This is a genomic window from Chryseobacterium sp. BIGb0232, from assembly GCF_024810195.1.
Lineage (GTDB): Bacteria > Bacteroidota > Bacteroidia > Flavobacteriales > Weeksellaceae > Chryseobacterium > Chryseobacterium pennae.
The window spans coordinates 57,672-173,014 of sequence record NZ_JANUEH010000011.1; the positions used below are offsets into that span (position 1 = coordinate 57,672).

Consider the following 115,343-nt stretch of genomic DNA (forward strand, 5'->3'; position numbering starts at 1 on the left):
GAGAAAGATCTTCTAAAAGAAATACTTTATTTTTGTTCTGGTCTCTTCGGGCGGGATCTAAGTAAATGGAATCAAAGTTTTCCTGGTTTTCATTCAAAAAATCCTCCAGTTTCTGATTGATAAATCTTGCCTTCTTCCCCAGAGTAGTCCAATTGTGTTCAACAATTTCTAAAAGCTCCGTATTTTGCTCTATTAAAGTAATATTCTCAAAGTTTTGAGATAGATAATAAGCATCAATTCCAAAACCACTGGTTAGGTCGATAAACTTATTTCCTTTTAAAATTTCAGATTTATAAAGAGCTGTTTTTTCAGATGAAGACTGCTCCATATTAAGCTGTGGTGGAAAAACAATACCGTCTTTCAGCAGGAAAGGGAATTTTTTTTCTGCGACCTGCTTTCCTTTGATCTGTTGTACGATCTCCTGCATGGAAACTTCCGGAAACGGGGATTTCTTCAACAGTAAGGAATGCAAATCTGTTTTTAGATTTGCATTGATATAGCTCTGAACTTCTTTATTTAATAGTTTATTCTCCACAAATTCTACGAATCTTTACATTCTTTTGGTTAAAATGCTTCGACTCCGCTCAGCATGACAGCGCTAATACTTAATGTATAATTTCTAATCTGGGAAATAAATACAGCATGTTTTAACAGTGTTATACTAAGCGGAGCCGAAAGATCTCCACAGAACTATCTTTTATAAAAAATATAGTCTGTTAATATAGGTTCTATACCGTTTTGTTTAAGTAAGGAATTAATCTGTCCTCTGTGATAAGTCGAATGATTAATTGCATGAAAAAGCATTTCAAAAATACTGTTTTCAAATTTTGTTCCTCTTGAATTCTGATATTCTATTCTTTTCTCAAGATCAGAATCTTTAACGATTTCAATACTTTTTACAAAATTCTGATGATTAATTTCATTCAATGATTCAAAAGAATTGACTTGCCAAACCTCAAATGTAGGTTCTCCCAGTATCCTGGCATTCCAGATCTGTTGTGCATTAAGAGTGTGATTAATCAAACTGATTGTTTTATCATCAACAAGTTTCCTGTTTTCAGAAATAACTTTAATCATTTCAACGTTGAAATGATAGGTGTATTCGAATAAGTCTATTAGTTTGTCTTTCATTACTCAAACATTTCTGCCCAACGAACGGCTTTTATTTCTTTTTCGCTGTACAAGTCACTGATTGACTTTTTAACGTCTAGTTTTGGATATAAATTAACTCCGATCAACTTTATTTTTCCTTCTTCGATCCATTTTTGCTCTTCAATAGCGTGATCATAGATTTTTTTCTGAACAATTCCCTGCTTTAAAAGTTCAAGATAACCTCCGGCTTCTTCCATTTCTACAAATAAAGCCCAGGATTTGTCTGCAATCTGTTTCGTGACATCTTCAACATAATAGCTTCCGTTAGCAGCATCTTCAAATACATTGATGATACTTTCATACGCCAGTACAATCTGCTGCTTGAAAGAAATTTCTTCAGAGTTATCTGTGCTTCTTTCTACAAGGTAATTGTTGGTGAAAACAGCGTCTGCCCCACCGATCATGGCTGAGGCCAATTCTAATGTGGAACGGATCAGGTTGTTTTCATTATCAGCAACCGCTTTATTTCGAAGAGAAGTCTCCGCGAAAATGTAAGGAATTTCATCCAGTCCATATTCTTTGGAAAGCTGGTTAAAAACCATTTTAAAGGCTCTCAATTTCGACATTTCAAAGAAGTAATTCCCTCCAATAGCAATTCTGAAGATTAATTTGTTAAAAATTTCAGATCCATATATTTCTACAAGTTCTTTTGTTTTTGCCAAAGCAATTCCTAATTGCTGATAGATGGCTGCTCCTGAATTCTGATGCAATGAAATATCAACACAAATATTTCTTTTGAATCCTTTTGCCAATAATTCTTTTGCCAACTGATCATCAATTGTTGCATCTTTTTCATTGAAGACGTCAATTAAAGAAAAATATTGATCTTCTTCCTGAGGGCTGATATGTCCCGCAAGATCTTTATTGTTAACAAAGACGGTTTTCTCAGTCAGATTTTCTACATTCTGATCGAGTAAAAATGCAAATACTTCATCTTCCAGACTTTCATGATATCTGGCTACCAAATGGGTGCTTTCTTCAACTCTTGGCAGATTTACCAAAGGTTTTTTAACCTCCGTATAAAAAGGTCTTACTTCTATCCCTTCCAGGTTTTCCTTTTCCAGAATAGGGTAAATATCCTCTGTTTTAAGTTGTTTTTTTACTAAATTTTCCCAGGTTGGAAGTGTAGCTGTATTTGACATTAGTTTTATTTAAATTGTGAATTATCAATAGTGAATTATACCTATAAAAGCTAATTAACTCTTTCCTACTGACATATTCTATTATTATTTCTTAGCGACTTTTGCACTGTCGACCACCAGAATGAAGATTTCTTCATTCGGTTTCTTCATAAAATAATTTTCTCTTGCGTATTTTTCCTTTTCTGATTTGTTGTTCATCAGTTTTTTATAGAAGGCATCATTCTTTTCGTATTCTTTTTTGTAATACTCCAATTGATCTTCATATTTATGAATCTCACCATTCAGTTCGTTAATTACAAGAAATGAGGTTTTGTCGAAGAAAATCATCCATACCAAAAACAGACAGATCGTAATGGTATACTTATTCAATACATATTTCTGGATAAGTTTGAATGTTTCAGATTTCGGCTGAATGTCTTTGATAAGGTTATTTTCTTCCATTTTTTTTAATGTTTTTTCAACGAGTTCTTAATAACAGTAGTTAAAAAATCAATCGCTACGGAATTCTGCTTCATATTTGGAATAATAAGATCGGCATCATTTTTAGATGGCTCAATGAATTCCTGGTGCATTGGTTTTAATGTGGTCTGATAACGGTGTAATACTTCGCTCAGATCTCTTCCTCTTTCCTGTGTGTCTCTCCTGATCCTCCTGATCAGTCTTTCATCAGAATCTGCATGAACAAAAACTTTCAAGTCAAATTCTTTCAGTAATTCTTTATTGGTAAGAACCAAAATTCCTTCTACTACTAATACATTCTTAGGCTCTACAGTGACGTGATCACCTGTTCTGGAATGTGTTACAAAGCTATAAATAGGCTGTTCTATGGGCTCATTATTCTTTAAAGCCTTCACATGTTTTATCAACAGTTCAAAATCTATTGATTTCGGATGGTCATAATTTAAAGCCTCTCTTTCGGTCAGTGTAAGACCTTGGTTGTCGTGATAATAATTATCCTGAGAAAGGATATTCATTCCTTCGATGTCAAGCTGCTGAAGTATCTTATCAACAACTGTAGTTTTGCCAGATCCTGTTCCACCGGCAATTCCTATTACAAGCATTGTTTTTTGTTTCTTTATAGTTGGTACAAATATACTATTTTAGATAAAATGTGGCAATGCAGGAATATTGAGAAATTGAAAGATTAGAACGTTTAAAAATTAAAAGATTTTTCTGGGGAGTATTGTTCTTTGTCATTTAGAGCTATGACGGGCTTTTCAGTTCATTATTTAATAAAAAAACCGACAATTAATTTGTCGGTTTTTATTTTATACGATTTCACTTGTTAATTCGCGTGAAAGTAATTTTTCGTGCATAGGCTTCAGAACATCTAGTGAGCCTGTTTTTACTGTACATTTGCCCTTATAGTGAACCAGCATTGTACATTGCTCTGCCTGTTCCATGGTATGCTTACATATTTCTATGAGGCTATCGATTACATAATCAAATGTGTGGATGTCATCATTATGCAATACAATTTTGTAGACATCATCAGTATCATCCAGTACCAGAACTTCTTCTTCATACTGGCGTTTTGGATTTTCGTAGTCTTTTATACTGTTATAAAAATTCATTCTTAGTTGTTTTAAACTTCACCAATTTTTTCTGCTAAACTATCAATAGCATTGGGTTCCTGATAGATCAATTCAACGAGTTCAACACTCTTATTATTCATTTTCAGAATTTTGAAATGATAATTATCCAGATCAAACTCCTGATTTTCCTCTGGAATTTCTTCTAATTCATACAGAATGAAGCCTGCCAATGAATTGTATTCACTTTCTTCGGAAAGAGGTAACCTTTTAGGTAAAAATTCATTGATCTCATCCAAAGGCTGTGTAGCCTTTACCCAATAGGTATTGTTGGCTATTTTATCAACTATATTTTCCTCATCATCTTCTTCATCCTGAATTTCTCCAACTAATTCTTCCAGAATATCTTCCAAAGTAATAATACCCTCTGTTCCCCCAAATTCATCAATAACGATAGCAATGTGTTGTTTTTTCTGTTGAAAGGTTTTTAGCAAGTCGGAAACTTTCTTACTTTCTACTACGAAAAATGCATCACGCATCAGATCTTTAAGATCCTCATGATCTAAAGCTCCTTTTCTTTTAACATATTCCCTTATAATTTCTTTAGTATAGAAAATACCAATTATATTATCAATAGAGTCAAGGTACACAGGAATACGGGAATAGCCGCTATCCATAATCGTATTAATAATATCATTCACATCTTCTTCAAAGTCGATGGAAGTAATATTCTGTCTTGGAACCATGATTTGTTTTGCAGAGTGATCTGTAAAATCAAATGCATTTTTAATGATCTCGTAGTTCTCTTCTTCAATTTCACCACTGTCTGCACTTTGCTTTACCAAAAGCTGAAGTTCTTCTGTAGAGTGAATTTCCTGCTCTGAAGCCGGGTGAATTTTGATCAGTCTTAAGAAACCGTTTGACATGAGATTCATTAACCAGATAAATGGTTTGAAAACTGTATAGAATACTCTCAATGGTACAGCTGTAGCCATTGTGGTAGCCTCCGATTTTCTGATCGCTATTGATTTTGGAATAAGTTCACCAAATACAATATGCATAACGGTAATCAGTACAAAACTGGTAGCTACCGAAATGGTAGTAATTGTTGTCTGAGTCAAGTCAACGTTCAGAGACTTGAAAATATTTTCAAAAATATGATGCAGAGCGCTTTCTCCTACCCATCCCAGAGCAAGTGATGCCAACGTAATACCTAATTGTGTAGCGGAAAGATATTCATCAAGGTGTTTGATGATATGTTCTGCCTGCTTAGCCATAGAATCGCCTTCTGCGGCTTTTATTTGGATTTGTGAGTAACGAACTTTAACAATTGAAAATTCTGCGGCTACGAAGAAGCCATTTAGTAAAACAAGAAATAAGGCCAGCAAAAGCCTGACTATGTCCGAGTCCATTTAGAAGTTGTATAATTTTATTAGGTACAAAGATATGCAAAATAAAAATAACCTGAATCCCGGATAGATTATTTCAATAAGGGAATTTTCAAGAGGAAATTCGACCTTTTAAAACCTGCCTATTTTGGGATAAAAAAAATAATTGGACCTTCTCTTCCATTTCTGCATAATAGAGTCGATTTTGGATGCTTATTTACGATTTCAACCTTTAGAAACAAAAAAAGCACCGATAAGATCGATGCTTTTAATTGTATGTTAAAATAATTCTTTACGAATTTTTCAAAGCTTCTGCTCCGGAAACAATTTCCAAGATTTCATTGGTAATTGCAGCCTGTCTCGCTTTGTTATAGAAGATCTTAAGATCATTTCTAAGCGCTTCTGCGTTGTCTGTTGCTTTATGCATTGCAGTCATTCTCGCTCCATGCTCAGATGCTACTGAATCTAAGATTGATTTGAAAACCTGAGTTTTGATAGACTTTGGAATCAAGTTATCCAGGATTTCAGCTCTGTTAGGTTCAAAGATATAATCTGTTTCAACCTGTGGCTCTGTAGTTTCAGGCATTGAGATTGGAAGAAGCTGTTCTGTAGTTACTTCCTGAGTGGCAGCATTAACGAATTTGTTATAAATAACATAAACTTCGTCAAATTTACCTTCTTTGAAGCTAGTCATCACTCCTTCTGTAATGTGAGCAACCGCATCAAAGTTTAAATTATCATATACAGAACTTCCATTAGCATATACTGAACGATTTCTTCTTACAGCATCATATACTTTTTTACCTACAGGAAGAACTTCAATCTCGTACTGAGAATTGTTCTGAAACTGAAGGTTAAGCTCTTTTACAATTGAAGAGTTAAAAGCTCCCGCAAGACCTCTGTTTGAAGTAACAGCGATGAAAAGTATTCTTTTAACCTCTCTTTTCTGAGCATATACAGAAATCTGATCAGGATCTGAGCTAGAATTTACATTCTGGATAAGCTCCTGTAATTTTTCAGAATAAGGTCTTAACATTACGATTGCGTCCTGTGCTTTTTTAAGTTTCGCAGCGGAAACCATCTTCATAGCACGTGTAATCTGCATCGTAGATGAAATTGACGTAATTCTGCCTCGTATTTCTTTTAAGTTTGCCATTAATTTGGGTTCAAAGTTTAAGGTCTAAAGTTTAAGGCTTAAAAGCTATGTTTTAAACCTTAAACATTGAATTTTTTTAGTTGTATTTAGAAGCTAAATCATTAGCTGCCTGCTTAAGAACGCTAGTAATATCGTTATCAATTTTCCCAGATTTAATAGCCGCCATTGTATCAGGGTGCTTAGATCTTAGGAACTCGATATATTCGTGTTGGAATTCTTTAATCTTGTTCAATGGAACGTTTCTCATTAAGTTTTCTGTTCCAGCATATACGATTGCTACCTGACTGTCTACAGGAAGCGGTGCATTTACCGGCTGCTTAAGGATCTCTACGTTTCTTTCTCCTTTAGAGATTACTGCTAAAGTAGAAGCATCAAGGTCAGAACCAAATTTAGCAAACGCTTCTAGTTCTTTATACTGAGCCTGGTCTAATTTTAGCGTACCAGAAACTTTTTTCATTGATTTGATCTGAGCGTTCCCTCCTACTCTGGATACAGAGATCCCTACGTTGATCGCTGGACGAACCCCTGAGTTGAATAGATCAGACTCCAAGAAGATCTGTCCGTCAGTAATAGAGATTACGTTAGTTGGGATATACGCAGAAACGTCACCTGCCTGAGTTTCAATGATTGGAAGAGCAGTTAATGAACCACCACCTTTCACGATTGGCTTAAGAGACTCTGGTAAGTCATTCATTTGCTTAGCAATGTTATCATCAGCGATTACTTTTGCAGCTCTTTCCAATAGTCTTGAGTGAAGATAGAAAACGTCTCCAGGGTAAGCTTCACGGCCCGGTGGTCTTCTTAATAGTAGAGAAAGCTCACGGTAAGCAACAGCTTGTTTAGATAAATCATCATAAACGATCAATGCTGGTCTACCAGTGTCTCTGAAGAACTCACCGATAGAAGCTCCTGCCATTGCAGAATATACCTGCATTGGAACTGGATCTGATGCGTTAGCAGCAACGATTACAGTATATGCCAAAGCTCCTTTATCAGAAAGAGTTTTAACGATTTGTGCTACAGTAGAAGCTTTCTGACCGATTGCAACATATATACAATATACAGGCTTACCTGCTTCAAAGAATTCTTTTTGGTTGATGATCGTATCAATCGCAACAGTAGTTTTACCTGTTTGTCTGTCACCAATGATAAGCTCTCTTTGTCCTCTTCCTACAGGAATCATCGCATCAATTGCAACGATACCTGACTGTAAAGGCTCAGTTACCGGCTGTCTGAAGATAACTCCAGGAGCTTTTCTTTCTAGTGGCATTTCGTATAATTCCCCTGTAATAGGACCTTTACCATCGATAGGGTTACCAAGAGTATCTACTACTCTTCCTAACATACCTTCTCCTACTTTAATAGAAGAGATTCTGTTTGTTCTTCTTACTGTATCCCCTTCTTTTACTAATTTACTTTCACCCAATAGAGCAACACCTACGTTGTCTTCTTCAAGGTTAAGTACAATACCTTCTACATCACTAGAAAATTTCACCAACTCTCCGTATTGTACGTTTTCTAACCCGTATACACGAGCAATACCATCACCGATGGTTAAAACTGTACCTACTTCCTCAACGTTTGATTGAGTATCGAAGTTGGCCAATTGCTGTTTTAAGATCGCAGATACTTCTGCTGGATTTATTTCTGCCATTGTATGGTTGTTTTTCTTAATTTAATTGGAAATCTTTTTTAACTTGGTTCAATTTGGTCTTCACAGACGCGTCTACCTGCTGGTCTCCTACTCTTAGGATGTATCCTCCTAAAATATCCTGGTTGATGTTTACTTTCAAATCGAAGTTTGAATTGGCATTCACCAAGTTGGTGGATCTTAGGATCTGATCAATATTCTCTTTGGAAAGCTGAGTTGCTGTTGTAAGCGTTACTCTCTGTACTCCGTTGATATCTTCAACTTTGTTGATAAATTCCTGAGCGATATTTTTTAATTGGTTCTCACGCCCGTGTTTAATAACCAATTTGATCAGATTCTGGGAAGATGCTGATAAACCTTTGAAAATTTCGTTTGCTACCTCTATTTTCTTTTTTGCATCAATGTAAGGGGTAAGGAAGAATTTGTTTAAATCTTTAGATTCAATCATAATCTTCACTACATCTTTCATTTCAGAAAACACGGCAGCTGTCTGACCTGATTCATTAGTGAAATCAAGTAAACCCTGTGCGTATCTTTTCGCTACTTTAGATGTAAGCATTCTTAGTTAAGGTTAGATTTGTTGATATAATTTTGAACTAATTCGTTTTGAGCTTCAGTGTTATCTAACTTTTGTTTCAAGATAGATTCTGCAATGTTTACAGATAAAGCACCGATTTGAGTTTTAATGTCTGCCATTGCAGCATTTTTCTCAGCGTTGATAGTTTGCTTAGCAGCTTCGATAAGTTTATCACCTTCAGCTTTAGCAACATCTTTAGCTTCACCTACGATTCTGTCTTTAATTTCTCTAGCTTCTTTAAGGATAGCGTCTCTTTCGATTTTAGCTTCACGAATGATTCTTTCGTTATCTGCTTTAAGATCTTCCATCTCTTTTTTAGCCAATTTAGCTTGGTTCAACGCATCAATGATAGAAGTTTCTCTTTCATTAACAGCATTTACAATTGGTTTCCAAGCGAATTTAGCTAGAAGAAATAATAGGATAACAAAAGTAAGGGTCATCCAAAACAAAAGTCCAATTCCAGGTTCAATAATTCCCATATCTGTAAATTCTTTTTTTAAATGTTATTTTATGGATTGTTTTTTTAAAATTCTTAGCAGCAGCCAACCGCTTCACTGCTAAGAATATTTTTTGAGGATAGATTACTTGATGAAAGCACCAAAGATGATCGCGATAAGACCAGCACCTTCAATAAGACCAGCAGCGATAAGCATTGCTCCTTGAATCTTACCAGCTTGTTCTGGTTGTCTAGCGATAGCGTCCATTGCATGACCACCGATTTTACCGATACCTAGACCTACACCTAGTACTGCTAAACCGATACCTACGTAAACTAAACCTGTTCCTGTTGATAAATCCATAATAAATAAATTATATTAGTTAAAAAATTATTTTTAAATTCTTTCTTTTAATTAGTGAGCGTGTTCTTCGTGACCGTGCTCATGTTCGTGCTCTGCAACTGCAATACCAATAAATAAGGCAGATAATACAGTAAAGATGTAAGCCTGAAGCGCTGCAACCAGCAATTCTAATACTGAAACGAATAATGCTAATGGCACTGATGCAAATCCTAACAATGGAGACTTAAAGATGAAGATCAATGAAATGATCGCCAAAATCATAATGTGTCCCGCAGTGATGTTAGCAAAAAGTCGCATCATTAAAGCGAAAGGCTTTGTAAAGATTCCGATAATCTCGATTGGAACCATAATTGGGTACAATAAGATTGGAACCGGCGGCATAAAGATGTGTTTCCAATAATCTTTATTCGCACTGAATAATGTAATTAATAAGGTAATAATAGCTAACACTGATGTAATTGCGATGTTACCTGTAAGGTTTGCCCCAAAAGGGAAGAAAGGAATTAATCCAAAAAGGTTGTTAACCCAGATAAAGAAAAATGCAGTTAATAAATAAGGCATGTATCTTTTGTACTTAACAGACCCGATGTTTGGAATAGCCACCTCGTCTCTAATAAACACAATCACTGGCTCTAAAACTTTCCCAAGTCCTTTTGGAAGTTGTGAAGTTTTATAGTTTCTTGCCATTCCTATGAACACTACTGCCATAAAAATTACTGACAATAACATTGAAGCTGCGTTTTTCGTAATTGAAAGATCAAAAAACACTTCGTTAGATTTTTGTTTCCCGCTGATGATTGAGAACAATGTAGCTTTTTCAACACCTTTAGTAGAAACTACCTGCCCCTCTTCTAAAGTATACCCATCGTGTTCATGTCCGTGAGCAATGCTGCTTGAAAGGAAAGTATGCCACCCTTGGTTATCCTTAATAATAACAGGCAAAGGGATAGAAACGTGATGCTCTTCACCACTGTCATCTTTTGAAGTCCATAAATGCCATTCATTAGAATCACCGATGTGCTCCATGATCACTTTAGTCGCATTGAAGCCATCCTTTGCTTCTCTATGCTCTACTTTTTCAGCTAATTTTTCCCCTTCAGTTTCGTGCTGTGCAGCAGCTAAACTGCTAATAAACACAAACAAAAATGCGAAAAATAATGAAGAAATTTTTCTGTTCATATCTCTTTTTTAATCGTGTGCAAATATATCGATTTTATTAAACTTTACCAATACTAAAAATTGATTTTTATCATCAAAAAAATCAAGATTTATTAATGAGTTTTATTATAGGTAAATATATAAGGAATGACCCTATAACAAAGCATGCAAGTAAAAACATAAAATTCTCTTTTGTTTTATCAATGATTAGAAGTGAAATCAGCAGCCACACAATGTCTTTAGGGATGTTCACAGTGAGGAACTTAAGAGCTGCATCCTGTCTTTTATATAGATATTTTTTAAATATTATATAGACTCCTATATTAAAAACAACAGCTAATGCTATAATAATAAAACCATCAAGAAAATTCATGGTGCAAAAATAGGATTATAATTTTTGATACAAAATAATTCTTAAATTCTTGTATGTATATAATATTATATAGACAGGAAAGCAGAAAGATGGAGGATAGAAGTCACTATTATGTGTAATACCTATTTGAAGCTACTGATTATTTATACTCCTGTTCATTCGATTAATAAAATACAACAAAAGGTTTTTCAAATAAAACAGATTGATGTATTATTAATTATAAAGAAAAATTAATCTATTTATATAAAAACATCCCCTTACCTCTTTTTACAGACAAACAATCCTCCTTTTCACCACTTCAATCTACCAACTTTCATCAAATATTACCCCAATCCTTATAATATATAAGTCTATACTACTCAGGTTTCTTAAAAATTCCTTATTTTTGCAAACCTATAATTTACAATAAATATGTTTAATAGTTTACAGGATAAATTAGACAAGGCATTACATAATATTTCCGGACGTGGAAAAATTACCGAAATTAATGTAGCGGAAACCGTAAAGGAAATCCGTAGAGCATTGGTGGATGCCGACGTTAACTATAAAGTTGCAAAAGATCTTACCAAAAGAGTTCAGGATAAAGCTTTAGGCGAAAATGTTCTTACTTCCCTTACTCCGGGACAATTAATGACAAAAATCGTTCATGATGAGCTTGTGGATTTGATGGGAGGTTCTCAGGAAGGAATTAATCTTTCAGGAAAACCATCTGTAATCCTTATTGCAGGTCTTCAGGGTTCTGGTAAGACTACTTTCTCTGGAAAACTTGCTCATTATTTACAGACAAAAAGAAATAAAAAACCTCTATTGGTAGCCTGTGACGTTTACCGTCCTGCTGCAATTGACCAGCTAAAAGTATTAGGTGGACAAATCGGGGTTCCTGTTTTCACAGAGGAAGGTTCTACAAATCCTTCTACCATTGCTGAAAACGCAATTAATTTTGCAAAATCAAATGGCCATGATGTTGTGATCGTGGATACTGCAGGTCGTTTAGCGATTGATGAGCAGATGATGAACGAGATTAAGTCGGTTCATTACTTCATTAAACCGAATGAAACGCTATTCGTCGTTGACTCAATGACAGGTCAGGATGCCGTGAATACTGCTAAAGCATTCAACGATGCCCTGAACTTTGACGGAGTTGTTCTTACTAAACTAGATGGTGATACAAGAGGGGGGGCTGCATTAACGATCCGTTCTGTTGTTGAAAAGCCAATCAAATTCATTTCTACAGGTGAGAAAATGGAAGCCTTAGACCTTTTCTACCCGGAAAGGATGGCTGACAGAATCTTAGGAATGGGAGACGTTGTTTCCTTAGTAGAAAGAGCTCAGGAGCAGTTTGATGAAGAAGAAGCTAAAAAACTTCACAAGAAAATCGCTAAAAATGAGTTTGGTTTTGACGATTTCCTAAAGCAGATTAACCAGATCAAGAAGATGGGTAACATGAAAGACCTTATGGGAATGATTCCTGGGGTTGGGAAAGCTATCAAGGATGTAGAGATCAGCGATGATGCATTTAAGCACATTGAAGCCATCATCTACTCTATGACACCGGACGAAAGAAGAAGACCTTCTATTATCAATACTCAGAGAAAGAACAGAATTGCAAGAGGTGCAGGAAGAAAGATTGAGGATGTAAACCAATTGATGAAGCAATTTGATCAGATGGGAAAAATGATGAAGATGATGCAAGGGCCTCAAGGAAAGCAAATGATGCAGATGATGAGCAAAATGCCAAACATGCCTGGAATGGGCGGAATGTTTGGAAAATAGTCCAGAAACAATCTAATCAAAATATAAAATCCGACTCAAAATTGAGTCGGATTTTTGTTTTTTATCTTTAAACAATTTGACTATTTATCAGATTTCTGCCCTTTTCCTTTGATGAAATAAGAGAAACCTACATTCACACCGAAAGTATTAATGTTTGTCTTAACTTCTGTATTCATAATAGTTTCTTTACTTGAAAACTGGTCATAAGAAATACCTAGATTAATCCCTAAAGAAGATGTTGCCATATAAGTTACTCCTCCTTTTACTTTCCATGCTAAACCATCTGTAGTGGTCTCTGTATCCTGTATAAGAATTGGATCATAAATTCCATTGCGAACCCCGGAAGAAGAAGCCTTTTCCTTATTCGATCCATAACCTATCCCTGCTCCCAGGAGTGGTTGCTGTAGGCATTACAGAAAATGTAGAGTTTGTAAACTTAACATCATCATATTTTGTGATTCTATTTACATATCCTAAATCAATACCCACTGCTAATTTATCAATAACAAAATATCCCACAGAAGGAGTGATTGAGAACGTGTTTACTTTTGGACCGTCAGTAGACTTTCCTCCTACTTTTACTGTAGTTGCAATGTTATTAAAACCCATTCCAGTGTTTCCACTGATTACCCAGTCACCTTTAGTCATTTGAGCATTAGAAAGCCCGAAAAACACAATAGCGCTTGCTAATAATAGTTTTTTTATGATTATTAATTGAATTTATTTAAACTTATATCCTACTCCAAGCTGGAAGAAATTCATCTTTACTTTCTCGTTACCAACAGGATTTTTAACCATATTGGTCAATCCAAAACTATAACGTGCATCTACAAACAAACCTTTGTATACGTTATAATCAGCTCCGAAAAACAATCCGAAATCAGTAGACTTTAAATTGTCGTTAAATTGCTTTTCTACAAGCTGTTCTCCCTCTTTAACCGCAGCTGGGTTTACAGAAGCACCAGCAGGCAGACCTGTTACATCAAACTTCACATTAGTGTCTGTCTTGAAACTTACATAAGGGCCAGCATAAATACCTAATTCAGGTGTTGCATAGTATCTTGCAGAAACAGGAATTACAATTCTGTTAAGGTTTATCTTTTCAGTTACCTTAATCCCGTATGGTAAAGCTACCTCCGCTTTTCCTCCTAAATTGGCATACTCTACTTCTCCCTGGATCGCAAATTTGCTATTGAATTTATGCTCCACCAAAGCTCCAACATAAAATCCGGACTTTGATTTCATCGTTCCTCTAGCTCCATCAAGCTCAATGTTGTTTTCATTAAAGTTCAATTTAGATAAAGCATATCCTCCTTTTACACCAAACGTTGTCTGTGCGTTTAACCCTGCAAATAAAGCAATTGCAGATGCTAATAAAATTCTTTTCATGTTATTAATTTTTAAAAATATTTAAAGGTAAAAAAGCCCCAAGAAAATCTTAGGGCTTTATTATTATATGCTTTGTTTATTATTTTGCAAATACATACTTAACTCCGAAAGTTACAGAAGATAAGTTCAATCCGAATTTATAATCGTTTACTCTCTTAGCTCCGTCTATGTTTACTTTGTTTGTGTTGTAACCAAACTCACCAAAAGTAGCTTCGATAGACCAGTTTTTGTTTAAGAAATAATCTAAACCTGGCTTAACGTTTACACCGATTGAAGTATAGTTATCTTTAGTAGAAGTAGATCTTTTAGTTACAGTAGTACCTACTGTTTCAGTACCTTCAACTTCATTCTTGTACTGACCGAATTCCATAGGAACTTCTAATTGACCGAAGATATATAATTTTTCACCAATAGTCCAGTATTTTCTTACGAATGGAGCAACAACGAATGCAGAAGTTGTATTTTTGTTTTCTCCAACGAATTTTGAAGTACCGATAGTTTCTTCTTTAGTTACTTTAGTGTTATCGTTTTTGTAACCTACACCTAAACCTACAGCTAGGTTAGTGTTTACGAAATAACCTACAGTTGGAAGAACTTTGAAGCTCTCGATTTTAGTATCTGTATTGTTATTTTCATTCTGAGAATACCCTAATTGTCCTGAAACATATGTAGTACCTTTAGCAATCTGAGCATTTGATAATCCGAAAAGTGCAACAGCACCCGCTAATAATATTTTTTTCATTTTAAATAATTTTAATACTTTCTGGTGGCAAATTTACAGTCGTATCCATTAATATTAAAATTTGTTAATGTGATTAATATCATTGTTAAAATTTAAGGTTTTACAAAAATAAATCATATCAGTGAGAGTCTTTTAGTTTTTTCACAATTTTATGAATAAAAAAATCACAATTTCTCAACCAGAGCTAGATATATTTGATTTTAAAAATTTAGACGATTAAGCGAAATTGCCCTTAATCTACGTTATACAGACTCAAAACAATTGTTAAAATGTTAATTTTTAATACCTTAACTCTTAAAATTTAAACAAATGTTTATAATTTGAAGTTGTTTTCACTATCTCAAAGTGACACACTAACAGTCCTTTACCGGAAATACCATCATTATACGACACAATTTCAATAAAAAAACTCCGGCCTTCGGCCGGAGTTCTATATGTTGTTCAACATCTGTTTATTTAATAAAGAAGTTATACCCAAGGTTAACTGCTCCTGCATTCCAGCTGTCTCTGTACCAGCCATGATCACGTCTATTGCTTACAGACTGGTATCCTATATACAATTCTCCTTTAGACATCTGATATCCAAATTTAGGCTGTGCGTAGAAACCTCCGTCAATACCACTTTTTGTAGAAATTCCGTATCCAAGGTCTAATCCTACAAAAATAGGTGCTCCCTTAAATTTATATTTACCGGAAACTGCTACAGGAATAAATCCAAAATCATCAAAGTGATCTTTTCCGAAGAAATGAGAATATCCTGTTGCTACCCCCAGGTCAAAACCTTTTGCAATATTCCACATATAAGCTCCGTCTACCCCTAGTGTAAATGAAGATACATTACTTGCGTCAGATACTGGTACACCAATATGTCCACCCAATTTTAAACCTTCTTGCGCCTGTGCTGCACCTCCTAAAAGTGCAAAAGCACCTACTAATAATAGCTTTTTCATTTTTTAAGTTTAAATTTTACGTTCCAAAAGTACTAATTATTTTCATCACAGGGATATATTTCCATAAATGGCGTTCATTAAAACAAAAAAAGCAGGACAAATTTTGTCCTGCTTTTTTTATATTTTTTCTTAGAATCTAAGACTAGTTTCCTCCGAATTTGAAACCAACACCTACCTGGATGAAGCTGTTTTTTAAAGTTCCATTTTCTCCGTCCTCCTTTTTAGCAAGGTTAGAAATACCTAAGTTATATCTTGCATCGAAAAACAATCCATTTTCAAGTGTATATTCAGCACCAACAAATGGAGCTAAATTCAACTTATTCATATGATCTTTCACATCTTCAGTTGAGCTTTCTGATTCAGAAAATGACTCTCCTAAAGCAGATCCTGATAAGCTTACTGTTGATTTCACCTTTGCAGAAATGAGAACACCCACATTAAGACCAACTCCAAAAGCTAAATTTTCAGTAGCATAATATTTAGCACTAACAGGAATTTGTACAGTTCCCAGTTTCCAATCTGTTTTTTCAGTACCTGTTACATTTACTCCCATCTCAGTGTAAGCAACAGATTCTTCCTGCTTACCTCCAATTGGAGAATATAAAACTTCCCCCTGTACGGCAAATTTATCATTGAACTTATATTCAGCCATACCTCCTACATAAAAAGTAGACTTTGCATCAAATTTGTAAGTATTCCCTTCGCCAGTTGCTTTAAGCATTGATAAAGAGTAACCAGCTTTAGGTCCAAATTTAAATTCCTGTGCGTTTGCGTTAATTCCCAATACAGCTACGGCTGCAATAAGTAAAAATTTTTTCATTGTTAATTAGTTATACATTTAAGGATTGCAAAACTAATTATTTTTTTCAATTTAGCAAATTTTAACAGAAACTTTTAAGGTTAACAAAAGGTTAATGGAAACTATATCTATAAGAATTAATCATTTCTCAGTCTTTTATCTTCATCATTATAAGCCAGGATAATCTTTCTTACAACAGGATGCCTCACAACATCTTCTTCTGTAAGATGCACAAAACCGATCTCCTTCACTCCATTTAAAATCCTCATAGCTTCTTTCAAACCAGATTGCTGATTTTTTGGAAGGTCGATCTGGCTTGGATCCCCTGTAATAATAAATTTCGCATTCATTCCCATTCTTGTCAGGAACATTTTCATCTGAGCGTGGGTTGTATTCTGTGCTTCATCAAGGATTACAAAGGCATCATCAAGAGTACGTCCTCTCATAAAAGCCAGCGGAGCTACTTCAATTACTTTTTTTTCCATAAAGCCTTCCAGCTTTTCATGTGGAATCATATCCCGAAGTGCATCATATAAAGGCTGTAAATAAGGATCTAACTTTTCTTTAAGGTCTCCTGGTAAAAACCCCAGACTCTCCCCTGCTTCTACAGCGGGTCTTGTCAGGATAATTCTTTTCACTTCCTTATCTCTTAGGGCTCTTGCTGCCAAAGCTACACTGGTGTACGTTTTTCCTGTTCCCGCAGGTCCAATGGCAAAAACCATATCTTTTTTCTCTGTTTCCTTTACCAGCTTTTTAAGATTCGTAGTTTTAGCCTTAATAACTTTTCCGTTTACTCCTTTTACAATAATATCCTGGTCAAAGATCAGATGTTTTTCGTTTTCATCTTTAATATTCAGGATATTCTCAACGTCTTTGAGACCTATTGAGTTGTTTTTCGAGATAAAACTGACAATATCGTCCAGTTTTTGCTTCAGTATATCTAAGGCTTCCTGGTTTCCCATCGCAAAGATAAAATGATCTCTTCCTGTAATTTTAATGGTTGGAAAGCTTGATTTTAATAGGTTGAAATATTGGTTATTAACTCCATAGAAGATTTTCGCATCGATGTCTTCCAGATCATAGGTCAATTCAAACATGCAGTATTTTTATTTTTAGATTTTAAAATTAAAGCTTTTTTTCAATTTAAATCAAATTCTTTTCAACAATCTTTCGGGCTTTCTTTTTATTTTAAATAACTTTGCATGACTACACTATTCTATAAATTGCTCATGTCAATTATTACCCTTACTTCGGATTTCGGAAATTTAGATTACAGAGTTGCTGCTGTGAAAGGCAAGATTCTGTCTCTAAATCCTGAGGTTAATATTATTGATATAACCCACGACATCCAGGCATTCAACTTAATACAAACATCATATATTGTAAGAAACGCTTATAAATATTTCCCCAAAGGAAGTATACACATTATTTCTGTAGACAGTTTTTACAATAAATCAAGAAAAAATATCCTTTACAAAGCAGATGGTTCTTACTTTCTGGCCGCAGATAACGGTCTTTTAAGTTTGATCTTCTTTGATATTAAACCGGAAGCAATCTACGAACTTACCCTTAATAACCGTTTTGATGATATTATCAACTTTACTTCTACGGATATTTTTGTTCCGGCAGCTGTACATCTTGCCAATGGCGGTCTTCCTGAAGTGATCGGGAGAAAAATAGATGCAGCTAAGCAGCTGATGTTCCCCAGAGCGGTTTATAATGAATCGGAAGGAATGATCATAGGTGAAGTTACCTATATTGATAATTTCGGAAATATAATTTCAAATATCAACAAAGATTTCTTTGAAAATATCAGCAAAGGATATAATGGTTTTACTATAAAATTCAGAAATTTAAGTCTTTCGAGGATCTTTTCCGGTCATACGGAATTGGTTTCAGACTGGGAAAGGGAGACAGAATTCCACGGACAGTCTGCAGCAATATTCAATGACAGTCAGCTATTGGAACTTACAATCTATAAAGGCAGTAAGAAAAACGGAGCTAAAAGCCTGTTTGGATTGAATGTAGGTGAAAATATCTACATTGAATTTATGTAAAATTATATATTTCATAAAAAAACCGATTTTTTTTATATATTTGTCAAAATCTAAAAATCAAAAATGGCAGAATACAAATTATTGCTTCCTTCCATGGGAGAAGGTGTTATGGAAGCGACAATTATCACTTGGTTATTCAATGAAGGTGATAACGTAAAAGAAGATGACTCTGTAGTAGAAATTGCAACAGATAAAGTAGATTCAGACGTTCCGACACCTGTTTCGGGAAAAATTGTAAAAATTTTAAAGCAAAAAGATGAAGTTGCCAAAGTAGGTGAGGCCATTGCTATTTTAGAAATTGAAGGAGAAGGTTCTGCTTCTGAAGAAGTAACTACTGATACTCCAGCTGCTGCTCCGGATACTGAAACATTACAAACCATTGAGCAGCCTTTACAAACTTCAATAACTTCCAATGTTGAATTCTCTGGAGATCTTTATTTATCTCCACTTGTAAAATCAATTGCACAACAGGAAAATATTTCTGAAACTGAACTGAAATCTATCAAAGGAAACGGTTTAGAAGGAAGAATTACCAAAGAAGATATATTAGCATACGTTGCCAACAGAGGAAATCAACCTGCTCAGCAGGCTGCTCCGGCTCAACAGACAGTTTCTGCACCAGCTCCTGTTTCAACGCCAGCAACAACAATTACTGCAGCAGCAGGTGATGAGATCATTCCAATGGACAGAATGAGAAAGATCATCGCTGAAAACATGGTGAAAGCAAAACAAATTGCTCCACACGTGACTTCTTTCATTGAAACAGACGTTACCAACGTTGTAAAATGGAGAAACAAAAACAAAGCAGCTTTCGAAAAACGTGAAGGAGAAAAACTTACTTTCATGCCTATTTTTGTGAAAGCTATTGTAAAAGCAATCCAGGATTTCCCAATGATTAATGTTTCTATTAGCGGTGAGAACATCATTAAAAAGAAAAACATCAATATCGGTATGGCAACGGCTCTACCAGACGGAAACCTTATTGTTCCTGTAATCAAAAATGCAGATCAGTTATCTCTTTCAGGTCTTGCCAAAGCAATCAATGACTTAGCTTACAGAGCAAGAAACAAAAAATTAAGACCTGAAGATACTCAGGGAGCTACTTACACCATTTCTAACGTAGGAAGTTTCGGAAACCTTATGGGAACTCCTATCATTCCTCAGCCTCAGGTAGCTATTTTAGCTATCGGAGCCATCGTTAAGAAGCCTGCAGTTCTTGAAACAGCTGACGGTGATGTAATTGCAATCAGAAACTTAATGTTCATGTCTCACTCTTATGACCACAGAGTGGTAGATGGTTCTCTAGGTGGAATGATGCTTAAACATGTTCATGACTACCTTGAAAACTGGGATCTGAACACAGAAATATAAGTAATAGGTAATCAGCAATGAGTAATTTGCTTTCTGCTGATTATAATCAATATAAAACCTTCGATTTTTATCGGAGGTTTTTTTGTGACCTGATCTGATTATTTTTGAATTGAGAAGTAATACAACCGGAGTTTAAATTGTCTTTTATAAAACAGAACCAATTACATATGAAACAACTCATTTTGACTACATTCGCTTTAAGTATTTCGATAATCACCTACTCTCAGAAAACAATCCCATCAACTTTAATCGATCAGTATGTGAAAGAAGTAATTAAAATCAATCACATTCCCGGTTTGGCTATCGGGATTATAAAAAATGACCAGATTGTTTTTCAGCAATACTATGGTACAGAGACTTTGGAAAGCGATAAAAAGGTGGATTCAAATTCAATGTTCAGGATATATTCTACATCAAAATTGATGTCAAATATTGGTGTGTTTCAACTAATTGAAAGGGGAAAACTATCTTTGGAAGACAACATCTCAAAATACATTGAACATCTCCCTAAAGAATGGCAGGATGTCAAAATAAAAAACCTTTTGACCCATTCTTCCGGAATTCCTAATCTTATTGCTTTTAATGATATTTTGCCAGATGATTCTAATGACAAAGTTATCGAACGGCTGTCCAGAGAAAAAATGGAATTTAAAACAGGAAATGAATTCAGATATAATCAGACAAATTATTTTCTTCTTACCCTGATTATTCAAAAAATCACAGGGCAGTCTTTTGAAAATTTCATCCTGAACAATCAGTTTTCTGATTCTAAAGGCCAAGTTGTTTTTTCTTCAAATGCTCTCGAAAAAATACCTAACCGTGTTGTAAAATACAATTACAATTCTGAAAGAAAACAATATGATAAATCTACTGATATTAATGGTATAAAAGCCCATTCTGCCAACGGGGTGGCGATAACACTTCCTGCATTTTTAAAATGGAGCATTCATCTTAGTAAAAATGATTTATTAGATCAAAAAACGAAAGAGATGATGTGGCAGCCATTCGGTTTTGGTAATAAGAAAGATGTTTTTGCCTACGGATGGGACATCAGTAAAGTGAATAATATAGCCTCTTACAGTTTTTCAGGTGGAAATGTAAGCTCTTATAAAATTTACCCATACAATAATATGTCAATCGTCATGATGTCTAATGGATATAGCTTATTCCCTATCCAATATCAGATCATCAATCATATTGTTGCGATGATTGATAAAAATTTAACAGATGAATATTCATTGGCAGATGAAACCATCATTTCTGAATTTTCTAAAAAAAACAATCCTGATGCAGAGAAAATTTATTATTCTATGAAGGAAAAAGATCCAAAATGGAATTTTGAAAACACGTTAAACGAGATAGGTTATATTTTATTGAGAAATTCAAGAATTGATGAAGCTGTTAAGGTCTTCACTTTAAACGTTAAAGAAAATCCACAATCAGCAAATGCTTTTGACAGTTTAGGTGAATCATATCTTGCAGCAAAGAATTATGTTTTGGCTTTAGAGAATTATAAAAAATCATTAGCTATAAATCCAGAAAACACCAATGCCGTAAAAATGATTCATACAATAGAAGATCTGATAAAAAAGAAATAAGAGCTCTTCCATAACGATTGTTTTTTGTATCACTATCTCAGAATGGGTGCATCTTAAAATATAAAACCTTCGATTTTTTATTGGAGGTTTTTTATTGGATTTCTGCCTTAATAATTCTACCTTTAAGCAAACTATTACAAAATGGAACTTGATTTCAGAAAACTCTATGTTACCAAATTATTTGATTTTTCCAAAAATGATGAGGAGCTAATTTTTGAAATATATGAGCGGTTATCTGCACTCTATGATATTTCAGTGGTAGATATTGAAAATTCCCCATACAGTAAGTTCAAATCCCAGGATATAAACTTTTTACAGGAACCTAAACTCTGTTACAGAATTACAACCAAAAGTAAAACCATTACTTTTTACCTTTTCATTGTTAATCTGGTAGGAACATCCATCAGAGGGGCCCGTATGACGGATAAGTATGATTCACTGGAAGTTTGGGGCTTAAAGGAAATGAATGAAGATTTTGGCTTTATTTCTATCAATAAGAAAAAACTGGCAGACAGAATTGCTGGTATATTCAGTAGTTCAACCATCAATTCTAAAGAAAACAAAAACTTTAAAGACTTTTATGTTCTGGGCAGTGATCCTTCCAAAACGATGGCATTCCTTGGCCCGGAAAGAAAAGAAATCATAAAATCTATTGCTGATGAGGATTTTAAAATAGAGATTAAAAACAGCATTGCAGGCTTGAGAATTCCAAAGGCATTGAGTCTTGAGAATGCTTTAATTATTTCAAAATTTTTAGAAGAAATATAAGTTTCGGTTTTTTTGCCGTAATTTCATCCTTCAAAACCTACAAATGCTGAAAATCTTTGCTATTCTTCGTCAATCCGTTAAAAAATCCTTTGACAACATCCGGAATGAGCAACTGAAATACAATCTTCTTCAGGCTATTCCCTTTTGGATCGGCTCTGTGATCACCGGATTCTTTGCCGTATTATATGCCCAACTCTTTGCCTGGGGCGAAAACCTCATGAATTTTATCTTTGACTGGCATGCATGGATGATCTTCATTATTGCCCCCATTGGATTTGTGCTTTCCTGGTGGCTGGTTAAAGAATTTGCACCCAATGCCAAAGGAAGCGGAATTCCGCAAGTAATGGCAGCAGTGGAACTTGCTAATCCTAAAGAACATAAAAAGATTAGAAGCCTTTTAAGTCTGAAAATTATTATATTTAAAATTGCTTCATCTGTTGTATTGGTTATTGGCGGCGGCGCTGTAGGACGTGAAGGGCCTACCATTCAGATTGCAGGTTCTGTTTTCAGGAAAGTTAATGAGTATCTTCCTGATTGGTGGCCAAAGATCTCCAAAAAAAATATGATCATGACCGGAGCTGCAGCCGGACTGGCAGCCGCTTTTAATACTCCTCTGGGCGGAATTGTATTTGCTGTAGAAGAATTATCGAAAACGCACATTAATTATTTTAAAACCGCTTTATTTACAGCCGTCATCATCGCTGGTTTAACGGCTCAGACATTAGCAGGGTCCTACCTGTATTTAGGGTATCCCAAAACCAATGATGTTTCCCTGATGGTCATGTTTCCCATCGTACTTGTAGCTGCAGCAGCAGGTATTCTGGCGAGTCAGCTTTCTGTGATTATGCTTAAGATCAATGGCTGGAAAAAGAGAACTCTGAAAACGGATAAGGCCAATGTAGTATTTCTGGTTATCTGTGCCCTGATCATTGCTTCAATTGCCTATTTTATTAACCGGGAAATATTAGGATCAGGGAAAGAAATTATGGAACGGGTTCTTTTTACAAAGAATAAACATGAGGACTGGTATGTTCCTGTTTTAAGGATGCTGGGCCCTGCCCTGTCTTTTACTTCCGGCGGGGCCGGTGGTATTTTTGCCCCTGCTTTATCTGCAGGAGCCAGTATTGGTTCTGTTATTTCAGGGCTTATTCATTTAACCCCTAATGAAACCAATGTTGTTGTTCTTGGTGGAATGGTTGCTTTTCTTACCGGAATTACACGGGCTCCGTTTACTTCAGCGATCATTGTTTTAGAAATGACTGATAGGCATTCTTTGATTTTTCATCTGATGCTTGCCGGTATGGTTTCTTCTATTGCCTCTATTCTGGTGAGCCGACATTCTTTGTATGATATATTGAAAGTGAATTTTTTAACAGAAATAAGAAAAGACGAAACTCTTTAATAAAAAAAGACCTATTACAGGTCTTTTTTAAGCATTATATTTAAATCTTTAAAAGCTTCTGATAGTTCTTCCGCAATTCCATAATTAATAATTCTAATGACCAGCTTATCCAGTTTTTCACTTGATCTTTTCACTTTATAGGTTACAATATTTAAAAATGCATCCCCATTTTTTCTTTTTGATACTTTGTGAAATTCCACTACTTTGCTCAGGTCCCACAAATCTCCTTCATAATAAAGCTTTCCATTTTTATCTACTGAATTTATTCTTATATTATTTCCTTCGAATTCAGCAGCAAGCCTTAACATCCCATTATCCCGGTCTGCCCCAAATACTTTAATTTTATCAGCAATAAAAGTCTTCACTTCATCAACATTATGGTATTTACCCAGAAGATCTTCTTTACCATTACCATAAGTGATTTTGTAAATTTCTGATTTCTTTAAAGAATGAACAGGCCCATCCAGATAATCCAACTCTTTGTAAGTAACATCTGAACCTCCAACTTCAATAATCTTAGCATCAAAAGAGGTCCCATTTTTCTTGGAAATTTTATCCTGTGAATAGCTGATAACTCCCAACAGCAACAACGGCAGCGTATAAATTTTAGTTTTCATGAAATAAAAAATTCTTCCGGCAAAAGTACACAAAATACCATCAATGCTCAAAATTCAGTTATTAACACTCCATTATTTCATAAGTACTCTTGCATATTACAAATATATTATCTAATTTTGCACCTCGAAATAATTAACAAATATTTTAACATTATGAACAATTACGAAACTGTTTTCATTTTAACTCCCGTTCTATCTGAGTCACAGGTAGAGGAAGCAGTGAACAAGTATGTAGATCTTATCAAAGAAAAGAACTGCGAAATCGTTGCTAAAGAAAATTGGGGATTAAAAAAATTAGCTTACCCTATCCAATTGAAAAAGAATGGGTTCTATACTTTAATCGAGTTTAAAGGTGAAGGTACTGTAGTTGCTGATTTAGAATTAGCATTTAAGCGTGACGAGAGAGTAATCCGTTACCTTACTACAAAACTAGACAAGCATGCTATTGAGTACGCTGTAACGAGAAGAACTAAAGTAAAAGCAGCTAAAGCTTAATTATTAACCCTATTTTTTAAAAAAGACAAGACATGGCAATAGATGAAATGGCTAAACAAGCCTCAGCTGGAGGAGAATCAGAAGTAAAATTCCTTACTCCACTTGATATCAATACAAAATCTGAAAAGAAATATTGTAGATTCAAAAAATACGGAATTAAGCACGTTGATTACAAAGATGCTGATTTCTTATTACAGTTTGTAAACGAGCAAGGTAAAATCTTACCAAGAAGATACACTGGAACTTCTTTAAAATACCAAAGAAAAGTTTCTGCTGCTATCAAAAGAGCAAGACACCTTTCTTTACTACCTTACGTAGCTGACTTATTGAAATAAGACAAAAAATAAATAAAAGAAGAGAGCAATCTCTTCTTTTGTTGCTGAATAAATAATTAATTCTAACTTGATTTTAGAGCATTCTAAAATCTAAAAAAAGGACAACAACAATGGATATCATCCTAAAACAAGACGTAGAAAACTTAGGACTTGAGTTTGATACAGTAAGTGTAAAGCCAGGTTATGCAAGAAACTTCTTACTTCCTCAAGGAATTGCACTTTTAGCTACACCTAAAAACAAAGCAGCTCTTGAAGCTACTTTGGAAGCTAGAAAAGAAGAAGAAGCTAAATTAATCGCTGCTGCTAACACTGTAGTAGATCAATTGAAGAAAACTTCTATTACTATTCCTGCAAAAGTAGGTTCTGGTGATAAATTATTCGGATCTATCAACAATGCAGATCTTTCTGCTGCTCTTGCTAAAGCTGGAGTTTCTGTAGAGAAGAAATACATCAAAATTCCAGGGAACACTATTAAGAGAACTGGTAAAGTAACGGCAAACATCAGATTACACAGAAACGTTGAGTACAATTTCGAATTCGATATCGTATCTGACGCTCCAGTTGTAGCTGCACCTGCTGCAAAGAAAGAAGAAGTTAAATCTGAAGAAGCTTAATAAGCCTCTGAGATTTTCTCATCATACAAGACCACTTCATTTATTTGAGGTGGTTTTTTTGTGATTTTATATTAAATAATGCTACTGCCAGCCCCCCCCTTTTTGCTTTGCAAAAAGCCACCCCTTCAGAGAAGGGGAATATAGCTCTATCTAACAAATTTCAGGATAAGATACTGTGCACTTCTATATATGAAGAAAGATCACCTACATATCTCATATTCTCCTCACACGCACCACAACTCTCCCACTCTAAGACTCTCAAAACTCTCAAACTACCTATCTCCTCTCAATTTCTGCTGGTATTCAGTTGGGGCAACTCCAATTACTTTTTTGAAAATATTACTGAAAGAAGACAAACTATTGTACCCTACCATCATGGCAATCTCATACATATTATATTTCCCTTCCAGCATTAACTCTAAAGAACGGGTAATTCTCAAAGCTCTCAGGAAACGGACGTAATTCATACCCAAAATCTCTTTGAATTTTCTGGAAAGGGTTCTTGTTCCCATTCCGAACTCTTTGGCCGTAGATTCAATCGTTAGAGGCTTCTCAAGATTAGCATGAATATATCTTGCAATCTTCAGTAAAGTTTCATCTTTGGGAAAAGGATGCTGTATCGGAAATGCTAAATGTTTATGTTTCTTTTCCTGTAAAACCCCTTTAAGTGCTTTGAGAAAATAATATTTAGAATGGTCATTTTTTGTGATTTTCCCATTCCAGTCTTTAGTATAAAGAATCATCTCCCGAAGTAAGTCATTGACTGAATAAATATTAATTTCATCAAAAAAGCCATTTTCATCTTCTTCTTTTTTAATATAAAAATTATATAAATCCACTTTGGGACTGGTAGAAAAAAGATAATGTGGCGTTCCGGCCGGAATCCACATAAAGCATCTTGCCGGAAGATACCAATGTTTTAAATCTGTAAAAACATGCACAATACCTCCTTCTGCATAGACTAATTGTGCAGAACTGTGATAATGAATATCGGTTGTGATATTTCCGGTAAGCACATGATACACGTAAAATTCGGCATCATCATCCTCTACGGCTTTAAAATGACTGTCATTCATGAAATAAAGATAGGAATAATTTTTAAAATGGCGTAAATGAACAAATCTTTTTCTGGTTTCACAAATCGTGTCTGCTGACCATCGTCGTAAATTTGCAGTATCAAAATCATTTTAGCAAAAATCCTTTAATTAATTTATGAATATGATATTAAACGCATGCCGATATCAGTGCATAGCGTTGTGCTTATTATTGGGCAACCTTTTACACTCACAGATGATAGATTACCAGCACCTTGACCTTCAACAGGCTATAGAAATAGGTTTAAAAAACAACAAAAACATCCGGATAAGCCATTTAAAACAGGAAATGTCCGCTACAAAGGATAAAGATCTGAAAATGGAAAAACTCCCGGATATTGAATTTCATACCAGCTATAATCAGGTCACCAATCTTTTTCAGTATCAGGATGGTGTATTGAATAAACCCACAAAATATGATGCCATCAACGGGATGTATGATTTCACATTATCAGCATCTATTCCAGTCTATATGGGTGGAAAAATAAAGAATACTGAGAAAAAAGCAGCCATTGACACTGAAATTTCAGCTTTAAGAACGCATCTGGATGAAAGAGAGCTCACAATGGAAGTGATTACAGGATTCCTTCAGATTCATCATTTGAAAGAACAGCAAAGTCTTATTAATGACAAAATGAAGGAAGATTCAGTTAACATCAAACAGGTAAAAACCCTTAAAGCTAACGGAGTGGTAACAGTAAACGAAGTGTTAAGAACTTCATTACAGCTTTCTAACCATAAGATGAGCTGGACAGAACTGAATAATGACATACAGATTGCAGAACATAAGCTTAAAACCCTTCTTTCACTGCCTGAGTCTCAGGAAATGCATGTAGATACAGAGGATCTGATCTCAGATAAAGCAGCAATTCCTTATATTGATGAGCTGACCGAGACCGCTTTAAACAAAAATGAATCGGTTGAAATTACCCATAAAAATCTTTCATTAAAGGAACTGGACCAGAAGATCACTAAGGCTGGTTATTTACCCAAAGTGACTGCCGGTGGAGAATATTTTCTGAAGTATCCGAATATGATGTTCTTTCCGCCTGAGCCTTATGCTTACCGTTTAGGAATGATCGGGCTGAACCTTACCTATCCTATCGAAAACCTGTATAAAAACAAATACAAAATGCAGGAAGCCAGAGAAAATATCGACCTTGCCAAGCTTCAGATCGAAGAAAATGAGGAAAAGATAAGACACAATGTGTATGAAGCCTATAAAAAGTTTGAAGAAACTGATCAGAAAGTAAAAATCGCTGAAGAAGCTATTGACCAGGCTAAGGAAAACTACCGTATTGTAAGAACAAAATATGTGAATAAACTAAGTCTTATCACTGAACTTATTGATGCTGACAATACTTATCTGGAAGCAGAATCCAATCTTATCTCCGTAAAAATCAACAGACAATTAAAATACTATCAACTCCAATATACGATTGGAAACTTATAAAAACTATGGCACAGAAACAACTGACACAAAAGGAAAAAAGAATCAACAGGACAATCACTTTACTGGCTTGGATCCTCATTATCAGCGGCGTCACAGGAATGGTAAGCTTCTATCTTTTTTCGAGAAAAAATGTTACTACCAACGATGCACAGATCGAACAGTATATCACACCGGTCTCCAGTAAGGTATCAGGCTTCATCAAGACTATAAAGTTTAATGAAAATCAGTTTGTACGCAAAGGAGACACTTTAATCGTTATTGACAACAGAGAATTCGTTAATCAGGTACATATGGCTGAAGCCAATCTAAATACTACTACTGAAAATATCACAACGATTCAAAGCAGTGTCAGTACAAAGGAAAGTGATACAAAAATCGTTGATGCTAAAATTGCATCTGCAAGAATTGATATATGGAGAACGGAACAGGACTATAAAAGATATAAAAATCTACTGACTGAAGATGCTGCCACAGAACAGGAGTTTGAAAACGTAAAGGCTTCTTACGAACAGTCAAAAGCCAATCTTTTGGCATTGGAACAGCAGAAAAATGCTGTTAGAGCTGGCGCTAATGAACAACAAACAAAAGTAGCTCCTGCTAAGAGCCAGATCCAGCAGAGTTCAGCCAACCTGAATAATGCTAAACTTTTCCTTTCATATACCGTTATTACTGCCCCTTATGATGGCTGGGTGGGAAAAAAGACGATTCAGGAAGGGCAGCTTATTAAAGAAGGACAGGCATTGGTTCAGATGGTAAGTAAAGAAAAATGGATTATTGCCAATTATAAAGAAACCCAGCTTGGCCAGATTGATCAAAACCAGGAAGTCATTATTACGGCAGATGCTTATCCCGATGTTGAATTTAAAGGAAAAATCGTTTCTGTCTCTCCTGCATCAGGATCTCAGTTCTCTCTCGTAAAACCAGATAATGCAACAGGAAACTTTGTGAAAATTGAACAGAGATTTCCAGTAAAAATCATACTTGATCACAGCAAAGACAATGAGAAACTGCTTTCCGGAATGAATGTTCTGGTGAGTGCTAAGAAGATTTAGAGTATTAGAGTACAAAAATATTCGGTTTATTATCATTTCCAAATTAACTCATTTCCAAATCTTCAAATTAATATTATTTTTCTGCGAAAAGGCAAGACCGCAAAATACAGATCTGTTCAATTTTTTCTTTAAACATATTTGTCATTTTACCTTTTACACCCTTTGCTCTTTTGTCTTTTCGCACTTTTATTATACCAAATAGCTGAAAAGCTATTTCATAGACTTTATCAGCTTCTCAACAACTATGCAACACAATACAGTTTATCATAAATGGCTGCCTCAATGGCTGAAATTGCCTCTTCTTATACTGGCATTATTTCCCCACATCATGTTGTTGTCATTGCTACATTCCAATAGTGCCTTCACTTCTTCTTTTATGGATGTAGATTCGGATGACATTCAATATCTGATGATGCTGATGTATGGAACATTTGTAGTCACCCTTTTGGTTTTACAGCGGTTTATGTCTTATTTCAGCGTAAAGTATTATGTACTGCTGATGTCTTCTGTTTCAGTGATTCTTCTGTATATCCTATCTGTCACCAATGATTATCATGTGATTTTGGTGATCCGATTTTTAGAGGGATTCTTTGGATTGCTGGAAGGGGCTATCTTTCTGCCGTTAATCATAGCTGAATTAAAAACAAAACATGCCAAAGTTATTGCCTATCTTTTCATGTATGCGCTTATGCTGACGGGAGGAACAGTGACTACTACCTTACTTAAATCAAGCATTCAGGATTATGATTACCGACATATGATTTTAATGATGGCATATTTCCATGTTTTCGTTTTGATTCTGGGTTTTGTCATTTTTAACAGAAACCGTTTCTTTCCTAAAAAACCATTATATCAAATGGATATTCCAAGTTGGTTTTTGCTTTGGGTTTGCCTTCAGGCCGGAGCCTATGCCATTATCTATGGGAAAAGACTGATGTGGTTTGAATCTGATTCCATCATTATTTGTTTGTGTATATTTCTAATTTCCGGGGGGTTATTTATATTGAAACAGAGGAATTCAAAACGTCCTTTATTTCATTTTGAAGTTTTCAGTTCTAAAAATGTAATTGTAGGAATGATCCTGTTCTTCATTTTTTATCTCATCCGTTCCGGATTAAATAATGTGTACAGTATTATGGCAACCGTATGGAAATGGCCATGGGATTATATTGTCAACATTCAGTACTGGAATGTGGCAGGAACACTTATCGGTGTACTTTTATCAGGAATATGCCTGGTTCGTGGTGTTTCTTCCAGAATCGTCTTTTTTACAGGATTCCTTTTATTGGCAATTGACTGTGCATGGTTTACCTATACCTTTTATCCGGATACTACACTTGCCACCATCTGTCCACCTTTATTCCTGCAGGGAGTGGCACAAGGCCTATTGTTTACTCCTTTGGTATTCTTTCTAATTTCAGGAATGCCGGAGAAATATGTGGCCAATGCCAGTGCAATGGGAACCACTACCCGTTTCTGGGCCACTGCCAGTGGATATGCCTTAATGCAAAACGTAATGCTATTTTTAACGTTAAAGCATTCGGATGTTCTAAGTTTCAATCTTACAGACACCAATCCTGTTTTCTACAGCCAATGGAACCAAATTTTTGGAGCTAACATCTCAAAAATTCCGGTTAATGAATCCCTTTCACTGACTGCAGGAGCTTTTAAAGCAAAAATAACAGCTCAATCTATTCTGCTTTCCAATATGGAGATATTTACAGGCTTATTCTGGCTGGCTTTTATTACAGCTCTCCTTTTGCTTCTTTATCATCCGGTGAAAATAGCAGTAAGGAATATTATGTAAGGAAAAATTCAGGAAGCTGGAGGCAGGAAGAAAGGAAGTTTCTGCAACACTAAAGAATAACTGTAGTTTATTTTAATAGCTAATTCTAATAAAAATAAAGATCATTTCCTAAACGTGTAAAAGTACTCCAACTTCCAGTCTAACCCCTACTTTGGCCAGCTTATTGTTGCTTGTTTTCCGTTACAGTATCACATCAGTACTTACATTCAACAGAAAAAACTTACGTATGGAAATTGAAACCATTTTACAGAGCCAGAGAGACTTTTTCAAAACACAGCAAACGAAAAGTCTTGCCTTCAGAAAAATGTATCTTGAAAAGCTCAGAAGTCTTATCATTTCCAACGAAAATATGTTTTACGAAGCGATTTACAAAGATTTCGGCAAATCTAAATTCGATACCTTCACTACAGAGATTTCCTTTATTCTGAATGATATTGATTATTATCTGAAAAATTTAAAATCGCTTGCCAAACCTCAAAAAGTAAGCACTAATCTGGTGAATCAGCTTGGAAAAAGTAAGATCCATTCTGAACCCTTTGGTAATATTCTGGTAATCGGAGCATGGAATTATCCTTATCAATTATCCCTATCTCCTGTTATTGCCGCTATTGCTGCCGGAAACTGCTGTATTCTGAAACCAAGTGAGATCGCAGAAAATACCATGAAAGCAATGTCCATGATCATCAATGAAAACTTTCCTCCTGAATATTTATATGTATATGAAGGCGGAATTGATGAAACTACAGAACTTCTGAAACTGAAATTTGACAAAATCTTCTTTACAGGAAGTACTAAAGTGGGAAAAATAGTATACAAAGCTGCCGCAGAACATTTAACACCCGTTGTTCTTGAATTGGGCGGAAAATCACCAGCCATTATCACCAAAAATGCCAATCTTGAAATTGCAGCCAAAAGAATTGTCTGGGGGAAATTTCTGAATGCCGGACAGACCTGTGTTGCTCCCGATTATTTATTGGTGGAAGAATCCATACAGGAACAATTTCTGGAAATGTTGAGAAAATACATTCAACAATTCAAATACGGTCCTGATTCAGACCAATATACCATGATCATCAATATAGGAAATTTTCAGCGGTTAATCAATCTTATTGATAAAGAAAAAATATATTTTGGTGGTAATTACGATGAAGAAAAACGATATATAGAACCCACTATTCTTCATCATATAGATGGGAATGATCAGATCATGCAGGAAGAAATTTTCGGGCCTCTCTTACCTGTTATCAGTTTTAAAAACTACAATATGGCTCTGAATTCAGTATTGGAACTGGAAAAGCCTCTGGCTGCTTATCTTTTCACTAATAATACTGAAGAAAAGAAAAACTTTACACAAAGATTGTCTTTCGGAGGCGGATGTATCAATGATGTTGTGATGCATTTAAGCAATGATCATCTACCCTTTGGAGGTGTAGGAAGTTCAGGAATCGGAAATTATCACGGTAAATTTGGTTTTGAGACTTTCTCTCATCAAAAAGCAGTTCTTGAAAAAGCAACATGGGGTGAACCTAATATTAAATATCCACCATATTCTGAAAAGAAATTAAGCTGGATTAAAAGGTTTTTATAATTCTCACAGAGCTTACAGATTAAGCCTATTTATTATACAAAATAAAAAAGGTTGCTTCCAGTAGAAACAACCTTTTGAATTTTTATGCTTTAGGCTTCCAGGTATTGAAGAATTCTTTTACCTTTTCCTTGCTGTATCCTTTTCCTTCTTCGAATACATCACTCTGCTGAACCTTAATCATCTTTCCGTCTTTATCCAAAACAATAAACACCGGATACCCGAATTTTTCACCAGGATTATCGTACTGAGCAAAAACTTTCTCATTTTTATTATCCGGAGAATAATTCAAATGGTAATATAAGTAGTTCTTATCTACGAGCTGTTTCAATTCAGGAGTTTCCTGTACAAAATTATTGAATCGAAGACACCAGATGCACCAGTTCCCACCTGCCTGGATCATAATATTTTTCCCTTCCTTCTTAGCCTGAGCAACCAATTTATTAATATCTGCCTGAGCATCAGCCTTTGGATTATAAGGCTTAGGAAGTTTTGCTTTTTCTTCAGCAGCTTTCTTCTTCGCGTCCAGTTCTTTCTGTTCGGTCGGTACAATAAGAGCCGTTTTTTGCTTTCCTTTATCGGGTAAGTTCTTTACATCCTGTGAAAAAGCAAAAGTGCTTAATCCCAGAAAAGCGATCAATGTCAATTTTTTCATAACATAAAAGTAAAAAAATAATACTTATCTCCCTACAAAAATAGAACCATAATTTTATTATTACTAAATTTGCCTGTTTTATGAGCTTCTTAATTAAAATATTATATTTCATCTCAAAACTTCCGCTTAGAATATTATATATTTTTTCGGACGTTATGTTCTTCCTAAATTATTATCTGGTAGGCTATAGAAAGAAGGTAATTACCCAAAATCTTATCAACTCCTTTCCTGATAAATCTGAAGAGGAGATTCGGGAAATCCGAAAAAAATTCTATCGCAATTTCTCTGATTATCTGGTAGAAACCATCAAATCATTCAGCATCTCTGAAACGGAATCCAGAGTAAGAATGCAACACATTAATCAAGATGTATTTCATGAAGTGCAAAAAGAAGGTAAAAATATCATTCTTCTCGCGGGTCATGTTTTTAACTGGGAATGGATTAATGCTTTGGCAAGAATTGTCCCTCAAAAACACTGTCACCCTGTATACAGAAAGGTGAATAGCAGTTTTTGGGAAAATCAGATGAAAAAAGTCAGGAATAAATTCGGAAATGAGGCTTTGGAAGCAAACGAAGTCATTCTTAATATTTTCAGAAATAAAAATGACGGAAATTCTATCTATATGTTTGTAGCAGACCAGACTCCGCATTTTTCCCATGTTACCTACGGATTAGAATTTATGAATCAGAGAACCCCTGCTTTCATAGGGTATGATAAACTGGCGACCCGAATGGATCTTGCTTTTATTTATTGTGAAATGAAAAAAGTAAAACGTGGGTATTACCAGGTCAATTACTACAGGATCTATCCGGATCAGGAAAAATTCTCTGAACATGAAGTGGTAAGAAAATTCCACAAAATGCTTGAAAATACCTTACATAAGCATCCGGACAATTATCTTTGGTCTCACCGAAAATGGAAATACCAGGATTCTATCAAATTTTTTGATCCTGAAAACAATTAGATGTACATGCAGAAAAAACTGGCGGTTGCCATCTTAAACTGGAATGGGAAAAACTGGCTGGAAAAATTTCTTCCAAGTGTAATTCAGTTTTCTCAAAATGCAGATATTTATGTTATTGACAATCTTTCTACAGATGATTCTATAGCATTTCTCAATACCAATTTTCCAACAGTAAAAATCATTAAAAACGATAAAAATTATGGATTTGCCGGTGGTTATAATACAGGATTAAAGGAAATAACAAATGAATATTATTGTCTTCTCAATTCTGATGTAGAGGTTACTGAAAACTGGATAGAGCCTATATTGACTCTGTTTGAAAAGGATTCTGAAATTTCTGCTATTCAACCTAAGATTTTATCCTACGATAACAAAAAAATTTTTGAATTCGCAGGTGCCGGAGGTGGTTTGATCGATAATCTGGGGTATCCTTACTGCAGAGGACGTGTTTTTGATGATCTTGAAGAAGATAAGGGACAATATGATGATGAAACAGAAATTTTCTGGGCATCAGGATGTTGCTTTTTTATACGTTCCAAAGATTTTTGGGAACAGAAGGGATTTGATGAACGTTTCTTTGCCCATCAGGAGGAAATTGATCTTTGCTGGAGGCTTATTAATTCTGATAAAAAAATCTTTTATACCGGAAAATCTAAGGTATATCACGTAGGAGGTGGAACGTTGAATAAACAGAGCGCTCAGAAAACCTATCTAAATATCAGAAACAACCTGTCTATGATGCTGAAAAACCTGCCATTTCCCAAACTGGTCTGGCTCATTTTTTTCAGGCTGTGTCTGGATGGTGTCGCGGGAATTTATTTTGGATTACAACATGGATTTCCTCACCTTTGGGCAGTTGTAAGAGCACATTTTGGTTTCTACGGGCAGCTTCCCGGAACCTGGAAACTTCGCCAGAAAAATCAGAAACATCAGTTCTATCAGTCGAAATGGCTAATATTTAACCATTTTTTGGGCGGAAATAAAAAATAATAAATACGATAGAAATGCTCTCAGTATTCAGAGTATTTTTAGATCGGAAGGGGTTATCACTTCACCAATATTAAACTTCAAATTTTAAATATCAAATTATCTAAATGGATTTCTGCGCAATAGATTTTGAAACAGCTACTCATGAAAAAAGCTCTGCTTGTGAGATGGGAATCTGTGTGGTGCAGGATTCCAAAATTGTAGAGACCAAAACATGGCTGATAAAACCACCAAGTTTCCCCTACTTCAATAAATTTAATATCGCAGTGCATGGAATCCAGCCTGAAGATGTACAGGATGCTCCTACATTTGATGAGATCTGGCATGAAGCGCAGGAATTGATGTATGGAACACTGATGATTGCCCATAATGCAAGTTTTGATGCATCTGTTTTAAGAGGTTGCTTTCAACATTATGGAATGTTTACTCCTAAATTGAATTATCTGTGCAGTATACAGCTGGCCAAAAAATCATGGAATTACCTTCCAAAATATGGCTTAAAGCCTTTGGCTGAATATCATCAGATTCAGTTTAATCATCATAGGGCAGGTGCTGATGCTGAAGTTTGTGCAAAAATATCCTTATTGGCTTTTGAAAGACTCTTTATCACAAGAAATGAAGAAATAGATGAGTCAATATTGAAAAAATATATCAAAAAACTGTAACTTTAAAACAAAAACCATGAAAAGACTTTTACTTTCTCTTACCGCGATTGTCGGTAGTTTTACGCATGCACAAACACAACTCCATAATATAGACTGGAATTTAAAGAAAGTAGTAAGAAATAACATCACTTACAATCTTCCACAAAACAGTGAAATGGGAAGCCCTGTTTTAACTTTTTCAACTTCCCCCAACTCTCCATCTGCTCCTAATGCATTAACCAATATGATGATTCCTATCTGTGGAGGAAGTATATGGGCATTAATTTATGACAGTGAAATAACGGCCAGCAGCTTCAATGTCTGGACTCTTGGTGCCGGTGGTGGCAATACACCAAACTGTACAATGCCGGAAAACACAGCTTTTAATAATCAATATACAGGTTATTTCAGTATGGGAACTACCTCCTTTAACTATCAGATTATTTTTGCCAATGGAGTAAAAACGCTTATTATAACCAACGATGCCGGGGATCAGGCATATTATGAAAATGGTACTCTGGGGACAAATAACACCTACTTACCCCTGTCTGGTAAAGCAATAGCACTTTACCCTAATCCTGTAAAAGAGGGCTCTGTTCATCTTAAAAATGCAGAACGTATTGAGTGGATAAAAGTGTATAATACAGAAGGAAAATTAATTCTTCAGAATCATTCTACTGATGCTAAAATCAATGTCTCTAACCTGCTGAAAGGGGGCTACTTCATGGAAGTAAAATCTCAAAGTGGTATTAGCAGACATCAATTTATTAAAGAATAATTTTAATTACTTAAAACTTCTGAAAGCAGGTTAAATTTTGGGATATCAATCTCGAAAGTCTCCTTTGTTTCAAGGTTTTTAACAAGGTATTTCCCACTCATACTTCCTACTCCGGAACGAAGCATTACATTAGAGAAGTAGGCAAAATTTTCATCTGTTCCGATCTCCGGAGTCAGACCGATAATCCCGTCACCTATAATTTCTGTGAATCCGAATCCTACATCGAAGATGAGCCATTTTCTTTTCAGTACTTTTATAGGAAAGCTTCCGTCATTTTCTATAGTGATATTGTACTTGAAAACATAACGGTTTTCAGATGGATAACTGTTTTTACTATCATATTCAGGTATTACTGAAACTTTGATATTGGAAGTCATTTTTGAAAACATCATTGTAGTATTTTCTTAATGGATACAAAAATCTCGCCTTTTTTAAGGCGAGATTATATATTTACATTATAATTTTATTAAAAACTATAACCCAAGGCCTTTTCTTTCGTTACCTCCCATTAATACTTCAACAGGATTATCGATACCTTCTTTTACCGCTACAAGGAATCCTACAGATTCTTTTCCGTCGATAATTCTGTGGTCATAGGACATTGCTACGTACATCATTGGTCTGATTACTACCTGCCCGTCAACAGCAACTGGTCTCTGGATGATGTTGTGCATTCCTAAGATTGCAGATTGTGGCGGGTTGATGATTGGTGTAGACAACATAGATCCGAAAGTACCACCGTTTGTAATCGTGAAAGTACCACCAGTCATTTCGTCAACTGTAATTTTACCGTCTCTTACTTTTGTAGCAAGATCTTTGATGTTTGCTTCAACTGCACTGAAAGACATGTTTTCTGCATTTCTCAATACAGGAACCATTAATCCTTTAGGGCCTGAAACTGCAATTGAAATATCGCAGAAATCATAGTTTATTTTGTAATCTCCATCGATAGATGCATTTACATCAGGGTACATTTCTAATGCTCTTGTAACCGCTTTTGTAAAGAAAGACATGAAACCAAGTCCAACTCCGTGCTTTTGAGCAAATTCTTCTTTATATAGTTTTCTTAATCTGAAGATTTCAGACATGTCAACTTCGTTGAAAGTTGTTAACATCGCTGTTTCATTCTTCACAGAAACTAGTCTCTGAGCGATTTTTCTTCTTAAAACTGAAAGTTTAGTTGTAGTGGTAGATCTAGCACCTGTAGCTGTAAGAGAGTTTCCTCCTAATGCAGGAACTGCAGCTAATTCAGCATCAGTTTTAGTGATTCTTCCGTCTCTTCCTGTTCCTGAAACCTGTGCAGCATCCATTCCTTTTTCGTCAAGGATCTTCTTAGCAGATGGAGAAGGAGCTCCTGTAGCATAAGTTTGTGGAGCAGCAACCGGAGCAGCTGGTTTCGGAGCTTCTTGTTTAGCAGGTTCAGCAGCTTTTGGAGCTTCTTCCTGTTTTGGAGCTTCAGCAGCAGGTGCACCACCAGCTGGTTTTGCAGCATCCATATCAATTAAACAAACTACCTGACCTACTTGTACTACCTCACCTTCTTCTGCTTTTAAAGTGATAACACCACTTTGTTCTGCCGGCAATTCAAGAGTTGCTTTGTCTGAGTCTACTTCAGCGATAGGTTGATCTTTTTCTACATAATCACCATCTTTTACTAGCCAAGTTGCAATTTCAACTTCTGTGATTGATTCGCCCGGTGAAGGAACTTTCATTTCTAAAACTGACATATCGAGTATTTTTTATTTTTTAATTGGATATTATTTAAATTAAGCTGTAACAGGTCTTTTTGCTGGAGCATCGTCTCTGTCGAAAACTCTGTTGATCACTGCATTTTGATTTTTTTCAAACATCTTATGGCTACCTGGAGCCGGAGCACCGCTCGGTACAGGAGATACTACCTGGATTCCTGTATCTCTGAAGTTTCTCAGGATATAAGACCAAGCTCCCATGTTTTCAGGTTCTTCCTGAGCCCATACCAATTGTGTTCTGTTTTCGTATTTGCTGAAAATCGCTTCAATAGCATCTGTCTGAAGTGGATACAACTGTTCGAATCTTACTAATGCAATGTTTTCACAGTTTAATTCTTCTTTTTTAGCTAATAATTCGAAGTACAGTTTACCTGAACAAAGAACTAATTTTTCTACTTTTTTAGGATCTGCAGCTGGATCATCTAAGATTGGCTGGAATGAACCTGTTGCGAAATCTTCAAGTGGAGAAACTACTTTAGGGTGTCTCAATAAAGATTTAGGACTCATTACGATCAATGGCTTTCTGAACGCCCATTTCAACTGTCTTCTCAATAAGTGGAAGTAGTTGGCAGGGGAAGTAATATTTGCCACTACCATATTTTCATTAGCACAAAGTGTTAAGAATCTCTCCAATCTTGCTGAAGAGTGTTCTGCACCCTGACCTTCCGAACCATGAGGCAATAACATTACCAATCCGTCCTGGATTTTCCATTTTTCTTCTGCAGCTGCCAAGTACTGGTCAACGATGATCTGGGCACCGTTCACGAAGTCTCCGAACTGAGCTTCCCAGATGGTTAATGTATTTGGAGAAGCCATTGCATATCCATAGTCGAAACCTAGAACACCATATTCTGAAAGGTGAGAGTTGAATACATCAAATCTGCTTTCTGAAACGTGTCTTAACGGGATATATTCTTCTTCTGTATCTTCTGTTTTTACAACAGCATGTCTGTGAGAGAATGTACCTCTTTCTACATCTTCTCCTGAGATTCTTACATTGTGACCTTCTACAAGTAGTGTAGCATAGGCTAACCACTCTCCTAGTGCCCAGTCTAATGAGTTTCCTTCAATAGCCTTGATTCTGTTTTCGAAAAGTCTTGTAATCTTGTTGATGAACTTTTTATCAGCCGGAAGTGTTGACATTGTAAGCGCCAGCTCTTTCAACTTCGCTAAGTCATATTTTGTATCAACAGGTAACTGAACTGCCCCTCTCTTTCCGATTGGATAATCCACCCAATCTTCAGCCATGAACAGATCCATTACGTTTTTCTCGATCTCTTTGGAAGCATCAAAGTCTTTATCTAAAAGTGCTTTGAAATCAACCTCCATCTTTTTGATGATATCGTTAGAGATAACGCTGTCGTTGATTAATTTATCTTTATAGATTTCTCTTGGGTTCTGATGCTTAGAAATCGCCTTGTAAAGGTTAGGCTGTGTAAATCTTGGCTCATCCCCTTCGTTATGACCATATTTTCTGTATCCTAATAAATCGATGTACACATCTTTCCCGAATTTTGCTCTGAAATCTGCTGCAAAGTGAATTGCGTGAACTACTGCTTCAGCATCATCAGCATTTACGTGCATTACAGGAGATTCTGTAACTTTTGCGATGTCTGTACAGTATGTTGAAGATCTTGCATCATGGAAGTTCGTGGTGAAAGATACCTGGTTGTTTACTACAATGTGAACTGTACCACCTGTTCTGTATCCTTCAAGAGTCATCATCTGAGCTACTTCATAAGCAATACCCTGTCCTGCAATAGCACCGTCACCATGAATGATGATTGGTAATACTTTAGAATAGTCTTTATACTTATCATCTACTTTCGCACGGCAGATTCCTTCTACTAAAGCTGCTACCGTTTCAAGGTGAGATGGGTTCGGAGTCAGGTTGATACACACTTCTTCTCCTGAAGCAGTTTTGATCTTTTTAGATGATCCTAAGTGATATTTAACGTCACCTGAGAATACATCTTCTTCGAATTCTTTTCCTTCAAATTCTGAGAAGATCTGCTTGTAAGATTTTCCGAAGATGTTTGACAATACATTTAGCCTTCCTCTGTGAGCCATACCTAATACCACTTCATCTACTCCCAATTGAGAAGATCTTGAGATCAATTGATCTAAAGCTGGGATTAATGTTTCTCCACCTTCCAGTGAGAATCTTTTCTGACCTACAAATTTTGTATGAAGATAATTTTCAAAGGCTACTGCCTGATTTAATTTTAATAAAATTTCTGTTTTTTCATTCGCAGAAAGGCTTGGGTGGTTTTCATTTACCTGAAGCCATTTTTTGATAAAATCTTTTTCTTCAACGTTGTTGATGTATGTATATTCAACCCCGATAGAATCACAGTAGATATTTTCAAGGTGCTTGATTAAATCTGCTAAAGTAGCAGGCTCTTTCATCCCTGTTTCAACTGCACAGTTGAATTTTGTATTTAAATCTGCTGTAGAGAGACCGAAGTTCTCGATATCTAAAGTAGGGGTATAGTGTCTTCTTTCTCTAACTGGGTTTGTCTTTGTAAACAGGTGCCCTCTTGTTCTGTAAGCCTCAATAAGGTTTACTACTTTAAATTCTTTCTTGATGTGTTCAGGAACTTCTCCGCTTGTTACTGCCTGAGAAATTTGTTGTACTGCCGGAGCAGCGTTGGCCGGGGCCTGAATAAATTGAATGTTATCGTCATCTCCGTAGTTCTCCAAAGCAAAATCGAAGCCTTGAAAGAAGGCTTTCCATGATGGTTCTAAAGAATCCGGGAATTTTAAGTACTGTTGGTATAAATCCTCAATTAACTGAGAATGAGCTGCGTTTAGGAATGAAAATCTGTCCATTATTACAGTTTATCTATTTATTAAAATTTATTTGTAGAATTAATCTTCAAATTTAATAAAAAAAACCGAGTTAGAACAGTCTGAAACCGTTAAAAAAACTTAAGAAAAAAATAATTAAAAAAAAATCACTTATACACTGATAATGAGAGCTTCATGTTCACGTCCTGACCTTCCATCGGACGTTCTATAAAGGTCTGACGGATATCTCCGAAGCGCATCTCATCTTTTTTGGCTTTCAGAATCAACTGCTGAATAGCTTTTATTCGGCCTTCATAGCTCCCTTTGTAGTACATTACGTAGTTTTGTGATGGATTTACAGACCTAAAATTGAAATTATTGTCAGACACTCCAATTTTCTTGGAAAGTGGAATTCCGAGGAAGTAAGAAACTTCTTTGTCTTTGTAATTATCCGCATCAGTCATCAGAACCGGATACCCAAATTCATCATCTTTTTTACCAAGGTCCATCGATACAAAATTATAGACTTTGTTATAATTCATCACGATATTTTTGTAAAGGGCATCTTTTTTATTGGCGGTACTCACATTGATCCCCAACAACAGTTTATCTTCTTCATTCTCCACCAACAGACTGTCATACTTGATCGCTGCCATCTGATTGTCTTTTTCAACCTTATTTCCTAATGAATTTTTAAGATTGACCATACTTTTGTTGATATTTTCAGCAAAACGGTCCTCTGTCCAGAAGTTCTCTACTCTTCTCCAGACAGATAGTTTAGGAGTGTGTACGTACCAGGTAATTTTTGTCTTTTCTGCAGAAACAGGCTTGAATTTCACATCAACTAAGGTCGGATTTTCATTTTCATCTTCAAAAAGCTGGTATTTTAAGGTCTTATTCAGGTTCTCATAACGAATGAACATTTCGCCATCCGTATCATTTTTTTTATCTACGTAACTGATGGCACTTCCCTTCCCTTCATAAGGTGTATAATAATCTATATCCATAGACTGTGAACTGGTAAAAAAGTTGTTCCATCTTGTAAAATTCTGGAGATTATTGAACTGTCCAAAAACTTTATCTACCGGATAATCAATTTCTTTCTCAACTGTAAAATTCTTGCTTTCATCTACAAAATAATACATGGAAGCAGCATAAGCACCTCCCAAAAGAACAATAACTACCGTTAAATATTTAAAAATACGCATTGCACAAAAGTAATACAAATAAAAAAAGTGACCAATATGCTGATCACTCTAATTATATGTTTAACAATAATTAACCTAATGAAAGGCTGGAAGCCGGGTGATGGAAGCTGGAAGCCACTGTTATTCGAATAATTAATGATAATCTCTTGATTGGATTTATCATATAAACTAACTTATATTTCAATAAAAAAGTTGCAGAGTCATTGTTTCGACCTAAATAACTTCCAGCCTCCAGCTTCCTTCTTCCTTCTTCCTTCTTCCTTCTTCCTTCTTCCTTCCTTCTTACCCAATATGTGTTCCCGGCAACAGTATCGCTCCTTTCTTCACGACTACGATACCATCCTGTACAGAATAAGTTCCATAATCACCATCCGGAATATGTTTTCCACCGATGATCTTCACATTATCTCCAATGGAGCAGTTTTTGTCAAGGATTGCTTTTTCAATATAACAGTATTTTCCGATTCCCATATTCGGACGGCCCCCTCTGTCGTTCAGAACAATTTCTGTCGTATTCTGATAGAAATCAGCTCCCATGACGTAGGAATTAACGATAGTACTGCCTTTATCTATCCTGGTTCGGTTTCCTATCACAGAGTTTTCAATTTTATCTGCCATAATGATACATCCATCTCCAAATACAGCCTTGCTTACATAAGAACCGTTGATTTTAGATGGCGGAAGCATTCTCGCTCTTGTATAGATTGGAGAGGAGGAGAACAGGTTGAACTGTGGAAGATCCAGACAAAGATCCAGGTTGGCTTCATAAAACGACTCTATCGTTCCAATATCCGTCCAATATCCTTCGTACTGATAACTTAATGTCTTATATTTCCCAATAGAGCTTGGAATAATATCTTTCCCGAAATCATCACCAGCTCCTTCATCAAACATTTTTTTCAGAATGGTCTTTGTAAAAATATAGATTCCCATAGAGGCCAGGAATTCTTTTCCTTTATGCTTATTCTCTTCTGATACTTCAGATTTTAAACCTTCCAGCATATCATAATCCGGTTTTTCATAGAAAGAGGTGATATTTCCTTCATCATCAGATTTTAGGATCCCAAAACCGGTTGCATCTTTGGCGTTCACCGGAATGGTTGCAATGGTTACATCTCCTCCGTTTTCAATATGAAAATCCAGCATTTCCCTGAAATCCATCTGATAAAGCTGATCTCCGGAAAGGATTAAGATATAATCATAATCATATTTTTCAAGATGTTTCATAGACTGGCGCACGGCGTCTGCTGTTCCCTGATACCAGCTTTCATTTTCCACATTCTGCTCAGCAGCAAGAATATCTACGAAACCTTTGCTGAAGATATCAAAGTGATAAGAGTTCTTGATATGTGAATTTAAAGATGCTGAATTAAACTGAGTAAGTACCAGGATTTTATTCAGGCCAGAGTTCAGGCAGTTTGAGATCGGAATATCCACCAGCCTGTATTTTCCTGCAATAGGAACTGCCGGTTTTGATCTGGTATACGTTAACGGGAATAATCTTGTTCCTCTGCCGCCGCCCAATACAATAGAGATTACATTTCGGTTCATAAATATATTGCGTTTTTTATTTTATTAAGTTTACTGTTCTGTTTTGGGTATTTACCTTTACCCTGAAACAAATTTTATTTTCATATTTCAATCTCGGATTTACTACAGTTACTTCATATTGCTCAGGATCATTCAGTACTGTTATTTCATTATTAACATCATCAAATGAAACATTATAATTGCTAAGCTTCTTGTGGAATAGTTTATTCACAAGCAGGACATCCATTACATTGGCTCTTTTCACAGCATAATCTTCTATATCCTTATCATATTGTGCCTCCCAGCCTTTACCATATTTCTTTGCAATAGCTGCCAGAGTTTTTTTATTGGCAGCCCTTATCTTTTTCTCTGTTTCATTATCAATCACACAACCTCCGGCATGCACTTGTTTTATCTTCCACTTTTCAGATATAGCCTTGGTTGCTTCTTGGCCATACATATCTATAAGACCAGATCCATAGATCCAAAAATACCCATTATGAAGGCTACCATCTTCTTTTTTACAGGAAGACAGCATTATTATGATCAATAAAAAAGAAAAAACTCGTGTCATATCAGCTATTATATAAAGCTATATATTTTTCTGCAGATTTCTCCCATGCAAAGTCAAAATTCATATTGGCATGAATAAGTTCTTTCATCATTCCTTTCTGATTGTAGATTCCAAGGGCTCTGTTCATCGCATGTACAATATCATCTACACCGGGATAGGTGAAGTTCAGTCCTGCTCCGCCTGTTGAAATATCTTCCACTGTATCTCTCAATCCACCGGTATATCTTACTACAGGAACCGTTCCGTATCTCATAGAATACATCTGGTTCAAGCCGCATGGTTCTACTCTTGACGGCATTAGCAGAAAATCTGCCGAGGCATAGATCTTATGAGAAAGATGTTCTTTATATCCCAGATCTAAAGCAAAGTTGGTGTAAGTATAATCGTATTCCTTCAGCTTATTCTCAATATAAGTATTTCCAGATCCAAGGATCATGATATTTAAAGCGCCATAACTTTGCTTGATGCTTCGCCAGACTACATCCGGCAGGAAGTCAGCTCCTTTTTCTGTTGCAAATCTACCAATGAACGCAAATAAAGGAAGCTCAGGTTTTAAACCATATTCTTTACAAAGTTTCTCCTTGTTCTTTTTCTTTTGGACTACAGCATTTTTACTGTTAAAATTAAAATCCAGCATCGGATCGGTTTCAGGATCCCAAACTTCAGTATCAATTCCGTTGATGATCCCATAAGCTTTACCGAATTCCTGACGGACCAGACTTTCAAGTCCGCGAAAGCTGATAAAAAGTTCTTCCAGATATCCTTCGGAAACTGTAGTAAAGGCATGAGAACATTTAAGCATACTTGCCAATGGATTTATAAACCCGTTCCAATCCATTAAACCCCATTTATAAGCATCAAAAGAAGGCATATTATTCGCCATATTCCAGCTCATCATCCCCTGATATTCACCATTATGAATGGTTCCAATCGTTTTTACCCCCTGCAGAAAATTAAATTCGGGGCAATGCTGTACCATAAAAGGAACCAATCCGGTATGATAATCATGACAGTGCAATACATCCGGCTTGATTTCCATAGCACACATCCAGTGTAGTATTCCCTGTTGAAAGGCTAAAAACTGGAAACTTTCATCCTGATAACCGTAAGGATTGTCTCTATCCAGCAGTCCGGGAACCTTCACCATATAAAGTTCGAATCCCAACACATTTGTTTTCTCTTTCATGACCTGAACCTGCAGCATATTGGATCCCTGATGAATGAATCCATCAAAAATGACATCAAATTCATGATCATAAACAAAGGGTTTATTGTACCACGGCATTACCACCTTGGCATCTATTCCTTTTATTTTATTCTGATATTTCGGAAGTGCCCCAACAACATCTGCCAGGCCTCCTACTTTTGCTACAGGATAGCATTCTGTACTTAAATGATAAATAACCATTTTTATCTTCTGTGTTTGATTCTGTGTAATTTATACTTTTTATCTTTTTTCTGTCTCAAAATAACCCCCGCTAGAGGTGGCAATTTGATTGTTATGAACCTTTCATGTTCTGTTCCATGATCATCTTTCTCCTCCAATAGGTCTGCTTCTACCCCGCTTCCGCTATATTCTTTATGATCAGAATTAAAAATGACTTCCCAATGGGTTCCGGTTGAAACCTTTATTTTATAGTCTAGTACCTTCGGCGCCAGATTCAGCACTGTCATCAGAATATCATCACGTTTTTTACCTTTTCTAAGATAAACATAAACTGAGTTTTCAAGATCATCTGCTTCTATCCATTCAAAACCGTTTTTATCAAACTGATTTTCATACAAAGCGGGTTCCGTCCTATATAAATGATTCAGTTCTTTTACCAGATCCTGTAATCCTTTATGAACAGGGTATTTCAACAGGTGCCAATCCAGGCTTTGGGTAAAATTCCATTCACTGGTCTGCCCGAATTCATCCCCCATAAAAAGCAGCTTGGCGCCCGGATGGGTATACATATATACATACAGGGTACGAAGATTGGCAAACTTTTGCCATTCATCCCCTTTCATTTTATAGATCAGACTTGCTTTTCCATGTACCACTTCATCATGTGATAAAGGCATCATATAATTTTCATTATACATATACATAGAGGCAAACGTGAGCTTATGATGCTGAAACTTTCTATTGGCAAAATCTTCTTTAAAGTAATCCAGTGTATCATGCATCCAGCCCATCATCCACTTCATTCCAAATCCTACACCACCATCATGAACGGGCTTGGTAAGCATCGGAAAATCGGAACTTTCTTCAGCAATAGTCATAATACTGTTCCCGAATTGTTTATAGACAGCCGTATTAAACTCCTGCAGAAAGGCTTTGGCTTCAAGATTCACATTTTCGCCATATATATTAGGTTCCCATTCACCTTCATTCCTTGAATAATCCAGATGAAGCATTGAGGTTACCGCATCTACACGAAGTCCATCAGCATGATAACGGTCCAGCCAGAACATTGCATTGGAAATCAGGAAAGATTTCACTTCATTTCTTCCATAATTGAAAATATGTGACTTCCAATCGGGGTGAAATCCTTTTCTCGGATCCTCATGTTCATATAGGTGAGACCCATCAAAACGGTAAAGTCCGTTAGCATCTCCCGGAAAATGTGAAGGTACCCAATCCAGAATAACTCCAATATTATTTTGATGCAGCTCATCGATGAGAAACATCAGGTCCTGCGGTGAACCAAAACGCGAAGTTGCTGCGTAAAATCCAGTGATCTGATATCCCCAGCTTGGATCATACGGATACTCCATTACAGGCATGAACTCTACATGAGTAAACTCCATTTCTTTTATATAGGGAACGAGTTTTTTAGCAATATCGCGATAATTTAAAAATCGGTCAGGATCTTTTTCATCCCTTAGCCATGAGCCTAAATGCAGCTCATAAACAGATATAGGCGCATCCAGACTATTTTTCGCCCCGCGGCTTTCCATCCATTCCTTGTCATTCCACTCATACCAGGTTGTAGACACCAATGAAGCAGCCTGAATATTCTGTTCCCAGCTTAATGCATAAGGATCACTTTTCTCCAGGATCTCTCCTCTTGTCGTTTCAACAGCGTACTTATATAAGGTTCCCCAGGTTAAGTCTTCGATAAAACCTTCCCAAATTCCTGATCCGTCCCATCTTGGGAACAGAATATGATCTTTATGGTTCCAGTTATTAAAATTTCCTATCACGGAAACCTTTTTAGCATTGGGTGCCCAAACTGAAAAATAAACTCCTTTTACCCCCTCCTTCTCTACAGAATGCGCCCCAAACTTACCATACAGCTTATAATGCCTGCCTTCTTTGAAAAGGTACACATCATGATCGGTGAAAAGCGTATAGGTTTTAACAGAGTTCATCAAAATCAGTTTGTATTTATATTTTGCCTGAAACTACGAAAAATACTGGCAACAGCGATGAATTATTCATCAAATAATTATCAAGTTCCTTTTCCTCTTTCGTTTCCTATCAAATATATCATTTTTTAATTCACTTTTTTATGATTCCAAAACAATCTTTTTTATAAATTTAGCCAACTAATATTTATTAAACACTTATGATGAGGTTTGAACTTTATACTGATGAAAAAGATGACAGACCAGTATTTATCACCGGAAATTTCAACAATTGGAATCCAAAAGACTATAATTACCAGCTCAAACTATCAGATTCGTTTCATTATTTCATAGAAATTGAAGATGAAAAACTTGCTGATGAAATTGAATACAAATTCACCAAAGGAGGCTGGGAAAATGTAGAGCTGGATAAATACGGAAATATCACTCCTAACCGGAAAACAAAAAAAACACTACAGAAAACGTCTGATACAGTTGAAAAATGGAGGTTAAACTGGGGCCCTTTCAAAGAAGAATTCTTCCCTACTGCTGAAGTGATTTCCGAGAAATTCTATATCCCGCAGCTGGATCGTTACCGTAAAATATGGGCAGTGCTTCCTTATGATTATCATACATCAGAGAAGAGCTATCCCGTTTTATATCTTCAGGATGCTCAAAACCTTTTTAATGAAGGAAGCGGCTTCGGGAACTGGGAAATCGATAAAAAGCTCTCTATTCTTGCAGAATACGGACGGGGAGACATTATCGTCATTGCCATAGAACATGGAAGTGAAGACCGAATCAAAGAGTACATCTTCGATAATGATAACGTCGCCAATGGCTCCGAAGGGAAGAAATACATCCGTTTTATCACAGACACTTTAAAACCTTATGTAGATGCAAATTATCGAACCAAAAAAGATAGGGATAACACAGGTATCGGAGGAAGTTCATTAGGGGCTCTGATCAGCATCTACAGTGGATTTCTTTATCCCGAAGTTTATTCTAAATTATTAATTTTCTCCCCTTCCCTATGGGTAGAGCCTAACAATAATTTTCCAATGATGAACTTCCGGGTTCCATTTAAGACCAAAATATACTTATATGGTGGCGGACAGGAAGGGTCTAAAATGGTTAAAAGAATTCATATTTTCGAAGAATATCTGAAAAGATGGGAAAAAAAGAGTTTTTTCGACTTTGAGTTCAAGACCAACATCAATCCAGAAGGAACCCACAGTGAATTTTACTGGTCACAGGAATTTCCGCGGGCTATCGAATGGCTGTATTATGACAACACTGAAAACCCTGTAGAAGTAAAACCACAACAACAAAGCATTAAGAACTAAATTTATGAAACTAATCAACAAAAAAAATAAAAATTACACTCAGGTTTTCCACTTATTCACTGAAGAAGAATGGACGAAAACAAGTAAGAATTTCAATAAAAATATAGCTACATTCTTCACCGGAAAAAAACACGAAGTTTTTGTGAATGCCCATGAAGAAGGAATTACTTATTTTATCGGCCTTGGAAAATCAACCCTGCAAAATTTCGAGCTTCAGCAGGTTGCCTTAAAGTTTTCACAAACCCAAAAGGAAAAATTACATACAGTTCCTACTTTGCTATTGGCCGATTTCCTTAATGAAAAACAGTTTGAGGAATTCGTAAAAGGACTGCTTATAGGAACCTATCACTATCCTTTTGAAAAAAACCATCCTTTCTGGAATACAAAATTTGAGCTTCATTTTGAAAATTTAAGCCAGAAAAAGTTAGACCATATTGAACAGAAGGCTGAAGCATTAAGCAACGGGCAAATCGCCTGCCAGGAGTGGATGAATAAACCAGCCAATCTTAAAAAGCCTGATATTTTCAGTCTGTACCTTAAAAATCTTGCTAAAAAATATGAATTAAAATATACGGTTTTCAACAGAAAGAAATGCGAAGAGCTTGGGCTTGGAGCTTATCTTGCCGTTAACCAAGGAAGTGCCCATGATGCAGCTTTCACTATTTTAGAATATAAAACTACAGTGAAGAACGCCAAAACATTTGGATTGGTTGGAAAATGTGTATTGTTTGATACTGGAGGAATTTCTCTGAAACCCTTTACCAATATGCACTATATGAAATCTGACATGGGTGGGGCAACAGCTGTTTTAGGAACTTTAATCTATGCTGCTGAAATGAATTTACCCGTTAATATCATAGCCGTACTCCCGATTACTGACAATGCTATTTCTGAAAAAGCCCTACTTCCAAGTGATGTTATCACAGCCTACAATGGTAAAACTATTGAAGTTATGGATACCGATGCAGAAGGCAGATTGATCCTTGCCGATGGACTTTCTTATTTAGTCAAAAACTACAAAACAGATTTCCTTATTGACCTGGCTACTTTAACGGGCAGTGCAGTAAGAATGTTTGGTGACACTTGCGGAGCAATGTTTTCCAATAATGAAGAGCTGAAAACGCTTTTGATTAAAACCGGAGATCACACCAACCAAAGACTCTGGAATCTTCCGTTATGGGATGTCTGGAAAGATGATATACAATCTGATGTAGCCGACTTAAAAAACATGTCATTAAAGCCTATTGGAGACTGTATTATTGCAGCCAAATTTCTAGAGCACTTCACTGAAAATCACCCTAAATGGGCACATTTGGACATTGCTGGTGTAGCTTTTGGAAATGTAGGATATGCTAAAGAAAAAGCAGCTACCGGTTATGGGGTTCAATTGCTCTCGGATTTAATCGAAAATTATCACTAAAAATTAGTTTATTACAAAAATTCTCTGTATACTTGATTAGTGATTCATAAAAGCGCATCATATTCCAATTTTTGATATTAATCAAACAATAAAGAATTGCATTTATTTTTGAAAATTCACTAAAACTTAAAAAACATTATATGGAGGAGAAAATTATAGTATGTATTTCGTGCTATTACAAGGGCTATGACTTCATGGATGAAATGAAGAGGCTTGGTAATAAAATCATCTTAGTAACATCAGAAAATCTTAAAGAAAAAAACTGGCCCTGGCATGCCATTGATGAGGTATTTTATATGCCTGAAATCAAACCTTCCGTATGGAATCTGGAGAATCTGATCCAAGGTTTTTCACACCTTATGAAAACCAGAAAAGTAGATGCTGTAGTCGCTCTTGATGACTACGATGTGGAAAAGGCTGCCCTGATCCGGGAAACGTTCCGTATTCCGGGTATGGGACAAACTACCCACCGTTATTTCAGAGATAAGCTGGCCATGCGCCAAAAGGCAAAAGATTCCGGGATCAGTGTTCCAGAATTCACAGCTGTTTTCAATGATGATACCGTGAATGAATTCGTAGACAGAGTTCCTGCACCATGGGTATTGAAACCCCGTTCAGAAGCATCAGCATCAGGAATTAAAAAAATCATGACCAAAGAGCAGCTTCATGAAGCCCTTGAAGTGCTTGGGGAAGAACGCCATCTTTTCCTGCTGGAAAGCTTTAAACCAGGGGATGTTTATCATGTAGACAGCCTTACATTCAATAAGGAAATTATATTTACTTCTGCATCAAAATATCTGGCTCCTCCCATGCAGGTTTCTCATGAAGGAGGTGTTTTCAGATCTAAAACTTTAGGAAGATATTCCGATGAGTTCAAAGCATTGGAAGAGATCAATTCCAGAGTACTTTCCAACTTTGGACTCCTCAATGGAGCTACCCATACGGAATTCATCCGTGGCAAGGAAGATGGAAAATGGTATTTTCTGGAAACCTCCTCAAGAGTAGGCGGTGCTCATATTCCTGATTTGGTGGAAGCTTCAAGCAACATTAATATATGGAGAGAATGGGCTAAGATCGAAGATGCTCTTTTAAGAAACAACAACTATAGCGTTTCCCCACCTACCGGATATTACGCAGGGCTTATTATTGCACTGATTAAAGATAAAGAACCGGACTATACTAAATTTGAATGTGAGGAGGTTGTAAAATTTCTTCCTATAGACTACCATGCCGGAATTGTTTACAAATCCAGTGATGCTTCAGTGATAGAAGACAGACTGGACAGTGCTGCGGAAAAGATCAATGCAGAAATGCTGAATGTTCTTCCTCCTAAAGCCGGCAAACTGAGCAGTTAATTATACACAAACATAAAAGTAGAATATAAATGCCTCATATAGAACATACTGATTATTATTCCAACCTATTGGGAACAAGTCTTAAAGTAGAAGTGACGGGACATTCCGGCTATCCTATCATCATGTTCCCCACTTCCCAAGGACAATATACCCAAAACCATGATTTTCACCTTAACGGAAGTATCAATTGGTTCATAGAGCAGGGAAAAGTAAAACTCTATAATATTCAAACCATTGACAGCTGGAGTTTTTATGATGAAAAAATATCACCACAACAAAGAATCAGAAACTATGAAAGGTATGTTCAGTTCCTGATCAAGGAATTTGTTCCATACATTCAGAAAATCCATAAGACCCATCGTGTAGCTGTTGCGGGAGCTAGTTTCGGAGGCTATCATGCTGCTAATTTTGCTTTTAGGTTTCCGGATGTAGTTTCTCATCTGTTTTGTCTCTCAGGGGCTTTCAGTATAAGAAATTTTATGGATGGATATTCCGATGACCTGGTGTATTTTAACTGTCCAAGGGAATTTATAAGAAATGATGAAGCCTGGAAGTATAAGCATATGCATATTGTGCTGAGTACTTCTGACCAGGATATCTGTAAGGATAAAAATATTGAAATGGCAGAAATTCTAAGAGTAAAAGGCATTGATTTCTGGTATGATGAAAGAAAATGGATCGGCCACGACTGGCCATTATGGAGAATGGTATTCCCTACATTTATAGGAACTTATTTCTCTTAAAAAGCCTCCAAATAAAAAAATAGTTGATAAAATAGCTTAAGTGTTTAAAATAACGATTTTTAAATTAAAAAGAGAATCAATGTTTTAACGCTTAAGTTTTAATAAATCTGAAGAATCACTGATTCTGTTGAAAAATAAAATATACCCATTTAAAAACAAAAATTATGACAAAAAAAGTAGGAATTCTATTCGGTATGGAAGACACATTTCCCTGGGCATTTATAGATAAAGTAAATGAATTGGGAGGTGGAGATATCGTGGCTGAACCTGTTACTATTGACAAATTAGAACAAGGAGCAGATTATGGTTATGCAGTAATCATCGACAGAATTTCGCAGGATGTTCCCTTTTACAGAGCCTATCTGAAAAATGCAGCACTTAACGGAACTTATGTAATCAATAATCCGTTTTGGTGGAGTGCTGATGAAAAATTTTTCAATAATGCCCTTATGAGCAAATTAGGAATTCCATTACCGAAAACTGTATTGCTTCCATCTCATGAGAGACCAACCAATACTTCGGAAACTTCATTCAGAAACCTGAAATTTCCACATGACTGGGAATATATTTTTAATTATGTTGGATTCCCTGCCTATATGAAACCTCACGATGGTGGCGGCTGGAAGAGCGTTTACAGAGTAGAAAACCCTGATGATCTCTGGAACAAACTTGGGGAAACGGAACAGCTGGTGATGATGGTTCAGGAGGAAATTATCTTCGATGACTATTACAGAGTATATTGCCTGGGTAGAAAATATGTTCACATCATGCCGTATGAGCCTAGAAATGCGCCTCACCTGAGGTATGCCACTACTCACCAGACACAAGGCAAAAAACTTGAAAAATTATTGAAAACCATTCATGATTATACGATCAAAATGAATGAAGCACTAGGATATGATTTCAATACAGTGGAATTTGCTGTAAGAGATGGTATTCCTTATGCTATCGACTTCTGCAATCCTGCTCCGGATGCGGACAGAAATTCTGTAGGAGAAGAAAATTTTGCATGGATCATAGAGCATGCTGCTAAGCTGGCTATTGAAAAAGCGAAGGAATATACTCCCGGGAAACCAAATATCACTTGGGGAACCTTTGTGAAAGATTCCATAAAATAATATTGAAAAAGAATAAAAAAACACAAGACAATGCATCATCAGTTTACTATTGGAATCGAAGAAGAATATCAGATCATTGATGTTGAAAGCAGAGATCTGATTTCTCATGTATCCAAAATCATTGAAGGCGGAAAAGCGGTATTGAGTGAAAATCTAAAGCACGAAATGCACGAATCCATGATCGAGATGGAAACCGGAATCTGTCAGAATATTCAGGAAGCCAGAGCAGAATTAACGAATTTAAGAAGACATCTGATCAACACCGCTCACGAACAGGGACTGCGTGTTTCCGGTGGCGGAACCCATCCTTTTTCTCATTGGTCTGACAATACAATTACTCAAGGAGAGAGATACATCAAAATTGTTGATGATATGGGTGATGTAGCCCGTGAAAACCTTATTTTTGGACTTCACGTCCATATTGGAATTCCCAATCGTGAGGAAGGCGTAAGAATTCAGAATGTAATGCGCTATTTTCTGCCACACGTGTATGCTCTTTCTACCAATTCACCATTCTGGATCGGAAGATATACAGGCTTTAAATCTTACAGACAGGAAATTTTCGTGAAATTCCCGAGAACCGGTATTCCGAGTTACTTCAACTCATTGGCTGAGTTTGACAGCTATGTTGATCTTCTGGTAAAAACAGGAACCATCGATAATGCTAAGAAAATCTGGTGGGACTTAAGAGTCCACCCATTTTACCCTACCATTGAGTTCAGGATTTGCGATATGCCCTTAAGAATTGATGAAACCGTATGTCTTGCAGCCATTATGCAGAGTTTAGTGGCTAAAATTTATAAGCTTCACCAGCAAAACCTTAGTTTCAGAAGTTACAGAAGACTCTTATTGAATGAAAATAAATGGCGTGCTTCCAAAAGCGGCATCGAGTCCCATCTGATTGATTTTGGGAAAGAAGAATCTGTTCCTTATCCTATTTTATTAAAAGAACTTTTGGAATTTATTGATGATGTGGTAGACGATTTAGGATGCCGTCAGGAGGTTGAATATGCCTGGAAAATCCTTGAAAATGGAACCGGTGCAGACAGGCAGCTTCAGATCTTTAAGGAAACCGGAGATCTTACTAAGGTTGTGGATTATATGATCTCAGAAACAGAGTATGGCATAACGCATGGCGAACCTGCTTCATAATATTTTTGGTAACTTTACAAAAAATATGATGTAATGAAAGATATTCGAATTGCTCTGCTGGACATGAACAATAACCATGTCAATCAAGGCTTTAGAAACATTAAAGAAATTTCTGAAACATTTCAGCAGAACTCTGAAGAAAATGTAATTATCCAGACATTTGATGTGAGGTTTAAAGATGAAATGCCGGAGATTGGAGACTTTGATATTTTTATTTCTTCAGGGGGGCCAGGTACTCCACACCGTGAAGGTTTCGAGTGGGAAAACAGGTTTGCTCATTTTTTAGATTCAGTTTTTGAACACAACAAATACAGTGAAGATAAGAAGTATCTTTTCCTGATCTGCCATTCCTTCCAATTGGCAAGTATCCACTGGAAATTAGGAAATATCTGTAAAAGAAAATCCTATTCTTTTGGGGTAATGCCGGTACACAAAACAAAGGAAGGCAGAGAAGAATTTTTATTCAAGAATCTTCAGGATCCTTTTTATGCAGTAGATTCCAGAGCGTATCAGTTCATTGAGCCGGATCATGATCGGTTTGAAGAATTGGGAATGACTGTAATGGCAATTGAAAAATTCCGTCCGCACATCAACCTGGAAAGAGCAGTAATGGCTGTTCGTTTTTCTGATGAGATATTTGGAACCCAGTTTCATCCGGAAGCAAGCCCTGAGGCTTTAATCGAAAACCTTAAAGATGATAAGAACAGAGAAGCCATGATTGAAAACTTCGGCATGGAAAAATATCTTGAAACGGTGGACAGGATAGACGATGAAGATAAAATCATCCTTACCAGAAACCAGATCCTTCCTAGATTTCTTCAGTTCGCAAAAAAAAACATTTTGAAAGAAGTTGAGTCTTTGGCTTAAAAAGTTGGGAAGTTGGAAGAAGGAGGCTGGAAGTTACTAATAGTGATTAAACTTCTGGTAAACTCTTTATTTTAATTAGGTATAAGTAAAATTGAACTTATTTTAAAATTCCAACTTCAAAAACTTCCATCCTCCAGCTTCTAGCTTCCATCTTATAAAACATCGGGCATTGCTGCTCGATTTTTTTACCATCACAAAAGAAAAAAATATGATCCCAAAATACAGAAAACAGTTTAACCAGGAGTTTTCAGATGAAAAATATAAAAAGCTGAAGGAAGTTTTAGCGCAAACAGGAGGTGTGGAGCAAGGCTTCAGGGTTTCCGAAAGTCCGATTTTCCTTACCAAAGAATTTGAAGGTAAATTGCTTGATGCCAGTGAAAGTATCATCAACCAGATCAAGGCGCTTCCTGCAGAGACTCTTCAGAAAGCAGTCCCAGACACCTGCCGGGTTCCCAATGATACAGATCAGCCTCACTTTTTCACCATTGATTTTGGAATCTGCAAAAGTGAAAATGGAGAAATCGAACCACAACTGATCGAGCTTCAGGCTTTTCCGTCATTATATGCCTTCCAAAAAACGTTTGAAGATACTTTCTGCGAAGTTTATCCTTTTCTTTCAGAGATTCGCAATACTATGCCCCATGAGACTTTTAAACAACATTTAAAAGATCTGATTGTGGGTGATGAAAATCCTGAAAATGTTATTCTTCTTGAAATTTTCCCTGAAAAACAGAAAACAGCTATTGATTTTGTCTTGACAGAACAGCTATTAGGAATAAAAACCGTTTGTCTGACAAAAGTAAAAAAAGAGGGCAAAAAACTATATTATGAGAATGATGGTAAGGCTGTTGAAATCAAAAGAATCTACAATCGTGTGATATTTGATGAACTGGACAGAATTCCGGATCTTAAAACCGAATTTGATTTCCGTGAAGAAGCTGATGTAAAATGGATCACTCATCCGAACTGGTTCTTTAAAATATCTAAATTTCTTTTACCTTTATTAAAACATCAATTTGTTCCGAAAAGTTATTTCCTTCATGAGTTTCCGGAAAATGAAAATCTGGAAGAATTTGTACTGAAACCCTTGTTCTCATTTGCGGGAAGCGGTGTTAATCTAAACCCAACAAAGGAGATTACAGATGCTATTGAAGACAAAGAAAATTATATTCTGCAAAGAAAAGTAACCTATGAACCTATTTTTGAAGATATCAATGGAGAGTTTTCAAAAGCAGAAATCCGTTTGTTATATATCTGGAAAGAAAATGATGAACGCCCTATCCTTCTGGAAAATCTGGGAAGAATGACAAAGGCAGCCATGGTAAATGTAGATTTCAATAAGAAAGATGCCATTTGGATTGGAAGCTCTAATGCTTTTTTTGGAAAGGAATAAATAAAGGTTGATATTGCACATTACGGAATCATCCTGTCAAATCTTAGGTCCCCCTCCAAAGGAGTGGAATATAGCTACACACATCAAATAACAGATTATCTGAAATATAATTATGGAAACCAACTTTAAACCTTGAACCTTGAACTTTAAACATATAAAATCTTGAATTTAAAGACCATAGAAGAACAACTGTTTCACCCTCTTGGATTCAGCTGCTCAAATGTAGAAGAAGAATTAGAATGCAAAGAATATTCAGGTTTTAACCTTACTTTGAATGACTGGAAAATAAAGTTCCGTATTTCCAAAATAACCCCTACGAAAACAGGTCAGTTCGTAACGATCTGGAAAAGAAATGAAAATGGAGAAACTGCTCCTTTCAATAGTACAGATGACATTGACTTTTATCTCGTTGCAGCTTTTAAAAAAAATCTTTCAGGGATATTTATTTTCCCTACGCATATTTTAGCGGAAAAAGGAATTCTATCTCATGGAAAAAAGATAGGAAAACGGGGAATCCGAGTTTACCCGGTCTGGGATAAAACAGAAAGTAAACAGGCTCAAAAAACGCAGGACTGGCAAACGAAGTACTTTCTAACATTTTCCGAAGATCAGTATGCAGTACTTCACCAAGCAAAAATATTACTGAAGATGTAAATTAAATCACTGATGCTATTGAAGATATTAATGGTCAGTTTTCAAAAACAGAGATCCGTTTATTGTATATCTGGAAAGAAAATGATGAACGCCCTATCCTTCTGGAAAATCTGGGAAGAATGACAAAGGCAGCCATGGTAAATGTAGATTTCAATAAGAAAGATGCTATCTGTATTGGAAACTCTAATGCTTTTTTTGCGGAAGGATAAAAATTCATTGAGTACGACTATCTAACAGATCAATACATTTTAAATGCAATAAAAATAATCGGCTGAACCTTTGGTTCAGCCGATTATTTTTCACAAAAAAACCTGTCCTTTTTAGGATAAAACTCTGATAAAATCACTTCAAATGGTTCTGTAATATTATTTATACGCGTTTCAAAAGCTCTTCTTCACAATCCACATAGCACTGATTTTAAACAACTTAAATTATTGTAGTAGAATTGTAGTAAAGCTTTATCTGCAAATTTCTTTTACTTTTGCTAAACAATTTTTCGAAATAAGTATTAGTAAAAAGTTCAATTATAAAATCTTAAAATATGCAAAGTTTAAAAAGTATATCTGTTGCGGTATTATGTCTATCCTTTTTATCAAACTGCACTCATTCAAAAAAAGAAAATACGTCAGGCTTTACTAACTATTTAAATACTTTGGTAAAACCTGTCATGGAAAAAAATAAAATTCCAGGTATAAGTATTGCTGTAAGTGTAAAGGGTAAACATACATTTTTCAATTACGGATTAGCTTCAAAAGAAAACCATATAGAAATTACCAATAAAACCTTATTTGAACTGGGGTCCGTAAGTAAAACATTCACGGCTACCCTAGCTAGTTTATCACAGGTTAACGGAACGCTTAATTTTTCTGATCCCGTGAGTAAGTATATGCCTGAACTCAAAAACACAGCTTTTGATCATATAAAACTGTACAATCTGGGAACACATACTGCAGGTGGATTCACTTTGCAGCTGCCTGATGAAGTCACCAATAACAAACAGCTTATCGAGTACTATAAAAATTGGAAACCCGATTATCCAGCAGGTACTCAAAGAATGTATACCAATCCAAGTATAGGTTTATTGGGGGTTATCGCCGGGAGAACAATGCAACAGCCCTTCACAGCAGCCATGACTGAAAATGTATTTGCAAAAATGAGTTTAAATAATACATTTTATAAAATCCCTGCCAAAAACATGAATGATTACGCATGGGGTTATGATAATAATGACAAACCGATACGCTTAAATCCAGGAGTTTTGGCTGATGAGGCATATGGGGTAAAATCATGTACACAGGATATGATCAAATTTGTAGATGCCAATATGGGAATTGGAAAAATAGACAGTAAGTTATCTGCGGCGTTAATGAAGACCCATACCGGTTATTTTAACACTTCAGAAATGACTCAGGACCTTATCTGGGAACAATATAATTATCCGGTAACATTGGAACAGCTTCAAAAAGGAAATTCCTATGACCTGATCTATAAACCCAATCCTGTAAGTGAAATAATACCCCATCAAAAACCACAAACTGATGTGCTGATAAATAAAACAGGAGCTACCAATGGTTTCGCATCCTATGTAATGTATGTTCCTTCAAAAAAAATTGGAATTGTAATTCTTGCCAATAAAAATTATCCTAATTCTGAAAGGATTGACATTGCGTATAAAATTTTATCTTATGTAGAAAAGAATATGAGTTTATAATGAATTGAAAATACCTCAGCAAGAGTTGAGGTATTTTTTATTACAACTCTAAAACCCAGGTTCCTAAATCTACATCAGCGGGTAATTCGAGCTTCTTTTTAAGTCTGTATTTTTTGGTTTCAACAGCTCTTACTGTCACATTTCCACATTGCCCGATTTCTTTATTGGTAAGATTAAGCCTCAAATAAGCAATAAACTTTATATCATGATTGGTAAGTTCAGGATATTGTAAAATAAGTCTTTCATGAAATTCCGGATAAACTTCTTTAAACTTGCTAATAAAAAAGGGGTTATTTGATGTTGCCATCTTAGATAAATCATTAATGGAAGTATCTACTTTCTTTTTCAGCTTATCTGTTTCTATTGTTTTTTCATCAATTATTTTTTTCTGTTTTTCAAGCAGCTGATCCCTTCCTTTATTTTTGTTGTTATTCCGTTTCCTAATCATAAACACAGCAAGAAGAGATACCGCAGCAATGCCCGCAATTGCAGAAATAATGACATAGAGGTCATTCCTTTCTTTTTCCTGCTCAATAGCCAGATTATTAATCACAGAAGCAACTGCTTTTCTTTCCCCGGATTGAATACTATCATTGAGTTGAGTATATTTTGTCAGATATTCATTCGCTTTTGGAATATCATGTAAGGCCAGATAAGTTTCATAAATCTTTTTATATGTATTTATGATATCTGCACCCCGGTTTATTTTCAGATAGATGGGTAAAGATTCCTGATAATAGGTAAGTGCTTTTGTATACTCTTTTTTCAGGGTGTATAAATTTCCACGTCTTGTTGCAATAGCTCCATATGTATGAAGAGAGCTGTTATTTTTCACGGCTAACAGCGATGCTTTATTCAGATAATATTCAACAGAGTCCAGCTGTTGTTTTTGTGATAAAAACTGTTCTGCAATTCTTACATAAATTTTAGGTTCATCAGGAAAGGTTTTCAATCCTTTTTTGCGCATCACATTAATAGAATCAGGAAGGTTTAAATCCTCAAAATTGGACCACTTCCAGAGGTAAACAAAAAATAAAGAATTCTTGTTCTCTTTTGTATCAGGAGCACGTTTAAGATATTTTACAGATTGGTTCAACTGAATATTGGATTGGTTATAAAGACCAAGAAAAGCATAATTTCTGGCAATTTCATTGCATAATCTGGCATTCAGCCCATTGTTGCTAATATGTTTAAGCTGCTTTCTTGCTTCATCCAGATAATGAAGGCTTTTCTGGTGTTCATCGAATGTAGAAAATGCATTGGCAATATTAATATTAGCTAAAGCACTGCCTTCGGGATTATCATGTTCTTTATAATATCGAAGTGCAGCTATATTATATTGAAATACCTTTTCATACTCTCCTTTATTTTTATAAATACTCGTAATACTATCTAACTTTGCCGGGGTATAGTTTTGAGAATAAGACTGTATAGAAAAGTAAAGAAAGAAAATAAAGAATACCTTTTTCATAAAAACTGATCGTATGGCAAGTTAATAATTTTTATTTTTTATCACTTTTAAAGAAAAGTTAAAAATACTTTCCCTCTTAAAAAGCATCTCTATACTCTATACTATGGTATAAAAAAAATTGCAATACGTTTTATAGATTTCGTATTGCAATTTTAATAAGCTTATAAAAATTTTATTTATCCGTTTTTATCGTCTTCCAGCAGCTCTCTTGCCTGATATTCCTGAACAAGATCAATAGCATTGGAAATTACGTCACTTAAAGCGGTAATAAATGTTCCGTCTTCAGCCATGCCCATGGCATGCTTCAATGCTTCAATTTCTTTAGGAATAATTTCGTAGCTGACATCTTTTCCTGAAGACTGCATTCCTTCGATAATCAATCCGTTGATTTCCTCTTCTGTTCTCCCACGAAGATGTTTTTCATTTCGGATGATGATATGATCAAACATTCTTCCTGCAATCTTTCCGCATTCTCTGATGTCACTATCTCTTCTGTCTCCAACACCGGAAATAATTCCTATTTTCTTTGTTGCCTCAACATTTTTAAGATAATCTTCAATGGCTTCATATCCGGATGGATTGTGGGCAAAATCAATCAACACTTTAAAGCTTTTAAACTTAAAGACATTTAATCTTCCCGGGGTAAGCTGTGCACTTGGAATAAAGGTTCTTAATGAATTGGAAATATCTTCAATCCCAAATCCATGAAGGTAACTTGCTAAACTGGCTGCCAATACGTTTTCAATCATGAACCTCGCTTTTCCTTCCATCGTAATCGGGAAATCTTTTGCTTTACCGATTCTGATCTTCCAGTCGCCTTTTTTGATGGTTACAAATCCTTCTTCATAAACACAGGTGATTCTTCCCTCTTTGGCAAATTTTACAATATGCGGGTTGTTTTCATCCATACTGAAAATTGCAACGTTACAATCAAGATCGTTTACAATTTTCATAGAATATTTATTGTCTGCATTTAGAACGCTCCATCCTGTCTTCTTCACACTGTCTAATACTACCCGCTTTACTTTGGTAAGGTCTCTTAAGTTGTGAATATCATTCATTCCCAAATGATCCTCCTCAATATTGGTTAAAACCCCAATATCACACTGCGAGTATCCTAATCCCGAACGAAGAATCCCTCCTCTGGCAGTCTCCAAAACTGCAAATTCCACGGTAGGATCCTTTAAAATAAATTCTGCTGAAAGCGGACCTGTAGTATCCCCTTTTGACAACATGGTATTCTGGATATAAATTCCATCTGAAGTAGTAAACCCTACTCTGTATCCATTGCTTTTTACAATATGCGAGATCAGTCTTGTTGTGGTTGTCTTCCCGTTTGTACCTGTGACTGCAATAATCGGAATAGTGAAAGGTTTTCCCTGTGGATATAACATATCGACAACCGGAGCTGCAACGTTTCTTGGTAGCCCTTCACTTGGAGCCAGATGCATTCTGAATCCGGGAGCAGCATTAACTTCTATAATGGCTCCGCCACTTTCTTTTAATGGCTGTGTAAGGTTTTCTGCCATAATATCAATCCCACAGACATCAAGGCCAATAATCTTGGATATTCTTTCTGCCATTGTGATATTTTCCGGATGTACCATATCGGTCACATCAATTGAAGTTCCTCCCGTAGAAAGATTAGCGGTAGACTTCAGGTAAACAATTTCTCCCTTTTGCGGAATAGTTTCCAGGGTATATTGAAGTTTTTCAAGCAATTCCAGAGTATCTTTATCCACTTCAATTTCGGTCAGGACATTTTCGTGACCATAGCCTCTTCGCGGATCTTTATTCTCTTTATCTATAAGCTGCTGGATATTCAGTTCTCCATCTCCAACGATGTGAGCAGGAACTCTTCTTGCTGCAGCCACCATTTTATTATCGATCACCAAAACCCTGAAATCATAACCTGTAATGTATTTTTCAACGATTACTTTTCTGGAATATTTCTGGGCGTGTTCCAGCCCTGTTTTAGCAGCCTCCCAATCATTGACATTGATGGATGATCCTTTTCCATGATTTCCATCCAAAGGTTTTAAAACAATTGGATATCCTATTCTTTTGATTACTGTATGTAAACCTTCTTCATCTACAATAAGATCACCGATGGGTACCGGAATGGCTGCATCATGAAGCATTCTTTTGGTTAATTCTTTATTACAGGCAATATCTACTGCAATAGAACTTGTCTTTCCTGTAATTGTGGCTTGAAAACGCTGTTGGTTGACCCCATATCCAAGCTGCACCAATGAATTTGTTCCCAATCTGATCCATGGTATTTTTCTGGAAACAGCTTCTTCTACAATACTTCCGGTTGATGGCCCCAAACGAACACGCTCCCTGATCTCTTTTAACTTTTGAATACAGGCATTCAGGTCATAATCTTTTCCTTCAATTAATGTTTCTGCAATCTTTACGGCTTCTTCAGCAGCATAAATTCCTACATTTTCTTCAAGGTAATTGAATACCACATTATACACTCCCGGTGATTTGGTTTCCCGGGTTCTTCCAAAGCCAACATCCATCCCCGCCAGGGTCTGTATTTCCAAAGCAATATGCTCAATGACATGTCCCATCCAGGTTCCAGTTTCCACCCTATGGAAAAAACCACCTTCCACTCCTTCTGAACACCTATGGGTAATCAGTGACGGGATTAATTTTTCAATTCTTTCCCTGAATCCATCTATTTTATTGGTAGGATAATTCTCCATTTCCTCAAGGTCCAACCTCATCTGTATCAGCTTCTTTCTTCTGATACTCCAGATATTAGGACCGCGTAGTGCCTGAATCTTTTCGATTTTCATAGTCTATTGGCATTTTAACAGTTAATAATAACTTATTTTATAATCAAATATAATATAAAACCCTAAACGAAACTATAGCACACTTGAAGATTTATCAAAAAAAAAATAATTTTTATTCACATTTCTAAATCATTAAAAATCAACTAAAGATGGCACGAAATTCGCCAAATATGTTAATTATTTTTTAATTTTGTACCATGACTAAACCTACTGGAAAATTAATAGTAATCGGAGGAGCTGTAAATAAAGGAAGTTTTGCAGAAACCGACTACGATCAGAATATTGAAAAGAATCTTAACTTTTTTGAGCGGGGGATTCTGCGAAAGATCATCAACGAATCTAAATACAAGGAAGATTCTGTCATTGAAATCGTAACAACAGCCTCTCAAATTCCTCAGATTGTAGGTTCTGAATACAAAAAAGCATTTGAATTTCTGGGTGCTAAAAATGTAAATGTTCTTGATATTCATAACCGTGAAGAAGCCAACTCTGACGCCATGGTAGCCAGAGCAAATGCTGCAGACGTCATGATGTTTACAGGAGGAGATCAGCTGAGACTAACCTCTATTCTTGGAGGAACCAGATTTCACGATACCATTTTATTGAAATATCAGGAACAGGACTTTATTTATTCCGGAACTTCAGCAGGTGCTGCAGCAGCTTCTGAAAATATGATTTATCAGGGAAGCAGCTCTGAAGCTTTATTAAAGGGAGAAATTAAAACAACACAAGGGTTGGGATTAATTGATAATGTTATCATTGATACCCATTTTGTACAAAGAGGCAGAATCGGGCGTCTTTTCCAGGCTGTGGTGAATAATCCAAGAACACTGGGAATTGGCCTTGGGGAAGATACTGGACTTTTCATTCATAACGATGTGATGACCGCTGTAGGTTCCGGGCTGGTGATTCTGGTAGACGGAAGATTTATTAAGGATACTAACCTTACCAATATTAACCTTGGAGAGCCTATCTCTATTGATAATTTAACGGTTCACGTAATGTCTATGAATGATCATTATGATCTTACGACCAAAGCTCTTACCATTGAAAATTCACAATTCAATCCAATTCCTCAGGACAAATAGTTTTAAAAGTTCAATTCGAAAGTTATTCTTATTTTAGTTTTTAAATAAACGCTAAATGGCAGAAGAAAAAATTGAACAGCTTATAAATCTTCTTCTGGAAGGTTATGACATCAGCAATAAAGAAGAAATCATTTCGAACTGTTCTTTTTGCTATACCAATCCGGATCAATATATAGCCAATAATGAAGCAGAATGGGTAATTGAAGGCGACGAGGATGGAGCATTTGAGTTTTCTGTGACCAATGAACTTTTTAATTTCCTGATCCGCGGAGATAAAATAGATGAAGTTCATGAACTCATTGATGAAAGCTTGAATAATGCGCTAGGAGACTTCCCGGCAGGGATAAGATATGCACCGGATTATTTTGTATGGTTACAGCCTAAGCTTAATCAGGAAGAACCCCCATTGGAAGTTATTGAGCTTGCAGATAGCTATTCCGATGAACTACAGCTGATAATTATTGAAAAGCACAATCTGGAAAGTATTTCGAAACTCTGTCAGGAATTAAGGGTTCATTTCAGAAGAACAGTACCATTCCAGGACAAATAATAATTTAAAAACTAAACTTTATTTATGAAACTCATCATCCACGGCGGTTTTTTTTCGGAAAGTGACCAAAGCCATGAAGTAAAAACAGCGAAACAAAACTCTTTAAAGGAAATTGCTCAAAGAGCCTTTGACTATCTTCAGACGCATTCTGCTTTTGATACAGTGGCCTATGCAGTTTCTTTGCTGGAAGATGATCCTCTATACAACGCAGGAATAGGTTCGCAAATTCAAAGTGATGGTATCATCCGTATGAGTGCAGCCATCATGAATGGTGAAACGCAAAAACTAAGCGGTGTTATCAATATTCAGGATGTGAAGAACCCTATTTTTGTGGCAAAGAACCTCATCGGAGAAGATGACAGGGTTTTAGGCGGACATGGCGCAAAAATATATGCTACAGAACACGGATTTGAAAATTTTTCCACGGAAATTCCACAGAGAAGAAAAGAATACGAAGCGAAGCTTGGCAACGGCGGGAAGGGTACGGTAGGCTGTGTAGCCATCGATAAGGATGGAAAACTGGCTGTTGCTACTTCTACAGGGGGAAAAGGTTTTGAGATTCCGGGAAGGATTTCAGACTCTGCCACTGTGGCCGGAAATTATGCCAATGCTTTCTGTGCAGTAAGCTGTACAGGAGTAGGTGAAGATATTGTAAGCAACGCTACTTCTGCAAAAATTGTTACCCGCGTAACGGATGGGATGAGCCTTGAAGCAGCTTTCACTAAAACTTTTGACGAACTTAAAATGATTGACGGATTTGCGGGTGCTATTGCCATTGATAAAGATGGAAATATCTATCATCAGGACTCCTATCCTACTATGGTTTTCACCAGTTTTGACGGAGAAAATTTTGATATCTTTTCTTAATTTTAACATTTTTTTATCATTCAACTTAATTTTTTGGCACGTATTTTACATAAGTATTAATAACAAATTTTAATATTAATATCTTTTAAAAATAGAAATCATGGGAAACAAAACAAAAGGTGTATTAGCTTTACTAGGATTAGGTGCTTTGGCTTATTGGAAATATAAGAATTCAAGCCCTGAAGATCAACAAGCGGTAAAAGATAAGCTAAATACGGCAAAGGATAATCTTAACAAATGGGGAAATGACCTTAAGAGCAAAGCGAATGATGTTGCTTCTCAGGTTCAAAATAAAGTAGACGAGGTAAAAACAAAAGCCGAAGATTCTTTAAACTAAAAACAGACAGTAGTTTTTTTTAACATTCATATATAGAAAAAGTCATCGTAGTAGTTTGCGATGACTTTTTGTTTATATAGGAGAAAAATTTTAATTTCCCTGAATAATATAATTTTTTTCCACTAATTTTCTTTCAGACTCGTTGGAATTATCCGGTTTAAACCAAACTTCGATCCTGCTTCCATAATAATCTCCCCAATCTCCTTCTTTCACTGTAAAACCATCATTACCACTTGAAAATTCTTTCAATTCATCATTGGGATTAAAGACAACTCTCATTGATTCTTTTTTAATTTCTTTTTCAGAAAGAATCCTGTTGGTATTGAAATCATATACTTTTAAATACACTTTCCCTTTTTCTGTTTTATTAAGAAAAACATCGTATTTATAAGTTCCCGGCTGTAAGTAATCATAGATAAGGATATCAGGTTGAGTAACCTCTACGAGTTCTTTTTCATCTGAAAATATCTTTAAAGGCATTGAAAACTTTGCATTCTTTGGGTTTTTAATATCATTATTATAAGGCTTATAAGGACTTTTAGGCGGGTAAAGACCAAACAGTATACCAAGGATAGAAAGGATAATAATGCTTAAAAAACATTGCCAAAGACCGTTTTTAAATTCATCTTTTTTGAACATCCTCGAAATTCCCAATAGAAAGCTTACTACCACAACCAGAAATGGGATGGCCGTGAAAAAATTCCATGTAAAACTGCTAATAGGTAAAATAAGGATCAATAACCAGCAGAAAACACCTATAAATAATGAGATTAAAGAGGTAAAATACCATCTCCAGTTTAATGCTCTAAAAACAACTTCTTTTATCATAATTTGTCCATAATTTTTTTCTTTTGTTCATTGAATTCTTCTTCACTCAAAATTCCGCTTTCTTTTAATCGTCCCAATTGTTCCAACTCATCTAAAGAAGTAGGTTCGGCCTTATGGAAACTTTCTTTGGGACGGGACATGAAGTCTCTTACCTTTTCACAAAACAGCTCAGCATGGTATCTTCCTACCCCATCAATCTCTACGACATCATCTGTAACCTGAATATCTATAGAGGCCAACATTACTGCAGTTTCATATTGTATAGAGCTTATTTTAGTATAGGAATAATCCTGTACGGTTAATCCATACATGAATTCCTTATCTACAAAGATCAATCTTCTGTCTGTAGCTGCTAAAATGATATGATGGTTGTTTATTTTATTTCTACCTTCAACGAGGTAAACAATTTTTTCATCCGCTGAAAGAATATCCGGCAAAGCACGAATCTCTTTTCTGGCAAATATGGTAGGATTGATATCCAGTTTTTCTAGTTCTTCTTTTATTTCGTCAAGTCTTGATCCCATGGTTATACTTTATAAGTCTAAATTACTACTCTTTTAATTCAATAAAAATATTAATCTTTAGAAGGAATAACAATAGAGGAATGCAAAGCATACACTTTCCAGCCTAAATTTTCATATAATAGCTTCCCTTCTTCTGTAGCTACCAAAAGATTATTATGAAACCCTTTCAATAAAGCGATCTTCTCCAGCTCTTTCAGTAAAAATGACGCCAACCCTTTCCTTTGATGTTGTATTTCGGTAATGATTCTGTCATAAACAGCAGCATCATCTATTAAAGATACACGCCCTATTGAAGCCTGCTCCCCATTTTCCGCTACAATTCTTACAACAAATGTTGTATTGTATTCTGAAAATTCCAGATGATATCCTTCAGCCAGACTGATTTCCGGAAAAATCATAGGATGAAAACAAGTCATCAGATATCCCTGTGCCTGCAGCTGCCATTTTTCAGGAATACTTCCTATAAACTGATCAGGAGAGGTACTTACTTTCAGATAAACCCAGGGTTCATCAATTGACCGGGCAAGCTGAAAAAAGTCTTCATTAAGGTTAGGAAATACGTAACGCTCTTTTTGTTTTTCATCTCCTACGAATACATTAAATCCAGACTTATATTGCACAGGAAAGGCTACTTCTCTTGATAAGCACCATCCTTTAAGCCAGCTTTTTACGATTTCCGTTTTATCCTTCATGATTTGGGGTAAACAATTTTTATTTTAATTGTTCTAATAATTTTCTTTTTTGTTCTGTAAACTCGGTATCGGTAAGAATACCACCTTCTCTCAATTTACCCAGTTTTTCCAACTGTTCGAGAATTTCAAGGGAGCGTGCTGCGCTTACAGCTGTATCCATATTGGTATTTACAGGACTAGCCTCCGGCTGAGATTGCTGTACCGGATTGTTATAAATAGGACTTATGATACCGTAGAACTTCTCTGCATCTTCTTTATCCATAAAACATTCAAACTCTACCACTCTTTCATCCAGATGGAGTTTAATGACAGGAGATCTTGGATCTGTTACAAAACTTACAGACCTGATGGTTTCATTAGGATAATCATTGATTTTAGCATCTCCAAACATTGCTTTTGAAACAGAGATCATTCTTTTGGAGGTTGCCACCAATATTCCTGCAGCCAGGGTATTCACAAACTGAGCATCTGTAATACCAACGATCTTCTCATCTTCAGAAATCAGATAAGGAAGTTCTTTAATCTCACCTTTGGTAAATACGGAAAGACTGGCATTAAGCTTTTCCAGCTCTGCTTTTATCTTCTGTTTTCTTATTTTATATACTTCCTTAGAAATATCCTGAGGCTCTTCCTCCATAGCCATGGGGAGGTTTTCCTGTATTACAGCAGGCGGATTCTGTTCTGTATTTTTATTTTGAATGATCCTCTGAATATCATCAATATTGAACTGATTAAGGTTATACAGCACCTCCTGATTGATGTAACTTATTTTATCTAAACATTTATTGCATAATACTCCGCCATCTGAAAGTTTATTTTCTCCCAAAAGCTTATCCATAGAGGTTAATTCTGTATTACACAATGAACAAATATTACTCATTCTTTTATTTTTTATAATTTATCCAGCAGTTTTTTCTTCTGTTCTGCAAATTCATCATCTGTTAAAATTCCATTGTCTCTTAATCTGCCTAATTTTTCGAGCTTATCAAAAACTACTGACGGATCTTCTTCCTGTATCGGTTGAGATGGCTGAAATGCAGAAGCCTTTAATTCAGGTTGAGTTAACTGTTGTTTTTCTCTGTTTTCTGAACTTTTTATATACCTTTCTATTGCTTTACAAAATAGTTCCGCTGAATTACTGCCATCAAGAATAAAATCAGCCGTAGGTCCGTTCGTTAATATCTTTAGTGAAGAATCTTTTTCCCTTGTATCATCCAATACAGTATTAATATTTTGATGTGGAAATTCCTTCTTATATATGTTTCCAAAAAACTTCCTATTAAGAAAAAGCACTTTACGTTGTGTTGCTAACAGAAGGCCATTCGTATTATTGTGTAAATACCTGGCATCAGCAATTGCAACAATTTTTTCATCTGTATCCAGAACCTTCACAAGCTCATCTACTTCATCATTCACAGAAGAACTGAGTTTAGTATTTAAAGCAAGAATCTGTTCTTGAATTTCGTCAGATCTTGTAGGCTTTGTTTTGTCAATGGAAAATCGCACAGTCGTATGGGAAAATGTTATGCTGGTATGGGACACTGAAGTCTCTACTACAGTTTCTTCCTCAATTTCCTCTACTTCTTCAATACTTTCACCCCAAGTCAAGTCTCTGATCTCCGCCAAAGTGTAATTCATAAGACTGTGCACCAGATCTTTATTAATAGCCGTTGCTTTATTCAGACATTTATTACATAAGAGTCCACCATCTGAGAGCTTATTCTCACCCAGAACGGTATCCATAAGGCTTAATGGGGTTCCACAAAGAGCACAATTCGTGTTCATTCTAGTTTTATGTTTAAAAGTTTTTACATCAGAGCAGACAATTCCTATTGTTCTGTTTTGTATCCATCCCAATTACAAATAAGGATATTTTTTTGGATTAACTTATCTTTTTTAAAGTCTTTCCAATAGTTTTGCTTTCTGTAATGAGAACTCTTCCTCACTTAAAACGCCCATCTGCCTTAGCTTACCAAGCTTTTCCAATTGTTCAAAAATATCTTCTGTAGATCCTTTTGGAATATTGGATGAATTTTGAGGTGCTGGGCTTGGAGTATTTTGATAAAATGACTGTGGTTGTGACGGTTTCTGAAATGTTTGTCTTTCGGATCCTCTGATCTGACCGTTTACGATATCACAGAATGATCTGCCATCACTTTTATTATGCAGTTTAAACTCTACAGCACCACCGCTTGTATTTACTCTTAATACTGAATATAGAAGGTTTTCAACCTGATCCAGAGCGGTAATATCTTTATGGGTATATTCATTTTTTACCACACCACCCAAGAATTTTTTATCCATGAAAATCACTCTCCATTGGGTTGAGAAAATAATTCCTTCCCTGTTATTACGAAGATTGATACATTCTGCAATGGCAATCAATCGTTCATTTGGATCCAGGACTTTATCCAGTTCATTTACTTCTTCATTGGCTAAAACGCTCAATCTCGCTTTCAGCGCTACAATCTGATCTTTTATTTCGTCTAATCTGGTGGGAGCATCATATTCATAGTTGCCTGTTCCTGAAGATGGAGTTCCCGGACTCTGGCTCCCATCAATTTTACTTTTAAGGAACATTCCTGTTATTTCAGCAAAATAAAACTGATGCAAATTATTGATAAGATCTCTATTGATTGTAATGGCTTTATTAAAACATTCAGCACACAAATAGCCGCCATCTGCAAGTTTATTTTTTCCAACAAGCATATCCGTAGACGTCAGCGGAGTTCCGCACAATGCACAAATAGTATTCATTTGGTTTTTATGTTTAAAAGTTTCATATAGGTAGAAGGTAATTCTACTGTTCTATTAATCGCCCCAAATTACAAATTCTAAACCGATTCTGGAGGGCAAAGTATTCAAAACTTATGATTCATCAAGTAAATCAGCCACAAAAATATTTTTGTGGCTGATTATTTCTTATATGGATTTCAGGGGAATTATAATTTATCCAGTAATTTTTTCTTTTGATCAGTAAATTCTTCATGGGTAAGAATACCGTTTTCTTTCAATTTTCCGAACCTTTCTATCATATCCAAAATTCCTGATGCTGATTGTTCCTGAGGTTTTGTCTCATCAGAATTACCCAAAAGCTGTTGGACTGCTTCACAGAAATCAGCTCCATATCCTTGATTTTCAGACCCAACAATAATATTCTTTTCAGAAGTACTTATTGTTATTAAATTATTTGAAGATGAAAAATCAATGGATGTAATATTTTTAAGAGAAATAATTTCCTTAAATACAAAACTAAAATCATTTCCGGCATCAATGAAAATCAATCTTTTATCGGTTGAAATAAGTGTTCCATATCCTCGCTGATCGTGTTTCCCAAATATTCCGTGAATAAACCGTTCATCATTGACCATTCTAAAAATCTTTCGTAATGCTATATCTGAATAATCAGAAAGGCTTGGATTGATCCTGAATAATACGGTTTTGAATTCTTCAAATTGAGATTCTTTTTTTAACAAAGTCCTGACCTGATAAAGGCTAAATTCATTGCTGTATAAAGAAAATTCACGATATATTTTATTCATTTTGGATTTACAGTCTTCACAAATCTCAATCTTATTTAAAAGTTTACTCCCGCCCCAAAATGAAATCTTATTATTACAAATAGCACAACTACTCATTTTTACAATTATAAGGTTTAAAGTCGTTCAAGTAATTTTTTCTTTTGTTCAGCAAATTCTACATCAGTGATCACACCATTTTGCCTGAAGCTGCCAAGCCTTTCAAGGATATCAAAAAGTGAAGAGTCGTTGTTATTTTGTGAAGGTATCACTTTCTCCTGTTTACTTTTTTTTGACAACTCTATTTGTTTTTTTATTTGTTTTTGAAATTTTTCTGTCCATAAAATTTTCAAAAATCGCAAAGAATTGTCTGAAGTAATGATTCTTATTTCATTATCGGAGTTAATCATATCTACTGAAACGATATCATGATAATCAATGACTTCAGGAAAACCGACAGGTGAGCTTTCCGTCACAAACAGAAGTCTTTTATTGGTTACAAACAAAGCACCGGATTTATTCTCATATACAGCTTTATCACCAATCACTATCTTTTCTCCTTCCAAAAGAGAAATAAACAATTTATTAATTAATGAGCTTTGGAAAAGAGAAATACTAGTGTAATCATTCACAATCTGACAATAAAATTTTTCAAACTGCTCACCTTTTACCAAAAGCTCCCGAACCTGAAAAGCAGTACAACTGGAAAATATAGTGGTACTAATATACATATTTGCAAGAGCTTTACGCGCTTGCTCTCCACAGCTATTACATACATAAGTATGATCTGCCAGCTCTTCTTTCGTAGAGAAAAAACCTGTATTTTGAAACGGAGCAAGACAGCCTATGCATTTTTCCACAATGAACTTCGATTTGCTTAATACTATCCTAAAAATTCGTTCAAAGAAACTGTTTTCTGTTCTCCGGCTGCCAAATCTTTAAAGGTTACTGTACCATTTTTAAGCTCCTCCTCTCCTAAGAACACAAGTTTTTTAATTCCTTTTTTCTCAGCGTAAGTAAACTGCTTATTGATCTTTGTGCTTTCAGGATATAATTCTGCTGAAATCCCTTTTGATCTTAATTGCATGATTAGTTTCAAAGCTTCAGTAGTTTCTTCACCTCCGAAATTAGCAAACAGATATTCTATTTTAGAAGCAGCTTCTTCAGGGAAAAGATTAAGCTCTTCCATCACCAGATAAATTCTATCTAGTCCGAATGAAATACCAATTCCAGGGATATTTTTCACCCCAAACACTTCTGTAAGGTTGTCGTATCTACCACCACCACCAATGGAACCCATTGCCACTTCATCTGCTTTCACTTCGAAGATAGCTCCGGTATAATAATCAAGACCTCTTGCCAGCGTAATGTTGAATACAAGATTCTGCATATCAACGCCAAGGTTCAGAGATTGTGTAAGAACAAACTCTAATTCCTCTACTCCTTTCAGTCCAATCTCATTACCTACAAATTTTTCTTTCAACTGAAGTAAGTTTTCCAAAGCATCATCAGACTGGCTAAATAAAAAGTCTAATTTATCAATAGATTCCTGAGAGATTTCTCTTTCCAATAATTCCTTAACAACTCCCTCTTTTCCAATTTTATCCAGCTTGTCTAAAGCTACTGTAAAATCGATCAGTTTATCAGTAATTCCTGCATATTCAGCTAATCCGGAAAGAATTTTTCTGTTGTTCATGTGAATGGTAACAGGTACTTTCAGATCAGCAAATGATTTCAAATACAATTGAACCAGATCTACTTCCTGTAGTAAACTTTCACTTCCTACCACATCTGCATCACACTGATAAAACTCTCTGTATCTTCCTTTTTGAGGTCGGTCTGCTCTCCATACCGGCTGGATCTGGAAACGCTTGAATGGAAAAGTTAATTTTCCATGATTCATCGCCACAAATCTCGCAAAAGGTACAGTAAGGTCATAACGAAGCGCTTTATCTGTTAAGTTTTCTGAACTGAAAGGCTTCTCCAATGCTCTCTGGAAATCATTAAGCATCTGATCCTTTTTCTCATCCTTTGCTTCGTTAATACTTGAATTAAGGATTTTAAAAATCAAACGATCCCCTTCTTCTCCGTACTTTCCCGTTAAAGTGGAAAGATTTTCAAAGCTTGGTGTTTCCAAAGGCTGAAAACCGAATAACTCAAAATTATTCTGTAGAATATTGATGATATATTTTCTTCTGGATACTTCCTGTGCTGTAAAATCTCTCGTTCCTTTTGCTAAACTTGGCTTCATTTATTGTATGTCATTTTGATAAGTACAAAAGTACGGAATTGCAGGGAATTTTACATAGCATTAAAAATTAAAGAAATGACCTTTACTATTTTTACGGTGATAGAACCTGGTTATTAAAAAAATAAGATGTAATTTGTCTCAATCTGAAGTTTCGTCTATCAGTATTTTAAAGATATCAATTATAAGGTTCTGAATTAATCTTTGATTTCTTCTCTGTGCTGATATCCCCAGCTAATCATAATATTAATCAGTTCACGAAGGCTTTCAGCATAGGGAGTCACTGAATATTCCGTCATAATAGGTTTTGTATCGAGAACCTTTCGGGTAATAAGTTTATTAAGCTCCAATTCACGTAATTCTTTAGATAAAATCCTCGGACTAATATCAATCATTTTAGATAGTTCACCAAAACGTTTGCTCCCTGTAGTCACTAAGGCACCCAAAATGACAAGCTTCCATTTTCCCCCTATAACATACAGAGTATCCTGGATTGCTAAATAGGCATTATCACAAGGTTTTTTCTCAATATTCATATATACACTTACATTTTTGTAACCACTATCATAGAGGTAACTTATAACAAAAATACAAATTTAGCCCCATAATTTTGTACCTCTATTAAATAACAATATAATGAGTAAAACAATGAACAAGACAATAGTGATTATAGGAGCCGGGCCAGGGATTGGATTAGAAACAGCCAGATATTTTGGCCATCATGGATATCTGGTAGGTTTGATGAGTAGAAACCAGGAAAAACTTAACCTTATAAAAGCTGAACTTGAGCTAGAAGGAATATCTGTATTCAATGAAACAATTGACGCCAATACTCCTGAATCTGTATCCGGCTCTATAAAAAAATTAACAGAAAAATTAGGAAATCGTCTGGATGTTGTTTTGTATAATGTTCCTGGACCTTTGGGAGCTGAGTCTTATGTTCCAATAACAGACTTATCTATTGATTTATTAAAAATTTATTTGAATACAAGAGTTTTAAGCGCTTTGGAAACTGCTAAAACAACCCTTCCTTACCTTTTACAAACCAGCGGAACTCTTTTATTTACAAGTGGGCAATCAGACAGAACGGCCTATCCTTTTACTTCTGCCATGGGAGTTCCTCAAGCAGCTTTGAGAATGCTTACTACCCATTTGCATAATGAATTCGCAGAAAAAAATATTTTTGTGGGTTATATCCCCATTGACAATCCTCCTCTATATTCTGATTCTGAAAAAGAAAGCAGCAGATCAGATCTTCCTTTAGGCTTTGAATTGGAAAACCGAACAGAAGCAACATATATAGCCCAAGAGCTATTTAACTTATCTACGAAAAGAGACAATTTAGAATTAAGGATTGAACCAACTTCACTTGATCAAAAAAATTCTCCAGCAAATAAAAACTAAGAATAAACTTTTGATTTTGAATAGCAAAAGCTGTAGAAGATTACTTCTACAACTTTTGTTCTTTAGTATTAATTGTTCCTAAAAATCAGACACTTTCAAGGATTTCCAGTATTTCTTCGCCATAATTTTCAATCTTATGCTTTCCGAATCCTTTGATCTCCAATAGTTCTTCTTTTTTGGCAGGTTTATACTTAGCTACAGACATCAGTTCTTTATTACTTGCAATGAAGTAGCTTGGCAGATTTTGTTCCCTGGCTTTCTCCGACCTCCAAAGTTTCAGGGCATTGAGAATTTGTTCTTCATCGGGATTCAGGAAATCATTATCCGCAGAGTATTTAATAACCTTTGGTTCTTTCACTGTATTTTTCACCACTTTAAGTTCTTCAAAATACAGAATCACAGACCAATAACATTCATCGTTTACAAAAGCGGTTTCCACTTTTATAATCTCATTGCCTTCCAGAAAATCATCAAGCATTTTCTGATCTTTGTAGAGAAATTCATCAGGAAGCCTGATCTTAAAAACTTTTACTTTCATCATTTGAGTTTTTAGAATTATTTACCTCCCAGCAACAGGATCTCATCTACTCGAATTTCCGTAATGTAACGCTTTACACCATCCTTATCATCGTAAGATCTGTAGGTAAGCTTACCTTCAATCGCAATCTCTTTTCCTTTGGGAACATACTTTTCCATAATTTCTGCAACTTTCCCGAAAGCAATCAGATTGTGCCATTGTGTTTCTTCCACTTTTTCACCTTTAGCATTAGTGTAATGATCGCTGGTAGCTAAAGATACATTTGCTTTTACGCTTCCATTTTCGAAGTTTACCATTTCAACTTCTTTACCTGTGTAACCGATTAATGTTACTTTGTTTCTTAGTGACATAACTTTTAGATTTTAATGATTAATATTTCAGATAAGAGACGTTCACTGTTTTCTCAAATCTCTGTTGCAAAGGTTGCGATCTCACCAAAAACCAGTCGGTTATAAACTATTTAAATTCGTTTGTAATCGTTTGTAATCGGATAAATAAAATTAAAATTGTTTAGTCATATTTACTTTTCATGGTAAAAAATATTGATATCGTTTTAAAATAAAAAGGAATGAGATGAACTTACTCAGGAATAATAGATTTTATTTTTGTTGATAAAAATTTTGAAAACCTCTATATTTTTTAAGAATATCTTTAGATTTGGAAAAAGAATTAGTTATTATCCTTGTCAAGGTTTAAAACCTTGACAAGGATGTATTGAAACTCAGAATCAAAATTAGTCTTAAGTACAGACTTATAAAGATGATTCTTATTTGTGCATTAGTAGCTATTTTATTAAGATTTAAATTAATTTTGCCTTCTGTTTCTTACTAAAAAGAAACAATGATGATTTTTGATTATAAAGAAATGAATATATGAGGACGTTAGAAATTAAAAAGAATATTCAAAAGGAAGAGGATAAAAATCTTTCTTTTCGGGTTTTTGATTTAACAAATGACTATTTGCAAGATTATGATAAGCCACACAAGAAAGATCATTTTTTTATAATTGTTATTGAAGATGGAACTTTACAGCTGCATATTGAGGATAAGGTTCATTTTTTGAAACCAGGGAAAATCTCTGTAGTATTTCCGGAGCAGGTACATTTTATTTCTGATATAGGTAATGACCTGAAAGGGAAAATAATTCTGTTTGAAGAAGTATTATTCTGTTCAGATATTTTGAAAAACGAACTGAGTACTTATAATGTAAACCTTTCCACACAACTTCATTGTACCATTTTATCTTCAGAAGACTTTCAGCAAAGTTTGCATACAATCTCTATGATCAAGGAAATTTATCAGCATCCAAGCCTTATTAAAAAGGAGCAGGCGAGATTTCTGATCAAAATTTTTCTGTTAGGCTTGATTGAGTCTGTTCATGGCCTACATCCTATTTTACATAAAGAAACCCCTGACAAACCAATATATGTTCGGTTCAAAAAATTGTTGAATGAACATTATAAACAATACAGAACGGTTCAATACTATGCGGATGAGCTGGCTATAACAACCAAAAAGTTAAATTCAATTACTAAAAAGCATTGTGGAGAAACAGCCATTCAAGCCATTCATAACCGAATTTTAATAGAGATTAAAAGACAACTCATGTTTTCAGATCTTTCTCATAAAGAAATTGCCTTTGATCTCGGTTTCAATTCTCCTTCTGCTCTCAACAAGTTTGTAAAGGCAAAATTAAAGGAAACTCCCACTGCTCTTCAACAGGAATTGGCGCAAATGTATAACACATAATCTTGTTTGTATAACATGGTCCGTTTGGGCTTCTCTAATTTTGTCTCATTAAATCAAACAAAAAAATGAGCAAATTATTCATTGCTGGAGAAGTTTTCCATGGTGCCGGAAGCCTTTCAGAATTAGCAAATATTAAAGGTAAAAAAGCGGTAATTGTAACAGGGGGAAGCTCTATGAGAAAAAGCGGAACTCTTGATAAAGCGATCAATTATCTTACAGAAGCAGGAATCGAAACACAGATTTTCGAAGGTGTAGAGGAAGATCCATCATCAGCAACTTGTATGAAAGGTGCTGAAATCATGAAAACATTTGAGCCGGATTGGGTAATCGGTTTAGGAGGCTGTTCTGCCATTGATGCCGCAAAAATCATGTGGGTATTTTATGAATATCCTGATGCTGATTTTAATGCCATGATTAAGCCGTTCACCGTTCCTGTTTTAAGAAATAAGGCAAAATTTATCGCTATCCCTTCTACAAGTGGTACAGGAACTGAAACAACAGGCCTTGCCGTGATTACAGACAGGGAAAAAGGGGTGAAATATCCAATCGTTTCTTATGAATTAACACCGGATATTGCTATCGTAGATGGAGAAATCTGTGCTTCAATGCCTGCACACGTTACTTCAAATACAGGTCTTGATGCATTGACGCACTGTGTGGAAGCTTTTGTATCCAACATTGATAATAATATTGCAGATGCGCTTTCAAAAGGAGGTCTTGAGATTGTTTTCAATAACTTAAAAGAGGCCGTAGAAAATCCAAACAATATTACAGCACGTCAGAATATGCATGACGCTTCCTTTATGGCAGGTTTGGCATTCAACAACGCTTGGTTGGGAATTGTTCACTCTTTATCTCACCAGGTTGGAGCACTGTACGGAATTCCTCATGGTGCTTCCAATGCCATTTTCCTTCCGAATGTTATCCGTTATAATGCGCAGGCAACAGAACGCTATCCTGACTTAGCAAGAGTAATCGGTAAAGAAACAGCTGAAGATCTTGCTCAGGCTATCGAGACATTACGTTCAGAAGTTAATAATCAATCAGCAATTAAAGAATTCGGGATTTCAAGAGAAGACTGGGATAAAAACATTGATTATATCACCGCTAATGCGCTTGCAGATCCATGTACAGGATTCAATCCAAGAGTTCCTTCATTAGATGAATTAAAGGCTGTTTATAATGCTTGTTATGAAGGCCTTGTGTATACTGAAGAATTGGTTGCAGGATAGTTAATTTTATATTTAAATTTTAGCATAAAAACAGGAAGTTTATTGAACTTCCTGTTTTTTATGCATTAGGTTCTTTACCTAAGTCCTTTTTAAATTTTCTCACATTCAATGATGCTTTTCGCTTCTGTACCAATCTGAACAAGCCTGTTGAATTGTAATCCAGATTTTTCCAATAGCACTTTAAATTCACTCAATGTCCTTTCTCTGCCGGTAAGGCAAGCCAGCATCACAATATCCAAAAGTTTGGCAATATGAGGCTGATTCAAAGAGTCATCAGGAATAACAGCATCTATAATCAATAGTTTTGCTCCTTTTGGCATTGCTTCATAGCAAACTTTTAAAATCTGAACACATTCATCATCACTCCAATCATGGATAATCCATTTCATCGTGTATAAATCTGCTCCTTCCGGAACTTTTTCAAAAAAACTACCGATGGCAACAGAACATCTTTCTTTTAAATCTTGGGGGATAAGTTCTGTAGTCTTTTGAATCACATTCTCTTCATCAAAGATAATTCCCGAACTACCGGGTGCAACATTCAGAATTGCATACATCATTACTCCATTTCCTCCGCCTATATCTACTATTTTTTTATAGGGACTGAAATCATAATTTCCCATAATTCCCTTTAACTCTGTTCCAGACATTCCGGTCATTCCTTTTCCGAAGTTCACCCCTATTTCCGGATGTTTCTTATAATAAGTCCAGAGTGGCATTCCGTGGATATGATCAAAAGGGATCTTCTCTGTCTGAACAGCGTAGGTAAGTTCACCATAAGCGGGAAAATGTTCATTCATTATAGTGAGTACAAAATTCTTGGCTGTTCCGGGGACATCAGTCTGTAAAGCTGCTCCAAAGTCATTTAATGCAAAGGTTTGGCTTTCTGATTCCTCAAAAATACCAACGCTGCTTAATGCTCTCATAATCCGATACAGTGCTTTTTCATTAGAGTGAGTTTCTTTCGCCAACGAAGAGATTGTTTTGGAACCATCTGCTAAATGGTCTGCAATGTCTAATTCTGCAGCAGTCTTTACACAGCCGGCCAGCCATACACCTCCTAATACTTCAAACATTTTTAAAGTAAACTCCGGTTTTACGGGATGTTTTTTCATAGTCATCGTTTTTTGATTTGGATTTAAGTTAAAATATTATAATTCAACACTACGTGAAATTATAAATTTTATTCTCAAAAAATCGATATTTAAATAAAAAAAATAAGACATTAAAATGATTTTAATAAAATTTATTTAGACACACCTTAAACACCTCTAGATTTATTTCTATTTAAATAATGAGGTTAGATGCAAGACTAGAATTGTAAGCTCCTTTAAACTTTAAAAAACCGTTTTACTGAGCAGTAAGGTCAAATTTGTTTTCCCTCCTAAAATTAGAATGCTGTGTTGCTGTAAAATAATCACAAAAAACCTGATACACTGTAGAATCTGTATGACTTGCCTTTATTCCTAACTGAAAATAAATATCCAGAATCTGATGTGATAAACCTTCCACTACATCTGACGAATAATTGTGAATTTTCTCTTGTTTTTCAAAAGAAATGGTTGCAAAATCATTGAGCAAAGATTCAATTTCATTGGCAAATTCAATTATTCTTTCCATCTCTTTCTCTATTTTTTCATTGAAAGAATGTAAGTCAAGATGAGGTCGGATTTTAATCGCTTCTTCTGAAAAATGAGAGGCCATTCCCAAATAATTAACCAGTAAAGTTAAATCAGCAAAAATCCTAAATGGAATTTTATCCAAGACATCATCCGTAAAAAATTCATCATAAATAAAACTGTAATCTTCCGAAATTTTCACATTCTCAACTTTAAAAGAGTATGTTCCGGTTGCTTTCATACCCATTGATTTCCAATTCGGAATGATTTCAGCTTTATTTTTTGAAATAACAAATGATCTTATCATTTCGAAACCCGATTCATCAAGCAAAGGTTCTCCTTTTTCTGTCAGTTTAGCATTTAAAGTAAAATGACTTAGATGTGGTGCTCCTGTTGCAAAATGCCAAAGTCCGTTCATTAAAAAAGTTCCATCGGCTTGCTTTTCTGCCGTTCCGCCAATCATTCCGCTTCCGCCGAAGCAGGTTTTAGAATCGGAAAAAAGCTCTTTAGCAATTTTGGGGGTTAAATTTCTTGAGAAAAAATTGGCTCCTGAACATAAAGTCAGCATCCAACCCAAACTTCCATCGATTTTTGACCAGTCAAACAAAACAGATAGCCCTTCTCTTAAACGAAATCCCAATCCGCCATACATTTCAGGAACCCAGATCTGGAGCAGTCTTTCCTTATGAATCTGATTGATTACCGATTGCGGAACTTCAGAGGCTCCGTGCATTTTTTCTCTTATTTCCTTATGCGAAAGCATTTTTCTTGTTTTTAATAATTCTTCGCCACTCCAGATAACCTGAAATAGCAACAATGAATAAGAAAGCGGTCAGAATTGAATATAAATAAAGACCTTTATGGATTAGCAGCGGAATCGCAATAATATTGCTTATATTCAGTAAAATCCAGTTTTCAATTTTTCTGCGTGCCATCAACCACATTCCTGCCCAGGCAAAAGCACTTACCAAAGAATCCAAAACCGGAACGTCAGAATCGGTAAAGTTTGTCAGAAAAACCCAGAAAAGGCAGAATGTTCCTATTACAATTCCTGCGGTAATCAGTTTTTCCTGATGAGTAGTTTCAGAAATAGCAGTTTCCGTTTTTCGTTTCCCGAATTTCCAATACAGCCATCCATAAATGCTCATCACCAAATAGTAGAGATTTAAGGTAAATTCCGCATAAAGTTTAGCGAAAAACATGACATATAGTGAAAGTAAAATTCCGGCAATCCCGAAAAGATAGGTATTGGAATTGTTTTTCCGTGCCAATAAGACCTGAACTACTGAAAAGAAGACTCCAAGCCATTCCTGCCATGTTGTCTGTTGTAAAATTTCCTGCATCAAATTAACTTACATAAATTAAATGATGAGATGATCAATCAAAAAAATCCCTACGTCGGCATTATCCGAATCAGGTGTGGAAAAATTTCCCGGGTATCATCTCAGCCGCTATTGCAGCACCCCATTGAGGACACAAATTTGATGTTTTTTAACGACAATAAAAAATAATTCAGCTATTCTTTTACCACAAAAGAAACAAAAGATCTTTCTTATGACTTAGATTTTGAAAAGAAAACATAAATTCAGATTTTGCAGATTTTAAAAACTGCCCGCATCTTAATACGATCCATTTACAAACGGATAATTCTGTATCTTTGCTTTATTAAAAATATCCAACCGGTTTTTTGTAATAATTAACTATCAAATAAAGCAGGCCAATCTCAATGAAGAAGACAATAAAAAGAACGTTCAGAGTTTCAAAATATGTAATCTATAAAGAGACTCTGGTTGATTACAAGGAGCATTTCTGGTCATTCTTAGGTGCTTTTTTCGGAATTGGACTGATTGCTTTTATGCAGTCTCATTCTTTAGCACAAACAGAAAATATATTTCTGATTGGTTCGTTTGGGGCATCCAGTGTTCTTATTTACGGAGCTATTCAAAGTCCGCTGGCCCAGCCGAGAAACTTGGTGGGTGGACATGTGCTTTCTGCATTAGTTGGTGTTACGGTTTATCAGATTGTTCCGGATATTATATGGCTTTCTGCCCCATTGGCGGTAGCCTTTTCTATTGTCTTGATGCAGTATACGAAAACCCTGCACCCTCCGGGTGGAGCAACAGCACTTATTGCGGTAAGTTCTACCGGAAAAATTCCGGAATTGGGGTATTGGTATGTTATCTCTCCGGTTCTCTCGGGGTGTATTATCCTGTTGCTTGTGGCTTTATTCTTTAACAATATAACGCCAAACAGGAGTTATCCTTCACACAGCAGTTTTATGAGATTGCTAAGGAAAAAACATGCTCATGGACACAAAGTGAAAAATTAAAAGTTATGAATTGCCTGGAATGTGGTGAAAAAATTATCGGAAGGTCTGATAAAAAATTCTGCAATGATGCCTGCCGAAACGCCTATAACAATAAGCAGAACAAGGATTCTACGAACCTGATGCGAAATATCAATAATAAGCTCCGCAAGAATTACAGGATTCTTACGGAAGTAAATATTGATGGCAAAACAAAAGTTGCCAGATCCAAATTGGAAAGTCTGGGATTTGATTTCGATTATTTCACCAATCTGAAAATTTATAAAAACGGCTCTGAGTATAAGTTTATTTATGATTACGGTTACAAAATTTTAGAAGAAGACTTTGTTTTGATTGTTAAAAATCAAGCATAAATATACCTCACACCACAAAATATATTCCTATGAAAGAAGTTGTTTTGATTACCGGAGCAAACGGTCTGATTGCAAAAGAACTGGCAAAAAAAATAAGCAATGAATACGATGTAAGATTTCTTACCCGGAAAAAAAGACAGGCAAACGAATATGAATGGGATCTGAGAAAAGGAACCATTGATGAAGCAGCCTTCGAAAATGTCTCACATATCATTCACCTGGCTGGCGCTAATATTTCAGAAAAGCGATGGACAGCGGAAAGAAAAAAAGAACTGATTTCCAGCAGAGTGGATTCTGCCACTTTATTACGAAATACTTTAAGAAAAAGGGAGATTAAACTAAAATCTTTTATTTCTGCCTCAGGAATCAATTTTTACGGAACCAATACTACAGAAAAAATATATTCTGAAAATGACCCTCCCGGACATGATTTCCTTAGTGAGGTTGTGGTTCTGTGGGAATGTGCTGCCGATCATTTTAAGGAACAAAACCTTGCGGAAAGAGTGGTCAAAATCCGTACAGCGGTTGTTCTTTCCGAAAAGGAAGGGGCTCTAAAGAAAATGCTTCCTCCAATACAATATGGTATTGGTTCTGCTTTGGGAACGGGAAACCAGTATATGCCATGGATTCATATTGAAGATATTTGCTCCATTTATGAGCTGGTCTTAAAAAACAATACCCTTCACGGCGCTTATAATGCAGTATCCCCCCAGCACGCTACCAATGCAGAGCTGACAAAGAAAATTGCTGAGGTTTTAAAGAAACCTTTATTCATGCCGAATGTTCCTTCTTTTGTTTTAAAGATGCTATTTGGTGAACTGTCAAGTGCTATATTGGAAGGTTCCAGAGCTTCTTCATACAAAATTCAGAATACAGGTTTTCAATTTAAATTTCCGGATCTGAAAGATGCCTTAAAAGATCTATTAAAGACTCCATAACTCATAAAAAGAATTCAAACAACAATATGCAAAATCCTAATATTACTATTTTAAAAACAGATATTTTATCAGATAACTGGTATACTTTAAACAAGGTCACTTTCACCGTTCGCAAAAAAGACGGAACTAATGAAACCCAAAGCAGAGAAGCCTATGACCGTGGAAACGGAGCTGTTATTTTGCTTTACAACAAAATTTCAAATTCTGTTATTCTGACCAGACAATTCAGATTACCTACCTATATTAACGGAAATACTTCCGGAATGCTTATTGAAGCCTGTGCCGGTCTTTTGGATAATGATAATCCTGAAGACTGCATCAAAAGAGAAACAGAAGAGGAAACAGGCTATAAAATCTCCAAGGTTGAAAAGGTATTTGAAGCCTATATGTCACCCGGTTCTGTAACGGAAATTCTTCATTTTTTCATTGCTGAATACTCCAATGATATGAAGATTACCGACGGTGGCGGTCTTGAAGAGGAAGGAGAGCAGATTGAAGTGTTGGAATTAACTTTTGATGAAGCGTTGACCATGATGGATTCCGGAGACATCAAAGATGCAAAAACGATTATGCTGTTGCAGTATTTGAGGATAAAGGGAATTTTATAAAGCTATATTTGCAATTAGCCAATCTTAATCTATCCATTAATTCTGATCTCTATATTCCAGGAAATCATTATATCTTTAATAATATTAATTTAAATTAAACACCAATGCTTCAGGACCAAATTACCCTACAGAACCGTTATAAAGATTTCATTAAAAAAGTAAGTGAAACAGAGACCGTCTATGGCTTAAAAGATGACAGAGGATATGCTACCTCCTATTCGAATGATCAGGAATATGAAGACGGTGAGCCTGTGAAAATCATTTGTTTCTGGTCTGATGCCGCAAGGGCGAAATCCTGTGTAAGCAAAGAATGGAACCGCTATGAAGCCACTCCTGTTCCACTCAATGAATTTCTGGAAAACTGGTGTCTGGGAATGAACAGTGACGGTTTGCTTGTGGGTGCTGACTTTGACAGCAATCTTTTTGGCTATGAAGCTGAACCTTTAGAGCTTGCTCTCGAAATCATTGAGGAACTTAAGAAAAACGGAAAGTCTTTGATCCTAAGAAAATTCGAAGACCTTGAAGATATGGAAAATCAGATCAAAGAGGTATTAAAGGACTAAGAAACAGATTCATGACAAAATCGTTGGGAATAAAGACTGCTAAAGTGATCGCAGTGTTTTCGGTTTTTATTTTCAGTATTCTGATGCTGAAAGTGATCTCCCAATATACATCTTTTGATAAAACCGTGGGATTTCTTGCCTTTAAACAGCAAGTAGTTAATAATCCTTATTGGATGACCTTTTTCTACATCCATATTTTTTCGATAACACTTTGTTTTTTGGCTGGTTTAACTCAATTTTCACCTCAATTCCTTAGAGAGAACAGGAGTTTACATAAAATGATCGGAAAGGTTTATGTTTACAATATCCTTATCATTAATGTTCCCGCATGCTTTGTATTGGGATTATTTTCAAACGGTGGATTAATAGGAATTACAGGATTCCTGACTCAGGATATTCTTTGGGCATATTTTACAATAGCAGCTGTACTTTCTATTAAAAAAGGAAATATTATCAGGCATAAAAACTTTATGATTTTAAGTTATGCTGTGACAACAACTGCTATTACTTTCAGAATCATTAAGAATCTGTTTTATAATGAAAAGCTTCATGATTATGAGCTGTTCTATGGTATCAATGTATGGCTCGCTCTTGTCATTAACCTGTTGATTGCGTATTACTTTCTTAAAAGAAGACTTCCTCACTATCGCTGAAAACTGACATTCGTAAAGAAAATATAAAAACTCAGAAAGGAGATCAGAAAAAAAGCTCCTGTAAAGATTAAAATATTAAGCAATTTTCTATACCTGTGGTTTTGAGTCCATCGGTTACAAAAGCGCATCACTACATAAGAAATCCCTCCAAAAATGCCAATTACAAAAAGGAAAAATAAAAAGACGATAAGGTAAATCCAATCAAAATGCATGTATATTTTTTTAATTAATTATCTGGAAAAATCAAGAGTGCCCAGGAAAATAAAAACGCTGATGTATGACAATAGGAGAAATGATATGATGAATATGATTGTATTAAAAATCACTTTATACTTGTGATCTTTAGTCCAGCGGTTACAAAAGTTCATGATAAGAAAGGAAATTACTCCAAAAACAGCAACAACAAAAAGAAAGAAAAAATAGATCATGGTTATACTATTAATATTGTAAAGCTATTATTTTTAAAATTAAAAAGACATACAAAACACAAATATCCCCAATTTCAGCTATAAATAACACTAATCTGACATCTAAGAATTGTGAAAGAATTAGTATTAAAAACAAAAAATTATGAAGATCAATAACATAGACCATATTGTATTGACTGTAGCAGATATCAATACAACAATAGAATTCTATACCGAAATCATGGGATTTGAAGTGGTAACCTTTGGGGATAACCGAAAGGCTCTTACTTTTGGAAATCAAAAGATCAACCTGCATCAAAAAGGCCATGAATTTGAGCCTAAAGCTGAACATCCCACCAGTGGTTCTGCAGACCTTTGCTTCATTGCCCAAACAGATATTCTGGATGTTCTGGAAGAACTGAAACAAAAAAATATAGAAGTTATTGAAGGAATTGTAGACCGCACGGGCGCTGTAGGGAAGATAAAATCTGTTTATTTCCGTGATCCGGACCAAAACCTAATTGAAGTGAGCAACTATTCTTAGGTTAATAACCGCAAATACACCAATAAAATGATTCTACGTTAGACAATAAACCTATGTTTGTTAAAACTTACGATCATATTTCCATTTCGTTATCCTCTCCAAACTTTTTCCAATACTGGTACTTTTCTGGGTCAGCAAAGTCCGGATCTTCTTTATAGAAATATAAAAGCCTTCTCAAAGCTGTATTATAATGGGCATACTCCAAAGATTTTTCATAGTGTCTGATTGCTTTTTTAGGGCTTATTTTCACCCCTAATCCTTCGTCATACATAATACCGTAATAAATATCGGAATATGTACTTTGAGTATCTTTTTTCAAATAGCGCTGAAGGTTGGCATAATCACCTTTCTGGTAATAGATTTCGGCGAAGTTTTCATCGTTATAATAGAACTTCTTTTCTGCCTGTTTATAATAATCCAGTGCCAAATCATAATCCTGTAATACATATTCACCATAAAAATACAGAAGCCCAAGGTTCTGCAATGCCAAACCGTCTCCTAATTCTGCTGATTTTCTGAAACATTTTAAAGCCTTTTTAATATCCTGAGGATACCCAACTCCACTCTGATGATGATAACCCAGATTATTCCATGCAATGGCATGATTCTTAGAAGCTGCTTTTTCATACAAGGCAAGCCCCTTCTCCAGATCATAATACTCAGGATACTCATTGTGAACATAAATATATCCAAGTTCCACCATCATATCTGTGTTTCCGCGACTCACTCCTATTTCATACAACCTCACAGCTTCTTCAATTTTACCTTCTTCAATATATTCTTCAGCCCTCGACATCAGGGTTGCATCATCAAAGTGTTCTTCATAACCAGACCCCTTTTGTTCAGTCCAAGCCTTATAAAAATCCAGAAAATATTTTTGATCTTTTCCACGAAGGTTATGTCTTTTTTCATACAAAGTTCCCAACTGATGATCAGAAACTTTATGCAGCTTTCTTTCAGTATCAAGAATAAACATTTCAGAGCCTTTATAAAGGCACAGCATCTGTTCATTATAATCTATTCCTTCACCGATATAGTCATAAAAATAGCTTCGGGCTTCCGTCTCCTGGTCAAAATAGAACATCCCGTTTGAAGTGGTTACCCGGAAAATCTCTTCCCTGCAAGACTCTATTTTTTTATATTCTTTGGATGAAGGGAGCAGCCAACGGTCTTCCGCAGCATTATACAAGCCCCAGCCATTTTCATCAGATAACAGAAATACATCTTTCATAAACTGGGTATACCAATCTCTGTGAATATTTTCAATGGTATGTTCTTTTAACCTGTATTCACCGGATTTTATATCATAAATATACCATTGCTTAGCTTTCTTATAGGCAAAAGAAGTATAGTCGCCATTCAGAATCATCATGGTATCTACTTCCGTATCCAGAAGAGTTCCATCAGCTTTTATAATGCTGTTTTTTTTCTGAAATTTATTTGGTTTAGCCCAATAATATCCTTCTCCAATTTCGCCCAATACTTCTTCCGGATGTTCTCCCAGGAAAACGCCATCAAATGTGTAAAAAGCTTTTTTGGATGTTCCTTTCAGTGAACGATAAATCAATTCTGAATAATTAAACTCAAAAGGTTCATCAAAACCTTCTTCTATGATGAGTTTATTGGATGCGTCAATGAGATGATACTTCCCTTCTTTTTTAGCATTAAAAAGATAGGCATGTCTTAACATCTCCAACTCTTCATATTCACAGGGGATCACGATTTCTCCGGTAATAATATTAAGGAGTCCGCATAGATGATCGATTTCTATAATCCCATAATGCTTATTGTCTATAAAAAAAGAATCAAAAGCATCATCGTAGATGCATTCAACAAGTACTTTACCATCGTTTCTCAGGTATCCGTACTTGCCGTTTTTCTGTGCTACTGCAATCCCCTCTTCACTAAAGGCAAATATTTCTTCGTAAAAAGGTGGCGTTATGATATTTGCCTTTTTGTCTTTCAATCCCCAAAGACCATTATCTTCAAAAGGCTCCGAAATATCTTTATACAAATCTTCATTCCAGTAGCCAAGGCCATAATCAATCCAATCTGTTTCCAGCATCTCTAAAAAGGAACCATATCCCCTTCTGGCTACAATCTCTTTTTCCAGCCAGCCCAGATTCTGCTTAGACATTGCTTTATCATATAGCTTACTTTTTTCCTTAATTTCCAGCACCCAGTTTTTGGCCTGATCAGAGTGTTTTTCTTCACTCATATTGAAAACATCCCATCCGTTGATCATAAAGGAATCATAAGGAAGATCATCCAACATCTCAAACATTTTGTTGACAGGCTCATAATAGTTTTTTTTGTAAAGCAACTGAAAGTGCTCCCCCAACAATTGATAGAATGATTTCAGCCTTGCTACTCCATTTATTTTATCAAAGTACAGGAGTTTTCCTTTTGATCTTGGTTCGCAGGAGAATAAAGGAAGAAGTAATTCCGGGATTTCATAATTCCATTCTCCCAAATAGTGTGAATACTGGTCCCCTGTTTTGGAGTCTACATTATATACGTAAAGACGATGCGCCATTTTTTACCCTTTAATAATTAAAATCCAAATTTAGAAAACAGTCCCGGTTTTTTCCATGAAGCTTTATATTCATCTGCAATAGGGTCATAATCTGCAACTGAACGTACCTGATCCAATATCGCATGAGCTTCTTTTACATTTCCAGCGTGATACAGGACAACTGCTTTTGACAGCTCAACACTTTCCACAAGATCATCATAGCCCCATTCTTCAGCATTGTAGATGACAGTGAATCTTTCAGCAAGAGCTAGGGTTTGATCTTTATTGTTCAGCTTTTCATATACCTTCACTCCATAGCTTAGCCAAAGTACATATTCTTCAGGATCCATTGCCGATTCACAATCTGCATCATACTGACTGAATACAGAGGCAGCTTCCTGGTAATTTCCCTGGAGAAAATCACTTTTCACCATCATATAAATGGTCTTGGCTCTATCAAAAGCATCTAAAAGGAATTCTTTTTTATTCTCAAGATATCTTTTCGCTGCCAACGCTACTCTTCCATAGCTTTCTTCCTCGTTATAGATCTGCATCAGGGCAAACTGAGGATTAGCTTCCCCTGGGAAGCGCTCTGCTACTTGTTCATAATATGATTTTCTGGTATTTAAATCCTGATTATCCAGATGTTGAAATAAAATTGCTTCCAATATATTTTTACCAGCTTCCAGGTCTCTGTAGTTGTCATCTTCAAGTTCCGGATTCTCTATGGTGTACTGATAAATAGAGGTAAGGACTTCTTGTGCTTCTCTTTGAACATCACTTGATCCCATAATTTCATGAAGCTGAATCTGCCGTGCTCTATAGTACAGAGTTTTAGAACAATAATCGTCGGATCCCCCATAAAGACTGAAATAGTTATTCAATGCTTCTTCAGCCCGTTTATGATCCCCTCCATCCATCAAAGCATCAATCAAGGTCAGGTGAAGTTCCATAAATTCTGAATAGGTAAGCCCTTCAGATGCTGTTGCAGCAGCTGCCTTATAATCTCCCAATACCCAATATTTAATGGCTAAATTATTGCAACACATTGCTCTGGTATGCAGATCGTTGTGATAGTCACTTTCAAACTGATCTTCTTCAAAATATTTTCTGAATGCTTCGTGGGCCTGCTCATATACAATACGGCTCACATCATGCCATTTCAGTTTATCGTTTTCATCTTCTAACGCATCTATACATTCGTTCAGATAAACCCCTTCATTGTAAATGTCTGTGGGATAATCAGAAAATACTGGGATATTGGATAATACCGTTCCATTCAAAAGATATTCTGAATCTGCTCTTCTCCTCCAGGCTGTAGCATTGGATGATAGTTGTACTGCTTTTTCTAATAAAGGAATCGCTTCAGCATAGCGCTCGTTTTCATACAGGAAGGTTCCTGCAAAATGATATCCTGAGAACAGTTCCGGATGGGAATTGATAACTTCAAGAGCATGATGGTAATAAAAATCTGCAGAAACGTTTAACAGATCATTATAATTTCTTTCAATAATTAACTGATAATAGAAAACATCAGGATTATTATATCCGTTTCTAATCAGTTCAGCAAAGCGTTGATGCCATTCTACCAGTTTTTCATGAATGTGAAGTGCTGAATTTTCTCCTTTGATGGCTTTCAACATCATTTTTAATGAAAGATCCGGTGCGTTATTTTCAAATGCAATATCAGCAAGGTTGATAAAATCATATTCGTTTCTGCTTACAAAAGTAATATGTTCCTTATCAATAAGGCCTGTAAGTTCCTCTCCAGAAACTATTTTTGTATGGTCTAGTAAATAAATCTTTCTGATCCAGTACAGCGAGGTGTTTTTGTCCCTGATCTCCCGGTTATCAGCATGTGCTTTTTTAGAATAATACATTGCGGCTTCAAGACTGTTCAAAAGCGCTTTATTTTCTTCCAGGGATTCATATATTTTAACCAAGAAATCATAACCATATCCTACATAGTCCGGATCTTCCAGCATTCGTTCTGCATATCCTATAAACTCCGTCTTATTTTCCTGGGTGATATGCTTTTTCGTTCTGGCGATCTGCATCAGGGTATATTCATTTCCTAAAGGGTAATTCAGGATGTTGTACAGTGCTTTCTCACTGTTGGGGTTAATTTGCAGAATTCTGCGTAAATAAGGAATAACATAGTCTCTTATGGCATCATAAACAGCTTCATGTCCTTCATAATAAACAATGTCGTGATAAGCTACTGCCATTAAAAATAATACTTCTTCGTCTTCGGGATGAGATAACAAGTATTGTTCTCCTTCTATAATACACTGGTCCAAATCTCCTCTGTAAAACAGCTGTTCTAAATTGTCGTACATTATTAATATTTTGTTCTATAATTCAATCATTACGTTTCCTTTCTTCCTCAAGAGAATCAGGTTTTATAATATGGGGAGGTGCAAAATATAAAAAAGAAAAAGAAAAACAAGTGACGACCCCTATAAATACCGGAAACCGGGGAGTAAATTATTATGTTTTATGAACGGATTTGAAATTTTAAACTTTAATTTTAGACCGAAATAAAAAGTATGGATTTTTCAATCATAACAATATGAAAAAATTATTGACAGGTCTTTCATTGGCTCTAGCTGTCACATTGACTGCTCAAAAGACTCCTGCAAAAAAAAGTCCACTGGTTCTTTACAGTTATCAGACCTTTGGATGCGATGTTAAAGGATATTTTGATCCTTCGAAATATAAAAAAGAAGAAATAGATGACACATATAAGCTTTTACAACCTTTAAACTGGTCTCCCTTTTCATCTCTTATTGTATTTAATCCTACTAAATTTGACCTGGTACGAAGTAATAGTACTCAGCTTTTGCAACAGACTGAAAAGGAGTATCTGGAACGAAAGAAAGTACTTGAAGAGCTCAAACTCATAGATCTTCCGATATGGAAAAAGCAGTACGAGGAAGCGCTTGCACTTCTGGAAAATGAATACCTGCTCAATAAGGCTCTTCTTATGGGATATGCAGATCCGCAATCTCTTCGGAACAGCAAATTTTACAACACCTGTAAAGAATATGTGGATGCCATGACCACCAAGGATAAAGAAAAAATGTATTCCGTATGGAAAAGTTTATTTGAACCTAAAAAAGGAGAAGAACCTTATCAGGGAACAAAAGACTCTTTTAATGCTAAATGGAATGACCCAAGAAAGGACGATTATGCTATTATTGATCTTATGAACGCTTTTAATAATTGCGCCATCCATAGTTTCAGAACCAAAGCTGATCAAGAAAACACTTTATTTAAAACTTTTGAGAAGGTGGTTTTTGTCAAGCTGAAAAGAGATTGTGATGAACCTTAAATTTTTGTAAAGCCTCCTGTTTAAAGCAAAAAATTAAAATTCTCATTAAATAATAAAAATAACTGTATAAAATTGGTTAAATTCTTTAGTTTTCAAATTTAAAGCCTTAATTTTGCACTGAAATTTTAGAAAATTCGGATTCTTTCTACAACTATGCGCATGGAAAAAATGATGGTCGGGCTCTCCCTGGCTTTATCTGCTATTGTTTGGGGACAAAAAGGCCCTGTAAAAACCAATCTGACACCGTACAGCTATCAGACCTTCAATTGTGATAACAAGGGATATTTTGATGCGTCTAAATATGAAATTGAGGAAATAGACGGGGTTAACAAACTTTTATACAAGTTTAATGGGGTTCATTTTGATACGAATCCTATTTTCAAACTTTCCAGCCTTGAAGAAGTCCGTAGAAATAAAGATCAACATCTTGAAAATCTGGAAAGACAGTATCAGGAGAAAAAAGAAGAGCTTTACAGCCTTAAAGTCATCAATCAGCCAGTTTGGAAGAAGCTGTATGAAAATGCCATACAAACTTTTGAAAACGAATATGAGCTTAACAAGGAAGAAATAATTGCCTTTTCTGACCCATCTACCCTTAGAAACAGTAAGTTTTACGAAACCTGCAGAGAATCTATTGATGCAATCTCTTCCCCTGACAGAGAAAAAATGTTCGCTTCATGGAAGGCTTACACAGAGCTTAAAAGCAAAAACAATGCGGATCCGCAGGGAGTAATGAATCGTTTTGATCTTAAAATGAACGATCCTCAAAAAGAAGATTATGCATTGATTGATATGATCGGACTTAGCTTTCACAACTGTGCCAACAGCAGCTTCAGACAGAGACGTGATGATGAAGGAACAGTGTATAAGGATTTTGACAGGATCTTTACAAAACTGAAAAAAAACTGTGATGAGCCTTAATAGGGTTCTCCCATTTAAAATATAATAGCAGTACTCATTTTTTGGGTACTGTTTTTTTATTTAAAGTGTCTGCATCCGGTTTTTAAAAGTTCCTGAGTATGAAGAAGGGTTAAGGGAAGGTTAATGAAGCTTCCTTTCTTTGTAAAGATCATCAATACCTTTATTTTCACTGCAATAACCTGTAAAACTTCTCTTTTATGAATTTCAAATACTTTTTTTTAACCACATGTTTCAGTATAGCTGTATCAGCACAAAAGCAACCCACCCTTATTCCTTTCTCACTGGAAAATAATTCTGTTTATCTGCACTGCAAGGTAAACACAGTTGATAACGTCAAATTTTTGTTTGATACAGGAGCAGACGGATCTGTTATCAATATCAACTCAAAGAAAAAGGTAGATTTGAAAATTGACGGAAAATCTGAAAACAAAGGCTCAAACGGAGTAAATACGGTTGATTACAGCAGTCATAATACCGTTCAGTTCGGAGACATAAAAAAAACTGATGTTTCGTTTACCCTCATTCCTTATGGAGAGGTTAGTTTTGATGGTGTTTTCGGAACAGATTTGATGAAAGGCAAGATCATTGAAATTGATTACCATAAAAATGTGATCCGGTTTTATGAGGAAAATGACCCGTCTATTGATTTTTTAGGATATGAAAAAATGAAGCTTCATCTCATAGATAATTATCCTGCTGTGGAAAGCTCAATAACAGTTAATGGTAAAGAATATTCAGGATTATTTGGACTTGACAGCGGTGCTGATGACGCTCTTACCATTGCTTCTCCTTATGCCCGAAAGAATTCTTTAGCCAATACTATGAAAACGATAGGAAAAGCTACTGCACAGGGTTCAGATGGTTCTGTTTATGAAATGCCGGTAGTACTGTGCCCATCTATTACCTTTGCCCATAAATTTCTTTACAATGTTCCCATTACACTTTCCAGCTCTACACAAGGCATTGATGCTTCAGAAAAAATGGCAGGCTTTTTTGGGAATGCTTTCTTAAAAAGGTTCAATACGATTATTGATTTTAAAAACCAGTCTATTTATTTTAAGCTGAATAAGAATTTGTATTCGGAATTTTAACAAAAGTTCACAAGCATGCTGAATATCAATCAAAAACAGCCCAATCACACTATATAAGCAATATTTCAGATATTAATCATGGACTTCCATTATTAGATTACTAAAATTAAAAACATACATTTTATTTGAAAATATAGTAAAAATCATTAGTTTGCCAGTAAAAAATTAATGATTAATTATTTTAATGATATTTGTGAATTCCGGCAAAATTATCCTATCATCCATGGAGAAACAATCAAAACAGATGACCCGGTCCTCAATAATGTAAAAAAAGCACTTAACGGGTTTAAATCTGAACTAGAAAAGAAATATGGTATATTTAATAATATAAATTTAACAGTAAAAGAATCTAAAGGTGCAGCCAATTTTCCTCATATAACTCATGTATGTATCCTACCTCCTAATCAGAAAGTTTCAAATGGAATATATGTAGCAATTTGCTTTGATAAGACAGGAAAAGGAGCTGTAGTGGGTTGTGCTGAGTCTAAAACTAACCCTAAAGGATTAAACATTAAAATAAGAAAATCAAAAAGTCTAAATCCTAAAATTGATGTTGATGGAGGTGGGGATACAACTAAGTATAATAATGTTTTCGAAAATCCCAAAGAATTTTATTATAGATTAGAAAATGATTCAGATTTAGAAAAGCATATTAAAAGATCTCTAATTTTATGTTTTTATAATCTCGGTTTAATAAAAGAATCCAATTATTTACAAACAACTGATTACTTAACTTCATCAATTAATGAGTCTGAAATAAGCTACTTTAATATAGAGAGTATACTAGACGATAGAAAAAAAATTGCGATTCAAATTTATGCTAGAAGAGGGCAAAAAAAATTCAGAGAAAAACTTATTAAGGCTTACAATAAAAAATGTGCGATCACACAATGTGAAATTATTGAAATGCTAGAAGCAGCACATATCTATTCTTTCAAAGGGTCTGATACTAATAAAACTCCTAACGGCATTCTATTACGATCTGATATCCATACACTATTTGATCTTGGGTTAATTAGCATAGATCCAGAAAACTATATGATTCACATCAGTAATAAAATTTCTCATGATGAATATTACGCTAAATTACATCAAACAAAGATCAGTTTACCAACAGAAACCCAAGACTATCCAAGCTCAGATTCTCTTAAGCATCACTTTGAAAATGTTTTTGACAAGTAAAATCTAGTATTTTATCCGATGATCATTATTGATAATAATAAAAACAAATTAATAATGAATAAGTTACGGTTTTTCCAATTAAATTCCTTAATTTTGCACCCCGAAAATAAGAATTCAATTTATGAAACGAATAGGTGAACACAGAACGCTTCTTGGTGTAGATAAAAACGTAACTTTAAAAGAGTTAAAAACAATTTACAGGAATGCTATGAAAGATACGCACCCTGATAAATTTATCAACGATGAAGCTGGAAAACTGGAAGCAGAAGAAAAAAGTAAGTCTGTGATTGAAGCCTATCATTTCCTGGTAAGCATTAATTCTGAAACACAGGAAAAATATAAAGAAGAATATACAGAAACTGTTACCCAGTCTAATATTCAGGATTTTTACCTTGAAAAATCGATTTTAACGGTTCAGCATTTGAATGGAAAAAGCTATGAGTATATGGGAGTTCCAAGAAATACCTATATCAAAATGGTGAATGCTGACTCTCCAAGCCGTTTTGCAAGAAGACATATCTATGGAAACTTTGTCTACAGAAAGTCCGGAGAGGCTATGGCAGACTAATTTCTTTCACTTACAATATATAAAGGCTTCCGGTTTATTCCGAAAGCCTTTTTTATTGCCTTAGATCGCCACTAATACGCGAATAATCTGATACATATCAAAATCTCCTGTGTGGTTTAATAATTTCGAACCACATAGCAACATAGAATAGAGCAGCCTATAAAGCATCTTATATAATATCATTAATAAAATGAAATTTGTGCATTCGTGGCAAAACAAAAAAGCGCCTCAGAAGATCTGAGGCGCTTTCGATTAATTAAAGGTATATGATATTTTAGTTATCTAAATGCTTAGGTGTAAATCCGTCTTCATTTAATTCTCTGTGTTCATAATCTGCCTTCATTTCAGCTTCGTAGTCTACTTTGGTATCTTTACCCATTCTTCTTAGGATTGAGTCAAATAGAGAGTATACTACAGGCACAATGATCAAGGTAAGGAATAGAGACGATGTTAAACCACCGATTACTACCCATGCAAGACCTTTATTCATCTCCGCTCCTGCTCCTGTTGCCAATGCGATCGGTAACATACCGAAGATCATCGCAATGGTTGTCATCAGGATCGGACGAAGACGGGCGTGGTTAGCCTGGATCAATGCATCATGAGTACTTGCTCCCGCTGCTTTTCTTGCATTCGTAAAGTCAACGATCATAATCGCGTTCTTCGCTACAAGACCAATCAACATGATCATCCCTAGCATCGTAAAGATGTTCAATGAGTTGGCTGTTAAGGCAAGGATTACCATTACCCCGATCATCGCCAACGGAATAGAGAACAATACCACGAAAGGATAAACGAAACTATCATACAATGATACCATTACAAGATATACCAATACGATAGCTGCTAATAAAGCAATCCCTAAAGTACCGAAACCTTCCTGTTGGTTTTCCATATCTCCACTCCAGATGTAATCTACACCAATAGGTCTTTTCTCGTTCATGAACTTAGCAGACCACTCGTTTGCTACGTCTCCAACCGGTCTACCTACTGCTTTAGCTCTTACTTTTACAGAAGGAGACTTATCTCTACGTTCAAGCAAACTTGGTCCTGAACCCATTTTTACTTCAGCAAACTGGCTCAAACGAATCTGCTGACCCTGAGGATTTGTAAACATTAGGTTTTTAACATCATCAATAGATTGTCTGTTCAGATCTCCAAAACGGATGTTAATGTCATATTCATATTCTCCTGCTCTGAATTTTCCATCTGTATTCCCGTTAAATGCAGTCTGCATCGTTTGTCCTACACTTGAAAGGTTTAAGCCTAGAGAGGCCATTTTATCTCTGTCGATATTCACCTGTACTTCCGGGTTACCAGAATCGGTTGATAATTCTGCATCTACTGCTCCAGGAACTTTTTTCAGTAATTCAAGGATTCTTGTCGCTTCTTTTACTGCTGTTGCGTTATCCGGAGCGGTTACTACCATTTCGATCGGAGCATTTTCAGCACCCATGATACCAATTGGAGCTGTTTTAAACTCAACACCAGTGAATTTCTCCTCCAGTACTCTTTTTATTTTTGCAGCTTTGATGTTTGTACTTTCAGAACGTTCAGATTTATCCGTTAAGTTTACCTGAACTTCAGATTGGTAAGTAGTTGCCTGAGCTCCACCAAAACCTGTTGACTGCTGTCCAACCGTTGTAATTAAGTCTACAACATCTTTATCATTTCTTAAAAACTTCTCAACATCTAATGTTAGCTGGTTTGTTTTTTCAACAGTTGCATCTTTAGAAAGTTCCATCTGTACTAAGAACTGACCACGGTCAATCGGCGGGAAGAATTCTCCTCCAATGAATCCAAAAATCACCAATGAGAATGAGCTGATTAAAACAATGAATGTAATAACTACTGTAGAAATTCTTCTCACTGTTGTTTTCAGACACCATTCAAGAATACCCGTAATCCAGTGCGTAAATTTGTCAATGAGTCCTTCGAACCAAAGGATGAATTTCTCAAACCAGTTTTTACCTGTTAAATGCTCCAGTTTACCAAATCTTGATGATAACCAAGGAATGATGGTAAATGATGCTAACAACGATAATAATGTTGCAATAACCACCGTGACGCAGAACTGTGCCAGAATGTTTGCTACAAGCCCTGAACTCATCGCAATCGGTAAGAATACCACCACAATTACCAGGGTAATCGCTGCAACGGTAAATCCGATCTCTGATGCACCATCATAGGCTGCTCTGATCTTACTTTTACCCATCTCCATGTGACGGTAGATGTTTTCCAGTACTACAATCGCGTCATCTACAAGGATACCTACCACAAGGGAAAGCCCCAGTAAACTCATTAAGTTCAAAGTATATCCCATCAGATTCATTCCGATGAACGCCGCCACCAATGAAGCCGGGATCGAAACCATTACAATGAATGCATTTCTAATACTGTGAAGGAATAATAGCATTACAATTGCCACAAGAATAATCGCTAAGAATAAGTCGAAAATTACGTGGTTGGCAGATTCAAGGGTAAATTCTGTTGTATCATTTACGATTTTTACTTTTACTCCCTGAACTTTGTAAGCTTCTTCTACAGTCTGAATCGTTTTCTGAACACTTTCAGATACTGCTACTGCATTGGCATCAGACTGCTTTTTTACCTGCATTAAGATTGTTGGAAACTGATTGAATCTTGCTACTTTTTCAACATCTTTCTGAGAGTCGAAAACGGTTGCAATATCAGATAAACGAACCTGAGCTCCATTTTTGTTGGAAACCACAAGGTTGTTCATTTCTTCAGTTGACTTATACTTTCCTGATAATCTGATGGTAGATTTTGTAGTTCTTGTTTTCAAACTACCAGTAGGGAAATCTAAGTTTGATGAAAGGATTGCCTGCTGAACATCTCCAATAGAAAGTCCGTACCCTTGCAATTTCTTTTCGTCCAGGTTCACTTGAATTTCTCTTTCCTGTCCACCTACAAGATCAACCTGTGCTACTCCGTTTACACGGGAGAAAATAGGTTCAATCTTTTTATCCAGTAAGTCGTAAAGGTCCTTACTGTTTAATTTATCAGATGAAATACTCATCGTAATAATTGGTAAATCATCCAGTGAGAATTTATTCAGGGAAGGTGCTTTTACATCATCCGGAAGGTCTCCCAGAATTGCATTTACCTTTCTCTGAGCATCATTCAATGCAAAATCTACATCTGCTCCATTGTTCAGCTGAACCATGATAACCGATAAACTTTCATATGAAGAAGATTCTACTTTTTTTACGTTTTCCAAAGAACCTACGGCATCTTCAATCTTTCGGGTGACAGAGGTCTCCACCTCTGCAGGCGAAGCTCCCGGATACACCGTAGAAATGGTTACCATGTTGGTTTCAAACTTTGGAATCAATTCGTATCCCATGAGCGTATAACTCAGGATACCTCCCAGCGTCAGAATTGTAAATAATACAATTACCAGCGAGGGTCTTTTAATCGATATTTCTGCTAACTTCATAGATCCTCTACTTTATAATGTTTACTTTAGATCCGTTGTCCAGGTTGATCTGTCCGCTGGTTACCACTTGCTCACCACCATTCAGTCCGCTTAATACCTGTACTTTGTCTCCGTAAACTTTACCAACGGTTACTGTAATCAATTTAGCAACACCATTCTGAACAACGAACAGCTGTCCTGAGCTTACTCCATTCACAAACGCTTCTGCAGGAACAGTCAGCATATTCTGAGTTTCTGCTCCATGGTTTGTTTTAAAGGTAGCTGTTGCGTACATACCCGCTTTTAAGTTTCCTCTGTTCTGAACTTCAATTTCAACAGGGAAATTCAAAGAAGCATCACTTTTTGGAGCGATAAATGTAATTCTACCCACAAAAGATTCTTCAGGTAAAACGTTTACTTTAATCGGAACCTCCTGACCTAGCTGGATTTTTCCAACCTGGCTTTCATCTACTAAAACAGAAAGTTTTAAGCTGTTAATGTTAACGATCTCAAACATGGAAGTTCCTACTGAAACAACTGTTCCCGGCTCTACCATTTTTTTATTAATCGTTCCGCTGATTCCTGCACGGATACTTGTATCATTTACTCTTACTCCCTGAGCTTTCACTGCTGCCTGCATATTTTTCAACTGCAGTCTTGAGTTATCCAGCTGTTGTTTTGTAACTCCACCTGTTTTATATGCGTTTTCGTAACGTTGGTTGTCGATAACAGCATTCTGTAAATTATTCTGAGCCTGAGTAACATCAACTTCGATAGCATCTCTTTTAATCGTTGCCAACACCTGACCTGCCCCAACTCTTGAACCTTCTTTCACTAAAACACTTACAATACGTCCGGCAATTTCAGAAGACTGATTCATTTCCTGTTTAGGAAGGAATGTTCCGTTTGCAGAATAGTCTGTATCTATATTTTCTCTTGCAACTGTGACTATATTAACATTGATTTTATCTACCTGCTTGGCAACCTCTTTTACTTCCTGAGTCTGCTTCTCTTTGTTACCAGCAATCTTGTAAGCTGCTAACCCTACGAGTACAGCTGCTACGATGATATATATTAAAGTTTTTTTCATTGTTTATTATGGGTTTTGTAATGTATTTAACTCTCCTTTTGCTTTAATTAATTTGATCTCAGCTTGCTTATAGTCTAATAGTGAGTTTGAATAATTTTGTTTTGCTGAAGTTAAAGCATTTTCTGAATCCAACACTTCTGTAAGTGTTGCCAAACCATTCTGGTAATTAGATTGAGTATTTTTCTGTACTCTTTCCGCAAGGCCTACATTATCTTTCATGCTTTGGATATTAATAATCGAATTTTCCATATTAGAAATCGCATTTTTATAATCCAGGCTCAAATTCAACTGAGTATTTTGAATATCCATATCCAGATCCTGAATATCGATTTCCGCCTGCTGGATCTTAGCTTTTGTAGCACCACCCGTGAAGATAGGAACGTTGATATTGAGTCCTATTGCTGAATAATCACTCCAAAGTACGCCATTACTCAAACCATTGGTAAGGGGAAACTTCTTTCCTGTTGCGGCCCAGGCATAGTTTGCCTGCAAACTTACAGTAGGATAAAGATAGGCTTCCGTCGCTTTTTTATTGAACACCAGAAGTTCTCTGTTTTTGTTCTTTACCTGTAATTCCAGACGGTTATCCAAATTGACATTATTGATTATAAGCTCAGGTTTCGGTTCAATAGTTTTCTCTTCAAGCTCGATATCAGTTTCGATTGGAACTCCCATATAAAACTTCAGAGAGTTTTTTGAAAGTTCAACTGAATTGATCAATTGCTGTCTGTTTGATCCAATATTAGTCAACTGTACATTCGTACGATCCAGGTCGATAGATTTTGCCAACCCATTATCTAACAAACTTTTTATAACATTTCTTACCTTTTCAGTATTTGCATAGCTCACCTGTACGGTTTTGAGATTTTCTTCCTGCACAAAAACCTGATAGTAAGCTGTTGCTACATTCTCAATAATTTGTTCATTGGTTAATTGAGCGTTCAGAATGTAAAACTCTCTGGTAGATTTCGCAGCTTTGAGGCCTGTAAAAACTCTCTGATCAAATATTGCCTGCTGAACATTGACTCCCGCATTGGTACTCCAAGGCTGTCCCAACTGAGCCGTTATCCTTTGTCCACCAAATTCCAGCAATGATTGCTGAATAATTGGATTATAGGTTAAACCCGCCGTACCAGTTACCTGAGGTAAGGCTCCGGCTCTGGCTTCATCAATTTTATATTCAGCTTTTTTGATCTGTAAAGCAGCCTTTTTGGCTTCTGCTTTATTTTGGAGTGCCTGCTTGATGGCCTCCTGCAAGGAAACCTGCTGCTGGGCAGAAACCGATGAAAAGCCGAAAATCATAAATGCTGCAGCTATCCCAATTTTTAGCTTTTGAGCAGTTATACGTTTTCTTCTCATAATTTTTATACTTCGTTTATTTTTTTAAGTTCTCTCCTATTTTTATTTCTAACTGACGAATCATTTTAAGAAATACTTTAGATTTTTTTAATTTTTAAATAACATATTGAGAATGATCCCTTTTCTCACGGAAATAATCTCATCATATTCTTCGTCACTAATTAATAAATTCTCCATGAATAAAGGTCTTACGGCACTTGGAAAAACCAATAGTGAAACCATGTTCAGAATAAACTGAACCGGAGCCATTTTCTCAATGTTGCCTAGCTCCATTTCTTTTTCAATATCGCTGTACATTTTATCCAGGATATCTTCCTCAATTTCCCTGTGATGGCAGGTTCCTTTATTGATCTGTGAAACAATGTATGTTTCCAGATAAGGATATTGAAGGCTTGTAGCAAGGCTGCTTTCTATAAACTGACTGATCTTCTCTTTAAAGGGAAGCTCAGAATTCTGGATAATCTTTGATTTTTCCTGCTCTACTTTCTGTGCTTCATCAAAGATGATCTGAATAAGTTTGTCTCTTGATCGGAAGTAATAATTAATAAGGGTTCTATTCACTCCTGCTTCATCTGCAATCTCCTGCGTAGTAGCATCAAATTTTCCTTTCACAAAGAATAATTTCTTCGCTGTCTCCTTGATCAATTCCTGTGTTTGGTCTTTTTTTGCTTGATTTGACATTATTGTTAAACAATTTTGTGCAAATTTATATCAAATTTTATTTTTGACAAAATTGTTAAACAAAAAAATTAAACGAAATTATTATGATTTACATCATATTTTTGAAATAAAGTTTTGAATGCTAAAATTGGATATTGTAGTGGTAAATGCTACATCAGTATTTCTCGAAATGAATATAGAAGCAGGTATCAACAAAAAAGAGCAGAAAATTCTGCTCTTTTTGTTTTTTATAATAATTTGATTTTGTCGTCTGAAATTTCGATAATGTTATCCTTATAAAGGCCTCCTATCGCCTTCTTAAAGTTCTTTTTACTCATCTGAAGCTCATCTTTAATCTCTTCAGGAGTAGATTTGTCAGACACATACAGAAGACCGTAATTTTCTTCCAGCCTGTCCAGAATTTTTTGTTTGAATTCGTCAATATTTTCAAATCCTTCCGGCTGTAAGGAAATATCAATTTTTCCATCTTCCCGAATGGTTTTGATATATCCTTTCTCTTCAGATAATGGATACAACTTCTTGAATACATCCGAAGCATATATCAAACCTATATATTTTTTATTGATCACAACATTCCAGCCCAGTTCACCTTCGTTCATCATGATAAGGTCTACTTTATCCCCTTTTTTGAACGGAAGATCTTCATATTGTGGATTTCTTTTGAATTTTGTGGTTCCGGTGATCAGATCCATAGCTTCATCTACATAAATATGAACCAGGTATCTTTTTCCCTCAATAATCTTGGCTTTTTGCTGTTTATACGGAATAAACAAATCTTTGATGATTCCCCAATCCATAAACGCCCCGCTTGGAAGACTTTGTACGCAGCTCATTACCGCAAATTCACCTACTTCTGCCAAAGGAATCTCAGTAGTCGCTTTCAATTTATCATCATCCTGATATACAAAAACCTCAACATACTCTCCTACTTCCTTCTCTTCACGAATGAATATTTTAGGAAGAAAAGCTTTTTCACCGGATTCTTCATCTGTAAGAAACCATCCTGAGTTATTTTTTTCTGAAATTTGTAAAGTCTGAGTTTTTCCGAGTTGCATTGATGATAAAATTAGCTTACAAAGGTACGGAAATTTGAAGATTAACCTAATCTATAGTTTTAAGAATCGTTTTATATTTCAGATGGTCTTTAAAACCTGTACATTTGAATAAAAAATAACATGAAAAGATATTTTGCTGTAGTATTTCTTCTTTCCCTCATCACTGTCAATGCCCAGATCCTGGATAGAGCAGCCATTAATCTGGCCTATCGTTACAGCGGAAGGAATGTTTTACAGGCCGGATTGGAATTCAGACTCGGAAATTCCAATTATCAATCTGTGATTCTGGGACCGTCAATACTTTATACACGAATTGATGAGACCAATAAATTTATTCCTGAGGCTAACATTTCTTTCCTTAATAACGGACTGTTGTATGGCGCTTCGATCAATCAGTATGCATTGGAACCAAGAATTGGAATCTCTTTATTTAATGCTGTATTCCTCAATACAGGATATGCTTTCCCAATACACAAAGAAAAATATTTTAAGGGGATTACTTTCGGAATACAGTTTAATATTGTTCCCAAAAATTCGAAATTTTACGATAAAATGAGAATTATGTAGATGAACGGATAGTTTATTGGAGGCTATTGTCACCTAAATCTTTCTAATTCTGGTAGGTTAGGGATTTTATTGGAAAACGCTAAGGCGCAAGAGAATCAAAGATTCTCAGCAATGAAAAGCTTTCAAAATATTTCCATTATCATATTTTATACATTAATAAAAATCATTCGTGAATTCGTAGCGATTACAAAAGTATATTTTAACAGTATACAATTTTATCGGAGATAAAATCTTTGTGATTTACAATAGAAGCCATTCAAAAAAATTGTGACTTTGAGATAGCTTCGCTTTGCTCGCAATGACAAAAAGAGATATATGGGTAAACAAAAAGAGGAGCAGTTGCTCCTCTTTTATTATTTAAATGATTAAATTTTTAATCAAATATTACATGTGGATAGGTCTTTTTTCTGTAGCATCCAATGCAGCTTCTTTAATCGCTTCTGCATATGTTGGGTGTGCGTGAGAACTTCTTGCAATGTCTTCAGCACTTGCACGGAACTCCATAGCAATTACTCCTTCAGCAATAAGGTCAGCAGCTCTTGCTCCTATAATATGCATTCCTAAAACCTCATCAGTTTTCTCGTCTGCAATAATTTTAACAAGACCATCAACATCACCACTTGCACGGCTTCTTCCTAATGCTCTCATTGGAAAAGAACCTACTTTATAAGCTACTCCTTCTTCTTTCAGCTGCTCTTCAGTTTTACCAACTCCAGCAACTTCAGGCCAAGTGTAAACAACACCCGGGATTAGGTTATAATTGATATGTGGTTTTTGACCTGCTAATATTTCAGCAACTAAAGTTCCTTCTTCACTAGCCTTGTGAGCAAGCATTGCTCCTTTGATCACATCTCCGATTGCATAGATGTTAGCAACGTTAGTCTGAAGGTGGTCGTTTGTTTTTACTCTTCCTCTTTCGTCAAGTTCTACTCCTGCTTTTTCAAGACCAAGACCGTCTGTATAAGGTCTTCTTCCTACAGAAACTAAACAGTAATCTCCTTCTACAACTACTTCTTCTCCTTTTTTATCTTTAGCCGTAACTTTTACAGTATCACCGTTTCTTTCTACTGCAGAAACCGCTGTAGAAAGCATAAACTTCATTCCTTGTTTTTTAAGAACTTTAGTTAATTCCTTACTTAAAGCTCCATCCATTCCAGGGATGATTTTATCCATAAACTCAACTACAGTTACCTGAGCACCCAGTCTTAAGTATACAGAACCTAATTCAAGACCAATAACTCCACCTCCGATTACTACTAAATGCTTAGGGATCTCTTTAAGGTTTAAAGCTTCAGTAGAAGTAATTACTCTTTCTTTATCAAGAGTAATGAAAGGTAAAGAAGATGGTTTAGAACCTGTTGCAATGATGGTATATTTAGATTCAATCGTTTCAGAAGAACCGTCATTCTTAGTGATTTTAATCTGAGTAGCAGATTCAAAGCTTCCCAATCCTTCAAAAACAGTGATCTTGTTTTTGTCCATCAAAAAGTTGATTCCTTTAGTCGTTTGATCTACCACTTCGTTTTTACGTTCGATCATTCTTGCGATATCCGCTTGAGGCTCGTTGATGATGATTCCGTGACCTGCAAAATTGTGTTTTGCATTTTCGAAATGCTCAGAGCTGTCAAGAAGCGCTTTTGACGGAATACATCCAACGTTAAGACAAGTTCCGCCTAAAGTTGAATATTTTTCAATAATTGCTGTTTTGAAACCTAACTGTGCTGCACGGATCGCAGCTACATAACCTCCAGGACCAGAACCTATTACGGTAACATCGAATTGACTCATGTTATTTTATGAATTTGTTTATTATTATCTATCTTAATTCTCACAAATTTACATATAAATTACCAAGCACCAAAGTGAGTTTTATCAATTTTGAGATCAAAAAATTTTAAATACCTTAACGCGGTCATCAATCTAGCTGCAGTCTACCATTTCCGATCGTTCCTGTACTTTCAAAAAAAGAACCTCCATAAACATACCATTCAACATTTTCAAGATACTCTACTGCGTTTTCCGGAGTTATCTGTAAACGGTCTTTTTTCGAAACAATTCCTTTGTACCATCTTCCTGATTGGGAATAATTTTCATATTCAACAAAATAATGAATCCATATTCTCTGGCATAACTTACACTGCTGAATACTTACTTCTCCGTGCCTTCCGTTGGTATGATCTATCCCCAACTCGGAACTTCTGTATTCAGTATAATTTTGGTCCGGTTTTTCACAAGCGCATCCTATTTTAGGAATCATTTTCATTCTATTTTTATTTGAAACGCAAAAATACTAAAAACACCTCAATATGAAGTTACGATCAAAGTACACAAAGTCTTTTATACACAAAGTCTGATATTTTGAGAACACAAAGATTTATGGCTTTGCTACAGTATTTTATTTTTTCAATCGGAAATAAATTTTAATATTAAAAAATATCATTATCAAAGTCATCAACAGAGACGGAAGAATCTGGCTATAGGGTTTATAATCCGGTAAAAGAGTTCCGATAAAAGCAGATAAAAGCGCTCCCATCGCACTGATCATTTTACTGGAATGCTCATAACGCCAAAGATTTCCATATCGGGCTCTCGGAATACAATATCGAAATACATCATATGAAACCACCAGCAGCAAATAGCCTACACCAGAGTAAATAACCACTGGATTCCAATAGAAACCAATAAATTTCAGGTAATGCACAAACACCAAAGCTATGGCTAAGGCACCCAGCATCGCCAAAAGGTCTTTGAGGTAAAAACGGTTTGATTTTTCCTTTAAAATCCTGAATCCCGAATAAGTATTATAGGCGGCCAGAATGGTAATCAACAGCAGAAAAAGGTTTCTTTTAAATACAATCACTCCGAAAGCACCGGTAGTTACCACAACGATCATACAATACACAAAAAAGTATCCGAGCTTTACATGTAATGAGGTTCCTTTTGTTTTTAACAGAATCAGAAACCCAATGATAAGTGCAATGGTTCCACTGATGACATGTACAATAATGTTACTTAAATGAAGAGGTGTGTCCATAGTTTTTTGATGGCAAAAATCCCATAAAACACAAGTCTGGTCGTCCTAAATGATCGGTTAGGACTCTTTTTTAATCGATTCGGACTTCTTAAATTCGGATGGTGTCATTCCGGTTTCTTCCTTAAAGATCTTATTAAAAGTAGATTTTGAATTAAACCCTGATTCAAATGCAATTCCTAAGATTGAATATTTTTCAAACACAGGATCTCCCAGCTTTTTCTTAACTTCTTCTATTCTGTAAGCATTCACAAATTTGTAAAAGTTGGTGTTGAGTCCCTGATTGATCGTCTGTGAAAGCTGATGGGTGGAAACATCCATTAATAGAGACAATTTCTGCAGGCTCAACTCTTCGTCAAGATAAGGTCTGCCTGTTTCCATGAATTGTAATAATCTTTGGGAGAGGATATCGGAATAGACTTTATCCTGAACATCGTCTTTTTCTTCTTTGATAACCACAGTATTCCTATCAAGAGTTGCCTGTTGATTGAATACAATACTTTGCCTTAAACTAAAGAACACAATGCACAATAAATAGCCACTTTGCACTACTGCAACAATCTGAAAAATCTTATCAAAAGGAATGAGGTCCGCCCGTGTTCCTAAAGCAATCATACAGAAAACCCCGATAAAGAGTATAATTAAAGAAACAATGATATATTTCAGCCAGTTCAGGTTTATTTTTTCAAGTGCTGAATAATATTCGGGAAGCATCTTCTGGTATCTTTTTAAAGCCAGAAAACACAAAATGATATATACCACGGGAACAATCGCCATTGGAAACGTAAGCAGATCCAGCATTTTATTCTGTTGTTTTTCTATAAAAAACGGAATGCTGTTGTTAAATCCGATCTGACTGTAAAACAATGAAATTCCAATAAATAATAAGCTGTAACAGATAAAAAACAAAGAATGTTTAATCAGGAAGCTTACATTGAACTCTATATTAAAAGTAATCGAAATAACATACAGGTAAAGCATTCCCATACTGAGCACAGGAAGCGCAAAACCAAAAGGCTGAATGATTTCAGGAAGTAAGGATGGAAATAAATAATAGATCAGGTTAGTAGCAGCAACCAAAAGCCAAGCTATAAGATAATAATCTGAAGAAACCTTTTTCTTTTTGGAAAGCAACAAAGCCATACACATCAATGCAACAATAATTCCTGAAAAAGAAATGCTTTCCAATATCATATTAAGGAATTGATTTGAATTGCGGGTAACCAAAGTGATCACCCATCAAAATAAACTTTATCAGTTTTAAAATCAACTAATGTTTTTTCTCAACGATTATTTAAAAAACTTAATATTTTCTTCATGTCCTTTTTTCAAATAAATTGCTGTAAAAACCAGCGGTTTTTCTTTTGAGGCATTATCAAAATGAAGAATATTAACATTTTTAGGTTCATAGAAAGCATCTCCTGCATGAAGAATAACACTTTCCTCACCTTCTATCTGAAAAATAACTTCTCCGGATTGTATGATTCCAATGACCGGACATGGATGCAAATGTTTGGGTGCAGCCTGTCCTCCTGCCATTGTTATTTCCTGAACATTAGCAGTAGTTACTTTTTGATTCATTGAAGCTTTCAGCAACTCTTTTCTGGCTATCTGGCTTTTCTGAGCCATTACTGTAATAGAAAAAAGCATGCAGGCAATAAATGCGATTGTTTTCATCCTTATGATATTGACTATTTATAGATTAAGTCCAATAATACCTTTTCATATTTATCTAAAATAATATTTTTTGAAAACCTTGATTTAATGGAATTTTTTATCGCATCGCGATTATAATTTCCATGCATCACTTTTATGATTTGCTGGGCAAAGTCTTCATAGTCTTCAATATTGCCAATCTCGCCATTCACATTATGCTGAATGATCTCATTGATCCCTCCCGGACAATTATTGGCTAAAGAATAGGTTCCGCATGCTCCCGCTTCCAGAAGTACATTGGGAAAGCCTTCATATCTTGAAGAAAGAATAAACAGATCGGCATACTTTAAAAACTGGTAAGGATTCTCCTGTCTGCCATGGAAGATTACATTTTTCAATCCTAAAAATTCCTTCATCTGAAGCAGAACATCCCTGTCTTTTCCATCCCCCAGAATATGAAGCATTATATTTTCGCTTTTGAGCCTTGAAAATACTTTCAACAGGTTATCAAATCCTTTTCTGGCTGATAAATTCCCAATGGCTACTACATTTTTGTAATTGTATTTAAATCCATCAGGCTTCAAGGAAGTTCTTAGTTTTTCATCAATAAAGTCAAAGTCTACCGGATTATTGATCTTGATAATTTTTTTCTTTTTAATATTAAAATTATCCACAAGATCTTTCATCATATCATCACTTTGTGCAATAATTCTCTGGTAGTTATTGTAAAAATTATAAAAGAACTTGATTTCCTTTCTCGTTACGTGTTGGGTAACCACATTCGTTTCCCTGGCAATAAACTTCGTTCTTGGAAAAAGCTTGATAAATAATGATAAATAGGCATTCACTTCTCCAAATCCGGAAAATACAATATCAGGTTTTCTTCTATAGATCTCTCCTAAAATAGGTTTTAAGGAATGTCTGATCCTATCGGTATTGATATCTATAATTTCGACATCTTTTTTCAGAAAATTAAGGTATCCGCCCTGTTTACGCAACAGCAAAATCTTGGGTTCAAAACGATCCCTGGAAAGATGATTTGCAATGGTGGTAACTATTCTTTCTGCACCTCCGGTTTCTAGGTCCGGCAGAATAAATATGACAGATATTTTTTTCATCAGTTAAAGTTACTAAAAAGTTTAGTTACAAGTCAAATCTTCCTTTTGTCATTGTAAACAAGACAGCGTAATTGTAACTTTCAGATATGTATTTGTTGGAATTTGCAAAGACGCAAGGATTTTTTAATATCTGCTGCTGTAAAGCGCAAAGATTTTATCTCTGATAAAATTGTACATCAGTATAAATCTTCCTTACAAAACAATCATAGGCAATGATTATCATGAGAAAGAATAAAATTATAATATAGTTTTTCTTTAAAACAACATTCAATGTAAATCATTATCCTTCTATAAATTACAATAAAAAAGCTCTTCAGTAGAAGAGCTTTTAATATTTTTTTCATATTTCATTCCTTAGTTTGCAACATCGCTGATAAACTTAATTCTCAGCATTCTTACCTCTTCATCAGACAGTTCATCTCCAAACTCATCCAGCAGGACTTTCATACTGTCACTTTCAGACTCGTTCATGAACTCCATGAAGCCATCTACGATATCTTCATCAAAATTGTCTTCAATATAATAATCGATATTAAGCTTCGTTCCCTGATACACAATTCTTTCCATTTCTTTCAGAAGTTCATCCATAGAAAGGTTCTTGGCTCTTGCAATATCTTCAAGATCAATCTTTTTATCTGTACTCTGGATGATAAACACTTTGTGACTGGATTTATTGGCCACCTGTTTCAGTACCATGTCCTGAGTACGTTCTATATTATTGTCTTCAACATAGGTTTTGATATAGTCAGCGAATTCTTTACCATATTTCTTGGCCTTTCCTTCTCCTACTCCATAAATTTTGTTGATTTCATCTAATGTAATAGGATATTGAACTGTCATATCCTCCAAACTTGGATCCATAAATACCGTGTAAGGCGGGATACCATGCTTTTTGGCTACTTTTTTTCTTAATTCTTTTAATAAGGTAAAAAGCTTTTGGTCCAGGCCTCCTCCTGCCTGCTGCTGCAACTGATCACTATCTGCCTTGGCCTGTGTAAGGTCGAATTCCCTGTCTTCAGCGATTAAGAAAATATTCTTGGATTTACCTGCCAATACACTTCTTCCTTTTTCTGTCATCTTTAAAACACCGTAAGTTTCAATATCTTTCTGTAAGAAATTCTGAACGGTTGCCTGTCTTAAAATGGTCTTCCAATAGTTATCTTTTTCTTCTTTCCCAAAACCGAAATAAGAGTTCTGCTCCAGCTTATAAGACTTGGAAACAGCAGTTTCTTTTCCTACAATAACGGAAATAAGATCTTTTGACTTGAATTTTTCTCCTGTATCATGAATCAGTTCCAGTGCCTTTGTTAAATCAGAAGTTGCATCTTTCAGTTTCGGAGGATTGGATGAATTATCACACATTTGAGCTCCGTCACCTTTCACCGGATCAAAGCTTTCTCCAAAATAATAAAGAATATATTGTCTTCTGCTCATTGAAGTTTCTGCATACCCTACTACCTCATTTAAAAGCTGTAACCCGATTTCTCTTTCGGACACAGGTTTTTGAGCAAGAAATTTTTCCAGTTTTTCAATGTCCTTAGGATCATAGAAAGCCAGACAATGCCCTTCACCGCCATCTCTTCCTGCTCTACCGGTTTCCTGATAATAACTTTCCAGAGATTTCGGGAAATCATAGTGAATAACAAAACGTACATCCGGCTTATCGATTCCCATTCCGAATGCAATGGTAGCTACAATCACATCTACTTCTTCCATCAGGAATTTGTCCTGATTAGCTACTCTCACTTTCTGATCAAGACCTGCATGATAAGGAAGTGCATTGATACCGTTGACCTGCAGAAGCTGGGCAAATTCTTCCACTTTTCTTCTGCTCAGACAATAGACAATCCCTGATTTTCCTTTATGTTGATTGATAAATCTAACAATCTCCTTATCTATATTAATTTTAGGAGTTACCTCATAATATAGGTTCGGACGGTTGAAACTTTCTTTAAAGACCAAAGCATTGATCATGCCCAGTGTTTTCTGAATATCATCCTGCACCTTCGGCGTAGCTGTAGCCGTAAGAGCGATCACCGGTACACTGGCAATCTTATCAATAATCTGTTTCAAGTTCCTGTATTCCGGTCTGAAATCATGTCCCCACTCTGAAATACAGTGAGCTTCATCAATAGCAAAGAAAGAAATCTTAACATCTTTCAGGAAGTCCAGATAGTCATCTTTAATCAATGATTCCGGAGCTACATACAAAAGTTTGGTCTTTCCGCTTTTAATATCGTCAAAAACCTGTTTTGTCTGTGTCTTATTTAATGATGAATTTAATACATGCGCTACCCCATCCTCAGAAGAAAGCCCGTTTACGGCATCTACCTGATTCTTCATTAACGCTATTAAAGGTGAAACAACTATTGCCGTCCCCTCAGAAATAAGTGCCGGAAGCTGATAACATAATGATTTACCACCACCTGTAGGCATCAACACAAATATATCCTTCCCGTTCAATAGGTTTTCTATGATCTGTTCCTGTTGTCCCTTAAATGTAGAAAACCCAAAATACTTTTTCAATTCGCCTGATAAATTGGCTTTTTTTGCGCTCATCTAATTTTCTATTGCTAAATTTGCATCTAACCCAAAGTTATAAAAATTCTGCTTAAAATAAAAGCGAACGAATTTATAAAAAATAAAATTTATATTAAATATTGTTTTTAAAATATAACGTTTTTTGAAAACTTTTTTGTATACCTTATTGTCATAAAATGGATAGAACCAACATTATATCAATTGCCAAAAGCACTTTAGAAATTGAAATTTCAGAACTAGAAAAATTAAAAAACAGAATTGACGACCAATTTGCCCATGCTGTAGAAATTATTCACTCTGCAAAAGGGAAATTAATTGTAGTAGGAATAGGAAAATCTGCTCATGTAGGTAATAAAATTGTTGCTACCCTGAATTCTACAGGTACTCCCTCTCAATTTCTGCATGCTTCGGAGGCAATTCATGGTGATCTGGGTGTGATTCAGAAGCAGGATGTGGTACTTTGTATCTCCAATTCCGGAAACTCTCCTGAAATTGCCAACCTTGTTCCTTATTTAAAGGATTATTCTTCAGCTCTGATAGGAATGACAGGAAATAAAAGCAGTAAACTGGCTGAATTTTCACAAATTATTCTGGATACCCATGTTGATGTAGAGGCCTGTCCTAATAAACTGGCTCCTACAAGTTCCACTACCATTCAAATGGCATTGGGTGATGCGTTAGCCGTTTCTTTGATGGAACTGAATGATTTCAAAGCGAATGACTTTGCCAAATTCCATCCTGGAGGAAGCCTGGGTAAAAATCTTACTTCCAGAGTTGAGCAATTCCTTTCTTCACAAAAGCCTCAGGTTTCCGGAGATGCTCTGATAAGGGATGTTATTATCTCCATCAGTGCATCAAGCCACGGGATTACTGTAGTGACCAATGAGGATCAGATCATTGGAGTTATTACCGATGGAGATTTGAGAAGAATGCTGATGAAGGGAGAAGATATCAGTAAAGTGTTGGCTAAAGACATTATGTCTGCCAATCCAAGAACTATTGAAAAGGATGCCCTTGCCAAAGAAGCAATGAAAATTTTAAAAAACAATAATATTGGTCAGCTTGTAGTAACTGAAAACGGAAAATATTTCGGAATCATTGATCTGCATAAACTGCTTGATGAAGGAATTAATTAATCTTTATTAAGATGAGCCATTTCCTAAAAGAGCATATTCAGAAAATCATCAATCCTACAAATGATGAATTTGAGGCTATTCAAAGCTTTTTTATGAAAAAAAGATTCCGGAAAAGACAGTTTCTCATACAGGAACATCAGCCTGTACATGAAATTTTTCTGATAGAAAAAGGTATTGTTAAAAGCAGCTTTATAGACACTGCAGGAAAAGAACATATTCTTCAGTTCGCTGCGTCCAACTGGTGGATTTCAGATTTTGCCGGTTTTTTTAAGCAGGAAACCTCATCACTGGCTGTTGATTGTATTGAAGATGCCGAAGTATATGCTATATCTTATGAAGATTTAAATACACTTTGTGCAAAAGTTCCGGCAATGGAACATTTTTTCAGAGTAAAG

At 35.6% G+C, this 115,343-nt stretch carries 112 protein-coding genes and 1 riboswitch (2 of these 113 cut by a window edge); of the genes, 50 read left to right on the forward strand and 62 right to left on the reverse strand.

Features of this window, described 5'->3' with window-relative positions; translation table 11 throughout:
* The 13 genes from M2372_RS20280 to atpB all read right to left on the reverse strand — a co-directional run.
* A protein-coding gene (locus M2372_RS20280; RefSeq protein WP_185018759.1) for a class I SAM-dependent methyltransferase crosses the window boundary here: on the reverse strand, positions 1 to 535 show its start. It extends 614 nt beyond the left edge of the window; the window shows 535 of its 1,149 coding nt (coding positions 1-535); the start codon lies at positions 533 to 535; its stop codon lies off the left edge, out of view.
* Positions 536 to 690: 155 nt separating this feature from the next.
* On the reverse strand, positions 691 to 1,131 hold the full coding sequence (locus M2372_RS20285) for a DinB family protein (RefSeq protein WP_115973789.1): 441 nt from the start codon (positions 1,129 to 1,131) through the stop codon (positions 691 to 693).
* Entirely contained in the window at positions 1,131 to 2,294 is a 1,164-nt protein-coding gene (locus M2372_RS20290) for a methylmalonyl-CoA mutase family protein (RefSeq protein WP_123318989.1), read from the reverse strand. The genes M2372_RS20285 and M2372_RS20290 overlap by 1 nt, the downstream gene beginning before the upstream one ends.
* Before the next feature lie 84 nt (positions 2,295 to 2,378).
* Positions 2,379 to 2,735, reverse strand: coding sequence for a septum formation initiator family protein (locus M2372_RS20295; RefSeq protein ID WP_115973787.1), 357 nt, complete (start codon positions 2,733 to 2,735; stop codon positions 2,379 to 2,381).
* Between the two features lie 5 nt (positions 2,736 to 2,740).
* Positions 2,741 to 3,355 carry a uridine kinase gene (gene udk, locus M2372_RS20300; protein WP_045497309.1) on the reverse strand — a complete coding sequence of 205 codons (615 nt, stop codon included), beginning with the start codon at positions 3,353 to 3,355 and terminating at the stop codon, positions 2,741 to 2,743.
* Positions 3,356 to 3,562: 207 nt separating this feature from the next.
* Positions 3,563 to 3,868, reverse strand: a complete 306-nt coding sequence (locus tag M2372_RS20305; protein WP_123318988.1) for an ATP-dependent Clp protease adaptor ClpS — start codon at positions 3,866 to 3,868, stop codon at positions 3,563 to 3,565.
* A gap of 11 nt (positions 3,869 to 3,879) precedes the next feature.
* On the reverse strand, positions 3,880 to 5,238 hold the full coding sequence (locus tag M2372_RS20310) for a hemolysin family protein (protein ID WP_123318987.1): 1,359 nt from the start codon (positions 5,236 to 5,238) through the stop codon (positions 3,880 to 3,882).
* Between the two features lie 268 nt (positions 5,239 to 5,506).
* On the reverse strand, positions 5,507 to 6,370 hold the full coding sequence (atpG, locus tag M2372_RS20315) for an ATP synthase F1 subunit gamma (protein WP_115973784.1): 864 nt from the start codon (positions 6,368 to 6,370) through the stop codon (positions 5,507 to 5,509).
* Positions 6,371 to 6,446: 76 nt separating this feature from the next.
* Complete coding sequence (gene atpA / locus M2372_RS20320) at positions 6,447 to 8,024, reverse strand: F0F1 ATP synthase subunit alpha (RefSeq protein WP_115973783.1); 1,578 nt, start codon at positions 8,022 to 8,024, stop codon at positions 6,447 to 6,449.
* 16 nt (positions 8,025 to 8,040) lie between these two features.
* Positions 8,041 to 8,580 (reverse strand): ATP synthase F1 subunit delta, encoded by a 540-nt coding sequence (gene atpH, locus M2372_RS20325; protein WP_068943514.1) that lies wholly within the window; start codon positions 8,578 to 8,580, stop codon positions 8,041 to 8,043.
* A gap of 2 nt (positions 8,581 to 8,582) precedes the next feature.
* Positions 8,583 to 9,077, reverse strand: a complete 495-nt coding sequence (locus tag M2372_RS20330; protein WP_115973782.1) for a F0F1 ATP synthase subunit B — start codon at positions 9,075 to 9,077, stop codon at positions 8,583 to 8,585.
* A gap of 102 nt (positions 9,078 to 9,179) precedes the next feature.
* Complete coding sequence (locus tag M2372_RS20335) at positions 9,180 to 9,398, reverse strand: ATP synthase F0 subunit C (RefSeq protein WP_034681712.1); 219 nt, start codon at positions 9,396 to 9,398, stop codon at positions 9,180 to 9,182.
* Between the two features lie 51 nt (positions 9,399 to 9,449).
* Positions 9,450 to 10,577 carry a F0F1 ATP synthase subunit A gene (gene atpB / locus M2372_RS20340; protein WP_115973781.1) on the reverse strand — a complete coding sequence of 376 codons (1,128 nt, stop codon included), beginning with the start codon at positions 10,575 to 10,577 and terminating at the stop codon, positions 9,450 to 9,452.
* A 763-nt stretch (positions 10,578 to 11,340) separates the two neighbouring features.
* On the opposite strand from atpB, the gene ffh reads away from it, so the two are divergent.
* Entirely contained in the window at positions 11,341 to 12,702 is a 1,362-nt protein-coding gene (ffh, locus tag M2372_RS20345; protein WP_123318986.1) for a signal recognition particle protein, read from the forward strand.
* A gap of 80 nt (positions 12,703 to 12,782) precedes the next feature.
* On the opposite strand, the gene M2372_RS20350 is transcribed toward ffh, so the two are convergent.
* From M2372_RS20350 to M2372_RS20380, 7 genes are all read right to left on the reverse strand, one after another.
* Positions 12,783 to 12,947 (reverse strand): hypothetical protein, encoded by a 165-nt coding sequence (locus M2372_RS20350; RefSeq protein WP_228455672.1) that lies wholly within the window; start codon positions 12,945 to 12,947, stop codon positions 12,783 to 12,785.
* Between the two features lie 115 nt (positions 12,948 to 13,062).
* On the reverse strand, positions 13,063 to 13,350 hold the full coding sequence (locus tag M2372_RS20355; RefSeq protein ID WP_228455671.1) for a porin family protein: 288 nt from the start codon (positions 13,348 to 13,350) through the stop codon (positions 13,063 to 13,065).
* A gap of 72 nt (positions 13,351 to 13,422) precedes the next feature.
* On the reverse strand, positions 13,423 to 14,091 hold the full coding sequence (locus M2372_RS20360; RefSeq protein WP_115973396.1) for a porin family protein: 669 nt from the start codon (positions 14,089 to 14,091) through the stop codon (positions 13,423 to 13,425).
* 79 nt (positions 14,092 to 14,170) lie between these two features.
* Positions 14,171 to 14,833 carry an outer membrane beta-barrel protein gene (locus M2372_RS20365; RefSeq protein WP_123318985.1) on the reverse strand — a complete coding sequence of 221 codons (663 nt, stop codon included), beginning with the start codon at positions 14,831 to 14,833 and terminating at the stop codon, positions 14,171 to 14,173.
* Positions 14,834 to 15,285: 452 nt separating this feature from the next.
* On the reverse strand, positions 15,286 to 15,783 hold the full coding sequence (locus M2372_RS20370; RefSeq protein ID WP_115973394.1) for a hypothetical protein: 498 nt from the start codon (positions 15,781 to 15,783) through the stop codon (positions 15,286 to 15,288).
* Between the two features lie 142 nt (positions 15,784 to 15,925).
* Complete coding sequence (locus M2372_RS20375) at positions 15,926 to 16,603, reverse strand: porin family protein (protein WP_123318984.1); 678 nt, start codon at positions 16,601 to 16,603, stop codon at positions 15,926 to 15,928.
* 116 nt (positions 16,604 to 16,719) lie between these two features.
* Positions 16,720 to 17,679, reverse strand: coding sequence for a PhoH family protein (locus tag M2372_RS20380; RefSeq protein WP_115973392.1), 960 nt, complete (start codon positions 17,677 to 17,679; stop codon positions 16,720 to 16,722).
* Positions 17,680 to 17,811: 132 nt separating this feature from the next.
* Here M2372_RS20380 and M2372_RS20385 point away from each other — a divergent pair, with 132 nt between their 5' ends.
* The 5 genes from M2372_RS20385 (at position 17,812) to M2372_RS20405 (ending at position 23,778) form a co-directional block, all read left to right on the forward strand.
* Positions 17,812 to 18,639, forward strand: a complete 828-nt coding sequence (locus M2372_RS20385) for an S-adenosyl-l-methionine hydroxide adenosyltransferase family protein (protein WP_115973391.1) — start codon at positions 17,812 to 17,814, stop codon at positions 18,637 to 18,639.
* Between the two features lie 63 nt (positions 18,640 to 18,702).
* Positions 18,703 to 20,010 (forward strand): dihydrolipoamide acetyltransferase family protein, encoded by a 1,308-nt coding sequence (locus tag M2372_RS20390; protein ID WP_123318983.1) that lies wholly within the window; start codon positions 18,703 to 18,705, stop codon positions 20,008 to 20,010.
* Positions 20,011 to 20,177: 167 nt separating this feature from the next.
* A complete protein-coding gene (locus M2372_RS20395; RefSeq protein ID WP_123318982.1) occupies positions 20,178 to 21,608 on the forward strand; it encodes a serine hydrolase domain-containing protein in 1,431 nt (476 codons plus the stop codon).
* Positions 21,609 to 21,749: 141 nt separating this feature from the next.
* The gene (locus M2372_RS20400; protein WP_123318981.1) at positions 21,750 to 22,376 is read left to right on the forward strand and encodes a hypothetical protein; all 627 of its coding nucleotides are present in this window, start codon (positions 21,750 to 21,752) and stop codon (positions 22,374 to 22,376) included.
* Between the two features lie 43 nt (positions 22,377 to 22,419).
* A complete protein-coding gene (locus M2372_RS20405; RefSeq protein ID WP_123318980.1) occupies positions 22,420 to 23,778 on the forward strand; it encodes a chloride channel protein in 1,359 nt (452 codons plus the stop codon).
* A gap of 14 nt (positions 23,779 to 23,792) precedes the next feature.
* On the opposite strand, the gene M2372_RS20410 is transcribed toward M2372_RS20405, so the two are convergent.
* Positions 23,793 to 24,395, reverse strand: a complete 603-nt coding sequence (locus tag M2372_RS20410) for a hypothetical protein (protein WP_115973387.1) — start codon at positions 24,393 to 24,395, stop codon at positions 23,793 to 23,795.
* 153 nt (positions 24,396 to 24,548) lie between these two features.
* On the opposite strand from M2372_RS20410, the gene rpsF reads away from it, so the two are divergent.
* The 3 genes from rpsF to rplI all read left to right on the forward strand — a co-directional run bounded on the left by rpsF (position 24,549) and on the right by rplI (position 25,839).
* Positions 24,549 to 24,890 carry a 30S ribosomal protein S6 gene (gene rpsF, locus M2372_RS20415; RefSeq protein WP_103235592.1) on the forward strand — a complete coding sequence of 114 codons (342 nt, stop codon included), beginning with the start codon at positions 24,549 to 24,551 and terminating at the stop codon, positions 24,888 to 24,890.
* A 32-nt stretch (positions 24,891 to 24,922) separates the two neighbouring features.
* Positions 24,923 to 25,225, forward strand: coding sequence for a 30S ribosomal protein S18 (gene rpsR, locus M2372_RS20420; protein WP_034706728.1), 303 nt, complete (start codon positions 24,923 to 24,925; stop codon positions 25,223 to 25,225).
* A 110-nt stretch (positions 25,226 to 25,335) separates the two neighbouring features.
* Complete coding sequence (gene rplI, locus M2372_RS20425; RefSeq protein WP_115973386.1) at positions 25,336 to 25,839, forward strand: 50S ribosomal protein L9; 504 nt, start codon at positions 25,336 to 25,338, stop codon at positions 25,837 to 25,839.
* A 272-nt stretch (positions 25,840 to 26,111) separates the two neighbouring features.
* On the opposite strand, the gene M2372_RS20430 is transcribed toward rplI, so the two are convergent.
* Positions 26,112 to 26,915, reverse strand: coding sequence for an AraC family transcriptional regulator (locus M2372_RS20430; RefSeq protein WP_123318979.1), 804 nt, complete (start codon positions 26,913 to 26,915; stop codon positions 26,112 to 26,114).
* 214 nt (positions 26,916 to 27,129) lie between these two features.
* Here M2372_RS20430 and M2372_RS20435 point away from each other — a divergent pair, with 214 nt between their 5' ends.
* From M2372_RS20435 to M2372_RS20450, 4 genes are all read left to right on the forward strand, one after another.
* Entirely contained in the window at positions 27,130 to 28,386 is a 1,257-nt protein-coding gene (locus tag M2372_RS20435) for a TolC family protein (protein ID WP_123318978.1), read from the forward strand.
* A 5-nt stretch (positions 28,387 to 28,391) separates the two neighbouring features.
* Positions 28,392 to 29,438 (forward strand): HlyD family secretion protein, encoded by a 1,047-nt coding sequence (locus M2372_RS20440; protein WP_123318977.1) that lies wholly within the window; start codon positions 28,392 to 28,394, stop codon positions 29,436 to 29,438.
* Between the two features lie 244 nt (positions 29,439 to 29,682).
* Positions 29,683 to 31,245, forward strand: a complete 1,563-nt coding sequence (locus tag M2372_RS20445) for an MFS transporter (RefSeq protein ID WP_123318976.1) — start codon at positions 29,683 to 29,685, stop codon at positions 31,243 to 31,245.
* Positions 31,246 to 31,471: 226 nt separating this feature from the next.
* Positions 31,472 to 32,833 carry an aldehyde dehydrogenase gene (locus M2372_RS20450; RefSeq protein ID WP_123319109.1) on the forward strand — a complete coding sequence of 454 codons (1,362 nt, stop codon included), beginning with the start codon at positions 31,472 to 31,474 and terminating at the stop codon, positions 32,831 to 32,833.
* 82 nt (positions 32,834 to 32,915) lie between these two features.
* Here M2372_RS20450 and M2372_RS20455 read toward each other — a convergent pair whose 3' ends face one another.
* The gene (locus M2372_RS20455; protein ID WP_115973381.1) at positions 32,916 to 33,485 is read right to left on the reverse strand and encodes a thioredoxin family protein; all 570 of its coding nucleotides are present in this window, start codon (positions 33,483 to 33,485) and stop codon (positions 32,916 to 32,918) included.
* Between the two features lie 80 nt (positions 33,486 to 33,565).
* Here M2372_RS20455 and M2372_RS20460 point away from each other — a divergent pair, with 80 nt between their 5' ends.
* The 4 genes from M2372_RS20460 (at position 33,566) to M2372_RS20475 (ending at position 36,859) form a co-directional block, all read left to right on the forward strand.
* Positions 33,566 to 34,450 carry a lysophospholipid acyltransferase family protein gene (locus M2372_RS20460; protein WP_115973380.1) on the forward strand — a complete coding sequence of 295 codons (885 nt, stop codon included), beginning with the start codon at positions 33,566 to 33,568 and terminating at the stop codon, positions 34,448 to 34,450.
* 6 nt (positions 34,451 to 34,456) lie between these two features.
* The gene (locus M2372_RS20465; protein WP_123319108.1) at positions 34,457 to 35,440 is read left to right on the forward strand and encodes a glycosyltransferase family 2 protein; all 984 of its coding nucleotides are present in this window, start codon (positions 34,457 to 34,459) and stop codon (positions 35,438 to 35,440) included.
* A 104-nt stretch (positions 35,441 to 35,544) separates the two neighbouring features.
* On the forward strand, positions 35,545 to 36,102 hold the full coding sequence (locus M2372_RS20470) for a 3'-5' exonuclease (RefSeq protein ID WP_115973379.1): 558 nt from the start codon (positions 35,545 to 35,547) through the stop codon (positions 36,100 to 36,102).
* Positions 36,103 to 36,118: 16 nt separating this feature from the next.
* On the forward strand, positions 36,119 to 36,859 hold the full coding sequence (locus tag M2372_RS20475) for a T9SS type A sorting domain-containing protein (protein WP_123318975.1): 741 nt from the start codon (positions 36,119 to 36,121) through the stop codon (positions 36,857 to 36,859).
* A gap of 2 nt (positions 36,860 to 36,861) precedes the next feature.
* On the opposite strand, the gene apaG is transcribed toward M2372_RS20475, so the two are convergent.
* The 8 genes from apaG to glgB form a co-directional block, all read right to left on the reverse strand.
* Positions 36,862 to 37,251 (reverse strand): Co2+/Mg2+ efflux protein ApaG, encoded by a 390-nt coding sequence (apaG, locus tag M2372_RS20480; RefSeq protein ID WP_123318974.1) that lies wholly within the window; start codon positions 37,249 to 37,251, stop codon positions 36,862 to 36,864.
* A gap of 81 nt (positions 37,252 to 37,332) precedes the next feature.
* Positions 37,333 to 38,586, reverse strand: a complete 1,254-nt coding sequence (odhB, locus tag M2372_RS20485; protein ID WP_115973376.1) for a 2-oxoglutarate dehydrogenase complex dihydrolipoyllysine-residue succinyltransferase — start codon at positions 38,584 to 38,586, stop codon at positions 37,333 to 37,335.
* A gap of 39 nt (positions 38,587 to 38,625) precedes the next feature.
* Positions 38,626 to 41,439 (reverse strand): 2-oxoglutarate dehydrogenase E1 component, encoded by a 2,814-nt coding sequence (locus M2372_RS20490; protein WP_123318973.1) that lies wholly within the window; start codon positions 41,437 to 41,439, stop codon positions 38,626 to 38,628.
* A gap of 125 nt (positions 41,440 to 41,564) precedes the next feature.
* Positions 41,565 to 42,605, reverse strand: a complete 1,041-nt coding sequence (locus tag M2372_RS20495) for a polyketide cyclase (RefSeq protein WP_123318972.1) — start codon at positions 42,603 to 42,605, stop codon at positions 41,565 to 41,567.
* 282 nt (positions 42,606 to 42,887) lie between these two features.
* A complete protein-coding gene (locus M2372_RS20500) occupies positions 42,888 to 44,156 on the reverse strand; it encodes a glucose-1-phosphate adenylyltransferase (protein ID WP_115973373.1) in 1,269 nt (422 codons plus the stop codon).
* Positions 44,157 to 44,172: 16 nt separating this feature from the next.
* The gene (locus M2372_RS20505; RefSeq protein WP_148060743.1) at positions 44,173 to 44,709 is read right to left on the reverse strand and encodes a hypothetical protein; all 537 of its coding nucleotides are present in this window, start codon (positions 44,707 to 44,709) and stop codon (positions 44,173 to 44,175) included.
* A 1-nt stretch (position 44,710) separates the two neighbouring features.
* Positions 44,711 to 46,117 (reverse strand): glycogen synthase, encoded by a 1,407-nt coding sequence (locus M2372_RS20510; RefSeq protein ID WP_123318970.1) that lies wholly within the window; start codon positions 46,115 to 46,117, stop codon positions 44,711 to 44,713.
* A gap of 2 nt (positions 46,118 to 46,119) precedes the next feature.
* The gene (gene glgB / locus M2372_RS20515) at positions 46,120 to 48,066 is read right to left on the reverse strand and encodes a 1,4-alpha-glucan branching protein GlgB (protein WP_185018756.1); all 1,947 of its coding nucleotides are present in this window, start codon (positions 48,064 to 48,066) and stop codon (positions 46,120 to 46,122) included.
* A 197-nt stretch (positions 48,067 to 48,263) separates the two neighbouring features.
* Here glgB and M2372_RS20520 point away from each other — a divergent pair, with 197 nt between their 5' ends.
* The 11 genes from M2372_RS20520 to ampC all read left to right on the forward strand — a co-directional run bounded on the left by M2372_RS20520 (position 48,264) and on the right by ampC (position 59,801).
* A complete protein-coding gene (locus tag M2372_RS20520) occupies positions 48,264 to 49,388 on the forward strand; it encodes an alpha/beta hydrolase (protein ID WP_228455670.1) in 1,125 nt (374 codons plus the stop codon).
* 4 nt (positions 49,389 to 49,392) lie between these two features.
* On the forward strand, positions 49,393 to 50,808 hold the full coding sequence (locus tag M2372_RS20525; protein WP_123318968.1) for a leucyl aminopeptidase family protein: 1,416 nt from the start codon (positions 49,393 to 49,395) through the stop codon (positions 50,806 to 50,808).
* A gap of 140 nt (positions 50,809 to 50,948) precedes the next feature.
* Positions 50,949 to 52,163: an acetyl-CoA carboxylase biotin carboxylase subunit family protein gene (locus M2372_RS20530; protein WP_123318967.1), complete on the forward strand. Its 1,215-nt coding sequence runs from the start codon at positions 50,949 to 50,951 to the stop codon at positions 52,161 to 52,163.
* Between the two features lie 29 nt (positions 52,164 to 52,192).
* Positions 52,193 to 52,906 carry an alpha/beta hydrolase-fold protein gene (locus M2372_RS20535; protein WP_123318966.1) on the forward strand — a complete coding sequence of 238 codons (714 nt, stop codon included), beginning with the start codon at positions 52,193 to 52,195 and terminating at the stop codon, positions 52,904 to 52,906.
* Between the two features lie 164 nt (positions 52,907 to 53,070).
* On the forward strand, positions 53,071 to 54,024 hold the full coding sequence (locus M2372_RS20540; RefSeq protein ID WP_123318965.1) for a RimK family alpha-L-glutamate ligase: 954 nt from the start codon (positions 53,071 to 53,073) through the stop codon (positions 54,022 to 54,024).
* 30 nt (positions 54,025 to 54,054) lie between these two features.
* Positions 54,055 to 55,176, forward strand: coding sequence for a carboxylate-amine ligase (locus M2372_RS20545; RefSeq protein WP_123318964.1), 1,122 nt, complete (start codon positions 54,055 to 54,057; stop codon positions 55,174 to 55,176).
* A 33-nt stretch (positions 55,177 to 55,209) separates the two neighbouring features.
* Positions 55,210 to 56,043 carry a type 1 glutamine amidotransferase gene (locus M2372_RS20550; protein ID WP_115973364.1) on the forward strand — a complete coding sequence of 278 codons (834 nt, stop codon included), beginning with the start codon at positions 55,210 to 55,212 and terminating at the stop codon, positions 56,041 to 56,043.
* 208 nt (positions 56,044 to 56,251) lie between these two features.
* Positions 56,252 to 57,436 carry a hypothetical protein gene (locus M2372_RS20555; RefSeq protein ID WP_123318963.1) on the forward strand — a complete coding sequence of 395 codons (1,185 nt, stop codon included), beginning with the start codon at positions 56,252 to 56,254 and terminating at the stop codon, positions 57,434 to 57,436.
* A 162-nt stretch (positions 57,437 to 57,598) separates the two neighbouring features.
* Positions 57,599 to 58,090: a MepB family protein gene (locus M2372_RS20560; RefSeq protein WP_228455669.1), complete on the forward strand. Its 492-nt coding sequence runs from the start codon at positions 57,599 to 57,601 to the stop codon at positions 58,088 to 58,090.
* A gap of 62 nt (positions 58,091 to 58,152) precedes the next feature.
* Complete coding sequence (locus M2372_RS20565) at positions 58,153 to 58,299, forward strand: hypothetical protein (RefSeq protein ID WP_228455668.1); 147 nt, start codon at positions 58,153 to 58,155, stop codon at positions 58,297 to 58,299.
* A gap of 332 nt (positions 58,300 to 58,631) precedes the next feature.
* Positions 58,632 to 59,801, forward strand: a complete 1,170-nt coding sequence (ampC, locus tag M2372_RS20570; RefSeq protein WP_123318961.1) for a class C beta-lactamase — start codon at positions 58,632 to 58,634, stop codon at positions 59,799 to 59,801.
* Positions 59,802 to 59,841: 40 nt separating this feature from the next.
* Here ampC and M2372_RS20575 read toward each other — a convergent pair whose 3' ends face one another.
* Positions 59,842 to 61,272 (reverse strand): tetratricopeptide repeat protein, encoded by a 1,431-nt coding sequence (locus M2372_RS20575; protein WP_123318960.1) that lies wholly within the window; start codon positions 61,270 to 61,272, stop codon positions 59,842 to 59,844.
* 176 nt (positions 61,273 to 61,448) lie between these two features.
* Complete coding sequence (gene cphA / locus M2372_RS20580) at positions 61,449 to 64,079, reverse strand: cyanophycin synthetase (RefSeq protein WP_123318959.1); 2,631 nt, start codon at positions 64,077 to 64,079, stop codon at positions 61,449 to 61,451.
* Positions 64,080 to 64,276: 197 nt separating this feature from the next.
* Here cphA and M2372_RS20585 point away from each other — a divergent pair, with 197 nt between their 5' ends.
* From M2372_RS20585 to M2372_RS20600, 4 genes are all read left to right on the forward strand, one after another.
* A complete protein-coding gene (locus M2372_RS20585; RefSeq protein WP_115973358.1) occupies positions 64,277 to 65,167 on the forward strand; it encodes a cyanophycinase in 891 nt (296 codons plus the stop codon).
* Positions 65,168 to 65,222: 55 nt separating this feature from the next.
* A complete protein-coding gene (locus tag M2372_RS20590) occupies positions 65,223 to 65,717 on the forward strand; it encodes a hypothetical protein (RefSeq protein ID WP_123318958.1) in 495 nt (164 codons plus the stop codon).
* A 24-nt stretch (positions 65,718 to 65,741) separates the two neighbouring features.
* Complete coding sequence (locus M2372_RS20595; RefSeq protein ID WP_123318957.1) at positions 65,742 to 66,584, forward strand: isoaspartyl peptidase/L-asparaginase; 843 nt, start codon at positions 65,742 to 65,744, stop codon at positions 66,582 to 66,584.
* 100 nt (positions 66,585 to 66,684) lie between these two features.
* Positions 66,685 to 66,921, forward strand: coding sequence for a YtxH domain-containing protein (locus tag M2372_RS20600; RefSeq protein WP_115973355.1), 237 nt, complete (start codon positions 66,685 to 66,687; stop codon positions 66,919 to 66,921).
* A 90-nt stretch (positions 66,922 to 67,011) separates the two neighbouring features.
* On the opposite strand, the gene M2372_RS20605 is transcribed toward M2372_RS20600, so the two are convergent.
* The 10 genes from M2372_RS20605 to M2372_RS20650 form a co-directional block, all read right to left on the reverse strand.
* Entirely contained in the window at positions 67,012 to 67,749 is a 738-nt protein-coding gene (locus M2372_RS20605; RefSeq protein WP_115973354.1) for a hypothetical protein, read from the reverse strand.
* Positions 67,746 to 68,273 carry a PH domain-containing protein gene (locus tag M2372_RS20610; RefSeq protein ID WP_123318956.1) on the reverse strand — a complete coding sequence of 176 codons (528 nt, stop codon included), beginning with the start codon at positions 68,271 to 68,273 and terminating at the stop codon, positions 67,746 to 67,748. The genes M2372_RS20605 and M2372_RS20610 overlap by 4 nt, the downstream gene beginning before the upstream one ends.
* A gap of 50 nt (positions 68,274 to 68,323) precedes the next feature.
* Positions 68,324 to 68,965: a GNAT family N-acetyltransferase gene (locus tag M2372_RS20615; RefSeq protein WP_123318955.1), complete on the reverse strand. Its 642-nt coding sequence runs from the start codon at positions 68,963 to 68,965 to the stop codon at positions 68,324 to 68,326.
* Positions 68,966 to 68,984: 19 nt separating this feature from the next.
* Positions 68,985 to 69,845 carry a PH domain-containing protein gene (locus M2372_RS20620; RefSeq protein ID WP_123318954.1) on the reverse strand — a complete coding sequence of 287 codons (861 nt, stop codon included), beginning with the start codon at positions 69,843 to 69,845 and terminating at the stop codon, positions 68,985 to 68,987.
* An 11-nt stretch (positions 69,846 to 69,856) separates the two neighbouring features.
* On the reverse strand, positions 69,857 to 70,750 hold the full coding sequence (locus tag M2372_RS20625) for an SHOCT domain-containing protein (protein WP_148060742.1): 894 nt from the start codon (positions 70,748 to 70,750) through the stop codon (positions 69,857 to 69,859).
* A gap of 111 nt (positions 70,751 to 70,861) precedes the next feature.
* Complete coding sequence (locus M2372_RS20630; RefSeq protein WP_123318952.1) at positions 70,862 to 71,722, reverse strand: PH domain-containing protein; 861 nt, start codon at positions 71,720 to 71,722, stop codon at positions 70,862 to 70,864.
* Between the two features lie 185 nt (positions 71,723 to 71,907).
* Positions 71,908 to 72,507 carry a PH domain-containing protein gene (locus tag M2372_RS20635; protein ID WP_185018754.1) on the reverse strand — a complete coding sequence of 200 codons (600 nt, stop codon included), beginning with the start codon at positions 72,505 to 72,507 and terminating at the stop codon, positions 71,908 to 71,910.
* Between the two features lie 113 nt (positions 72,508 to 72,620).
* A complete protein-coding gene (locus M2372_RS20640; RefSeq protein WP_123318950.1) occupies positions 72,621 to 73,343 on the reverse strand; it encodes an SHOCT domain-containing protein in 723 nt (240 codons plus the stop codon).
* Positions 73,344 to 73,366: 23 nt separating this feature from the next.
* On the reverse strand, positions 73,367 to 74,734 hold the full coding sequence (gene hisS / locus M2372_RS20645) for a histidine--tRNA ligase (RefSeq protein WP_123318949.1): 1,368 nt from the start codon (positions 74,732 to 74,734) through the stop codon (positions 73,367 to 73,369).
* A gap of 194 nt (positions 74,735 to 74,928) precedes the next feature.
* Positions 74,929 to 75,267 (reverse strand): helix-turn-helix domain-containing protein, encoded by a 339-nt coding sequence (locus tag M2372_RS20650; RefSeq protein WP_123318948.1) that lies wholly within the window; start codon positions 75,265 to 75,267, stop codon positions 74,929 to 74,931.
* A gap of 112 nt (positions 75,268 to 75,379) precedes the next feature.
* On the opposite strand from M2372_RS20650, the gene M2372_RS20655 reads away from it, so the two are divergent.
* Positions 75,380 to 76,135 carry an SDR family oxidoreductase gene (locus M2372_RS20655; RefSeq protein ID WP_185018752.1) on the forward strand — a complete coding sequence of 252 codons (756 nt, stop codon included), beginning with the start codon at positions 75,380 to 75,382 and terminating at the stop codon, positions 76,133 to 76,135.
* Between the two features lie 85 nt (positions 76,136 to 76,220).
* On the opposite strand, the gene M2372_RS20660 is transcribed toward M2372_RS20655, so the two are convergent.
* Both M2372_RS20660 and M2372_RS20665 read right to left on the reverse strand, forming a co-directional pair.
* Positions 76,221 to 76,676 carry an HRDC domain-containing protein gene (locus M2372_RS20660; RefSeq protein WP_228455667.1) on the reverse strand — a complete coding sequence of 152 codons (456 nt, stop codon included), beginning with the start codon at positions 76,674 to 76,676 and terminating at the stop codon, positions 76,221 to 76,223.
* A gap of 14 nt (positions 76,677 to 76,690) precedes the next feature.
* Positions 76,691 to 77,023, reverse strand: coding sequence for a single-stranded DNA-binding protein (locus tag M2372_RS20665; RefSeq protein ID WP_115973346.1), 333 nt, complete (start codon positions 77,021 to 77,023; stop codon positions 76,691 to 76,693).
* Positions 77,024 to 77,545: 522 nt separating this feature from the next.
* Here M2372_RS20665 and M2372_RS20670 point away from each other — a divergent pair.
* Both M2372_RS20670 and M2372_RS20675 read left to right on the forward strand, forming a co-directional pair.
* The gene (locus tag M2372_RS20670; RefSeq protein WP_123318945.1) at positions 77,546 to 78,421 is read left to right on the forward strand and encodes a helix-turn-helix transcriptional regulator; all 876 of its coding nucleotides are present in this window, start codon (positions 77,546 to 77,548) and stop codon (positions 78,419 to 78,421) included.
* Between the two features lie 65 nt (positions 78,422 to 78,486).
* Positions 78,487 to 79,653, forward strand: coding sequence for an iron-containing alcohol dehydrogenase (locus tag M2372_RS20675; RefSeq protein ID WP_123318944.1), 1,167 nt, complete (start codon positions 78,487 to 78,489; stop codon positions 79,651 to 79,653).
* An 89-nt stretch (positions 79,654 to 79,742) separates the two neighbouring features.
* Here the strand turns inward: M2372_RS20675 and M2372_RS20680 are convergent, their stop codons facing one another.
* The 3 genes from M2372_RS20680 to pnuC form a co-directional block, all read right to left on the reverse strand.
* A complete protein-coding gene (locus tag M2372_RS20680; protein WP_185018750.1) occupies positions 79,743 to 80,768 on the reverse strand; it encodes a methyltransferase in 1,026 nt (341 codons plus the stop codon).
* A 235-nt stretch (positions 80,769 to 81,003) separates the two neighbouring features.
* Positions 81,004 to 82,035, reverse strand: a complete 1,032-nt coding sequence (locus tag M2372_RS20685) for a hypothetical protein (RefSeq protein WP_123318942.1) — start codon at positions 82,033 to 82,035, stop codon at positions 81,004 to 81,006.
* Positions 82,022 to 82,618, reverse strand: a complete 597-nt coding sequence (pnuC, locus tag M2372_RS20690; RefSeq protein ID WP_123318941.1) for a nicotinamide riboside transporter PnuC — start codon at positions 82,616 to 82,618, stop codon at positions 82,022 to 82,024. The genes M2372_RS20685 and pnuC overlap by 14 nt, the downstream gene beginning before the upstream one ends.
* Before the next feature lie 27 nt (positions 82,619 to 82,645).
* Positions 82,646 to 82,749: riboswitch (TPP riboswitch) on the reverse strand.
* 249 nt (positions 82,750 to 82,998) lie between these two features.
* Between pnuC and M2372_RS20695 the strand changes: the two genes are divergently transcribed.
* The 7 genes from M2372_RS20695 (at position 82,999) to M2372_RS20725 (ending at position 87,664) form a co-directional block, all read left to right on the forward strand.
* A complete protein-coding gene (locus tag M2372_RS20695; protein WP_115973338.1) occupies positions 82,999 to 83,601 on the forward strand; it encodes an HPP family protein in 603 nt (200 codons plus the stop codon).
* A 5-nt stretch (positions 83,602 to 83,606) separates the two neighbouring features.
* Entirely contained in the window at positions 83,607 to 83,951 is a 345-nt protein-coding gene (locus tag M2372_RS20700) for a hypothetical protein (protein ID WP_115973337.1), read from the forward strand.
* A 29-nt stretch (positions 83,952 to 83,980) separates the two neighbouring features.
* On the forward strand, positions 83,981 to 84,889 hold the full coding sequence (locus M2372_RS20705) for a TIGR01777 family oxidoreductase (RefSeq protein ID WP_123318940.1): 909 nt from the start codon (positions 83,981 to 83,983) through the stop codon (positions 84,887 to 84,889).
* Between the two features lie 26 nt (positions 84,890 to 84,915).
* On the forward strand, positions 84,916 to 85,497 hold the full coding sequence (gene nudK / locus M2372_RS20710) for a GDP-mannose pyrophosphatase NudK (RefSeq protein WP_123318939.1): 582 nt from the start codon (positions 84,916 to 84,918) through the stop codon (positions 85,495 to 85,497).
* 104 nt (positions 85,498 to 85,601) lie between these two features.
* Positions 85,602 to 86,060, forward strand: a complete 459-nt coding sequence (locus M2372_RS20715) for a DUF2750 domain-containing protein (protein WP_123318938.1) — start codon at positions 85,602 to 85,604, stop codon at positions 86,058 to 86,060.
* Positions 86,061 to 86,071: 11 nt separating this feature from the next.
* Positions 86,072 to 86,713: a DUF2306 domain-containing protein gene (locus tag M2372_RS20720; protein ID WP_123318937.1), complete on the forward strand. Its 642-nt coding sequence runs from the start codon at positions 86,072 to 86,074 to the stop codon at positions 86,711 to 86,713.
* A 570-nt stretch (positions 86,714 to 87,283) separates the two neighbouring features.
* Positions 87,284 to 87,664, forward strand: coding sequence for a VOC family protein (locus M2372_RS20725; RefSeq protein ID WP_123318936.1), 381 nt, complete (start codon positions 87,284 to 87,286; stop codon positions 87,662 to 87,664).
* Between the two features lie 73 nt (positions 87,665 to 87,737).
* Here M2372_RS20725 and M2372_RS20730 read toward each other — a convergent pair whose 3' ends face one another.
* Positions 87,738 to 90,200 (reverse strand): SEL1-like repeat protein, encoded by a 2,463-nt coding sequence (locus M2372_RS20730; RefSeq protein WP_123318935.1) that lies wholly within the window; start codon positions 90,198 to 90,200, stop codon positions 87,738 to 87,740.
* A gap of 17 nt (positions 90,201 to 90,217) precedes the next feature.
* A complete protein-coding gene (locus tag M2372_RS20735) occupies positions 90,218 to 92,518 on the reverse strand; it encodes a hypothetical protein (protein WP_123318934.1) in 2,301 nt (766 codons plus the stop codon).
* A gap of 233 nt (positions 92,519 to 92,751) precedes the next feature.
* On the opposite strand from M2372_RS20735, the gene M2372_RS20740 reads away from it, so the two are divergent.
* The 5 genes from M2372_RS20740 (at position 92,752) to M2372_RS20760 (ending at position 97,275) form a co-directional block, all read left to right on the forward strand.
* Positions 92,752 to 93,513, forward strand: coding sequence for a hypothetical protein (locus M2372_RS20740; RefSeq protein WP_123318933.1), 762 nt, complete (start codon positions 92,752 to 92,754; stop codon positions 93,511 to 93,513).
* Positions 93,514 to 93,672: 159 nt separating this feature from the next.
* Positions 93,673 to 94,434: a hypothetical protein gene (locus tag M2372_RS20745; RefSeq protein WP_123318932.1), complete on the forward strand. Its 762-nt coding sequence runs from the start codon at positions 93,673 to 93,675 to the stop codon at positions 94,432 to 94,434.
* 197 nt (positions 94,435 to 94,631) lie between these two features.
* On the forward strand, positions 94,632 to 95,525 hold the full coding sequence (locus tag M2372_RS20750) for a retropepsin-like aspartic protease (protein WP_123318931.1): 894 nt from the start codon (positions 94,632 to 94,634) through the stop codon (positions 95,523 to 95,525).
* Positions 95,526 to 95,693: 168 nt separating this feature from the next.
* On the forward strand, positions 95,694 to 96,707 hold the full coding sequence (locus M2372_RS20755) for an HNH endonuclease (RefSeq protein WP_123318930.1): 1,014 nt from the start codon (positions 95,694 to 95,696) through the stop codon (positions 96,705 to 96,707).
* A gap of 121 nt (positions 96,708 to 96,828) precedes the next feature.
* On the forward strand, positions 96,829 to 97,275 hold the full coding sequence (locus M2372_RS20760) for a KTSC domain-containing protein (RefSeq protein WP_115973324.1): 447 nt from the start codon (positions 96,829 to 96,831) through the stop codon (positions 97,273 to 97,275).
* Positions 97,276 to 97,549: 274 nt separating this feature from the next.
* Here the strand turns inward: M2372_RS20760 and M2372_RS20765 are convergent, their stop codons facing one another.
* From M2372_RS20765 to M2372_RS20785, 5 genes are all read right to left on the reverse strand, one after another.
* Positions 97,550 to 100,735 carry an efflux RND transporter permease subunit gene (locus M2372_RS20765; protein WP_115971670.1) on the reverse strand — a complete coding sequence of 1,062 codons (3,186 nt, stop codon included), beginning with the start codon at positions 100,733 to 100,735 and terminating at the stop codon, positions 97,550 to 97,552.
* Positions 100,736 to 100,742: 7 nt separating this feature from the next.
* Entirely contained in the window at positions 100,743 to 101,804 is a 1,062-nt protein-coding gene (locus M2372_RS20770) for an efflux RND transporter periplasmic adaptor subunit (RefSeq protein WP_123318929.1), read from the reverse strand.
* 6 nt (positions 101,805 to 101,810) lie between these two features.
* Complete coding sequence (locus tag M2372_RS20775; RefSeq protein ID WP_123318928.1) at positions 101,811 to 103,163, reverse strand: TolC family protein; 1,353 nt, start codon at positions 103,161 to 103,163, stop codon at positions 101,811 to 101,813.
* A gap of 87 nt (positions 103,164 to 103,250) precedes the next feature.
* Positions 103,251 to 103,844 (reverse strand): TetR/AcrR family transcriptional regulator, encoded by a 594-nt coding sequence (locus M2372_RS20780; RefSeq protein WP_123318927.1) that lies wholly within the window; start codon positions 103,842 to 103,844, stop codon positions 103,251 to 103,253.
* Positions 103,845 to 104,071: 227 nt separating this feature from the next.
* Positions 104,072 to 104,899 (reverse strand): S1 RNA-binding domain-containing protein, encoded by an 828-nt coding sequence (locus tag M2372_RS20785; protein WP_115971666.1) that lies wholly within the window; start codon positions 104,897 to 104,899, stop codon positions 104,072 to 104,074.
* A 120-nt stretch (positions 104,900 to 105,019) separates the two neighbouring features.
* Here M2372_RS20785 and M2372_RS20790 point away from each other — a divergent pair, with 120 nt between their 5' ends.
* Positions 105,020 to 105,466: a hypothetical protein gene (locus M2372_RS20790; protein WP_123318926.1), complete on the forward strand. Its 447-nt coding sequence runs from the start codon at positions 105,020 to 105,022 to the stop codon at positions 105,464 to 105,466.
* Positions 105,467 to 105,850: 384 nt separating this feature from the next.
* Here the strand turns inward: M2372_RS20790 and lpdA are convergent, their stop codons facing one another.
* The 7 genes from lpdA to recQ form a co-directional block, all read right to left on the reverse strand.
* Positions 105,851 to 107,254 (reverse strand): dihydrolipoyl dehydrogenase, encoded by a 1,404-nt coding sequence (gene lpdA / locus M2372_RS20795; RefSeq protein ID WP_115971664.1) that lies wholly within the window; start codon positions 107,252 to 107,254, stop codon positions 105,851 to 105,853.
* Positions 107,255 to 107,381: 127 nt separating this feature from the next.
* Positions 107,382 to 107,723 (reverse strand): hypothetical protein, encoded by a 342-nt coding sequence (locus tag M2372_RS20800; protein ID WP_148060741.1) that lies wholly within the window; start codon positions 107,721 to 107,723, stop codon positions 107,382 to 107,384.
* Positions 107,724 to 107,861: 138 nt separating this feature from the next.
* The gene (locus tag M2372_RS20805) at positions 107,862 to 108,500 is read right to left on the reverse strand and encodes a hypothetical protein (RefSeq protein ID WP_123318924.1); all 639 of its coding nucleotides are present in this window, start codon (positions 108,498 to 108,500) and stop codon (positions 107,862 to 107,864) included.
* Between the two features lie 57 nt (positions 108,501 to 108,557).
* Positions 108,558 to 109,691 (reverse strand): AraC family transcriptional regulator, encoded by a 1,134-nt coding sequence (locus M2372_RS20810; RefSeq protein ID WP_123318923.1) that lies wholly within the window; start codon positions 109,689 to 109,691, stop codon positions 108,558 to 108,560.
* Between the two features lie 96 nt (positions 109,692 to 109,787).
* Complete coding sequence (locus M2372_RS20815; RefSeq protein ID WP_123318922.1) at positions 109,788 to 110,174, reverse strand: cupin domain-containing protein; 387 nt, start codon at positions 110,172 to 110,174, stop codon at positions 109,788 to 109,790.
* A gap of 14 nt (positions 110,175 to 110,188) precedes the next feature.
* Positions 110,189 to 111,271, reverse strand: a complete 1,083-nt coding sequence (locus tag M2372_RS20820; protein WP_123318921.1) for a glycosyltransferase — start codon at positions 111,269 to 111,271, stop codon at positions 110,189 to 110,191.
* Positions 111,272 to 111,625: 354 nt separating this feature from the next.
* Positions 111,626 to 113,830 carry a DNA helicase RecQ gene (gene recQ / locus M2372_RS20825; RefSeq protein ID WP_123318920.1) on the reverse strand — a complete coding sequence of 735 codons (2,205 nt, stop codon included), beginning with the start codon at positions 113,828 to 113,830 and terminating at the stop codon, positions 111,626 to 111,628.
* 158 nt (positions 113,831 to 113,988) lie between these two features.
* Between recQ and M2372_RS20830 the strand changes: the two genes are divergently transcribed.
* On the forward strand, positions 113,989 to 114,948 hold the full coding sequence (locus tag M2372_RS20830) for an SIS domain-containing protein (RefSeq protein WP_115971657.1): 960 nt from the start codon (positions 113,989 to 113,991) through the stop codon (positions 114,946 to 114,948).
* An 11-nt stretch (positions 114,949 to 114,959) separates the two neighbouring features.
* Positions 114,960 to 115,343 carry the 5' portion of a Crp/Fnr family transcriptional regulator gene (locus M2372_RS20835; protein WP_115971656.1) on the forward strand. It continues 180 nt past the right edge of the window, so 384 of the gene's 564 nt are visible here — the first part of the coding sequence; it begins with the start codon at positions 114,960 to 114,962; its stop codon lies off the right edge, out of view.

Bases quoted from the DNA above. Each gene is read 5' to 3' on its own strand.
- M2372_RS20805 (WP_123318924.1), bottom strand. From the start codon at position 108,500: ATGGACACACCTCTTCATTTAAGTAACATTATTGTACATGTCATCAGT.
- M2372_RS20445 (WP_123318976.1), top strand. From the start codon at position 29,683: ATGCAACACAATACAGTTTATCATAAATGGCTGCCTCAATGGCTGAAA.
- atpG (WP_115973784.1), bottom strand. From the start codon at position 6,370: ATGGCAAACTTAAAAGAAATACGAGGCAGAATTACGTCAATTTCATCT.
- M2372_RS20615 (WP_123318955.1), bottom strand. From the start codon at position 68,965: ATGAAGGATAAAACGGAAATCGTAAAAAGCTGGCTTAAAGGATGGTGC.
- M2372_RS20655 (WP_185018752.1), top strand. From the start codon at position 75,380: ATGAACAAGACAATAGTGATTATAGGAGCCGGGCCAGGGATTGGATTA.
- rpsF (WP_103235592.1), top strand. From the start codon at position 24,549: ATGAACAATTACGAAACTGTTTTCATTTTAACTCCCGTTCTATCTGAG.
- M2372_RS20680 (WP_185018750.1), bottom strand. From the start codon at position 80,768: ATGAAAAAACATCCCGTAAAACCGGAGTTTACTTTAAAAATGTTTGAA.
- M2372_RS20730 (WP_123318935.1), bottom strand. From the start codon at position 90,200: ATGGCGCATCGTCTTTACGTATATAATGTAGACTCCAAAACAGGGGAC.
- M2372_RS20365 (WP_123318985.1), bottom strand. From the start codon at position 14,833: ATGAAAAAAATATTATTAGCGGGTGCTGTTGCACTTTTCGGATTATCA.
- M2372_RS20755 (WP_123318930.1), top strand. From the start codon at position 95,694: ATGATTAATTATTTTAATGATATTTGTGAATTCCGGCAAAATTATCCT.
- M2372_RS20800 (WP_148060741.1), bottom strand. From the start codon at position 107,723: ATGATTCCTAAAATAGGATGCGCTTGTGAAAAACCGGACCAAAATTAT.
- M2372_RS20380 (WP_115973392.1), bottom strand. From the start codon at position 17,679: ATGTTTGAATTGACCTATGATCTGGAAGACATCGATGCGAAAATCTTC.
- M2372_RS20295 (WP_115973787.1), bottom strand. From the start codon at position 2,735: ATGGAAGAAAATAACCTTATCAAAGACATTCAGCCGAAATCTGAAACA.
- atpB (WP_115973781.1), bottom strand. From the start codon at position 10,577: ATGAACAGAAAAATTTCTTCATTATTTTTCGCATTTTTGTTTGTGTTT.
- M2372_RS20455 (WP_115973381.1), bottom strand. From the start codon at position 33,485: ATGAAAAAATTGACATTGATCGCTTTTCTGGGATTAAGCACTTTTGCT.
- M2372_RS20620 (WP_123318954.1), bottom strand. From the start codon at position 69,845: ATGAGTAATATTTGTTCATTGTGTAATACAGAATTAACCTCTATGGAT.
- M2372_RS20780 (WP_123318927.1), bottom strand. From the start codon at position 103,844: ATGTCAAATCAAGCAAAAAAAGACCAAACACAGGAATTGATCAAGGAG.
- M2372_RS20770 (WP_123318929.1), bottom strand. From the start codon at position 101,804: ATGAAAAAAACTTTAATATATATCATCGTAGCAGCTGTACTCGTAGGG.
- M2372_RS20495 (WP_123318972.1), bottom strand. From the start codon at position 42,605: ATGCGTATTTTTAAATATTTAACGGTAGTTATTGTTCTTTTGGGAGGT.
- M2372_RS20405 (WP_123318980.1), top strand. From the start codon at position 22,420: ATGCTGAAAATCTTTGCTATTCTTCGTCAATCCGTTAAAAAATCCTTT.
- lpdA (WP_115971664.1), bottom strand. From the start codon at position 107,254: ATGAGTCAATTCGATGTTACCGTAATAGGTTCTGGTCCTGGAGGTTAT.
- M2372_RS20410 (WP_115973387.1), bottom strand. From the start codon at position 24,395: ATGAAAACTAAAATTTATACGCTGCCGTTGTTGCTGTTGGGAGTTATC.
- glgB (WP_185018756.1), bottom strand. From the start codon at position 48,066: ATGAACTCTGTTAAAACCTATACGCTTTTCACCGATCATGATGTGTAC.
- M2372_RS20360 (WP_115973396.1), bottom strand. From the start codon at position 14,091: ATGAAAAGAATTTTATTAGCATCTGCAATTGCTTTATTTGCAGGGTTA.
- M2372_RS20725 (WP_123318936.1), top strand. From the start codon at position 87,284: ATGAAGATCAATAACATAGACCATATTGTATTGACTGTAGCAGATATC.
- M2372_RS20545 (WP_123318964.1), top strand. From the start codon at position 54,055: ATGCATCATCAGTTTACTATTGGAATCGAAGAAGAATATCAGATCATT.
- M2372_RS20285 (WP_115973789.1), bottom strand. From the start codon at position 1,131: ATGAAAGACAAACTAATAGACTTATTCGAATACACCTATCATTTCAAC.
- M2372_RS20630 (WP_123318952.1), bottom strand. From the start codon at position 71,722: ATGAATACTATTTGTGCATTGTGCGGAACTCCGCTGACGTCTACGGAT.
- apaG (WP_123318974.1), bottom strand. From the start codon at position 37,251: ATGATGTTTTCAAAAATGACTTCCAATATCAAAGTTTCAGTAATACCT.
- ffh (WP_123318986.1), top strand. From the start codon at position 11,341: ATGTTTAATAGTTTACAGGATAAATTAGACAAGGCATTACATAATATT.
- M2372_RS20375 (WP_123318984.1), bottom strand. From the start codon at position 16,603: ATGAAAAAATTTTTACTTATTGCAGCCGTAGCTGTATTGGGAATTAAC.
- M2372_RS20790 (WP_123318926.1), top strand. From the start codon at position 105,020: ATGAAAAGATATTTTGCTGTAGTATTTCTTCTTTCCCTCATCACTGTC.
- M2372_RS20430 (WP_123318979.1), bottom strand. From the start codon at position 26,915: ATGAATGACAGTCATTTTAAAGCCGTAGAGGATGATGATGCCGAATTT.
- M2372_RS20470 (WP_115973379.1), top strand. From the start codon at position 35,545: ATGGATTTCTGCGCAATAGATTTTGAAACAGCTACTCATGAAAAAAGC.
- M2372_RS20500 (WP_115973373.1), bottom strand. From the start codon at position 44,156: ATGAACCGAAATGTAATCTCTATTGTATTGGGCGGCGGCAGAGGAACA.
- M2372_RS20395 (WP_123318982.1), top strand. From the start codon at position 20,178: ATGAAACAACTCATTTTGACTACATTCGCTTTAAGTATTTCGATAATC.
- M2372_RS20705 (WP_123318940.1), top strand. From the start codon at position 83,981: ATGAAAGAAGTTGTTTTGATTACCGGAGCAAACGGTCTGATTGCAAAA.
- M2372_RS20330 (WP_115973782.1), bottom strand. From the start codon at position 9,077: ATGGGAATTATTGAACCTGGAATTGGACTTTTGTTTTGGATGACCCTT.
- cphA (WP_123318959.1), bottom strand. From the start codon at position 64,079: ATGAAAATCGAAAAGATTCAGGCACTACGCGGTCCTAATATCTGGAGT.
- M2372_RS20760 (WP_115973324.1), top strand. From the start codon at position 96,829: ATGAAACGAATAGGTGAACACAGAACGCTTCTTGGTGTAGATAAAAAC.
- M2372_RS20440 (WP_123318977.1), top strand. From the start codon at position 28,392: ATGGCACAGAAACAACTGACACAAAAGGAAAAAAGAATCAACAGGACA.
- M2372_RS20335 (WP_034681712.1), bottom strand. From the start codon at position 9,398: ATGGATTTATCAACAGGAACAGGTTTAGTTTACGTAGGTATCGGTTTA.
- M2372_RS20665 (WP_115973346.1), bottom strand. From the start codon at position 77,023: ATGTCACTAAGAAACAAAGTAACATTAATCGGTTACACAGGTAAAGAA.
- M2372_RS20775 (WP_123318928.1), bottom strand. From the start codon at position 103,163: ATGAGAAGAAAACGTATAACTGCTCAAAAGCTAAAAATTGGGATAGCT.
- nudK (WP_123318939.1), top strand. From the start codon at position 84,916: ATGCAAAATCCTAATATTACTATTTTAAAAACAGATATTTTATCAGAT.
- M2372_RS20535 (WP_123318966.1), top strand. From the start codon at position 52,193: ATGCCTCATATAGAACATACTGATTATTATTCCAACCTATTGGGAACA.
- M2372_RS20635 (WP_185018754.1), bottom strand. From the start codon at position 72,507: ATGAATAAAATATATCGTGAATTTTCTTTATACAGCAATGAATTTAGC.
- M2372_RS20605 (WP_115973354.1), bottom strand. From the start codon at position 67,749: ATGATAAAAGAAGTTGTTTTTAGAGCATTAAACTGGAGATGGTATTTT.
- M2372_RS20595 (WP_123318957.1), top strand. From the start codon at position 65,742: ATGAAACTCATCATCCACGGCGGTTTTTTTTCGGAAAGTGACCAAAGC.
- M2372_RS20670 (WP_123318945.1), top strand. From the start codon at position 77,546: ATGAGGACGTTAGAAATTAAAAAGAATATTCAAAAGGAAGAGGATAAA.
- M2372_RS20510 (WP_123318970.1), bottom strand. From the start codon at position 46,117: ATGGTTATTTATCATTTAAGTACAGAATGCTATCCTGTAGCAAAAGTA.
- hisS (WP_123318949.1), bottom strand. From the start codon at position 74,734: ATGAAGCCAAGTTTAGCAAAAGGAACGAGAGATTTTACAGCACAGGAA.
- M2372_RS20740 (WP_123318933.1), top strand. From the start codon at position 92,752: ATGAAAAAATTATTGACAGGTCTTTCATTGGCTCTAGCTGTCACATTG.
- M2372_RS20625 (WP_148060742.1), bottom strand. From the start codon at position 70,750: ATGAACACGAATTGTGCTCTTTGTGGAACCCCATTAAGCCTTATGGAT.
- M2372_RS20525 (WP_123318968.1), top strand. From the start codon at position 49,393: ATGAAACTAATCAACAAAAAAAATAAAAATTACACTCAGGTTTTCCAC.
- M2372_RS20785 (WP_115971666.1), bottom strand. From the start codon at position 104,899: ATGCAACTCGGAAAAACTCAGACTTTACAAATTTCAGAAAAAAATAAC.
- M2372_RS20310 (WP_123318987.1), bottom strand. From the start codon at position 5,238: ATGGACTCGGACATAGTCAGGCTTTTGCTGGCCTTATTTCTTGTTTTA.
- M2372_RS20820 (WP_123318921.1), bottom strand. From the start codon at position 111,271: ATGAAAAAAATATCTGTCATATTTATTCTGCCGGACCTAGAAACCGGA.
- M2372_RS20400 (WP_123318981.1), top strand. From the start codon at position 21,750: ATGGAACTTGATTTCAGAAAACTCTATGTTACCAAATTATTTGATTTT.
- M2372_RS20590 (WP_123318958.1), top strand. From the start codon at position 65,223: ATGGCAGAAGAAAAAATTGAACAGCTTATAAATCTTCTTCTGGAAGGT.
- M2372_RS20575 (WP_123318960.1), bottom strand. From the start codon at position 61,272: ATGAAAAAGGTATTCTTTATTTTCTTTCTTTACTTTTCTATACAGTCT.
- M2372_RS20385 (WP_115973391.1), top strand. From the start codon at position 17,812: ATGTCAATTATTACCCTTACTTCGGATTTCGGAAATTTAGATTACAGA.
- M2372_RS20465 (WP_123319108.1), top strand. From the start codon at position 34,457: ATGCAGAAAAAACTGGCGGTTGCCATCTTAAACTGGAATGGGAAAAAC.
- M2372_RS20520 (WP_228455670.1), top strand. From the start codon at position 48,264: ATGATGAGGTTTGAACTTTATACTGATGAAAAAGATGACAGACCAGTA.
- M2372_RS20370 (WP_115973394.1), bottom strand. From the start codon at position 15,783: ATGAAAAAGCTATTATTAGTAGGTGCTTTTGCACTTTTAGGAGGTGCA.
- M2372_RS20810 (WP_123318923.1), bottom strand. From the start codon at position 109,691: ATGATATTGGAAAGCATTTCTTTTTCAGGAATTATTGTTGCATTGATG.
- M2372_RS20700 (WP_115973337.1), top strand. From the start codon at position 83,607: ATGAATTGCCTGGAATGTGGTGAAAAAATTATCGGAAGGTCTGATAAA.
- M2372_RS20530 (WP_123318967.1), top strand. From the start codon at position 50,949: ATGGAGGAGAAAATTATAGTATGTATTTCGTGCTATTACAAGGGCTAT.
- M2372_RS20435 (WP_123318978.1), top strand. From the start codon at position 27,130: ATGATAGATTACCAGCACCTTGACCTTCAACAGGCTATAGAAATAGGT.
- M2372_RS20505 (WP_148060743.1), bottom strand. From the start codon at position 44,709: ATGACACGAGTTTTTTCTTTTTTATTGATCATAATAATGCTGTCTTCC.
- M2372_RS20550 (WP_115973364.1), top strand. From the start codon at position 55,210: ATGAAAGATATTCGAATTGCTCTGCTGGACATGAACAATAACCATGTC.
- M2372_RS20305 (WP_123318988.1), bottom strand. From the start codon at position 3,868: ATGAATTTTTATAACAGTATAAAAGACTACGAAAATCCAAAACGCCAG.
- rpsR (WP_034706728.1), top strand. From the start codon at position 24,923: ATGGCAATAGATGAAATGGCTAAACAAGCCTCAGCTGGAGGAGAATCA.
- M2372_RS20765 (WP_115971670.1), bottom strand. From the start codon at position 100,735: ATGAAGTTAGCAGAAATATCGATTAAAAGACCCTCGCTGGTAATTGTA.
- M2372_RS20720 (WP_123318937.1), top strand. From the start codon at position 86,072: ATGACAAAATCGTTGGGAATAAAGACTGCTAAAGTGATCGCAGTGTTT.
- M2372_RS20660 (WP_228455667.1), bottom strand. From the start codon at position 76,676: ATGATGAAAGTAAAAGTTTTTAAGATCAGGCTTCCTGATGAATTTCTC.
- M2372_RS20715 (WP_123318938.1), top strand. From the start codon at position 85,602: ATGCTTCAGGACCAAATTACCCTACAGAACCGTTATAAAGATTTCATT.
- M2372_RS20460 (WP_115973380.1), top strand. From the start codon at position 33,566: ATGAGCTTCTTAATTAAAATATTATATTTCATCTCAAAACTTCCGCTT.
- M2372_RS20355 (WP_228455671.1), bottom strand. From the start codon at position 13,350: ATGACTAAAGGTGACTGGGTAATCAGTGGAAACACTGGAATGGGTTTT.
- M2372_RS20675 (WP_123318944.1), top strand. From the start codon at position 78,487: ATGAGCAAATTATTCATTGCTGGAGAAGTTTTCCATGGTGCCGGAAGC.
- atpH (WP_068943514.1), bottom strand. From the start codon at position 8,580: ATGCTTACATCTAAAGTAGCGAAAAGATACGCACAGGGTTTACTTGAT.
- atpA (WP_115973783.1), bottom strand. From the start codon at position 8,024: ATGGCAGAAATAAATCCAGCAGAAGTATCTGCGATCTTAAAACAGCAA.
- M2372_RS20650 (WP_123318948.1), bottom strand. From the start codon at position 75,267: ATGAATATTGAGAAAAAACCTTGTGATAATGCCTATTTAGCAATCCAG.
- M2372_RS20830 (WP_115971657.1), top strand. From the start codon at position 113,989: ATGGATAGAACCAACATTATATCAATTGCCAAAAGCACTTTAGAAATT.
- ampC (WP_123318961.1), top strand. From the start codon at position 58,632: ATGCAAAGTTTAAAAAGTATATCTGTTGCGGTATTATGTCTATCCTTT.
- odhB (WP_115973376.1), bottom strand. From the start codon at position 38,586: ATGTCAGTTTTAGAAATGAAAGTTCCTTCACCGGGCGAATCAATCACA.
- M2372_RS20450 (WP_123319109.1), top strand. From the start codon at position 31,472: ATGGAAATTGAAACCATTTTACAGAGCCAGAGAGACTTTTTCAAAACA.
- M2372_RS20350 (WP_228455672.1), bottom strand. From the start codon at position 12,947: ATGGCAACATCTTCTTTAGGGATTAATCTAGGTATTTCTTATGACCAG.
- M2372_RS20600 (WP_115973355.1), top strand. From the start codon at position 66,685: ATGGGAAACAAAACAAAAGGTGTATTAGCTTTACTAGGATTAGGTGCT.
- M2372_RS20555 (WP_123318963.1), top strand. From the start codon at position 56,252: ATGATCCCAAAATACAGAAAACAGTTTAACCAGGAGTTTTCAGATGAA.
- M2372_RS20585 (WP_115973358.1), top strand. From the start codon at position 64,277: ATGACTAAACCTACTGGAAAATTAATAGTAATCGGAGGAGCTGTAAAT.
- M2372_RS20685 (WP_123318942.1), bottom strand. From the start codon at position 82,035: ATGCTTTCGCATAAGGAAATAAGAGAAAAAATGCACGGAGCCTCTGAA.
- M2372_RS20735 (WP_123318934.1), bottom strand. From the start codon at position 92,518: ATGTACGACAATTTAGAACAGCTGTTTTACAGAGGAGATTTGGACCAG.
- rplI (WP_115973386.1), top strand. From the start codon at position 25,336: ATGGATATCATCCTAAAACAAGACGTAGAAAACTTAGGACTTGAGTTT.
- udk (WP_045497309.1), bottom strand. From the start codon at position 3,355: ATGCTTGTAATAGGAATTGCCGGTGGAACAGGATCTGGCAAAACTACA.
- M2372_RS20290 (WP_123318989.1), bottom strand. From the start codon at position 2,294: ATGTCAAATACAGCTACACTTCCAACCTGGGAAAATTTAGTAAAAAAA.
- M2372_RS20750 (WP_123318931.1), top strand. From the start codon at position 94,632: ATGAATTTCAAATACTTTTTTTTAACCACATGTTTCAGTATAGCTGTA.
- M2372_RS20490 (WP_123318973.1), bottom strand. From the start codon at position 41,439: ATGGACAGATTTTCATTCCTAAACGCAGCTCATTCTCAGTTAATTGAG.
- recQ (WP_123318920.1), bottom strand. From the start codon at position 113,830: ATGAGCGCAAAAAAAGCCAATTTATCAGGCGAATTGAAAAAGTATTTT.
- M2372_RS20540 (WP_123318965.1), top strand. From the start codon at position 53,071: ATGACAAAAAAAGTAGGAATTCTATTCGGTATGGAAGACACATTTCCC.
- M2372_RS20610 (WP_123318956.1), bottom strand. From the start codon at position 68,273: ATGGGATCAAGACTTGACGAAATAAAAGAAGAACTAGAAAAACTGGAT.
- M2372_RS20745 (WP_123318932.1), top strand. From the start codon at position 93,673: ATGGAAAAAATGATGGTCGGGCTCTCCCTGGCTTTATCTGCTATTGTT.
- M2372_RS20390 (WP_123318983.1), top strand. From the start codon at position 18,703: ATGGCAGAATACAAATTATTGCTTCCTTCCATGGGAGAAGGTGTTATG.
- M2372_RS20815 (WP_123318922.1), bottom strand. From the start codon at position 110,174: ATGAAAACAATCGCATTTATTGCCTGCATGCTTTTTTCTATTACAGTA.
- M2372_RS20695 (WP_115973338.1), top strand. From the start codon at position 82,999: ATGAAGAAGACAATAAAAAGAACGTTCAGAGTTTCAAAATATGTAATC.
- M2372_RS20475 (WP_123318975.1), top strand. From the start codon at position 36,119: ATGAAAAGACTTTTACTTTCTCTTACCGCGATTGTCGGTAGTTTTACG.